95 protein-coding genes, 1 tRNA gene and 1 pseudogene (1 of these 97 only partly in view) are annotated in these 115,343 nt (G+C 62.5%); 49 read left to right on the top strand and 48 right to left on the bottom strand.

The genetic code is table 11. The features are described 5' to 3' along the window. Nucleotides 1-70: 70 nt before the first annotated feature. The 5 genes from IEX16_RS00825 to IEX16_RS00845 form a co-directional block, all read right to left on the bottom strand. Nucleotides 71-367, bottom strand: a complete 297-nt coding sequence (locus IEX16_RS00825; protein ID WP_188705638.1) for a hypothetical protein — start codon at nt 365-367, stop codon at nt 71-73. 59 nt (nt 368-426) lie between these two features. Beyond that, nucleotides 427-885 carry an Mpo1 family 2-hydroxy fatty acid dioxygenase gene (locus tag IEX16_RS00830; protein WP_188705640.1) on the bottom strand — a complete coding sequence of 153 codons (459 nt, stop codon included), beginning with the start codon at nt 883-885 and terminating at the stop codon, nt 427-429. A 103-nt stretch (nt 886-988) separates the two neighbouring features. Next, nucleotides 989-1,999, bottom strand: a complete 1,011-nt coding sequence (locus tag IEX16_RS00835) for an Ldh family oxidoreductase (protein ID WP_188705642.1) — start codon at nt 1,997-1,999, stop codon at nt 989-991. Nucleotides 2,000-2,115: 116 nt separating this feature from the next. Then, entirely contained in the window at nt 2,116-3,291 is a 1,176-nt protein-coding gene (locus IEX16_RS00840) for a UxaA family hydrolase (protein WP_188705644.1), read from the bottom strand. Between the two features lie 107 nt (nt 3,292-3,398). After that, on the bottom strand, nt 3,399-3,680 hold the full coding sequence (locus tag IEX16_RS00845) for a flagellar biosynthesis protein FlgA (protein ID WP_188705647.1): 282 nt from the start codon (nt 3,678-3,680) through the stop codon (nt 3,399-3,401). 119 nt (nt 3,681-3,799) lie between these two features. On the opposite strand from IEX16_RS00845, the gene IEX16_RS00850 reads away from it, so the two are divergent. Both IEX16_RS00850 and IEX16_RS00855 read left to right on the top strand, forming a co-directional pair. After that, on the top strand, nt 3,800-4,588 hold the full coding sequence (locus tag IEX16_RS00850; RefSeq protein ID WP_229676097.1) for a GntR family transcriptional regulator: 789 nt from the start codon (nt 3,800-3,802) through the stop codon (nt 4,586-4,588). Next, nucleotides 4,585-5,625, top strand: a complete 1,041-nt coding sequence (locus IEX16_RS00855; RefSeq protein ID WP_188705652.1) for a YeiH family protein — start codon at nt 4,585-4,587, stop codon at nt 5,623-5,625. Before IEX16_RS00850 ends, IEX16_RS00855 begins: the two co-directional genes overlap by 4 nt. A 12-nt stretch (nt 5,626-5,637) precedes the next feature. Here IEX16_RS00855 and ftsY read toward each other — a convergent pair whose 3' ends face one another. Beyond that, nucleotides 5,638-6,741, bottom strand: coding sequence for a signal recognition particle-docking protein FtsY (ftsY, locus tag IEX16_RS00860; RefSeq protein WP_188705654.1), 1,104 nt, complete (start codon nt 6,739-6,741; stop codon nt 5,638-5,640). 52 nt (nt 6,742-6,793) lie between these two features. On the opposite strand from ftsY, the gene IEX16_RS00865 reads away from it, so the two are divergent. The 5 genes from IEX16_RS00865 to IEX16_RS00885 are packed head-to-tail and all read left to right on the top strand — an operon-like array spanning nt 6,794 to nt 11,127. Continuing rightward, complete coding sequence (locus tag IEX16_RS00865) at nt 6,794-8,242, top strand: M16 family metallopeptidase (RefSeq protein WP_188705656.1); 1,449 nt, start codon at nt 6,794-6,796, stop codon at nt 8,240-8,242. Nucleotides 8,243-8,276: 34 nt separating this feature from the next. After that, complete coding sequence (locus IEX16_RS00870; RefSeq protein WP_188705658.1) at nt 8,277-9,638, top strand: M16 family metallopeptidase; 1,362 nt, start codon at nt 8,277-8,279, stop codon at nt 9,636-9,638. Then, nucleotides 9,635-10,294: a 16S rRNA (guanine(966)-N(2))-methyltransferase RsmD gene (gene rsmD, locus IEX16_RS00875; protein WP_188705660.1), complete on the top strand. Its 660-nt coding sequence runs from the start codon at nt 9,635-9,637 to the stop codon at nt 10,292-10,294. The genes IEX16_RS00870 and rsmD overlap by 4 nt, the downstream gene beginning before the upstream one ends. Before the next feature lie 54 nt (nt 10,295-10,348). Further along, entirely contained in the window at nt 10,349-10,843 is a 495-nt protein-coding gene (coaD, locus tag IEX16_RS00880) for a pantetheine-phosphate adenylyltransferase (RefSeq protein WP_188705662.1), read from the top strand. A 2-nt stretch (nt 10,844-10,845) separates the two neighbouring features. Beyond that, nucleotides 10,846-11,127: a YfhL family 4Fe-4S dicluster ferredoxin gene (locus IEX16_RS00885; protein ID WP_188705664.1), complete on the top strand. Its 282-nt coding sequence runs from the start codon at nt 10,846-10,848 to the stop codon at nt 11,125-11,127. A gap of 740 nt (nt 11,128-11,867) precedes the next feature. Here IEX16_RS00885 and miaB read toward each other — a convergent pair. The 4 genes from miaB to IEX16_RS00905 all read right to left on the bottom strand — a co-directional run bounded on the left by miaB (nt 11,868) and on the right by IEX16_RS00905 (nt 14,879). Continuing rightward, nucleotides 11,868-13,214 (bottom strand): tRNA (N6-isopentenyl adenosine(37)-C2)-methylthiotransferase MiaB, encoded by a 1,347-nt coding sequence (miaB, locus tag IEX16_RS00890; protein ID WP_188705666.1) that lies wholly within the window; start codon nt 13,212-13,214, stop codon nt 11,868-11,870. 81 nt (nt 13,215-13,295) lie between these two features. Further along, nucleotides 13,296-13,760 carry a hypothetical protein gene (locus tag IEX16_RS00895; protein ID WP_229676099.1) on the bottom strand — a complete coding sequence of 155 codons (465 nt, stop codon included), beginning with the start codon at nt 13,758-13,760 and terminating at the stop codon, nt 13,296-13,298. A gap of 67 nt (nt 13,761-13,827) precedes the next feature. Continuing rightward, nucleotides 13,828-13,904, bottom strand: a tRNA-Met gene (locus IEX16_RS00900). A 198-nt stretch (nt 13,905-14,102) separates the two neighbouring features. After that, nucleotides 14,103-14,879 carry an enoyl-CoA hydratase gene (locus tag IEX16_RS00905; protein WP_188705668.1) on the bottom strand — a complete coding sequence of 259 codons (777 nt, stop codon included), beginning with the start codon at nt 14,877-14,879 and terminating at the stop codon, nt 14,103-14,105. Between the two features lie 138 nt (nt 14,880-15,017). Between IEX16_RS00905 and IEX16_RS00910 the strand changes: the two genes are divergently transcribed. From IEX16_RS00910 to paaK, 3 genes are read left to right on the top strand one after another with little or no spacing between them, the layout of a single operon-like run. Then, nucleotides 15,018-15,815, top strand: a complete 798-nt coding sequence (locus IEX16_RS00910) for an enoyl-CoA hydratase-related protein (RefSeq protein WP_188706237.1) — start codon at nt 15,018-15,020, stop codon at nt 15,813-15,815. After that, nucleotides 15,815-16,261 carry a hydroxyphenylacetyl-CoA thioesterase PaaI gene (gene paaI / locus IEX16_RS00915; RefSeq protein ID WP_188705671.1) on the top strand — a complete coding sequence of 149 codons (447 nt, stop codon included), beginning with the start codon at nt 15,815-15,817 and terminating at the stop codon, nt 16,259-16,261. Before IEX16_RS00910 ends, paaI begins: the two co-directional genes overlap by 1 nt. Further along, on the top strand, nt 16,258-17,550 hold the full coding sequence (gene paaK / locus IEX16_RS00920) for a phenylacetate--CoA ligase PaaK (RefSeq protein ID WP_188705673.1): 1,293 nt from the start codon (nt 16,258-16,260) through the stop codon (nt 17,548-17,550). The genes paaI and paaK overlap by 4 nt, the downstream gene beginning before the upstream one ends. A gap of 122 nt (nt 17,551-17,672) precedes the next feature. Here paaK and IEX16_RS00925 read toward each other — a convergent pair whose 3' ends face one another. The 3 genes from IEX16_RS00925 to IEX16_RS00935 all read right to left on the bottom strand — a co-directional run bounded on the left by IEX16_RS00925 (nt 17,673) and on the right by IEX16_RS00935 (nt 21,507). Beyond that, nucleotides 17,673-19,499: a M61 family metallopeptidase gene (locus tag IEX16_RS00925; protein WP_188705675.1), complete on the bottom strand. Its 1,827-nt coding sequence runs from the start codon at nt 19,497-19,499 to the stop codon at nt 17,673-17,675. 152 nt (nt 19,500-19,651) lie between these two features. Continuing rightward, nucleotides 19,652-20,371 (bottom strand): DsbC family protein, encoded by a 720-nt coding sequence (locus tag IEX16_RS00930; protein WP_188705677.1) that lies wholly within the window; start codon nt 20,369-20,371, stop codon nt 19,652-19,654. A 17-nt stretch (nt 20,372-20,388) separates the two neighbouring features. Then, on the bottom strand, nt 20,389-21,507 hold the full coding sequence (locus IEX16_RS00935; RefSeq protein WP_188705680.1) for an FAD-dependent monooxygenase: 1,119 nt from the start codon (nt 21,505-21,507) through the stop codon (nt 20,389-20,391). Between the two features lie 82 nt (nt 21,508-21,589). On the opposite strand from IEX16_RS00935, the gene IEX16_RS00940 reads away from it, so the two are divergent. Continuing rightward, the gene (locus tag IEX16_RS00940) at nt 21,590-22,498 is read left to right on the top strand and encodes an MOSC domain-containing protein (protein WP_188705682.1); all 909 of its coding nucleotides are present in this window, start codon (nt 21,590-21,592) and stop codon (nt 22,496-22,498) included. Between the two features lie 6 nt (nt 22,499-22,504). Here IEX16_RS00940 and IEX16_RS00945 read toward each other — a convergent pair whose 3' ends face one another. Then, nucleotides 22,505-24,310: a sensor domain-containing diguanylate cyclase gene (locus IEX16_RS00945; RefSeq protein WP_188705684.1), complete on the bottom strand. Its 1,806-nt coding sequence runs from the start codon at nt 24,308-24,310 to the stop codon at nt 22,505-22,507. A 31-nt stretch (nt 24,311-24,341) separates the two neighbouring features. Between IEX16_RS00945 and ychF the strand changes: the two genes are divergently transcribed. Next, complete coding sequence (gene ychF, locus IEX16_RS00950; RefSeq protein WP_188705686.1) at nt 24,342-25,433, top strand: redox-regulated ATPase YchF; 1,092 nt, start codon at nt 24,342-24,344, stop codon at nt 25,431-25,433. A gap of 122 nt (nt 25,434-25,555) precedes the next feature. Continuing rightward, a complete protein-coding gene (locus IEX16_RS00955) occupies nt 25,556-26,305 on the top strand; it encodes an rRNA pseudouridine synthase (RefSeq protein WP_188705688.1) in 750 nt (249 codons plus the stop codon). 126 nt (nt 26,306-26,431) lie between these two features. Here IEX16_RS00955 and IEX16_RS00960 read toward each other — a convergent pair whose 3' ends face one another. Next, nucleotides 26,432-26,923, bottom strand: a complete 492-nt coding sequence (locus IEX16_RS00960; RefSeq protein ID WP_188705690.1) for a YqaA family protein — start codon at nt 26,921-26,923, stop codon at nt 26,432-26,434. A gap of 139 nt (nt 26,924-27,062) precedes the next feature. Here IEX16_RS00960 and dusB point away from each other — a divergent pair, with 139 nt between their 5' ends. From dusB to purH, 3 genes are all read left to right on the top strand, one after another. Further along, a complete protein-coding gene (gene dusB / locus IEX16_RS00965) occupies nt 27,063-28,115 on the top strand; it encodes a tRNA dihydrouridine synthase DusB (protein ID WP_188705692.1) in 1,053 nt (350 codons plus the stop codon). Continuing rightward, complete coding sequence (locus IEX16_RS00970; RefSeq protein ID WP_188705694.1) at nt 28,112-28,351, top strand: helix-turn-helix domain-containing protein; 240 nt, start codon at nt 28,112-28,114, stop codon at nt 28,349-28,351. Before dusB ends, IEX16_RS00970 begins: the two co-directional genes overlap by 4 nt. A 64-nt stretch (nt 28,352-28,415) precedes the next feature. Further along, complete coding sequence (gene purH / locus IEX16_RS00975; protein WP_188706239.1) at nt 28,416-29,993, top strand: bifunctional phosphoribosylaminoimidazolecarboxamide formyltransferase/IMP cyclohydrolase; 1,578 nt, start codon at nt 28,416-28,418, stop codon at nt 29,991-29,993. Nucleotides 29,994-30,603: 610 nt separating this feature from the next. Here the strand turns inward: purH and hemL are convergent. Then, complete coding sequence (gene hemL / locus IEX16_RS00980; RefSeq protein ID WP_188705696.1) at nt 30,604-31,932, bottom strand: glutamate-1-semialdehyde 2,1-aminomutase; 1,329 nt, start codon at nt 31,930-31,932, stop codon at nt 30,604-30,606. Beyond that, complete coding sequence (gene thiD, locus IEX16_RS00985) at nt 31,916-32,878, bottom strand: bifunctional hydroxymethylpyrimidine kinase/phosphomethylpyrimidine kinase (RefSeq protein ID WP_188705698.1); 963 nt, start codon at nt 32,876-32,878, stop codon at nt 31,916-31,918. Before thiD ends, hemL begins: the two co-directional genes overlap by 17 nt. Before the next feature lie 81 nt (nt 32,879-32,959). On the opposite strand from thiD, the gene IEX16_RS00990 reads away from it, so the two are divergent. The 6 genes from IEX16_RS00990 (at nt 32,960) to IEX16_RS01015 (ending at nt 43,010) form a co-directional block, all read left to right on the top strand. Then, entirely contained in the window at nt 32,960-33,133 is a 174-nt protein-coding gene (locus IEX16_RS00990; protein ID WP_308421315.1) for a rubredoxin, read from the top strand. A gap of 76 nt (nt 33,134-33,209) precedes the next feature. Further along, a complete protein-coding gene (locus IEX16_RS00995; protein ID WP_188705700.1) occupies nt 33,210-33,608 on the top strand; it encodes a response regulator in 399 nt (132 codons plus the stop codon). After that, complete coding sequence (locus IEX16_RS01000; protein ID WP_188705702.1) at nt 33,608-33,973, top strand: response regulator transcription factor; 366 nt, start codon at nt 33,608-33,610, stop codon at nt 33,971-33,973. The genes IEX16_RS00995 and IEX16_RS01000 overlap by 1 nt, the downstream gene beginning before the upstream one ends. A 23-nt stretch (nt 33,974-33,996) precedes the next feature. Beyond that, nucleotides 33,997-34,527 carry a chemotaxis protein CheW gene (locus tag IEX16_RS01005; RefSeq protein ID WP_188705705.1) on the top strand — a complete coding sequence of 177 codons (531 nt, stop codon included), beginning with the start codon at nt 33,997-33,999 and terminating at the stop codon, nt 34,525-34,527. Nucleotides 34,528-34,559: 32 nt separating this feature from the next. Then, nucleotides 34,560-36,833, top strand: a complete 2,274-nt coding sequence (locus tag IEX16_RS01010; protein WP_188705707.1) for a methyl-accepting chemotaxis protein — start codon at nt 34,560-34,562, stop codon at nt 36,831-36,833. Nucleotides 36,834-36,890: 57 nt separating this feature from the next. Beyond that, nucleotides 36,891-43,010, top strand: coding sequence for a hybrid sensor histidine kinase/response regulator (locus IEX16_RS01015; RefSeq protein WP_188705709.1), 6,120 nt, complete (start codon nt 36,891-36,893; stop codon nt 43,008-43,010). 67 nt (nt 43,011-43,077) lie between these two features. On the opposite strand, the gene IEX16_RS01020 is transcribed toward IEX16_RS01015, so the two are convergent. After that, a complete protein-coding gene (locus IEX16_RS01020; RefSeq protein WP_188705711.1) occupies nt 43,078-44,556 on the bottom strand; it encodes a cryptochrome/photolyase family protein in 1,479 nt (492 codons plus the stop codon). Between the two features lie 113 nt (nt 44,557-44,669). On the opposite strand from IEX16_RS01020, the gene IEX16_RS01025 reads away from it, so the two are divergent. From IEX16_RS01025 to IEX16_RS01050, 6 genes are all read left to right on the top strand, one after another. Beyond that, complete coding sequence (locus IEX16_RS01025; protein ID WP_188705713.1) at nt 44,670-45,257, top strand: YqgE/AlgH family protein; 588 nt, start codon at nt 44,670-44,672, stop codon at nt 45,255-45,257. After that, on the top strand, nt 45,254-45,670 hold the full coding sequence (gene ruvX / locus IEX16_RS01030; RefSeq protein WP_188705715.1) for a Holliday junction resolvase RuvX: 417 nt from the start codon (nt 45,254-45,256) through the stop codon (nt 45,668-45,670). Before IEX16_RS01025 ends, ruvX begins: the two co-directional genes overlap by 4 nt. Nucleotides 45,671-45,734: 64 nt before the next feature. After that, nucleotides 45,735-46,247 (top strand): bifunctional pyr operon transcriptional regulator/uracil phosphoribosyltransferase PyrR, encoded by a 513-nt coding sequence (gene pyrR, locus IEX16_RS01035; protein ID WP_188705717.1) that lies wholly within the window; start codon nt 45,735-45,737, stop codon nt 46,245-46,247. A 40-nt stretch (nt 46,248-46,287) separates the two neighbouring features. Next, on the top strand, nt 46,288-47,250 hold the full coding sequence (locus IEX16_RS01040; protein ID WP_188706243.1) for an aspartate carbamoyltransferase catalytic subunit: 963 nt from the start codon (nt 46,288-46,290) through the stop codon (nt 47,248-47,250). A 151-nt stretch (nt 47,251-47,401) separates the two neighbouring features. After that, nucleotides 47,402-48,694, top strand: a complete 1,293-nt coding sequence (locus IEX16_RS01045) for a dihydroorotase (protein ID WP_188705719.1) — start codon at nt 47,402-47,404, stop codon at nt 48,692-48,694. A gap of 4 nt (nt 48,695-48,698) precedes the next feature. Continuing rightward, nucleotides 48,699-49,442, top strand: coding sequence for a lysophospholipid acyltransferase family protein (locus tag IEX16_RS01050; protein WP_188705721.1), 744 nt, complete (start codon nt 48,699-48,701; stop codon nt 49,440-49,442). Between the two features lie 20 nt (nt 49,443-49,462). Here IEX16_RS01050 and IEX16_RS01055 read toward each other — a convergent pair whose 3' ends face one another. Further along, complete coding sequence (locus IEX16_RS01055; RefSeq protein ID WP_188705723.1) at nt 49,463-50,527, bottom strand: ABC transporter ATP-binding protein; 1,065 nt, start codon at nt 50,525-50,527, stop codon at nt 49,463-49,465. A 126-nt stretch (nt 50,528-50,653) separates the two neighbouring features. Here IEX16_RS01055 and IEX16_RS01060 point away from each other — a divergent pair, with 126 nt between their 5' ends. The 4 genes from IEX16_RS01060 to IEX16_RS01075 all read left to right on the top strand — a co-directional run bounded on the left by IEX16_RS01060 (nt 50,654) and on the right by IEX16_RS01075 (nt 53,870). Continuing rightward, nucleotides 50,654-52,264 carry an ABC transporter permease gene (locus tag IEX16_RS01060; protein WP_188705725.1) on the top strand — a complete coding sequence of 537 codons (1,611 nt, stop codon included), beginning with the start codon at nt 50,654-50,656 and terminating at the stop codon, nt 52,262-52,264. 193 nt (nt 52,265-52,457) lie between these two features. Continuing rightward, nucleotides 52,458-52,679, top strand: coding sequence for a CsbD family protein (locus IEX16_RS01065; protein ID WP_188705726.1), 222 nt, complete (start codon nt 52,458-52,460; stop codon nt 52,677-52,679). Between the two features lie 110 nt (nt 52,680-52,789). Continuing rightward, nucleotides 52,790-53,362 (top strand): hypothetical protein, encoded by a 573-nt coding sequence (locus IEX16_RS01070; protein WP_188705727.1) that lies wholly within the window; start codon nt 52,790-52,792, stop codon nt 53,360-53,362. A gap of 280 nt (nt 53,363-53,642) precedes the next feature. Continuing rightward, complete coding sequence (locus IEX16_RS01075; RefSeq protein WP_188705728.1) at nt 53,643-53,870, top strand: sulfurtransferase TusA family protein; 228 nt, start codon at nt 53,643-53,645, stop codon at nt 53,868-53,870. A gap of 128 nt (nt 53,871-53,998) precedes the next feature. Here the strand turns inward: IEX16_RS01075 and galU are convergent, their stop codons facing one another. After that, nucleotides 53,999-54,877, bottom strand: a complete 879-nt coding sequence (gene galU / locus IEX16_RS01080) for a UTP--glucose-1-phosphate uridylyltransferase GalU (protein ID WP_188705729.1) — start codon at nt 54,875-54,877, stop codon at nt 53,999-54,001. Between the two features lie 121 nt (nt 54,878-54,998). Between galU and IEX16_RS01085 the strand changes: the two genes are divergently transcribed. Beyond that, nucleotides 54,999-56,015, top strand: a complete 1,017-nt coding sequence (locus IEX16_RS01085) for an NAD(P)-dependent oxidoreductase (RefSeq protein ID WP_188705730.1) — start codon at nt 54,999-55,001, stop codon at nt 56,013-56,015. Nucleotides 56,016-56,144: 129 nt separating this feature from the next. On the opposite strand, the gene IEX16_RS01090 is transcribed toward IEX16_RS01085, so the two are convergent. From IEX16_RS01090 to IEX16_RS01105, 4 genes are all read right to left on the bottom strand, one after another. After that, on the bottom strand, nt 56,145-59,051 hold the full coding sequence (locus IEX16_RS01090; protein ID WP_188705731.1) for a valine--tRNA ligase: 2,907 nt from the start codon (nt 59,049-59,051) through the stop codon (nt 56,145-56,147). A gap of 79 nt (nt 59,052-59,130) precedes the next feature. Further along, a complete protein-coding gene (locus IEX16_RS01095; RefSeq protein WP_188705732.1) occupies nt 59,131-59,322 on the bottom strand; it encodes a DUF2783 domain-containing protein in 192 nt (63 codons plus the stop codon). Further along, on the bottom strand, nt 59,319-61,085 hold the full coding sequence (locus IEX16_RS01100) for an FAD-dependent oxidoreductase (protein WP_188705734.1): 1,767 nt from the start codon (nt 61,083-61,085) through the stop codon (nt 59,319-59,321). Before IEX16_RS01100 ends, IEX16_RS01095 begins: the two co-directional genes overlap by 4 nt. A gap of 97 nt (nt 61,086-61,182) precedes the next feature. After that, nucleotides 61,183-61,827, bottom strand: a complete 645-nt coding sequence (locus IEX16_RS01105; RefSeq protein WP_373288253.1) for a VOC family protein — start codon at nt 61,825-61,827, stop codon at nt 61,183-61,185. A gap of 203 nt (nt 61,828-62,030) precedes the next feature. Here IEX16_RS01105 and yaaA point away from each other — a divergent pair, with 203 nt between their 5' ends. From yaaA to queF, 4 genes are read left to right on the top strand one after another with little or no spacing between them, the layout of a single operon-like run. After that, nucleotides 62,031-62,807, top strand: a complete 777-nt coding sequence (gene yaaA / locus IEX16_RS01110) for a peroxide stress protein YaaA (RefSeq protein WP_188705735.1) — start codon at nt 62,031-62,033, stop codon at nt 62,805-62,807. 25 nt (nt 62,808-62,832) lie between these two features. Beyond that, a complete protein-coding gene (locus IEX16_RS01115) occupies nt 62,833-63,666 on the top strand; it encodes a 2OG-Fe(II) oxygenase (RefSeq protein ID WP_188705737.1) in 834 nt (277 codons plus the stop codon). Between the two features lie 50 nt (nt 63,667-63,716). Beyond that, a complete protein-coding gene (locus IEX16_RS01120; RefSeq protein ID WP_188705739.1) occupies nt 63,717-64,628 on the top strand; it encodes an alpha/beta fold hydrolase in 912 nt (303 codons plus the stop codon). Then, complete coding sequence (gene queF / locus IEX16_RS01125) at nt 64,625-65,452, top strand: NADPH-dependent 7-cyano-7-deazaguanine reductase QueF (protein WP_188705741.1); 828 nt, start codon at nt 64,625-64,627, stop codon at nt 65,450-65,452. Before IEX16_RS01120 ends, queF begins: the two co-directional genes overlap by 4 nt. Nucleotides 65,453-65,608: 156 nt before the next feature. Here queF and IEX16_RS01130 read toward each other — a convergent pair whose 3' ends face one another. The 5 genes from IEX16_RS01130 to IEX16_RS01150 all read right to left on the bottom strand — a co-directional run bounded on the left by IEX16_RS01130 (nt 65,609) and on the right by IEX16_RS01150 (nt 69,027). Further along, nucleotides 65,609-66,454, bottom strand: coding sequence for an enoyl-CoA hydratase-related protein (locus IEX16_RS01130; RefSeq protein WP_188705742.1), 846 nt, complete (start codon nt 66,452-66,454; stop codon nt 65,609-65,611). Between the two features lie 25 nt (nt 66,455-66,479). Next, a complete protein-coding gene (locus IEX16_RS01135; RefSeq protein WP_188705744.1) occupies nt 66,480-66,788 on the bottom strand; it encodes a hypothetical protein in 309 nt (102 codons plus the stop codon). Nucleotides 66,789-66,949: 161 nt separating this feature from the next. Next, nucleotides 66,950-67,600, bottom strand: a complete 651-nt coding sequence (locus tag IEX16_RS01140) for a cupredoxin domain-containing protein (protein WP_188705747.1) — start codon at nt 67,598-67,600, stop codon at nt 66,950-66,952. Between the two features lie 27 nt (nt 67,601-67,627). Beyond that, entirely contained in the window at nt 67,628-68,068 is a 441-nt protein-coding gene (locus IEX16_RS01145) for a group I truncated hemoglobin (protein ID WP_188705749.1), read from the bottom strand. Between the two features lie 44 nt (nt 68,069-68,112). After that, nucleotides 68,113-69,027 carry a DUF3034 family protein gene (locus IEX16_RS01150; RefSeq protein WP_188705750.1) on the bottom strand — a complete coding sequence of 305 codons (915 nt, stop codon included), beginning with the start codon at nt 69,025-69,027 and terminating at the stop codon, nt 68,113-68,115. A gap of 283 nt (nt 69,028-69,310) precedes the next feature. Between IEX16_RS01150 and IEX16_RS01155 the strand changes: the two genes are divergently transcribed. Further along, entirely contained in the window at nt 69,311-69,700 is a 390-nt protein-coding gene (locus IEX16_RS01155; protein WP_188705752.1) for a c-type cytochrome, read from the top strand. Nucleotides 69,701-69,732: 32 nt separating this feature from the next. Here IEX16_RS01155 and IEX16_RS01160 read toward each other — a convergent pair whose 3' ends face one another. Continuing rightward, entirely contained in the window at nt 69,733-70,989 is a 1,257-nt protein-coding gene (locus IEX16_RS01160) for a Y-family DNA polymerase (protein WP_268236577.1), read from the bottom strand. A 129-nt stretch (nt 70,990-71,118) separates the two neighbouring features. Between IEX16_RS01160 and IEX16_RS01165 the strand changes: the two genes are divergently transcribed. Further along, entirely contained in the window at nt 71,119-71,940 is an 822-nt protein-coding gene (locus tag IEX16_RS01165) for an alpha/beta fold hydrolase (protein WP_188705756.1), read from the top strand. A 195-nt stretch (nt 71,941-72,135) separates the two neighbouring features. Here IEX16_RS01165 and IEX16_RS01170 read toward each other — a convergent pair whose 3' ends face one another. The 6 genes from IEX16_RS01170 to argH form a co-directional block, all read right to left on the bottom strand. Continuing rightward, a complete protein-coding gene (locus IEX16_RS01170; RefSeq protein WP_188705759.1) occupies nt 72,136-74,064 on the bottom strand; it encodes a chorismate-binding protein in 1,929 nt (642 codons plus the stop codon). A gap of 29 nt (nt 74,065-74,093) precedes the next feature. Beyond that, nucleotides 74,094-75,098 (bottom strand): Bug family tripartite tricarboxylate transporter substrate binding protein, encoded by a 1,005-nt coding sequence (locus IEX16_RS01175; RefSeq protein WP_229676101.1) that lies wholly within the window; start codon nt 75,096-75,098, stop codon nt 74,094-74,096. Then, on the bottom strand, nt 75,095-75,472 hold the full coding sequence (locus IEX16_RS01180; RefSeq protein WP_188705761.1) for a chorismate mutase: 378 nt from the start codon (nt 75,470-75,472) through the stop codon (nt 75,095-75,097). The genes IEX16_RS01175 and IEX16_RS01180 overlap by 4 nt, the downstream gene beginning before the upstream one ends. Before the next feature lie 89 nt (nt 75,473-75,561). Continuing rightward, on the bottom strand, nt 75,562-76,716 hold the full coding sequence (locus IEX16_RS01185) for an alpha-hydroxy acid oxidase (protein WP_188705763.1): 1,155 nt from the start codon (nt 76,714-76,716) through the stop codon (nt 75,562-75,564). 55 nt (nt 76,717-76,771) lie between these two features. Further along, a complete protein-coding gene (locus tag IEX16_RS01190) occupies nt 76,772-77,071 on the bottom strand; it encodes a hypothetical protein (protein WP_188705765.1) in 300 nt (99 codons plus the stop codon). 164 nt (nt 77,072-77,235) lie between these two features. Next, the gene (gene argH, locus IEX16_RS01195; protein ID WP_188705767.1) at nt 77,236-78,645 is read right to left on the bottom strand and encodes an argininosuccinate lyase; all 1,410 of its coding nucleotides are present in this window, start codon (nt 78,643-78,645) and stop codon (nt 77,236-77,238) included. 277 nt (nt 78,646-78,922) lie between these two features. Between argH and IEX16_RS01200 the strand changes: the two genes are divergently transcribed. The 8 genes and pseudogenes from IEX16_RS01200 to IEX16_RS01235 all read left to right on the top strand — a co-directional run bounded on the left by IEX16_RS01200 (nt 78,923) and on the right by IEX16_RS01235 (nt 85,050). Continuing rightward, nucleotides 78,923-79,942 (top strand): sensor histidine kinase, encoded by a 1,020-nt coding sequence (locus tag IEX16_RS01200; RefSeq protein ID WP_229676130.1) that lies wholly within the window; start codon nt 78,923-78,925, stop codon nt 79,940-79,942. Then, on the top strand, nt 79,939-80,682 hold the full coding sequence (locus IEX16_RS01205; protein WP_188705771.1) for a LytR/AlgR family response regulator transcription factor: 744 nt from the start codon (nt 79,939-79,941) through the stop codon (nt 80,680-80,682). The genes IEX16_RS01200 and IEX16_RS01205 overlap by 4 nt, the downstream gene beginning before the upstream one ends. A gap of 153 nt (nt 80,683-80,835) precedes the next feature. Then, a complete protein-coding gene (locus IEX16_RS01210; RefSeq protein ID WP_229676102.1) occupies nt 80,836-82,005 on the top strand; it encodes an AI-2E family transporter in 1,170 nt (389 codons plus the stop codon). A 123-nt stretch (nt 82,006-82,128) separates the two neighbouring features. Continuing rightward, complete coding sequence (locus tag IEX16_RS01215) at nt 82,129-82,479, top strand: hypothetical protein (protein ID WP_188705774.1); 351 nt, start codon at nt 82,129-82,131, stop codon at nt 82,477-82,479. 90 nt (nt 82,480-82,569) lie between these two features. Further along, the gene (locus IEX16_RS01220; RefSeq protein ID WP_188705776.1) at nt 82,570-83,325 is read left to right on the top strand and encodes a TerC family protein; all 756 of its coding nucleotides are present in this window, start codon (nt 82,570-82,572) and stop codon (nt 83,323-83,325) included. Between the two features lie 77 nt (nt 83,326-83,402). After that, nucleotides 83,403-84,098, top strand: coding sequence for a Bax inhibitor-1/YccA family protein (locus tag IEX16_RS01225; RefSeq protein WP_188706249.1), 696 nt, complete (start codon nt 83,403-83,405; stop codon nt 84,096-84,098). A gap of 97 nt (nt 84,099-84,195) precedes the next feature. Then, nucleotides 84,196-84,552, top strand: a pseudogene (locus tag IEX16_RS01230) (CNNM domain-containing protein); the annotation flags it as partial. A 186-nt stretch (nt 84,553-84,738) separates the two neighbouring features. Beyond that, a complete protein-coding gene (locus tag IEX16_RS01235; protein WP_188705778.1) occupies nt 84,739-85,050 on the top strand; it encodes a hypothetical protein in 312 nt (103 codons plus the stop codon). Between the two features lie 108 nt (nt 85,051-85,158). Here the strand turns inward: IEX16_RS01235 and IEX16_RS01240 are convergent, their stop codons facing one another. From IEX16_RS01240 to IEX16_RS01275, 8 genes are all read right to left on the bottom strand, one after another. Next, complete coding sequence (locus IEX16_RS01240) at nt 85,159-86,214, bottom strand: DMT family transporter (RefSeq protein ID WP_188705779.1); 1,056 nt, start codon at nt 86,212-86,214, stop codon at nt 85,159-85,161. Between the two features lie 7 nt (nt 86,215-86,221). Further along, a complete protein-coding gene (locus IEX16_RS01245) occupies nt 86,222-86,614 on the bottom strand; it encodes a hypothetical protein (RefSeq protein ID WP_188705781.1) in 393 nt (130 codons plus the stop codon). 78 nt (nt 86,615-86,692) lie between these two features. Further along, the gene (locus IEX16_RS01250) at nt 86,693-89,839 is read right to left on the bottom strand and encodes an efflux RND transporter permease subunit (protein WP_188705783.1); all 3,147 of its coding nucleotides are present in this window, start codon (nt 89,837-89,839) and stop codon (nt 86,693-86,695) included. A gap of 12 nt (nt 89,840-89,851) precedes the next feature. Next, nucleotides 89,852-91,021 carry an efflux RND transporter periplasmic adaptor subunit gene (locus IEX16_RS01255; RefSeq protein WP_373288254.1) on the bottom strand — a complete coding sequence of 390 codons (1,170 nt, stop codon included), beginning with the start codon at nt 91,019-91,021 and terminating at the stop codon, nt 89,852-89,854. Beyond that, on the bottom strand, nt 91,018-91,623 hold the full coding sequence (locus IEX16_RS01260) for a hypothetical protein (RefSeq protein ID WP_229676103.1): 606 nt from the start codon (nt 91,621-91,623) through the stop codon (nt 91,018-91,020). Before IEX16_RS01260 ends, IEX16_RS01255 begins: the two co-directional genes overlap by 4 nt. After that, a complete protein-coding gene (locus tag IEX16_RS01265; RefSeq protein ID WP_229676104.1) occupies nt 91,620-92,882 on the bottom strand; it encodes a TolC family protein in 1,263 nt (420 codons plus the stop codon). Before IEX16_RS01265 ends, IEX16_RS01260 begins: the two co-directional genes overlap by 4 nt. Nucleotides 92,883-93,625: 743 nt before the next feature. Continuing rightward, entirely contained in the window at nt 93,626-95,005 is a 1,380-nt protein-coding gene (locus IEX16_RS01270; RefSeq protein WP_188705785.1) for a histidine kinase dimerization/phospho-acceptor domain-containing protein, read from the bottom strand. Then, nucleotides 95,002-95,685, bottom strand: coding sequence for a response regulator transcription factor (locus IEX16_RS01275; RefSeq protein ID WP_188705786.1), 684 nt, complete (start codon nt 95,683-95,685; stop codon nt 95,002-95,004). The genes IEX16_RS01270 and IEX16_RS01275 overlap by 4 nt, the downstream gene beginning before the upstream one ends. A 60-nt stretch (nt 95,686-95,745) precedes the next feature. Between IEX16_RS01275 and IEX16_RS01280 the strand changes: the two genes are divergently transcribed. Then, complete coding sequence (locus IEX16_RS01280) at nt 95,746-96,447, top strand: phosphatase PAP2 family protein (RefSeq protein ID WP_188705788.1); 702 nt, start codon at nt 95,746-95,748, stop codon at nt 96,445-96,447. Continuing rightward, a complete protein-coding gene (locus IEX16_RS01285; RefSeq protein WP_229676105.1) occupies nt 96,444-98,207 on the top strand; it encodes a phosphoethanolamine transferase in 1,764 nt (587 codons plus the stop codon). Before IEX16_RS01280 ends, IEX16_RS01285 begins: the two co-directional genes overlap by 4 nt. 87 nt (nt 98,208-98,294) lie before the next feature. Here IEX16_RS01285 and IEX16_RS01290 read toward each other — a convergent pair whose 3' ends face one another. The 4 genes from IEX16_RS01290 to IEX16_RS01305 all read right to left on the bottom strand — a co-directional run. Further along, nucleotides 98,295-98,906, bottom strand: a complete 612-nt coding sequence (locus tag IEX16_RS01290; protein WP_188705791.1) for an ABC transporter ATP-binding protein — start codon at nt 98,904-98,906, stop codon at nt 98,295-98,297. A gap of 91 nt (nt 98,907-98,997) precedes the next feature. Further along, nucleotides 98,998-100,710, bottom strand: coding sequence for a response regulator (locus IEX16_RS01295; protein ID WP_229676106.1), 1,713 nt, complete (start codon nt 100,708-100,710; stop codon nt 98,998-99,000). Nucleotides 100,711-100,738: 28 nt separating this feature from the next. After that, the gene (locus tag IEX16_RS01300) at nt 100,739-107,797 is read right to left on the bottom strand and encodes a HAMP domain-containing protein (RefSeq protein WP_229676107.1); all 7,059 of its coding nucleotides are present in this window, start codon (nt 107,795-107,797) and stop codon (nt 100,739-100,741) included. A 1,085-nt stretch (nt 107,798-108,882) separates the two neighbouring features. Beyond that, nucleotides 108,883-115,343, bottom strand: partial view of a glycoside hydrolase family 94 protein gene (locus IEX16_RS01305; RefSeq protein WP_188705794.1) — the 3' portion only. Its footprint extends 1,687 nt past the window's final position; 6,461 of the gene's 8,148 nt are visible here — the last part of the coding sequence; its start codon lies off the right edge, out of view; the stop codon is at nt 108,883-108,885.

The raw sequence follows: 115,343 nt of genomic DNA on the forward strand, positions 1-115,343 counted from the left end.
ATCATGCGGAATGCGTTTGGAACGCAGTACAAACAGGGAAGTGAGGGAGGCAGAGGCAGAGACGGGAGCCTCAGGGCAGGCGTTTGTCGTCGCGTATTTCGCGCACTTCAACATCCACCACATCGGCCTCGCGCACGGGGGCTGCGCCCCGTGCGCCGGCGCCGGGCCAGAAAGCGCCAGGAGAAACCTTCCGGAAGCGTCCGAACACCATGGGCTGGGGTTTCTTGCCGGTGATCAGGGCCTTGAGCAGGCCCAGGGCAATCAGGACCAGACTGGCCGCCAGCAGACTGATTGCAAAAACGGCCGCACATACCCACAGGATCAGACGCAGGGCAAACCGCAGGACGCGGTTGATGAAAGAAGGCAAGTGTTTATTCCCGATAAAACCAGTTTGGATTACATGTGGCTGAATGCTTGCACTTCAAGTTACCAGCGCAGGCCGAGTTTGGTGAAAAGTTTGCTCAGCACAAACAAGGGGCCGACCCACAGGTACTGAATATCTTCAAAGAACGAAGGCTTCTTGCCTTCCAGTTTGTGGCCAACGAACTGCAGCACCCAGGCGCCGATAAAAATCGCAACCGACAGTTCCAGCACCCAAGGCCCCATGGCAAACACCAGCGCCACAATCAACAGCGACCACAGCACCATCGTGACCAGGAATACCAGCGACAGGCGCATGTAATACACCATGCTCGCCGCGATGAAGGCATAAGCGACATAGGGGTGAAGCGCAAACATCATGCCGACAAGGCTCAGCATGATGAGCGGGATGGCGATGAAATGGATCAGTTCGTTTTTTGGATTGCGGTGGCTTTCTTCGTAGTGCGCCAGCAACTGGTCAACCCGGCGGACGCCGTGGGCATTGGGAGAAACGGTGGTGTTCATGGTGGCCTCCACAGCCGGTATAAGGGTCCGGAGAAGAGGTCACTTTAAAGCATTCAGGTGGCAGCTGCCATTCGGGGAATCACCGTCCGTCGGGGCGGCTGCCCTATGCCGCCAGCAGGTCGAGCTGGTTTTTCAGGGCGTCCGCAATCGTCAGCCCCGCCTGATTTGCCTGTTGCTCCAGACTGGTTCTGCGTGCACCGGCCAGGCGCACCCCGTCGTCAAGCAGCATTTCGCTGATCAGCGTCTCCATGCGTTCGTCATACACATCGCGACCGGCCAGTGCGCCGGGATCGATCACCACAAAGGCCTGGCCGATGCGGGGCGCATTGCCTTCATCAACAAAAAACGAGGACGCTTCAAAGCCGAATTGGGCGCCTACAACGGCGGTCACCAGCAACTCGACGATCAGCGCCAGCATCGAACCTTTGGAGCTGCTGACGGCGCCCAGCGGTAGCATGGAGCCAGCCAGCCCGGCCTTCGCGTCGGTGGTCGGCTGGCCCTGGCTGTCCAATGCCCAGCCCAGAGGAATCGGCCGGCCCTCTTTGGCCGCGACCATCAGTTTGCCGCGCGCTACTTCGCTGAGCGACAGATCAATCATCAGGGGGGCGGCATGGCGGCGCGGAAATGCTGCAGCCACCGGGTTGGTGCCGAAAATCGGGTGTTTGCCGCCAGCCGCCGGCATGGCTGCAGGCGAGTTGGCAAAGCCCAGGCCAACCATGCCGGCATCGGCCACCGCGCGCAGGTGATCGACCAGCACACCGCAGTGGTGGCTGTTGGTCACACCCGCAAAACACACGCCCAGTGATTGCGCCGTGGTGATGGCGGTGGCGACAGCGAGATCGCAAGCTGGAAAAGCCAATCCCTGTTTTGCATCGACCAGCAGCGCTGCACCCCTGTGGCGGGCGATCACCGCCAACGCCTGCCCGTCGGCGCGGCCATTGCGCAGGTGCGTGGCGTACTGCACCACGCGGCTCAACCCGTGTGAGGTCAGGCCCTGCGCTTCGGCGCGCACCAGCGCCCGCGCGGTGCTGCCTGCCATGGCTTCGCCCGCGCCCGCGTTGCGCAGAGCGCGCGCCGCAAGGCGGCTTGCTTCTTCAATGGACATGTGGGCCATGGCTCAGGCCCGTGTGCGCAGCGAAGGGCCGCCCCGGGCAGGCACAGCCCCTTTTGACAAGGACTGGGGCAGCGTATCGCCGGAGGCTCGCGAAGCGACAAGCGTGGGGGCCATATTCACGCGCTTTCGAACAGACGCGTCAAAACAAATTCGCGGTGGCCCAGCGCTTCGGCCGCCGTAAAGCGCCCGTTGGCCGTGCGCAGCATGCTTTCCAGCAGCTTGTCGCCAGCTTGGTCCAGCGTGATCTCGCGCTGAAGCAGGCCCGAGGTGTCCACGTCGATGTGTTCGCTCATCAGCCGCACGGTGCGCGGGTTGGAGCAGATCTTGATGACCGGGACAATCGCGTTGCCGATGACATTGCCTTGGCCAGTGGGGAAGAAGTGCACGGCATAACCGGAGGCGGCGCAGAGTGTGACCATCTCGGCAGCGGCGCTCGACGAGTCCATAAACCACAGGCCGGGATGCGTTGGCATCTCGGCCTTGTCGATGACACCGTCCACCGTGCATTTCTTGCCAATTTTCTGGATGTTGCCGAGCGCCTTTTCCTCAATGGTGGTCAGGCCGCCGGCGATGTTGCCCTTGGTCGGCTGCGAGTCCGACAAGTCGCTGGTCTTATGGCGGTCGATCATGGCCTGGTAGCGGTTGAACATGAACATGAACTGGTCGCGGATTTCGTCCGTCGCGCAGCGCTCGGCCACAATTTTTTCGCCGCCGGTGATCTCGGAGGTTTCACCGAAACACAGGTAGTTGCCCAGCGGATGCAGCTTGTCGAAGGCGTTGCCGACGGTCGGATTGGCGCCGCAGCCGGAGGTGGTGTCCGACTCGCCGCATTTGGTGGAGACCCAGAGTTCGGAGATCGGGCAGACTTCGCGCTGCTTTTCGCTGGCCCACTGCACATACTCACGGGCCGCTTTGGAGGCCCGCATGATGGTCTCGTGGTCGCCGTGGCCTTCAATGCCAAAGCCCACCACCGGTTTGCCGGTAGTGGCAATGCCGTCCACCACTTTTTTGGTCCAGCTGTCCTCGATGCCAATGACCACGACGGCCGCGACGTTGGGGTTGCAGCCGGCGCCAATCAGGGTGCGGAAATGCAGCTCCAGGTCGGCGCCGAACTGCAGGCGGCCGTAGGGGTGCGGAATGGCCATCGCGCCCTTGATGTTGTGGGCCACGGCTTCAGCGGCGGCATTGGACAAGTCGTCCAGCGGAAGAATGATGACGTGGTTGCGAACGCCGACGCGTCCGTTTTCGCGGCGGTAGCCGAGGAAGGTGGTGTTTTTATCGATCACTGACATGAATGGTTCCTTGATGAATTATTTTTCAGCGATCGCCGTGGATCTGGCTTTGCCAGGCCACTGGCGATGCCCCCTGGGGGGAGGCGGACGCAGGCCGCTTCGGGGGGTTACCATCTCTTGGTTTTTATGTTATGCACGTGCGCGTGCTGACCGGCCTTGATGTCGGCGACCACCTTGCCCATGTCGATGCCGTACTTCCAGACGGTATCGCCGGTGGTCATGTCCTTGAGCGCCACCTTGTGGCCAATCGGGATGTCCTGCTGTGCCTTCACATTGATCATGCGGTCTTCGTCCATGATCCAGCCGGTCATGTCCATGCCGGACTTCACACCTTCCACAACGACGACTGCAACGGTGTCCTTGGCGTCATGCAATACAAAATGAATCATTGGTTTTTCCAGAAGTCCGAAGTTGAATCGAGTCGCCAGTCTAGGCACCCGAAAAACCTTGTCAATCAACTCATATAAATGACTTGTCCAATGCCGGACGGCAATGTTCCAATAGTGCGGTGCAGGTCAAAAACAAAACGGTTCCATTAAAAACTTCGCCGGCGAACGATTCGCTGCCGCTGTACCGCCAGGTCAAGCGCGAATTGCAAAAAATCATCGAGGACGGCCACTATGGTCCGGGGAAACCTCTGCCCAGCGAGGCCACGCTGGCGCTTGCGCTGAAGGTCAGTGTAGGCACGCTGCGCCATGCGGTCGATGAACTGGTGCATGAGCATGTGCTGGTGCGGCGCCAGGGCAAGGGTACCTTTGTGGCGCCGCACAACCGCGCGCGCTTCATGTTCCAGTTTTTCCACGTGGAGCCGCGCTGGGACCCGGAGGATGACATGTCGCGCGAGCAGGTTTTCCCCGATATCGACTGCATCGCCTTTGCGCGTGACAAGGCCGACGAGGCCGAGGCGCGGGCCCTGCGCATCAAACCCGGCGACGCCGTGTTCCGGATAGAAAACAAGCTGGCGCTGCGGGGTCGCGTGGTGTTGCACGACCGGCTGGCCCTGTCCGCAGCCATATTCCGCCACCTCACCGAAAAACGCTTTTCCGAGCGGCCGAGCACGATTTACGCCTTGTTCCAGACCGATTTTGGCATCACGGTGCTGCGCGCCCAGGAGCGGGCCCGCGCGGTCGCAGCGGGGAGGGCAGTGGCGCGCGTACTGGGTGTGGCGGCTGGTGCGCCGGTGATGGAGGTGCACCGGCTGGCGCTGACCTTTGGTGACCGGCCGGTGGAGTACCGTATCTCCACCATCAACACCCAGGCGCACGACTACGTCAGCATGTTGTCGAAGACACCATGAGCCGGGGTGCGGCCCTGCGTGAACTGCCGCGCCGCTGGCGCGCGAAACTGGGCCTGCACTTTCCGGGCGTGCTGGTGTGTGGGGTGATCGCGCTGGCGGCCACCTTTGTGTCCGAACATTACGGCGGCCCGCAACTGCTGTATGCGCTGCTGATCGGCCTGGCGTTTCATTTTCTCAACGACGATGCGCGGGTGGTCGCGGGCATCAACTTCTGCGGTCGCACCGTGCTACGCGTGGGCGTGGCCTTGCTGGGCGCACGCATCACGTTTGCGCAGGTGGCTGAACTGGGCCCGAAGACAGCGTTGCTGATGGTGCTGGCAGTGCTGCTGACGATGGTGTTTGGCCTGCTGCTGGCGCGCTGGCTCGGCTGCGCGCGCGATGAAGGCGTGCTGACTGGCAGTGCCGTGGCCATCTGTGGCGCGTCGGCTGCGTTGGCGGTGTCCTCGGTGTTGCCGCAAACCCGCGAGAACGAACGCTTCACCTTGCTGGCCGTGGTCGGCGTGACCGTGCTGTCCACCGTGGCCATGGTGATTTACCCGTTCAGCCTGAATGCCATCGGCTTGACGCCGGCGCAGGCCGGCATTGTGCTCGGCGGCTCCATCCACGATGTGGCCCAGGTGGTGGCTGCGGGCATGATGTTGGGGCTGCAGGCTGGTGATACCGCGACGCTGGTCAAGCTGTTTCGCGTGATGCTGCTGATGCCGGTGGTGCTGGTGATCGCCGTGCTGTACCGCAATCATCCGGGCGTCAAGACGCCGGACACCGAAGTCCCGCTGATTCCCGGCTTTTTGCTGGCCTTCATCGTGCTGGTGATGCTGGCCAGCGTGGGCACCATCACTGCCGACATGGCGCAGTTTGCCGGCGATGCTTCGCGCTGGATGCTGGTGACGGCGATTGCCGCAGCCGGTGTCAAAACCAGTTTTGAAGACCTGCTCAAGCTTGGCTGGAAACCAGTGGCCTTGCTGCTGGGCGAGACGGTGTTTATCGTGGCTTTTGTGGTGGCCGGCGTGTTGCTGCTGGGCTTGGGCACAGCCTGAGCCACGGTGGCTCTATGCCAGCAGGGCCTGCGAAAATTCGCGTGCGTTAAAGGTTTCGAGATCTTCAAGTTTTTCGCCGACACCGATGAAATACACCGGCACCGGCTTGAGGCCCGGCGAGGCTTTTGCGCGCTCGCGCGCCCACAGTGCAATGGCGGCCAGCACACCGCCCTTGGCCGTGCCGTCGAGCTTGGTCACGATCAGGCCGGTCAGTTGCAGGATGTCGTCAAAGGCTTTGACCTGGCTCAGCGCGTTCTGGCCGGTGTTGCCGTCAATGACCAGAATAATCTCGTGGGGAGCTGTACTGTCAGCTTTGCTGACCACCCGCTTGATCTTGCGCAGCTCTTCCATCAGGTGCAGTTGCGTCGGCAGCCGGCCCGCCGTGTCAACCAGCACCACGTCCTTGCCCCGGGCCTTGCCGGCACTCACCGCGTCAAAACTCACGGCCGCCGGGTCGCCGCCTTCCTGGCTGACGATTTCGACTCTGTTGCGGTCGGCCCAGACCTCAAGCTGCTCGCGTGCGGCCGCGCGAAAGGTGTCTGCCGCCGCCAGCAGCACCGATGCGCCTTCGTTGGCCAGGTGCCGCGTGAGCTTGCCGATGGAGGTGGTTTTGCCTGCGCCATTGACGCCCGCGACCATGATCACCGTGGGTTTGAATTCGCCGATCACCAGCGCCTGCTCCAGCGGTTTGAGCAATTGGGTGAGGGCATCGGTCAGGATGTTCTTGACGGCCACCGGATGGGTCACGCCGCTGTCCTTGACGCGTCGCCTGACCTCGTCGAGCAGGTAGGCCGTGGCGCCCGTGCCGCTGTCGGCCATCAGCAGGGCAGATTCCAGGTCCTCGTACAGCGCCTCGTCAATCTGGGTGCCGGTGAATACGCCCGAGATGCTGGCGCCGGTCTTGTTCAGACCGGATCGGAGTTTGCTGACCCAGTGTTCGCGCACGGCCGGCGCGGCACCGGGCACCGGGATCTCAATCGGCGTGACCAGCGCACTGCCGATAAGGCTGCCGCCCGGGCGGGGTGCGGTGATGTCGGGGGAGGGGGACGGCAGGGGCGCTGCCGGTGCGGCAGCGGGGGCGTCAGCAGGTTTTTTTTTCTTGAAGAAACTGAACATTGAGTGAGCTTTGGAGTCACACTATTCTATGAAACACAGGGGACAGCACTTCATGGGGTTATTTTTCCGATCTTCCGCGTCATCGCGCAGCGCTTGTCTTCCGCTAGTCTTGTGCCTTTTTCTTCTCCCTGTTATTACCCCTGCCGCCCGGTCGCAGACCGCCCTGGCGGCACCGGTCACGCAGTTCCAGCTGACCAACGGCCTGACCGTGATTGTCAAGACCGACAGGCGCGCCCCGACTGTGGCCCACATGCTCTGGGTACGGGTCGGCGCCATGGACGAGGTTGATGGCAGCACGGGTGTGGCGCATGTGCTCGAACACATGATGTTCAAGGGCACGCCCAGCCTCAAGCCCGGCGAGTTTTCGCGCCGTGTGGCTGCGCTGGGTGGCCGCGACAATGCCTTCACTTCGCGCGACGCCACCGGCTACCACCAGCAAATTCCCTCGGACAAACTTGAAGACGTTATGCGCCTGGAAGCCGACCGCTTTGCGCGCAACCAGTGGGTGGACGAGGAGTTCAAACGCGAGCTCGAAGTGGTCAAGGAAGAGCGCCGCCTGCGCACCGAAGACTCGCCGCGCGCGCTGATGTACGAAAACGCCAACGCCATCACCTTTCTGGCCTCGCCTTACCGGCGGCCGGTGGTGGGCTGGATGAGCGACCTGGATGCGATGACACCTGATGACGCGCGCGCCTTTTACCGGCGCTGGTATGTGCCTGCCAACGCGGCGGTGGTGGTGGCCGGCGATGTGGATGTGGCGCAAGTGCGGCTGCTCGCCGAGAAATATTACGGTGGCATCGCGGCCAGCCCGGTGCCTGCACGCAAGCCGCGTGTGGAGCCGGTGCAGACCGGCTTGCGCAGACTCGACTTCAAGGCGCCTGCCAGCCAGGCCTATGTCAGCCTGTCCTTCAAGGTGCCTGGCCTGCGCACGCCCGGGGCGGGCGCCGGCACGGGTGACGCCTTCAACCGGGATGCGCTCGCGCTGACGGTGCTGTCGGCGGTGCTCGATGGTTACAGCGGAGCGCGCCTGGACCGCGCCTTGACCCAGGGCGAGCAGCGCCTGGCTGACAGCGCCGGCGCTTCCAACGGCCTGATCGGTCGCGGGCCGCAGCTGTTTTCGCTTGACGGCGTGCCGGCCGAGGGCAAGACCGCGCAGCAGGTCAGCGATGCCCTGCGCGCGCAGGTTGCGCGCGTGGCCAGCGAAGGTGTCAGCGAGGCCGAACTCAAACGCGTCAAGACGCAGTGGATCGCCAGTGAGACCTACAAGCTCGACGCGGTGTTCAACCAGGCGCGCCAGCTCGGCTCCTACTGGATCAACGGCCTGCCGCTGGACACCGACGAACGCCTGATCAGCCAGTTGCGCAGCATCACGGCCGCTGAAGTCCAGGCGGTGGCCGCGCGTTATTTCGGCGACGACCAGCTGACCATTGCGACCCTGCTGCCGCAGCCGCCGGACCCGTCGCGCCAGATGCGTGCACCGGCCGCAGCGGTCCGCCATTGAACTGCAGGCTTATTTTTCATCGATTTTCCGGGACATGTTTGTGAAATTTGCTATCAAAACAAGAGCTGTTTGCGCATGCCTGTCATGGGCTGCAGGCTTTTTTTCTTATATGCCGGCGATGGCGGCCATTCCCGTGCAGCAGTGGACGCAGCCTGGCGGAGCCAGGGTCTACCTGGTGGAAAGCCCGGCGATTGCCATGGTGGACGTGCAGCTGGATTTCGATGCCGGAAGCCGGCGTGTGGGTGCCGACCAGGCCGGCCTGGCCAGTGCAGCGGCCGGTCTGTTTTCCAAAGGTGTGGCGGCGCGCGGCAGCGAGCCTGCCCTCGATGAAAACGCACTGGGTGAGGCCTGGGCCGATCTGGGCGCGGCGTTCGGCGCGTCGGCCGGGTCCGACCGCTTCAGCTTTTCACTGCGCAGCCTGACCGAGCTGGAGTTACTGAACCAGGCGGTGGCGCTCGCAGCGCGGCAAATTGCCGAGCCGTCCTTTCCCGCCGATGTCTGGCAACGCGACAGGCAGCGATTGCTGGCGCAATTAAAGGAGTCCTATACCCGGCCGGGCAGCGTGGCTTCTCGCGCCTACGGCAAGGCAGTTTATGGTGACCATCCCTATGGCCATGAAGTCACGCCGGCCAGCCTGGAGCGCATCAGCGTGGCCGACATGCGGGCTTTTCACGCGGCCTACTTCACGCGCTGCAACGCCCGTGTCAGTATCGTCGGCGCAGTCACGCGCGCGCAGGCCGATGGTCTGGTGGCCGCGTTGCTGGCGCGTCTGCCGGCACGCGATTGCGCCGCGGCAGCAGTACTGCGGCCGGTGGTCGAGGTGCAGCCGCTGCAGGCCGCGCGAGAGCTGCGCATTCCCTTCGATTCCGCGCAGGCGCATGTGCTGATGGGCCAACCCGGCTTCAAACGCAACGACCCGGACTTTTTCGCCATCACGGTCGGCAACTACATTTTGGGTGGCGGCGGTTTTGTTTCGCGCCTGACCGAGGAGGTGCGCGAAAAACGCGGCCTGAGTTACAGCGTCTACAGCGGCTTTTCGCCGGGCCGCCATGCCGGCGCTTTCACCATCGGCCTGCAGACCCGGCCTGACCAGGCCGCGCAGGCCATCGAAGTGTCGCGCCAGGTGCTGGCGAAGTTTGTGGCCGAAGGCCCAACCGCTGCCGAACTCAAGGCTGCGAAAGACAACCTGATCGGCGGTTTCCCCCTGCTGATCGACAGTAACCTCAAGCTGCTGGGCAATTTGTCGAACATCGCCTGGAACGATTTGTCACTCGATTACCTGGACAACTGGACCGCGCGGATCGCAAAAGTCAGCGCCGCAGACATCCAGACCGCTTTTGCACGCAAGCTGCAGCCCGGAAAAATGGTGACCGTGACCGTCGGAGCCGCGCCATGAAATACACCCCTGCCAAAGCCGCGCCGGCTGCTGAAAAAAAGCCTGCCGCACGCGCCAAATCGGGCAAGGTGGTTGCCCGCAAGTCGGTGCCGCCCGGCGAGATCCGCATCATCGGCGGGCAGTACAAACGCACGAAGTTGCCGGTGCCCGACAAGCCCGGCCTGCGGCCTACGCCGGACCGCGTGCGCGAAACCGTCTTTAACTGGCTGGGCCAGGACCTCACGGGCTGGCGCTGTATGGATGTGTTCGCTGGCACTGGCGCGCTGGGTTTCGAAGCCGCCTCGCGCGGCGCGGCCGAGGTGCTGCTCTGCGAGCAGGACCCGGGCCTGATCACGCGCCTGAAGGCCTCGCAGCTCAAGCTGCAGGCGGCCATGGTCAAGGTCGAACGTGGCGACGGCATCGCGTTGCTCAGGCGACAGTCCCCGGGCAGCCAGCAACTGGTGTTTCTCGATCCGCCCTTTGATTCGCCGCTGTTCGAGGGCGCGCTCAAGGCGGCGGCCCAGGCGGTGGCCGAGCCGGGTTATGTCTACCTGGAAGCGCCCCATCCCTGGGACGACGAGGCACTGGCAGATTACGGCTTGAGGGTGCATCGCAGCGGCAAGGCCGGCGCGGTGCATTTCCATTTGCTGGTCCGCAGCGGCAACACCGCTGCGTAGCCCTGCGGGCCGCAGGGACACGCGGCGGCGCAGGGGGCCGGGCATAATTGGTCCATGGCGACCCCTTCCCGCATTGCTGTTTATTCCGGCACCTTCGACCCTTTCACGCTCGGTCACGCCGATGTGGTACGGCGCGCCGCAGGCCTGTTTGATGCGTTGATCATCGGCGTGGCAGCGGCCCACCACAAGAAAACACTGTTCAGCCTCGAGGAACGCATCGCGCAGGTGCAGGCCGAGACGCGCGGCATGAGCCAGGTCAGCGTCCTGCCCTTCGACGGGCTGATCATGGATTTCTGCGCCGCCCAGCAGGCTGTCGCTGTGGTGCGCGGCATCCGCAACCTCACCGACTTCGACTACGAGGCCCAGATGGCGGCGATGAACCGCAAGCTGCGGCCCCAGGTCGAAACTGTCTTTTTGCTGCCCGATGCGCCGCTGCAATGCATCAGCAGCACCCTGGTGCGTGAGATCAGCAAGCTGGGCGGTGATGTGGCCCAGATGGTCAGTCCCCCTGTTGCCATCGCGCTGCGGCAGGTGCAGAAAAAGGGCTGACCATGGCACTGCTGATCACCGACGAGTGCATCAACTGCGACGTGTGCGAGCCGGAGTGTCCTAACCAGGCCATCTACATGGGCCCCGAAATCTACGAGATCGACCCGCAGCGCTGCACCGAATGTGTCGGGCACTTTGACGAACCGCAGTGTGTGCAAGTCTGTCCGGTGGCCTGCATCCCCCTGAATCCCGCTTTTATCGAGAACCGGGAAACGCTCTGGCAGAAGTACCAGCGCTTGCAGGCCGAGTCTGCTGCGGCTGCTGTTCAGTCGCGGGTTTTATAAGTATTTTGGGGCTACAGCCCTTGTCTGGTATGCATGAGAAGCTATTGAATTCATAGCTAATTCCTGCCGTGAATGTCATCCCGGACCTGATCCGGGATCCATGCGTGGGCAAGCACCACTGTTCGTGGATCACCAACAAGCCGGGGGTTGCCCGGCGGCAACTCACTTTTCTTTTGCGTCGCCAAAAGAAAAGTAAGCAAAAGAAAAGGCGACCCGATGGTCTGGGTCCCTGCGCTTCGCTACGGGCAACCTGCGGTGCTCGCCGAAAACGGGGTCGAGCTCGAACTCGCTGCGCTCAGACAATCGCTCGCCCGGATCCGTTTTCGGCTGCGCTCCTCGGCCCAGCCCGACGGGTGGGGGAGAAGACCAAATACCAACACCAAGACCGAATTCAATCCGGAGTGCAGGAAGCGCGCAGCGCTTCCTGCGCGGGAATCCCAAGCGGCGGTCATGTGTGCACGCGAGCGAAGCGCACGCGGCCGCATGTTGTCCCCCTCCATCGCCCAGCTGGGCGAGGGAGGGGTTAGGGGTGGGAGTGGGGAGTTGAACTACTACTGTGGGCAAGCCGCAGACGCAGCGTGATGCCTAATGGAAGTCAGGCGACACGCAACCGAGGCGCTGGCAACAATCCCGCATGTAGCCAAGCCCGATCCAGCACCGCCGGTGACAAGGTCTCCTTCGGAGTCAGCAGCTAGTCCCTGGCCCGCATGACCCGACCGACGCCGACGCAGGCTCCGGACTCAGGCCGTCAGGGCGGCTTCTTCGTGCAGCAGCACCTGCCCGCGCAACGAGCGCTGTGAGGTTTCCGTGATGGTGACGTTTATCATCTGCCCGATCAGCCGGCTGGGGCCGGAGAAATTAACGACCCGATTGCATTCGGTGCGCCCCATCAGCTCGGAGGCATCCTTGCGCGCAGTGCCTTCGACCAGGATGCGCTGCACCGTGCCCAGGCGGCTGGCGCTGATGGCGCGCACGTTGTTGTCAATGGCGGCCTGCAGGCGCTGAAGGCGCGCCAGTTTGACCTCGTGCGGCGTGTCGTCCACCAGGTTGGCGGCCGGCGTGCCGGGCCGCGGGCTGAAGATGAAACTGAACGAGGTGTCATAACCTACGTCATCAATCAATTTCATCATCTTGTTGAAGTCGTCATCGGTCTCGCCCGGAAAGCCGACGATGAAGTCGCTGCTCATGGCCAGGTCGGGCCGGATAGCGCGCAGCTTGCGAATGGTGGATTTGTACTCCATCGCGGTGTAGCCGCGTTTCATGGCCATCAGGATGCGGTCCGAGCCGTGCTGCACCGGCAGGTGCAGGTGGTTGACCAGCTTGGGCAACTTGCCGTAGGCGTCGATCAGGCTTTGCGTGAACTCGTTGGGGTGGCTGGTGACGTAACGGATGCGCTCAATGCCGGGAATGTCGGAGACGTATTCGAGCAGGGTGGCGAAGTCGGCGATCTCCGCGCTGTCGCCCATGGGGCCGCGGTAGGCATTGACGTTCTGCCCCAGCAGGGTGACTTCGCGCACGCCTTGATCGGCCAGGCCGGCGACTTCGACCAGCACGTCCTCGAAGGGGCGCGAGACTTCTTCGCCGCGGGTGTAGGGCACCACGCAATAACTGCAGTACTTGGAGCAACCTTCCATGATGGAGACAAAGGCGCTGGCGCCTTCGACCCGCGCCGGTGGCAGATGGTCGAACTTTTCGATTTCCGGAAAGCTGATGTCCACCTGCGACTTGCCCAGGCTGATGCGTTTGCTCAGCAAGTCGGGCAGGCGGTGCAGCGTCTGCGGGCCGAACACCACGTCCACATAGGGCGCGCGGGCAATGATGGCATCGCCCTCCTGGCTGGCGACACAACCGCCGACACCGATCAGCACACCTTTTTTCTTCAGGTGTTTGACCCGTCCCAAATCGCTGAAAACTTTCTCTTGTGCCTTTTCGCGTACCGAGCAGGTGTTGAACAGGATCAGGTCGGCTTCATCGACATTTGTTGTGGGCTCGTAACCGTCGGCCGCGTGCAGCACGTCGGACATCTTGCCCGAGTCGTACTCGTTCATCTGACAACCGAAGGTTTTGATAAAGACTTTTTTGCTCATGGTGTTTGCTATCGAATTGCTAGCTGATCACGCCCGATGGATATGGGCTGAGGCCAGATTTGGCTTGAAGAAGCCGGAGATTTACTGCTTGTAGCGCGGTAGCTGGTCGTACGGCGTCTTGCCATTGTCCTGCGGTGCGGCGCTGGATTCGAAACCGAAATTGAAGCCGCGTGAAGGCAGGCCGGCGCGTTTTTCCTTGGCTTCCTCGGCGCTGAGCATCCAGACCTCATAAATCTGGCCCATGCTGTCACGGGTGTAGTTGACCAGCAACTCCTGATCCACCAGTGCGCCAGGCGTCACAAAGTTGTTGTTGAGGTTGCGAAGACGTGCGCCGGGCGAGAGGCGGTCGGGCTTGCCGTTGAGGCTGACTTCGGGCGGCGCCTTGACCACCAGCATGCCGCGCAGGGCGGTTTTGGGAAATTGCCGCACGCCGAGGCTGCCGTCGCTGCCGGTGGTTTGCGCGTTTGCTGGCAAGGCCAGTGTCATCCAGACGGCAACACAAACGGCCGGAAGGGCGAGGATAAGCGTTTTCAGGCAGCGTTTCATGGTGTCTATCCAGAGGCTGTGAAGTGACAAAGCCCCAGAAGAATGGATCTCTGAGGCTTAGGAAATCTGGTGGTGATAGGTGGACTTGAACCACCGACATCAGCATTATGAATGCTGCGCTCTAACCAACTGAGCTATATCACCGCGCGACCAGAATTATAGCGGCTCTTCCATAAGTCTGATTGCCGGGCGCATGGCGGCCCAAAGCGTAAGCGAACACAGGCGTTCGGCGGTGCCCGGAATCCTCATCCACACAAGTGCATTCCGGTGTCCTGCGCTCCGGGCGCCTTGCCCTGCATCCCGGTAATCAAACTTCTGAAAGAGCCGGCGGCCTTCGGCAGCTTATCGATTTGTAAACACCGGCTTGCGCTTGTTGACAAACGCGTCCATGCCTTCCTTCTGGTCGCTGGTGGCGAAGGTGGCGTGGAACAGGCGCCGCTCGAACATGATGCCGTCTGCCAGCGTTCCCTCGTATGCGCGGTTCACCGCTTCCTTGGCGGCCATCACGGCGATCTGCCCGTAGTCGCAGATCTGCAGTGCCGCCCCCAGGGCTTCTTCCATAAGCTTGTCCAGCGGCACGACGCGGCTGGCCAGGCCGCTGCGTTCGGCCTCCGCCGCGTCCATCATGCGGCCGGTGAGCACCAGGTCCATGGCCTTGGCCTTGCCGACCGCGCGCGGCAGCCGCTGCGTGCCGCCCGAGCCCGGAATGATGCCGAGTTTGATTTCGGGCTGGCCGAATTTCGCGTTGTCTGCCGCAATGATGAAGTCGCACATCATGGCCAGCTCGCAGCCACCGCCCAAGGCGAAGCCGCTGACGGCCGCGATCACCGGTTTGCGCACGCTGCGAAGCTGTTCCCAGTTGCGCGTAATGTAGTCATTTTTGTAGACGTCGGCAAAACCGTAAGTCGCCATCGCGCCGATGTCGGCGCCGGCGGCAAAAGCCTTCTCGCTGCCGGTCAGAACGATGCAGCCGATGCCGTCGTCGGCATCGAAGGCCTTGAGCGCGCTGCCCAACTCGTCCATCAACTGGTCGTTCAGTGCATTGAGCTGTTTGGGGCGGTTCAGCGTGATGATGGCCACGCGGCCTTCAGTTCGGGTCAGAATCAATTCGTAAGTCATGGCAGGCGTCCTTTTGTGGCTGAATCATGCCATGCTGACGGCAAGCCCAAGCAAGGGAAAACATTAGCCGACCGATGGGTCGGTTAATGATAAATTCAGGACAGGAGACAACCATTCATGACACAAGCCCCCCCCGACATGGCGGACGACCCCGCGGTTTTGTATGCGGAGCACGGCGCGGTTGCGCTGCTCACGCTCAATCGCCCGCAGGCGCTCAACAGCTTTACGCGGAAAATGCATCACGACTTGTGGGCCGCGCTGGACCGGGCCGAAGGCAATCCGCTGATCCGCGCCCTGGTCATCACTGGCGCTGGCCGTGGTTTCTGCGCTGGCGCCGACCTCGGCGAGTTCGATTTTTCGCCCGGCCCTGATCTGATGGAACGCGCCAACCCCGGACCGGTCATAGACCAGGCCTTCAACCCCACGGTGCGCCGCCTGCAGGCGCTGCGCATGCCGACGGTCGCTGCAGTCAATGGCGTTGCCGCAGGTGCCGGCGCCTCGCTGGCCATGACCTGCGACATCGCAATCGCCGCGCCTGTCGCGAGTTTCATCCAGGCCTTCAGCAAAATCGGCCTGATTCCCGACGCTGGCGGCACCTGGTTCCTCGCGCAGCGCCTGGGCCTGGCGCGCGCCATGGCGCTGGCCATGACCGGCGACAAACTCTCCGCCGCGCAAGCCAGGGAGTGGGGAATGATCTGGGATGTTGCCGACGACTGCGTGGCCGCCGCCCTGACGCTCGCCCAGCGGCTGGCCGGCATGCCGACAAAAGCGCTGGTGGCGACGCGGCAGATGCTGCGCGAGAGTTCCAGCCGTACCTTGGACCAACAGCTTGATGCTGAACGCGATACCCAGTCAGCCCTCGGCCGCACGCATGACTACCTCGAAGGTGTGACGGCTTTTCTTGAAAAGCGCCCTGCAGCGTTCAGGGGCGAATGATGGACGACCAAACACTGGCGCGCCGCGTTGGCGAAGCTATGTTTGCCGCTGACACGGCGTCCAGAGACACCATGGGCATGGAGTTGCTGAGTTGCGAGCCCGGCCGCGCGCTGATGCGCATGACGGTGGCTGAACGGCACCTGAACGGCCACAAAATCTGCCACGGCGGCTTCATCTTCACGCTGGCCGACTCGACCTTTGCCTTTGCCTGCAACAGCCGCAACCGCGTCACGGTGGCCGCCGGCTGCAGCATCGAGTTCCTCAAGCCCGGCCAGCCCGGCGACATACTGACTTGCGAAGGTGTGGAGCAGATCCTGCAGGGCCGGCACGGCATTTATGACATGAAGGTCAGCAACCAGCGCGGCGAGGTGGTCGCCATGTTCCGCGGCAAAAGTGCGCAGATTGCCGGCCATGTGATTACTGATCCGGATGCGGAGGCCGCATGAAAAGTTTTCCCCTGGAGCCGATCGAGAAAGCCGGCCTGGATGAGTTGCGTGCGCTGCAGCTCAAGCGCCTGCAGGCCACGCTGCGGCATGCCTGGCTTCATTCGCCGGTCTACCGCGCCAAGTTCGAGGCCGCCGGCGTGCATCCTGATGACTGCAAATCGCTGGCCGATCTGGCGAAGTTCCCCTTTACCACCAAGCGCGACCTGCGCGACAGCTACCCTTTCGGCATGCTGGCGGTGTCACGCGAGCAGTGTGTGCGCCTGCACGCGTCCAGCGGCACCACCGGCAAGCCAACGGTTGTTGCCTACACAAAAAACGATGTGGACATGTGGGCCGGTTGCGTGGCACGCAGCATTCGTGCTGCCGGCGCGCGGCCCGGCGATCTCGTACACATCAGTTATGGCTACGGCCTGTTCACCGGCGGTTTGGGCGCGCATTATGGCGCCGAAAAACTGGGCTTGACGGTCGTGCCTTTCGGCGGTGGCCAGACTGAGCGCCAGGTGCAGTTGATCACCGACTTCAAGCCCGACATCATCATGGTGACACCCAGCTACATGCTGGCGATTGCCGACGAGTTTGAAAAACAGGGCATGAGCGCTGCGGACACCAGTTTGCGCACCGGCATCTTCGGCGCCGAGCCGTGGACCAACGACATGCGGCATGCGATAGAAAAACGCATGGGCATAGCCGCGGTGGATATCTACGGCCTCAGCGAAGTCATCGGCCCTGGCGTGGCCAGCGAGTGCGTGGAAACCAAGGACGGCCCGACCATCTGGGAGGATCATTTTTATCCCGAGATCATCGATCCGGAAACCGGCGAGTTGGTCGCCGATGGCGACCTCGGCGAGCTGGTGTTCACCAGCCTCACCAAAGAGGCATTGCCCATCATCCGTTACCGCACGCGGGACCTGACGCGGCTGCTGCCGGGTACGGCGCGCAGCATGCGTCGCATGGAAAAAATCACCGGCCGCAGCGACGACATGATGATTGTGCGTGGCGTCAATGTGTTCCCCACGCAGATCGAGGAGTTGATTCTCAAGCGCGTCGAACTTGCGCCGCACTACCAGTGCATCCTCACGCGGGAGGGCGTGCTGGACTGTTTGTGTGTGGCCGTGGAAACGCGGCCTGGCCTGAGCCCCGACAGCGCTGATGCGCAGACCGCAGCGCGCTTGCTGCAGCATGAGATCAAGGCCTACGTCGGCACCACGGCGGAGATCGAACTCCGCGCCGAAGGCGGTGTGGAGCGCAGCCAGGGCAAAGCCAAACGGGTGCTGGACCACAGGGCGTGAAGGCGTTGCGCTTGGTTGACGCGGCATTTCGCGCTCGCTGTCTTGCGACAGCTTGTGGCAGCGCTGAAGCCAGGCATTTCGTGGCCCGGATCGAGGCGCAAATGGCCGCGGGCTGAACCGCCTCAGTCCGCCGAACCCAGCCATTTGTCCGCCAGGACCTGGTCCCTGAGCACCAGGCGCCAGGTGGTCGTGGCGGGCGGCATCACCAGAGACAGGCGCAGCAGGCGCTTGTCGCGCGCCACCAGCGCCACGACCTTTTTACTGGTACCGGCATACAGTGGCAGCTCGTCAAGCTTGCCCAGCCGCCAGCCAGCGCTTGGGCCCGCAGCCGATTTTTTGCCCGTGACAGCAGCCGGCGTTTCCACCCCCAGCCATTCATCGCCTGCAGCAAAACCGGCGCTCTCGGCCGCGCCACCGCGCAACACCGTCTTGACCTGGATGCTGCTGTTTTCCTGCACGCGCAGCCCCAGCGCCTGGGCCAGTTGCGCCGGCTCCTGCAACACGCCCACACCGTGGCGCTTGAGCAGCTCTTCCACGGGTAGCTCACCGGTGCCGTGTACCCAGGCAGCGATCTCCGCCAAGTAGGAACGGCCACTCACCTCCTGCAACGCGGCCGCAAAGTCCGCTTCGCTCATGGGTCCCGCCTTGCAGCGCAGCCACAGCGTGCGCATGACCTCGTCCAGATTCGCCGGCCCGCCGGCGCCACTTTCGCTGCGCAGACTCAGGTCGAAACACAGGGCCACCAGCGCACCTTTGGTGTAGTAGCTGACGGTGGCGTTCGGTGTATTTTCGTCCTGGCGGTAATACTTGACCCAGGCGTCGAAGCTCGCCTGAGCGACCGACTGCACCAGTCGTCCCGGCGTTTGCATCACCTGGTTGATGGTCTTGTTGAGCAGCCGCAGATAGCCCGCGTTGTCGAGCAGTCCGGTGCGGCGCAGCAGCAGATCGTCGTAGTAACTCGTGAACCCTTCGAAAAACCAGAGCAATCCGGTGTAGTTCTCGCTGCCGTAGTTGTAGCTGGCAAATTCCGCCGGTCGCAGGCGCTTGACATTCCAGGTGTGGAAATACTCGTGGCTGATCAGGCCGCGCAACGTGGTGTAACCCTCGGGCAACTTGCCATCACCCAGGCGTGGCAAGTCCTTGCGGTTGCAGATCAGTGCGGTGGAGTTGCGGTGCTCCAGGCCGCCATAACCGTCGTCCACCGCATTGAGCATGAACAGATAGTTTTTGAAGGGCGGTTTTTTATTGCCATGCCAGAAACGGATTTGCGTCTCGCAAATTTTCTTCGTGTCGGCCAGCAAGCGGGCACCGTCAAAACCGGCGGCGGCGCCAGCGACCACAAAGCGGTGCGGCACGCCGCAGGCGTTGAAGGCGCCGCTCCAGAAGGGGCCCATCTCCACCGGGCAGTCCACCAGTTCGTCGTAGTCTGCAGCCAGGTAGCTGCCAAAGCCCAGCTTGTTGATTTTCAGTGGGCTGAGCCCGGTGGCGACCGACCAGCCTGCCGTGGCAGGCGATGGCGCCACATCGAGCAGGTGCGGCGCCTGTGACTGGCCCTCGACGCGCAGACACAGCGAGCTGTTGTTGAAAAAACCGCGATGTGCGTCCAGGCAGGCAGTGCGCACCGAGTTGTCGTTGGCATACACCTCGTAGATCAGCTGCAGTGGCTTGTCCGGGTTGCAGCGAATCTCCCAGCTGCATTTGTCGAATTGCCGCAGTTGCGTCTCCGGCAGCGCCCTTGTTCCCTGCCTGGCACGCAAGCCCTGCAGATTTTTGGAGAACTCCCGCACCAGGTAGCTGCCCGGAATCCACACCGGCAGGGCCAGCCGCTGCAACGCGGCTGGCCGGGCTATGTTCAGCGTGACACGAAACAGATGGGCATGAAAGTCGGCAATCTCGATGCGGTAACGAATGGCTTCGGACGGGGGCGGCGTGGCGCGTTGCTTGGGCATATGGATGGAAAGAATACCTGAATACACAGCCAACTTTTTGCTGCGGTGCGCTGTGTCACCGGTGGCGTTGTCACGCTATCAAAAAAAGAGCTTCTAACGCCCGTCAGAAAAGGGCAAAGGGCATTTTTGGCTGGTTTTTATTGCGGCGGTGCTCATTGCACTTTGGCGTCGTTCAGGTATTTTTCGACCTGCTGCGCGCTGACGGCGCCGGGCACACGCGTACCGTCAGCAAAGATGAGCGTGGGAGTGCCGGTGATGCGGTGCTTTTTACCAAACTCGATGTTGCGCGCCAGCGCACTGCTGTCGCAACTTGCTGGCGCCACCGGCTGGTCGCGCACCATCAGATCCTGCCAGGCCTTGCCTTTGTCTTTGGCACACCAGATGTTTTTCGATTTTTCGGCTGAATCAGGACCCAGGATCGGGTACAAAAACATGTAGACCGTTACATCCGTCACCTTCTGCATGTCGCGCTCAAAACGTTTGCAGTAGCCGCAATTCGGGTCTTCAAACACGGCCAGCTTGCGTTTGCCGTTGCCACGCACGAGGGTGAATGCGTCTTTCAGCGGCAGGGCGTCGAAGGCCACTGCGTTGAGCTTGTCCACGCGCTCCTCGGTCAGATTGCGCCGCTGTTTGGTGTCTATCAGGTTGCCCTGTATCAGGAAGTTACCCTCGGCATCGGTGTAAAAAATATCGTTGCCATTGACCCGGATTTCATACAGACCGTTCATCGGCGCTTTGCTGACTTCTTCGATGGGCGGCAAGCTAGGCAACCGATCTGCGAGGTTTTTGCGGATCACGGCTTCCTGCGCGACAGCGGCGCCCAAGCCCCATGCCAGCAAGCCGCAGGCCGCGATGTTTCTGAGTAATTTCATTGTTTTTCCCGTCTTTGTTAAATCTGACCCATTGCCCGCCGTGTGACCCATTGCTTGAGCGGGCCACTTTTTGCGAAACCCGTCATGCCCCAATTGCGCAGCGCCTGCCAGCGCACATCGGTCTGCGCAAACAGGCTGTGCAGGCCGTCGGTCACTGCGCCCATGGCCGCGACATCGGCCTTGCGCGCACGCTCGTAACGACGGAGCAATTTCTCGTCGCCCAGGCCGCGCCAATACTCACGCGCATGCACCACCGCTGCCAGCTCCGCCGCATCGGCCAGCCCCAGGTTCAGGCCCTGGCCGGCCAGAGGATGCACCGTATGGGCGGCATCCCCGGCCAGCGCCCAGCCCGCCCCGACCCAGCGATCAGCGGTGGACAGCGCCAGCGGCCAGCTCGACCGGTTGCTGGCCAGTTGCAGGCGTCCAGCCCCGGCACCACAGGCGAGTTGCACTGCTGCCGAAAATTCTTCCGGGGACAATTTTTCCAGCGAAGTTGCACGCGCCACTGAGACAGACCAAACCAGCGCTACAGAGTTCCCGTGCTCGCCACCCATCGGCAAAAGAGCCAGCACTTCGCCGTTTATGAACCACTGGCGCGCGACGCCCGAGTGCGGCAAGTCGCTCAGCAGGCGGGCGGCGATGGCCTTTTGTGGGTAGGACTTGACAGTCCAGGCCGCACCGAAATCGTTGCGGCTGCTGCTGGCCTTGCCTTCGCAGATCACGCTGAGCGCGGCCTGGACCGATGCCGGCACGATTTCTATCTGCGGCTGGTAGCGCACGGCCTCGGCGAGTTGCTGCTCAAGCGCCGGTACATCGACGATCCAGGCCAGCGCTGCGCCGCTGCCGCCATCTGCGCTGAAATCGAGCTGCCCGCCGTCATCGCCCCAGACCAGCATCTGCCTGACAGCGGTTGCCGAAGCTGCGTCAGGCCAGGCCCTGAGCGACTCCAGCAATTGCCGCGACGCGCTGTTCAGTGCATAGGCGCGCACATCCTGGGGGGGCGGGACAGCCAGGTCGGCGTCGGGGACGGGACGGGCGACCAGCGCCACGCGCAGGCGCTCGCGGGCCAGCAGCAAGGCCAGGCTCCGGCCGACCACCCCGCCGCCGCGGATACAGACATCAAACGGTTTGGACATGGCTCATTTTAGAAGGCGGTGCAAAATATCCCGCTTGTAGGGATTGATTGAAATTCTGAAGGGCACATCAAGTGAGCGAAAAATGAGCGAAACATCGAGGGAACCCTCTGATCCTGCCGACGTCAACGCGGTCATCACCGCACTGTGGGTATACCCCGTCAAATCCTGTGCCGGCGTGCGAGTCGAGGAAGCCATCCTGACCGAAACCGGCCTGGAGTTTGACCGCGCATGGATGGTGGTGGACGAACACGGTGAATTTGTGACCCAGCGCGAGTTGCCGCGCATGGCGCTGATCCGCCCGCAGCTCAAGACCCAGGACATGGTGCTGCGCGCGCCCGGCATGCTGGCCTTGCACATCGCACTTGACCAGGTGCAGGAGCCGGTTCGCGTGCGGGTCTGGGACGACGAGGTGAAGGCCTACGACATGGGCCCCATTGCAGCCCAGTGGTTCAGTGATTTTCTGGGTGAGAAGCTGCGCCTGGTGCGCTTTGACCCCGAGCAGAAACGCCGCTCCAGCGTGCGCTGGACCGGGGCAGTGGAAGCGTTGAATCAGTTCAGCGACGGTTACCCGTTGCTGGTGCTCAGCGAGGCGTCGCTGATCGGGCTCAATGACAAGCTGCAGGCCGCAGGCGGCACGCCCGTCGGCATGGAGCGTTTTCGGCCCAACATTGTGCTGGGCCCTGCGTCCACTGGCGCTGCGGTCGCGCTGTCCGCCCACGATGAAGACCGGCTGGGTGAACTGCGTATCAGCACAGAACAGGGTCTGGCGCGGCTCAAACCGGTCAAGCCCTGCGCGCGTTGCCCCATCCCCAACATCGACCCGGCCACCGCCGTCAGCAGCCCCGAGGTCAACGACATGCTGCAGACCTACCGGCAAGACCCGCGCCTGAACGGCGCACTGAGTTTTGGCATGAACCTGATCCGGCTCGATGGGGACGACCACCTGCTTCGGGTGGGGCAGGCGGTGAGCGCCGACTACCGTTTCGACTGAGTATTTTCAGCCGGAGCTGGCAAGCGACTGGGTGTCGCTGTCACCCCGGCGGGAGTCCAATGCCAGAGGCGACGGACGGGTCAACTCGGGCTCCAAAAAACGGATAGGGCGGCGCGTACGCTCCGCCATGCCGGCCAACAGGTCGGAAAGGGCTTGCGACAGTGCAGGCCCTTCCATCAGACGCTCGCTGAGAAGCACACCGGCCACGTGAAATTGCAGCAGCACCTCTGGTTTGAGGCCCTTGAGCGGCATCAGGCCCGCCGCGATCAACCGCGCAGCCAGCTCGTTGACCGGCCCGCGCGTTGACACGTCCTCAATGATCAGGCCAAAACATGCCTCGTCCACCCGGCCCACCGTGTCCACGTCGCGCAGGATACGGCGCAGCTTGATCACGCTGCGCAGCAGGCTTTGTTCTGCCACGGCGATGCCGTAGGTGCGCTTGACGTAGCCGTAGTTCACGAGCTCGACGTACACCACGGCGGCCGGTTCCTTGTAGCGTGTGGCGCGAGACACCATCTGTTTGAGCCGGTCGTCAAACAAATGAACAGCCAGCAGCCCCGTCAATGCGTCGTGGCTGACCATGGCCTGCTCGCGCGCCTCGATGCCATGGCGCTCCCGCGAGCGTACGTTCAGCGCCACCAGCAGCAAAGGCACCTCGAAGGCCAGCGACAGCATGAACGCGTATTGGGAGAGCCAGGACGTTGGCACCCAGCCGAAAATGCGGGCTACCACCAGCAAGGTGGCCAGCGCCAGCGGCGTGAACCCGCCCAGCACCCAGACGCCAATCACGTCCTTGCGCCGCCAGGCCATCAGTGCGGTACTTATCCCCAGAATGATCACTACCACCAGATAAGCGCCAATCAGGCGCACACCCCATTGCCGATCCAGCCCGATATAGGCCACCGCGAAAGCGGGGCCGGCCAGACCGACCCCGTACACGAGGTGATCAAACCAGCGGTGACGGCCCACCATGCCGCACAGGTTGCGAATCAGCAGCAAGGCCGAGCTGCCGCCCAGAAAGCCCAGAAAGCCCTTGGAGAAATTATTCCAGGCCGGGAAATCTCCCCAGAGAAAATGGCCGGCAACCCCGCTGAGGGAGGCCACCACCAGCGTCATGATGGTGGCGTAAACCGAGTACCAGGCATAGGCCTGGTCGCGGTAGGCCCAGCCCTGCACCGCGCCAACCACGATCAACAGCAGCAGCGCACCTATCACCACCCCGATGACCATGTAGTCGACCTGTAGGCGATGAACCCTCGCTGGTGCGGAGATCACGTTGACCGGTATGTTGACCTGTGTGACGTGCTGGATCCGCACATACACGTCGAGAATGCCTTCTTCTGGTAGCACCAGATCAAATTGCGCATAGCGGCCGGGCTCGGGCCAGCTAGAGACGGGCACGGTGTCGCCCGCCGTCTGGCTGGTCCAGTCCCCATTCCGGCTCTTCTGAAAAACGGTGACTTTGTCGAGCAGCGGAAGAGGAAACTCCAGCAACCACTTGAGCCGGGAATTGGTCGGCTCAAGAAAGCGGTAGTGTTGCCACAGAATTGTCTCCGGCCCCAGGGTGTAGATGGTGTTGGCCCGGCCGGGGCTCATGAACGCAAGGTGCTTGTCGGCAGCCACCTGCTCTATCGTGGCCTCGCCGCTGGCGTCCACCCATACTCGTGCGCTGCCCTGCAGGTCCGCGACAAGGTTCTGGTCATGGAGGACGACCACGGGTTGGGCCTGGCTGGCCGTGCCCCACAGGCCAAACAATGCGCCTAGCAGCAGGGCCACCACAAGCCGTGCCCCTTGTCCCGCCGCGCATCGCATACACTTCTCAGCCTGTTTTCTAAGGTTTCTCATGAGTTTGAAGTGCGGTATTGTAGGCTTGCCTAATGTTGGAAAATCCACCCTGTTCAACGCCCTGACCAAGGCGGGCATCGCGGCGGAAAATTATCCTTTCTGCACAATCGAGCCCAATGTCGGGATTGTGGAAGTGCCAGACCCGAGATTGGCCCAGTTGGCGGCAATCGTCAATCCGGAAAAGATCCAGTCCGCCATCGTCGAATTTGTCGATATTGCCGGCCTGGTGGCCGGTGCCAGCACGGGTGAAGGCCTGGGCAACAAGTTTCTGGCCCACATCCGCGAGACCGACGCCACCGTCAATGTGGTGCGCTGCTTTGAAGACGACAACGTGATCCACGTCGCCGGCAAGGTCGACCCGATCTCCGACATCGAAGTGATCCAGACCGAGCTTTGCCTGGCCGACCTGACTGCCGTTGAAAAAGCCCTGCACCGGGTGACCAAGCTGGCGCGCTCGGGCGACAAGGAGTCCATCAAGCTGGTAGCCATCCTGGAAAAATGTCAGGTGGCGCTTAACGATACCAAGCCGGTGCGCACGATTGATTTCAGCAAGGAAGAGCTGCCGCTGCTCAAGCAGTTCTTCCTGATCACCGCCAAGCCCGCGATGTTTGTGGCCAACGTGGCCGAAGACGGCTTCGAGAACAACCCTTTTCTGGACCGCCTGAAGGCTTATGCCGCAGAGCAGAAGGCGCCAGTGGTCGCGATCTGCGCCAAGATGGAAGCCGAGATGGCCGACATGGAGGAAGAGGACAAAAAAATGTTCCTTGCGGAGATCGGCCAGGACGAGCCCGGCCTGAACCGCTTGATCGTTGCGGCCTACAAGCTGCTGGGCCTGCAGACTTATTTCACCGCCGGCGTGAAGGAAGTGCGCGCCTGGACCATCCACGTCGGTGATACCGGCCCACAGTCGGCTGGCGTGATCCACACTGATTTTGAAAAAGGTTATATCCGCGCCCAGACCATCGCCTTCGACGACTACATCGCCCATCAGGGCGAACAGGGCGCCAAGGACGCGGGCAAGATGCGCAGCGAAGGCAAGGAATACGTCGTCAAGGATGGCGACGTGATGAATTTCCTGTTCAGCAGCTAAACCGGCGATTGACCGCGCTTTCCGCCGGTTTGATGATGTTTTAGGCCACCACCCCATCACTTTCGGGCGAAATCAGCTATTGATTTGCTAGCAAGTTATTCGTTCCCCAGAGGCCCTTGTCCATGACAGAAACCGTCCGCCTTGCCAAAGCCCTGGCCCAGATGCTCAACTGCTCGCGTCGCGAAGCCGAGCAGTATATCGAAGGTGGCTGGGTGCGCGTCGACGGCGTGGTGGTGGAAGAACCGCAGTTCCGCGTGGGGAATCAGAAGATAGAACTGGACCGCGACGCCAGCCTGCTGGCGCTGACACCGGTGACCTTGCTGCTGCACAAGCCGGCTGCTTACGAGGCCGGCCTCGATGGTGCATCAGGCAAACCCGCTGCGCCCGCCCTGCAACTGCTGACGCCAGCGAACCGGTCGGCGGACGACCGCTCCGGCATCCGGCCACTTAAAAAACACTTCAGCTCGCAGGCGCTGGCGACACCGCTGGCCACGTCGGCCAGCGGCCTGGTGGTGTTGACCCAGGACTGGCGTGTGGCACGCAAGCTCGGCGAAGACGCCTCAGTGATGGAGCATGAAGTGATTGTCGAGGTCGCCGGCCAGCTGGTGCCCGGCGGCCTGGAGCGGCTCAACCGCGTCGAGCACGGCTTCACGTTCAATGGCATCCTGCTGCCGCCGGCCAAGGTGAGCTGGCAAAACGAAACGCGGCTGCGTTTTGCCCTCAAGGGCGAGCGGCCGGGGCAGATCGCCTACATGTGTGAGACCGTGGGTCTCAGCGTGCAGGCCATGAAACGCATCCGCGTCGGCCGTGTGCCCATGAGCAGCCTGGCAGTGGGCCAGTGGCGTTATCTGCTACCCACTGAGCGCTTCTGAGCATTGGCGTCCGTCGACAGGTCCGTTCAAGCCGGGGCCGCGGGTCCGGCTTTGCCGGCCCGCAGGCGCAGCGCCCCCTCGAGGGGCAGAGAGTTACACGAAGTGAACGAACGTGGGGGCCATGTGCTAGCCGCCCAGGAATTTGAAGCCGCCCGGGAAGGCCCATAACAACGCGCCCGTCATCATGAAATATCGTGCGAACTTGCCAATCGCCATGTAGGCCACGCAGGGCCAGAACGGAAACTTGAGCCAGCCTGCCACCGCACACAGCGGGTCACCGACCGCCGGCAGCCAGGCCAGCAGGCAGGCCTTGGGCCCCAGCTTTTCGAGCCAGCGGATGGCCCGGCCGTGGTGCGAGGAGTGCGAATACTTGTCAACCACCTTGTGCGCGCCGTAACCGAGCCACCAGTCGAGTGCGCCGCCCAGGGTGTTGCCTGCGGTGGCGACCAGGACCGCCGGCCAGAACATGTCGGGGTTGAGCTTGACCAGGCCGAAGACCACCGGTTCAGAGCCCAGCGGCAACAGCGTTGCCGATATGAAGGACACCACAAACACTGTGCTCAGGCCGTACTCGGGCAGGGCCAGCGCTTGTGTCAGGTGTTGTAGCCAGAGTTCCATCTGCAGCGAGTATAGGGAGCGCGGCCCGGCCGGCGCTGTAGGGCGGACGCTTGTAACGCCGTGTGCAAATTTCGATTGCTGAAATTTTGGGCAGCTACAATCACCCCTCGTTTTCAGCTTTCACCATCCCCGCACGTCCATGAACATCGGCCCTTACGTTTTGGCAAACAATTTGTTTGCAGCGCCCATGGCCGGCGTTACCGACCGGCCGTTCCGGCGCCTGTGCAAAACCCTGGGCGCCGGCTATGCGGTCAGCGAGATGGTGACCTCGCGCCGTGACCTGTGGGACACGCTGAAAACCTCGCGCCGTGCCAACCATGATGGGGAAGTGGCGCCGATCGCGGTGCAGATCGCCGGCACCGATGCGCAGATGATGGCCGAAGCCGCGGCCTATAACATTGACCGCGGCGCCCAGATCATCGACATCAACATGGGCTGCCCGGCCAAGAAGGTCTGCAACAAGTGGGCCGGTTCAGCCCTGATGCAGGACGAGCCGCTGGCCCTCGCGATTGCTGAAGCGGTGGTGGCCGCCTGCGCGCCGCGCGGCGTGCCGGTCACGCTGAAGATGCGCACCGGCTGGGCAGAGTCGCACAAAAATGCCGTCACGCTGGCGCGCGCCTTCGAGAGTGCCGGCGTGCAGATGTTGGCGGTGCATGGCCGCACGCGGGCCCAAGGCTACAAGGGTCAGGCTGAATACGACACGATTGCCGCGGTCAAGGCCGCGGTGTGCATTCCGGTGGTGGCCAACGGCGACATCAGGACCCCCGAAAAGGCCCGCGATGTGCTGGCCTACACCGGCGCTGATGCGGTGATGATTGGCCGGGCGGCCCAGGGTCGGCCCTGGATCTTTCGGGAAATCGGGCATTTCCTGGCGACGGGCACGCATCTTGCGCCGCCGTTGGTGGCCGAAGTCAGGCGTTTACTGCTTGATCACCTGCTCGACCATTACGAACTGTATGGCGCGTTCAGTGGCGTGCGCAGTGCGCGCAAACACATTGGCTGGTATGTGAAAACGCTGCCGGGCGGTGACGCTTTCCGCAGCCGCATGAACTTGCTGGAGGACAGCGAGGCGCAGTGGCAGGCGGTTGCCGATTTTTTTGATGAGCTGGGAGCTCGCATGGACCGCATGACAGTCGCGGTTTCCGGTGAAGCAAATGAACAACAACAGGACCGGCAGGGAGAGCTCGCATGAGCAAGAAGCAGATCGAAGAATGCGTGCGCAACAGTCTTGAGAGTTATTTCAAGGACCTGCGCGGCACCGAACCCGATGGCAGCATGTACGAGATGCTGGTGCGCGTGGTTGAAAAACCCCTGCTTGAGGTGGTGATGCAGCATGCCGACAAAAACCAGTCACGGGCCGCCGAATGGCTGGGCCTGAACCGCAACACGCTGCGCAAAAAGTTGCTTGAGCACAAGCTGATCAAGTAAGCGCTACTCCGCATCCGTCCCAAAGAAAAACATGAACGCAACCCCGCCTGCAGCCTCTGACGTGATTGTCCTGAAGGCATTGATTTCTGTCTCCGACAAAACCGGCATCCTGGAATTCGCGCAGGCATTGCATGCCCTGGGCATCAGGCTGCTGTCCACGGGCGGCACAGCCAAGCTGCTGGCTGACGCCGGCCTGCCGGTAACTGAGGTGGCCGACCACACCGGCTTTCCTGAAATGCTGGACGGCCGCGTCAAGACGCTGCACCCGAAAATCCACGGCGGCCTGCTGGCCCGGCGCGATGTGCCCGAGCACATGTCCGCTCTCAAAGCGCACGCCATCGACACAATCGACTTGCTGGTCGTCAACCTGTATCCGTTTGAAGCGACCGTGGCCAAACCCGGCTGCACGCTGGAGGACGCCATCGAAAACATCGACATTGGGGGCCCGGCCATGGTGCGTTCGGCCGCCAAAAACTGGAAGGACGTGGGTGTGCTGACCGACGCTTCGCAGTACGCCGGTGTGCTCGATGAGCTCAAGGCAGAAGGCAAGCTCACTGAGGCGACCAAATTCGCCCTGTCGGTGGCTGCGTTCAACCGCATCAGCCAGTACGACGGCGCGATCAGCGACTATCTGTCGGGCATTCAGGCCGACGGCGCGCACAGCTTGTTTCCGGGTCAGGCCAACGGCCGTTTCATCAAGCTGCAGGATTTGCGCTACGGCGAAAATTCGCACCAGCAGGCCGCGCTGTACCGCGACCTCCATCCCGCGCCGGGCTCGCTGGTGACGGCTGCGCAGTTGCAGGGCAAGGCGCTCAGCTACAACAACATCGCCGACGCTGATGCCGCCTGGGAATGTGTCAAGACCTTCACCGAGTCCGCGTGCGTCATCGTCAAACACGCCAACCCCTGCGGTGTGGCGGTGGGCGTCGATGCGCTTGAAGCCTACAGCAAGGCCTTCAAGACCGACCCGACCTCTGCTTTTGGCGGCATCATTGCGCTGAACTGCACGCTGGACGAGGCCGCGGCGCAGCAGATCGCCAAACAGTTTGTCGAGGTGCTGATGGCCCCGGCCTTCACGCCCGGGGCACTCGCGGTGTTCAAAAGCAAGGTCAATGTGCGCATCCTGCATATCGCGTTGCCGCCCGGTGGCAACACCGCGTGGAAGCAGGGCCGCAACCTGATGGACGTCAAGCGCGTGGGTTCTGGCCTCTTGATGCAGACCGCCGACAACCATGAACTCGCGCTGGCCGATCTCAAGGTCGTCAGCAAGCTGCAGCCGACGCCGGCGCAGCTGCAAGATCTGCTGTTTGCCTGGAAGGTGGCCAAGTACGTCAAGTCCAACGCCATCGTGTTCTGCGGTGGCGGCATGACGCTGGGTGTGGGGGCCGGCCAGATGAGCCGCATCGACTCGGCCCGCATCGCGGCCATCAAGGCGGCCAACGCGGGCCTCGATCTCGCCGGTTCGGCCGTGGCCAGCGACGCCTTCTTTCCCTTCCGCGACGGGCTCGACGTGGTGGTCGATGTCGGCGCCACCTGTGTGATCCAGCCGGGCGGCAGCATGCGTGACGAGGAAGTCATCGCGGCGGCCGATGAGCGCGGGGTGGTGATGGTGCTGAGCGGGGTCAGGCACTTCCGGCACTGACTTCGGCTTTTTTCAAGAAAAAAGTGGCTCTGGCCCATATCCAGTGGGATTTAGTAGCTACTGAATTCATAGCGACCTCTTCGGCTCATCTGTCATCCCGGACTTGATCCGGGATCCATGTTGGATAACTCGCACATTTTGGTTCACCAACAAGCCGGGTCTCGCCCCGGCGGGCGACTTACTTTTCTTTGCGTCGCCAAAGAAACCTAAGGAAAAGAAAGGCGACCCGATGGTCCGGGTCCCTCCGCTTCGCTGCGGGCAACCTGCGGTGCTCGCCGAAAACGGGGTCGAGCTCGAACTCGCCTTCGGCTCAAACAATCGCTCGCCCTGATCCGTTTTCGGCTGCGCTCCTCGGCCCAGCCCGACGGGTGGGGTAGAGAAAACCAATTCCAGATACCGAATGCAAAACTCCGGAGACGAAGACGCGCAAAGCGCGTCTTCGTCGGGACTTCCCAGAGACTGTCAGTCATGCACGCGAGCGCAGCACACGCGGCCAAATGAAGTCCCCCTCCATCGCCCAGCGGGGCGAGGGAGGGGCTAGGGGTGGGAGTGGGGAGTCGCTACTACTATCCCGGGCAAGACAGGAACGCAGCGTGACGCTTGTAAAAGCTCAGCGGCCCGCAAAAAACTGCGCAGCCGCCTCGACAGTTGCTTCGATGTCTTCCGCCGTGTGCGCCGAACTGACAAAACCCGCTTCATACAAGGCCGGGGCGTAGTACACACCCTTGTCCAGCATGGCATGGAAAAACCGGTTGAAGGCCGGGCTGTCGGTCGTCATGACCGTGGCGTAGTTTTGCGGCAGCTTTTCCATCAGGAAAAAGCCGAACATGCCGCCCTCGCTGTCGCCACAAAAGGGTATGCCCGCCTGTGCGGCGACGCGGGTCAGTCCGCTGACCAGGCTGCGGGTGCGTTCGCCCAGAGCTTCATAAAACCCGGGTTTGGAAATCTCGCGCAACGTGGCCAGGCCACAGGCGGTAGCCACCGGGTTGCCTGACAGCGTGCCGGCCTGGTAAACCGGGCCAAGCGGTGCAAGTTGCTCCATGACGGCGCGGGTGCCGCCGAAAGCGGCCAGTGGCATGCCACCGCCTATGACCTTGCCCAGTACCGTCATGTCGGGCTTGAAGCCGGGAATGCTCCTTGCGTAAACGCTTTGCGCGCCGCCGAGCGCGACGCGGAACCCCGTCATCACTTCATCAAATACCAGCAACACGCCGTGCTGGGTGCAAAGCTCCCGGCAGCGTTTCATGAAAGGCACGCTGGCCCGCACAAAGTTCATGTTGCCGGCAATCGGCTCAATGATCAGGCAGGCTGTGTTGCTGCCGTGCAGGGCGAAGGCTTCTTCGAGCTGTGCGATGTGGTTGTATTCGAGCACCAGTGTGTGCTGCACCACTTCGGGTGGCACGCCGGCGCTGGTCGGGTTGCCGAAGGTGGCCAAGCCGGAGCCGGCCTTGACCAGCAAGGCATCGGCATGGCCGTGGTAGCAGCCCTCGAACTTGATGATCTTGCTGCGGCCGGTGGCGCCGCGCGCGAGGCGGATGGCGCTCATGCTGGCCTCAGTGCCGGAACTGACGAGGCGCAGCATCTCGATGGAGGGCACCAGCTTGACGATTTCTTCGGCCAGCTCGACTTCGCGCTCGGTCGGGGCGCCGTATGAGAAGCCTTCCAGCACCGCTTTCTGAACGGCTTCAACCACGGGGGGATGACCGTGCCCCAGGATCATGGGGCCCCAGGAGCCGATGTAGTCGATATAGCGTTTACCATCGGCATCCCAAAAGTAGGCTCCCTGCGCGCGTTGCACAAAGCGTGGCGTGCCGCCTACGGCCTTGAAGGCGCGCACTGGGGAATTGACGCCGCCGGGAATCAGCGCCCGGGCGCGTTCAAACAGGACGGTATTTCGGGATGTATCTGAGGAAATATTTGAATTAGTGCTTGGTGCCATTGGGGGGTAGGTCAAAGGAGGGCAGAGCGGGGACTGTGTTAGCGCTGGAGGCTTCATCCCCATCGTCATCGTCTTCGATAGGGGTGTCGTCTGTCTGGGCCCAGAACATGCGGTCGGGCACGATATGGCCCATGCCGGGGTGGAAACCGGCGTCCAGGCTGTGATCAAGGTAGGCCAGGGCTTCGCTGGTGGCGGCCTGCAGGTTGTGCCCGTTGGCCAGCAGTGCCGTGACGGCGGCGGTCAGCGTATCGCCAGCCCCGGCAAACACGGCCTCAAAACGCTCGAACTTTTCGCTGTAGAGCACGGCCTGCGGCGTGGCCAGCACGTTGTCAATGAACTGATCGGGCAGGGGGATGCCGGTGACCAGGGTGTAGGGCACACCGAATTCGGCCGCAGCCTTGGCGACATCGCGCGCCGATGGGCTTTTGTCGCCGGCCCAGTCCGGCAGCAGCCAGCGCCACAAGCTGCTGTGGTTGCCTACCAGCACGGTAGTCTGTGGCAGCAACAGTTCGCGAAAGGCGTCGAGATAATTGTCGATGGCCTCTTCGTTCCACCATGACAGGTTGGGCATGTAGGCGATAAGGGGTACATCGGCATAGTCGGATGCAATTTCCGCGATGGCGCTGATGTTTTCCGGGTTGCCGACAAAGCCGACCTTGATGGCGCTGACGGGCATGTCTTCAAGCGCAGTGCGCGCTTGCTCGGTGACGGCCTCTTCGTCGAAGGAGATGTGATCGAAAATCTCGGCGGTGTCGCGCACATAGGCGCCTGTAACGACTGCCAGCGCGTGCGCTCCGGCCGATATGATAGCGCTGATGTCGGCCGTCAAGCCACCCGCACCACTGGGGTCGTTGGCATTAAAAGTCATCACGCAGGCGGGGGCTGTATCGCCGTCCTCTGTTTCCATTTGCGGACTGTTCAGAGGAGGTGGGTTGGGGTTTGCCATAAGCTGGATTTTGACCTGTACGCGAATAAGCAACGCCGCCTCGATACAATTGTTGCATTCTATTCGAAGGCAACTTAAGCTGTGACTCAAACAATGACCTGGATGTGTTTAATCTGTGGGTGGATTTACGACGAAGCGACGGGAGCGCCGGAACACGGTATTGCGGCAGGCACGCCGTGGGCCCAGATTCCAATGAACTGGACCTGTCCCGAATGCGGGGCTAGAAAAGAAGACTTTGAAATGGTTCAAATCTGAATGACCATGTCGGTTGTCTAAACAAGCACGCAGCGGACGACTGTCTGTCGGCTACGTGTCATAAGGAGCACATTCAGTGAGTATTCCCAGTTCAGGGCTCAAGGTGTTGGTCATTGACGACAGCAACACCATTCGGCGCAGCGCAGAGATATTCCTGAAGCAAGGCGGCCACGAGGTGCTGTTGGCTGAAGATGGTTTTGATGCCCTCTCCAAAGTCAACGACTACCTGCCGGATCTGATTTTTTGCGATATTTTGATGCCGCGTCTGGATGGCTATCAGACCTGCGCGATCATCAAGCGCAACCCGAAATTTTCAACCGTACCGATTGTGATGCTGTCCTCAAAAGACGGCGTTTTCGATAAGGCGAGGGGGAGGATGGTCGGTTCTCAAGACTACCTGACCAAGCCGTTTACCAAAGACCAGTTGCTGCAGACCGTGCAGGAGCTGGGTAGTGCAAAACAAGGAGTAGCGTAATGGCAATCAAAAAAATTCTTATCGTGGACGATTCCAAAACGGAACTGATGTTCATGACCGATCTGCTCGGCAAGAACGGTTTTTCGGTGAAAACCGCTGAGAACGCCGAAGATGCATTTCGTCGGCTTGCCGAGGAAAAACCTGACCTGATCCTGATGGACGTGGTGATGCCTGGGCAAAATGGCTTTCAGTTGACGCGCGCCATCACGCGGGATCCCTTGTATGCCGATGTCCCCATCATCATGTGTACCAGCAAAAACCAGGAAACTGACCGTGTCTGGGGCATGCGCCAGGGCGCCAAGGACTACATCACCAAACCGGTGGATGCCGAGGACTTGATGGCGAAAATCAAGGCGCTGGGCTGACGCTTCACCGACATCACTAAAGCATGGCCAACCGACAAGCACTTAGAGAACTGCAAAGCCGCCTGGCCGACAGGCTGCAAGCCGCAAAAACGCAGGGTGTTTCTGCTTCCTGGCTGGCGGTGGAGGCGGGAGGCGACAAATACCTGTTTCCCCTGAACCAGTCTGGGGAAATTTTCCCCTGGGTCAGTGCGCAAAACGTGCCTTATACCCAGACCTGGTTTGCCGGGGTTGCCAATTTGCGTGGTGGTTTGTACGGCATTGTCGATCTGGCAAGTTTTGTCACTGGCAAAATCCCGCCTCCGCGCAATGAAATGGCGCGCACGGAGTCCCGGCTGGTCGCGCTCAACAGTGCGCTTGAGGTCAATTGCGCGCTGCAGATCGACAAGCTGTCCGGCTTGCGTAATCCGGAAGCGTTTACAGACTTCGCCGAAAAGTCGCCCGAAGCGCCGGAATTTTTTGGCCACAGTTATGTTGATGCCAGCGGCGCCACCTGGCAGGAGATCAACCTGCAGTCGCTCGCGCAGCAAGCCCATTTTTTGACCATCAGCGCCTAGCGCTTTCAGTTTTTTCCCCCGGAAGGCTCATCATGTCTGTCATTGAAAATATCCAGAAGCTATTCAAAACAAAGCCCGCTGCATCCCAGGACAGCATGGATGATGTTTCGCTCGACATGTCGGTCGATCCGCTCGCGACGAGTGCCATGAATTCGCCGAGCGTTATGGCTGCAGCGCAGCAGGGAGAAGACAGCACCGGGCCTGAAAGCCAGAACGACGACGACAGGTCCGAAGACGGCGAGTTGTTGTCGCTCCCGGTTTTGGGTCGCCGGCGTATGGGCGCGCACCAGCAGGTGTTGGTGGTGTTGTTGGGTTTTGCGGTGATCGTGCTGGGTGCTGTGACTTTTGTTGCGCTGAATCAGGCGGATCAGGTGGCGCAACAGGTGGCCGCCACCGGGCAGTCGCTAATGCAGTCGCAGCGTCTTGCCAAGTCGGTTTCGCAGGCCCTGGTGGGCAGTGCGCAGGCTTTCCCGGATGTGAAGGAAAGCTCCGATGTGCTGGCCAAAACCGTTCGCGGCCTGAAAGCCGGTGAAACGTCACTGCGTCTTGAGCCTGTTTCTCCCGAATTGCAGCCCGATGTAGATACCGTGACGCCGCTCATGGAGCGCGCTGAAAAGAACGCGTCAACGGTGATGAGTCAGCAAGCGATTTTGACCCAGGTGGGTAACGCGTTGCGCACCATCAACCGGCAGTCGTCAGACCTGCTGGAAATTGCCGAAACCGTTTCTTCTCTCAAGCTTCAGCAGAATGCGGCTCCCGCAGAAATCTCTGCGGCCGGCCAGCTAGTGATGTTGACGCAGCGTATTGGTAAATCAGCCAATGAATTCCTTACCATGGAAGGCGTGAGCCCCGAGGCTGTTTTCCTGCTCGGTAAGGACTTGAACTCGTTCAAGGAGATCGCCCAGGGCCTGCAGGAAGGCAGCCCCGAGTTGCGTTTGACGGGCTCCAAGGACCCGCAGACACGCGAGCGGCTTGAGGCCTTGATGGCGCTGTATGAGCAGACGCGGGTGCAGGCCGGTGCCATCCTGGGCAACTTGCAGGGGCTGGTCTCCGCGCGCGAGGCGCAGGCGTCGATTATTTCTGACAGCGAGCCCTTGCGCCGCGGATTGGAAGACATCCAGGGCAAGCTGTCATCGCAGACCGGCCTGGGTGTTGGCGCCCTGACTACGCTGGCAGTGGCGGCGGCATTTGCGTTGCTATGCGCGGCGGGCCTGGCCCGTTTGCAGGTGCTGGACAGCCGGCAGCGTCAAGGTGTTGCCGAGGGTCAACGGCTGGAAGCCAAGGGCCAGGAGCAGGACGCCAAACGTGTCAATGACGCCAACCAGGCAGCCATTTTGCGATTGATGAATGAGTTGCAGACAGTGGCCGAGGGTGATTTGACCCAGGAGGCGACAGTGACCGAAGACATTACCGGCGCCATTGCTGACTCGGTGAACTACACGGTGGAAGAGTTGCGACAGCTGGTTGGTAACGTGCAAAACACGGCGACCCGGGTGGCACAAACCACAGCGCAGGTGGAAAGTACCTCGACCGAGCTGCTGGCAGCTTCAACCGAGCAATTGCGCGAAATTCGTGAAACCGGCCAATCGGTGCTTGACATGGCGACCCGAATCAACCAGGTGTCCACCCAGGCTCAGGAATCCTCCCAGGTGGCGCGTCAGTCACTGACCGCTGCCGAATCCGGATTGCAGGCGGTGCAGAACGCGATCGGCGGTATGAACTCGATCCGAGACCAGATTCAGGAAACCTCAAAACGGATCAAACGTCTGGGTGAATCTTCCCAGGAGATTGGTGAAATTACCGAACTGATTTCAGACATTACCGAGCAGACCAATGTGCTCGCGCTCAATGCCGCCATTCAGGCCGCGTCTGCTGGTGAAGCTGGGCGAGGCTTTTCGGTGGTGGCCGAGGAGGTGCAGCGTCTGGCCGAGCGTTCGGCAGATGCGACGCGCCAGATTTCTGCGCTGGTGAAGGCGATTCAGACCGACACCCAGGATGCGGTTGCCGCCATGGAACGCTCCACGCAGGGTGTGGTCGAAGGGGCCAAGCTGTCCGACAGCGCGGGTACCGCACTGACTGAAATTGACCAGGTGTCGCGCCGGCTGGCTGACCTGATTGAGCAGATTTCCAGTTCCGCATCCCGCGAAGCCGAATCGGCCAACGTCGTGGCCGGCAACATCCAGCACATTTTTGCAGTGACCGAGCAGACCGGAGAGGGTACACGTTCGACGGCACAGCAGGTGCGTGATCTGTCGCGCATGGCGGAAGAGTTGCGGCAGTCTGTGTCGCGATTCAAGATTGCTTGATGGCAGGTTGCATCGTCCTTGTCCGTGAACTCCGATTTATGAACCGGCCTGCCATTTATGCAATCGAACGCCCTGAACTCAACAGCCGCTGAACTTGATTTGGCTGTCAATGACCTGGGCCCACTGGCCTGGGTATTGGACGAACTGCGGAAGTCGCTGGATGGCTCTGCCAAGGCCCTAAAGCGCTTTGTGCGGGATGCAGAATTGGCGCGGGGTTCTGACCTTGCCGCGCTGGATGCCAGCCAGTTGCGTATTGCGCGTCAGCAGTTGCATCAGGCCGTGGGTGCGCTTGAGATGGTGGGTTTGGGCGCGCCCGCGCTGGTGTTGCGTGCCATGGAAGCGGCAGTGCAACGATTTATCCAGCGTCCCGAGCAATGCAGCCAGGACGCAGCTGCCAAAGTTGAGCTCGCAAGTTTTGCCTTGTCGGAATATCTCGAAGGTGTCCTGGCCGACAGACCGGTGTCCGCCGTCTCCCTGTTTCCGCAGTACCGTGATGTACAAGGCTTGGTAGGGGCTGATCGCATCCATCCCGCTGATCTCTGGCTATTCGAATTGCGCTGGATTGAGCCGGTCACGGATTTGTCAATCAACGCGCGGGCTTACGACGAAGCGTCCAGACAGTTGCTGGATCAGCTGATCCTGAAAATCATGCGCACCGGTGACGCGCAGGCGGCGCAAAGCTTCAGGGATATGTGCCTGGGTTTTGCCAAGGCGCAGCCGGGCGGCGAGCCCCGCGTGTTCTGGAAAATCGCGGCTGGTTATTTTGAGGCTTTGTCGCATGGCCTCCTGCGTGTCGATATTTACGTCAAGCGCGCGGCTTCGCGGATCCTGTTGCAATACGCGTCGTTTGCCAAAGGCAGTACCAACGCTTCGGACCGGCTGGTACAGGATTTGTTATTTTTCTGCTCGCAGGCGGTCGCCAACCCTGCCAGCGGTGCTCCGGTGCTGTCGGCGGTCCGTGCGAGTTATGGACTGGACCGTTTCAAGCCGGTGGACTATGAGGCGGTGCAATTTGGCCGCTTTGACCCGGCGTTGTTGGCGCAAGCCCGCAAGCGCATTGTCTCGGCCAAGGAAACCTGGTCATCACTGAGCGCCGGTGAACTTGGCAAGTTCAAAACGCTGGCCGACCAATTCAGTCTGGTAACGGATTCGCTGGTCAAGCTGCATCCTCCCAGCGAGCCGCTCGCGCTGGCGCTGACGCGTGTGATCGAGACGACGGTACGCTCCGGGCAGGCGCCGCCCATCGAGCTGGCTCTTGAAGCGGCGACAGCCGTTCTGTACCTGGAAGCGGCCTTTGATGACCTCGATCCCAATGACCCGCAATTGACTGTCCGGACAGCCCGATTGGCGGAGCGGCTCGAAGGTGTGCGTAGCGGCGGCAAAGCTCAGCCACTTGAGCCCTGGATGGAAGAGCTTTATCGCCACGTCAGCGACAAACAGACCATGGGCAGTGTGGTGGGCGAGTTGCGCATCTCTCTGAGCGAACTCGAAAAATCGCTGGACCTGTTTTTCCGGAATCCGCAGGAGAAAGCTGTTCTGGTGGCGGTGCCTGGGCAGTTATCGCAGATGCGGGGTGTGTTGTCGGTTCTGGGGCTCGATCAGGCCTCTCACGCCGTGCTGCGCATGCGCGACAGCGTGGAACAGATGCTGGTGACTGAAGTTGATGAGCAACTGGCCCGTTCGGCAGGGACGTTTGACCAGTTGGGTAACAACCTGGGCGCCCTGAGCTTCCTGATTGATATGCTCAATTACCAACCTGCGTTGGCCAAAAAACTTTTTGTTTACGATGAAGTTAAAGGCGAACTCAAACCATTGATGGGGCGCAGCCAAGCACCGCCTGATGCGGCCGCAGCGACGGCGCACAGCGAACTTTCTCAGGAAGTGCTGTCCGTTGTACAGGATGCGGAGGCAGGAATTTCGGCGGCAAATCTGAGCGTCAAGCTTGATGTTCTTGCGACCCATGCGGCATTGGCGGATCAGCCGGGCTTGGCACAAACCGCGCGAGACGCTGCGATGGCCGTTGCCGGAAATACCCAGGCCGCTTCCGGTTCATTGACCGATTTGGTGGCGGCCACTGCGCAGGCGGCCATGCCCTTTGCTGCGCCAGTCAGTGAGGAAAATTTTGAAGAAGACGACTTGCGCGATATTTTTCTGGAGGAAGCACGCGAGGTTGCCGGGCAAGCGCAAGGCGCTATTTCGGCTCTGAACAACCAACCCGGGGATATTGGCGAACTGACGATACTGCGCCGCGCCTTTCACACACTCAAGGGCAGTTCCCGCATGGTCGGGCTTAACGAGTTTGGCGAGGCGGCTTGGTCGATGGAGCAGCTACTTAATGGCTGGCTTGCTGAGCAAAAATCGTCGAACGACTCGTTTCAGGCCTTGTGCGTTCAGGCCATGGATGGATTTGTTGTCTGGATCGACGATATCGCAGCCAACCGCGATGCTCAATGGAAATCTGGGCCGTTTCGCGCGAGCGCCGATGCCATGCGAACGGAAGGGCATTTCAACGCCATCGTAATGCCGGAGCGAACTGGATCCGATGCGGATCTTTCACGGCCCGGCCCCGATATGCCGGTGGCTCAAGCACCATCCGATTTTGACTTCGACTTCTCGTTGAATGACCTGTCCCCCGTCGCCCCTGCTGCCATGCCGTCGGAGCAGCCGCTGGCCGATATCCAGGGCATTGACTTCGACAGTTTGTCAGCCTTGTCGGGACTGGGCGTCGATGCACCGGCTGCGGGACCGGCGTCCGCTGCGAGCATGTTCGAACTGGATCTTGGCCAAGCCTCAGCCCCGACGCTGGCGACGGAGGCCAATTCGCTTGAACTATCGACGACTGATTTTGACGCCCATTTCCTAAATTCCACAAGTTCGCAACCCGATCCCCTTCCAGTGACCAATGCCTTGCCCGAGGCGTCGCAAGTTCAGGTGGACGATGTTTTTGATTTTGTTCCCGAGATGGTGGTTGAGCCGGCGCCCATCGTTGCGTCATCAGAACTGGACATTGAATTCGAAATTCCTGCGCCTTTGGACGACCTGGCCGAGCCCTTGTCCCTGGACTTGAGCGGGGACGAGCAGATCAAGGTGATCGGCTCGCTGCGCATTGGCATCCCGCTTTACAACGTGTATCTGAATGAGGCCGATGAATGGTCCCGCCGCCTGGTGACTGAAGTCACGGAATGGACGATGGAGCGGGGGCAGTCCATTGGTGATTCGGCCCTGGCGCTCACCCATTCACTGGCGGGCAGTTCCTCCACGGTGGGCTTTGACGCGCTCTCCGAAATGGCGCGCGCGCTCGAGCATGCGCTTCAGCAGTCGCAAATTCAGCAGGGACATGGCGGTAACAGGCACGATCAATTGTTCATTGATGCCGCTGAAGACATTCGGCGTCTGTTGCACCAGTTTGCGGCCGGTTTCCTCAAGCAGTCGGACCCGCGAATCCTTCAAGCCCTTCGCGAAATCGATTTTTCAGACCCTGTCAGCGACCCGGCGCCGGTTGCCGCCAGCCTGGCTGTCCGGTCTGGCGGACACCCCACTCAGCCTGTGGTCCAATCCGTGGCGTCGATCGCGTCAGCACCGCCATCAACTGTGCCGGTAGCACCTGCCGCCAGATTCGTTATCAAGGCAGTGACAAGTGCGCCCGTTTTCGTGTCTGCAGCGCCTCCAGAACCAACGTCTTTCGAGGTCGTTCTTCCATCTTCGCCTTCACCGCCACCGCCACCTGCTTTCGCTCCGGTGGTCGCTGTCGCGCAGTCTTTCGTTCCTGCCATTTTCAATGAAGACCTGGACGATGAGTTCGACGCGGTTGACGCGATTGATCCCGACCTGTTTCCGATTTTTGAGGAAGAAGGTGCTGAGCTGATGCCGCAACTGGGCGCGGCCTTGCGGCAGTGGTCCGCTCGTCCCGATAATCTGGGCGCACGAAATGAGGTCTTGCGCGCCTTGCATACCCTCAAGGGCAGTGCCAGGCTGGCAGGGGCGATGCGCCTGGGGGAGATGTCCCACCGCATCGAGTCGGACATTGAGCATATGGGCTCCGACGCCGCTGCTTCGCAGAACTTTGACACCTTGCTGGCGACGTTTGATGCCATGCAGGCGAACTTTGAGGCCTTGCGACATCCCGGCACGTCCGAAACATTTGAACCGCTGCAGCCTTTGTTGCAGCCGGCCGCAGGCGATGGTCCTGAAGCGCTGGAAAACGCGCAGGGCACAGCCCTGGCGCCGGCCGGTGGCCGCAAGGTCATGATGTCCATGGCCCAGGCGACGGCCCTGCAACCTTTGCGTCCGTCTGCTTCTGGGTCCATCCGCGTGCGTTCTCAACTGCTGGACCGCATGGTCAACCAGGCCGGCGAGGTCATGATCACACGCTCCCGTCTGGAGGCTGAGCTCAACCAGTTGCGCGGCTCGCTCAATGATTTGAGTGGCAACTTGAATCGCTTGCGTTCGCAATTGCGCGACGTGGAACTGCACTCCGAAACCCAGATGCAGTCGCGCTTGCAGCAGGCCAAGGAAGCGCAGCTTGGATTTGACCCGCTGGAGTTCGACCGTTTCACCCGCGTGCAGGAACTGACACGCATGATGGCCGAGTCTGTCAATGACGTAGCAACCGTGCAGCGCACGCTGCAGCGCACTGTTGAAGCGACCGAGGACGATTTGATTGCCCAGGCGCGTCAGACGCGGGAGTTGCAGCGCGACTTGCTGCGCACCCGCATGGTGGAGTTCGAGGGCATTTCTGAGCGCTTGTACCGCGTGGTTCGGCAGGCTTCGAAGGAAACCGGCAAGCAAGTGCGTCTGGATCTGCAAGGTGGCACCATTGAGATGGACCGCGGCATGCTGGACCGCATGACGCCGGCGTTTGAACATTTGCTGCGCAATTGCGTGGCCCACGGCATTGAGGACCCTGGGGCCCGCACCGGCACCGGCAAGGATGCTTCCGGCCTGATCACCGTGAGCGTGCAGCAATCAGGCAACGACGTGTCTGTCGAGTTCCGTGACGATGGCGCCGGGCTGAATCTGCAGCGCATTCGCGAAAAGGCCCAGGCGTCCGGTCTGATTGCACCGGGACAGCAAATCGACGACGACGAAGCCGCCAACATGATTTTCATGCCCGGCTTTACCACCGCCACGCAAGTCACCGAGCTCGCCGGACGTGGCATTGGCATGGACGTGGTCCGCTCCGAGGTCAATGCTCTGGGCGGCAGGATTGAAACCACCACGGTGGCGGGCAAGGGCACCAACTTCAAGCTGGTCCTTCCGCTGACCACTGCTGTGACGCAGGTGGTGATGCTGCGCGCGGGCGGCTCTTCGGTGGGTGTGCCTGCCAATGTGGTTGAAACCGTGCGCCGGATTTCCGCCAAGGATCTGCAGCAGGCCTATAACAGTGGCGTGCTGGACGTTGCCGGCGAGAGCGTTCCGTTCTTCTGGTCAGGTGCCCTGCTGCAGGCCTCGCGTCGCAGCAGCGAGCCGCAGGGCAAAACCGCGTCGGTTGTCATTTTCCGCAGCGCGGCCCAGCGGATCGCCTTGCACGTCGACGAAGTGTTGGGCAACCAAGAGGTTGTGGTGAAGAACCTCGGACCTCAGCTTTCGCGTCTGCCTGGTTTGGCGGGCATGTCAGTGCTGGCTTCAGGTGCGGTTGTGCTGATCTACAACCCGGTGGCGCTGGCCACCGTGTATGGACAGCAGGCGCGAGGCTGGAGCTCCGACAGTGCCGAGCCGCACATGCTGGAGCAGTCTGCGGACGGTGACGTGGGCGGTACACGCCTGGCCGTAGCCTCGCCCATGCCGGTGGCGCCGCAGATCCCGCTTATTCTGGTGGTGGACGATTCCATCACGGTGAGGCGCGTAACCCAGCGCTTGCTGCAGCGCGAGGGGTATCGCGTTTCCATGGCGGCCGATGGCCTGCAGGCGCTGGAGCGGCTGCAGGAAGAACGGCCTACGGTGGTGCTGTCGGACATTGAGATGCCGCGCATGGACGGCTTCGACTTGGCACGCAACATTCGCGGTGACGTGCGCCTGAGCAGCCTGCCCATCATCATGATCACGTCGCGGATTGCCGAGAAGCACCGCGAACATGCCAAAGAGCTGGGCGTCGATCACTACCTCGGCAAGCCTTACGCTGAAGACGAGTTGCTCAGCCTGATTCGCCACTATTGCAGCACCGAGCTTGCAGCTTGAAATAAAAAATAGCTCCAACCCATAGCTGGTATGGGCTAGCAGCTATAAAAAATATAGCGACATGGGCTTAGGTAGACTTTTTCACGGGTGCATATCGCAACAGCGTCAAGGCCCTGGCCTCATCGTGCTTCACGACCGGAAGCGGGTAGTTCCTGCCGAGTTCAATACCGGCGGCAGCCAGTTCGACGGGGCGTGCCAGCCAAGGGCTGTGTAGCGAGGCTCCGGTGAGTCCGGCCAGTTGCGGCAGGTATTTTCGGATGAATTTGCCGCCGGCATCAAACTTTTCGCTTTGCGTTACCGGGTTGAAGATCCGGAAATAGGGCTGTGCGTCACAGCCGCTGCTGGACGCCCACTGCCAGCCGCCGTTGTTGGCTGACAGATCAAAATCGTTGAGGTGCCTGGCGAAATAGGCCTCGCCCCAGCGCCAGTCGATGCCCAGGTCCTTGATCAGAAAACACGCGGTGACCATGCGCAGCCGGTTGTGCATGTAACCGGTCTGGTTGATTTGTGCCATCGCGGCGTCAACCAGCGGGTAGCCGGTACGCCCTTCACACCAGGCCTGGAAAAGTGCGTGGGCGTGCGGCCCCTGCTCCCACTGGATGGCGTCGTACTCCGGCTTGAAAGAGGCCGTGGCCACACGCGGGAAGTTGCTCAGGATCTGCGCGTAAAAGTCGCGCCAGATCAGCTCGCTAAGCCAGACCGCGGCGCCCTCGCTGCCGCCTTGCTGCATGCGCAAGGCGGTCGCCGCGAGCTCGCGGATGGATATCGTGCCGAAGCGCAGATGCACACCCAGGTAACTCGGCCCTTTGACGGCCGGGAAATTCCGGGTGGCGTGGTATTGGTCCATGCGGGATACAAACTCGTCAAACAGCAGCCTGCCGCCGGCGCTACCGGCTGGAATTTTCAGTGCCGCAAGATTGGTCGACTCAAACCCGAAGGCAGCCAACTCCGGCACGGCTGCACGCCAGGCCGCAGGAACCGGCGCCAGCGCCGCGCTGTGATTTTCCACCGGATAGGCGCGCAGGTAAAACGCATCCACTTTTTTAAGCCAGGCGTTTTTATAGGGTGTGAACACGCTGTAGGGCTTGCCGGTCTGCGTCAGCACTTCCTGGCGTTCAAAAATCACATGGTCTTTGAAGCTATGAAAAGCCATGCCAGACGCCGCCAGGGCCTCGACGACCTGCTGGTCCCGCGCCAGCGACTGGGGCTCATCGTCATGGTTGGCAAAGACGGCGTTAATGGAAAGCGCCCGGGCCAGTTCCGGCAGGGCTTGGCCAGCCCGGCCGTGCAGCGTGACCAGACCGGCCTCGGCGATGCCATGGTGACTCGCCAGTTGCTGTAACTGCCCGGCAAGGTCGACCAGCGACTCACGGATGAATTCGATGCGGCGGTCGGCACGGGGCAGGGCGTCGAGAATGTCGCTGTCCAGCACGAACACGCAGAAGATTTGGCGACATGCCTTCAACGCGTGGTACAGCGCTGCGTTGTCCTGGCAGCGCAGGTCCCGGCGGAACCACATCAGGCCAGTGTCGTATTGTTTGCTCATGTTCGGAGGCTTTACCTTGTTGTATGGCGAAGTTTGCAGGCCAGCCGCTGGCGTTCCAGTGCTGCAGGCCGATATTTCTGCCGGTTAAAGCACCCTGCGCGTAAAATCACGGCATGGCCATGGATTCTGCACCGATCAATCTTACCCACCACTTCCTGATTGCCATGCCCGGTCTGGACGACGAGGCTTTCGCCAAAAGTGTGATCTATATGTGCGAACACAGCGACCGTGGCGCGCTGGGGCTGGTGATCAACAAGCCCAGCGACATCAACCTGAAAAATCTGTTCGACAAGGTCGCCTTGCCTCTGCGGCGCGCTGATTTGACCGAATCCCCGGTCTTCCAGGGCGGCCCGGTGCAGACCGAGCGCGGCTTTGTGCTTCATGAATGCATGCTTGCGGGCAGCGAGTCGGTGTACGCCTCAACCATGACCATTCCGGGCGGATTGGAGATGACCACCTCCCGCGATGTGCTGGAAGCGCTGTCCACTGGCGCCGGACCGCGCAAGGTGTTTGTCTCGCTGGGATATTCCTCCTGGGGCGAGGGTCAGCTGGAGTCCGAAATTTCCGAAAACAGCTGGCTGACCGTTGAAGCCGACCTGTCGCTGATTTTCGATACCCCGGTCGAGCAGCGTTATGACCAGGCCTTGCTGCTGCTGGGTCTGCAGAGCTGGATGCTGTCGCCCGAGGCCGGCCACGCATGAGTACATTGGCCTCGCCTGTCATGGCTGCCAATCTGCAAACATTTCTCGCTTTCGATTTTGGCCTCAAGCGCACCGGCGTGGCGACCGGTAACCGGCTCACGGGCACCGCCACGCCGCAAGGTAGCATTGCCGTCGAAGGGGATGCCCGTTTTGCGGCCATCGCCCTGAAAATAAAGGAGTGGCAGCCCGATGCCCTGGTGATCGGCATCCCTTTCCACCCTGACGGCGCCAGCCATGACAACACTGCACGGGCCTTGAAGTTTGCCCGCCAGTTGCGGGGCCGCTTCGGCTTGCAGGTGTTTGAGGTAGATGAACGCTACAGCACCACGGAAGCCCTGTCCCAGGGCGCCAACGATGCCGATGCGGCGTCTGCCTGCATAATTCTCGAGCAGTTTTTAAGGAGTTTTTCATGAGCAGTGCAGAACCGTTTAAAACGGCGAAAGCCCTCTCGGGCGGTAGCGAAGCGTGGGGGCCGACATGAGCAGTCTGACACTGGACGCCGAGGCCCTGTACCGCGAAGTGCTTCGCGCCATGCAGCAGCTTCTGGCTACGTATGACCGTGTGCCCCGCCTGGTCGGGGTGGCGTCTGGCGGCGTCTGGCTGGCCGAGCGTTTGCGCACCGACCTGGCACTGGCGGACGAGGCCGGCAGCTTGTCGTCGGCGATGCACCGCGACGATTTTGCGCGGCGTGGCCTTTCGGCGAGCGGCCAGACCGTGTTGCCCTTCGATGTAAACGGCGCCGACCTGATCGTGCTCGACGATGTGCTGTGCACCGGGCGAACCATACGCGCGGTGCTCAACGAGTTGTTCGACTACGGCCGGCCGGCCAGTGTCAAGCTGGTGGTGCTGGTGGACCGTGGCGGGCGCGAGTTGCCGATTCAGGCCGACTTTGCAGCAGCGCGCGTGGCCTTGCCGGCAGCGCAATCGCTGGCCCTGGTGCGCAGCGACGATGGCCAGTTCAGTTTCCAGGTGCAAGGAGCGACCCCATGAACCCCTTCACTGGCGGTCTGGCCGCATGCAAGGCCTGACCATGCTCTACCGACGAAATCCCCAGCTCAATAAAAACGGTGAACTGATCCACCTGTTGTCGATCGAGGGCCTGCCCAAGTCCACGCTGACGCAAATCCTGGACACTGCCGCCAGCTTTGTGAGTGTCAGCGACCGCGAGGTCAAGAAGGTGCCCCTGCTGCGCGGAAAAAGTGTTTTCAACCTGTTTTTTGAAAACTCCACCCGAACCCGCACCACCTTCGAGATCGCAGCTACGCGGCTGTCGGCCGACGTGATAAACCTCGACATCGCGCGCTCCTCCGCATCCAAGGGAGAGTCCCTGCTCGACACCATTTCCAACCTGAGTGCAATGGCGGCCGACCTGTTCGTAGTGCGCCACAGCGAATCGGGTGCGCCCTACCTGATCGCGCAGCATGTGGCGCCGCACGTGCATGTGATCAATGCCGGCGACGGCCGCCACGCACATCCCACCCAGGGCTTGCTGGACATGTACACCATTCGCCACTACAAGAAGGACTTCAGCAAGCTGACAGTGGCCATCGTCGGTGACGTGCTGCATTCCCGCGTCGCGCGCTCCGACATCCATGCACTGACGACGCTGGGTTGTCCCGAGGTGCGTGTTGTGGGACCCAAGACCCTTGTGCCCGCCGACATGGCCCAGATGGGTGTGCGGGTCTGCCACACTCTGGAAGAGGGCATCCGGGACGCCGACGTCATCATCATGCTCAGGCTGCAGAACGAACGCATGTCCGGGGCTTTGCTGCCCAGCAGCCAGGAGTTCTTCAAGAGCTTCGGGCTGACCAACGAGAAACTGCAACTGGCCAAACCGGATGCCATCGTCATGCACCCCGGCCCGATCAACCGCGGTGTCGAGATCGATTCTGCCGTGGTCGATGGCGCGCAAAGCGTGATCCTGCCGCAGGTCACCTTCGGCATCGCCGTGCGCATGGCGGTCATGAGCATCGTTGCCGGGAATGAAGCATGAACAAGAGCCCCCACGGTCGCTCACTGCGTTTAGCTCCCTGTCCCCCTGGGGGGCCGCTGCGCCTGCGGCCCGGCAAAGCCGGTTCCGCAGCCCCTGCTGGTTTGAGATCAATGTTTCGATTTGTCGAGCAAGATAACCATCCTGTAATGCCATGAAGATACTGATAAAAAACGGCCGGGTGATTGACCCGGCATCGGGCCATGACGCGGTGGGTGATGTGGCGATCGCCGCTGGGCGCATCGTCTCGCTCAAGGGCACACCCGCAGATTTCGCACCGAACAAAACCATTGATGCCGCCGGTTGCATTGTGGCGCCGGGCCTGATCGACTTGGCGGCGCGTTTGCGCGAACCGGGCTACGAGCATGAAGGCATGCTTGAAAGCGAACTCGCCGCGGCGGTGGCCGGCGGCGTGACCAGTTTGGTTTGTCCGCCTGACACCGACCCGGTGCTTGATGAACCCGGCCTGGTCGAGATGCTCAAATTCCGTGCAGAAAAGTTGCACCAGTCGCGCGTGTTTCCGCTGGGCGCTTTGACGCGGGCGCTCAAAGGTGAGGCCCTGACGGAAATGGTGGAACTGACCGAATCGGGCTGTGTCGGTTTCAGTCAGGCTGATGTGCCGCTGGCCAACACCCAGGTGCTGCTGCGTGCGCTGCAATACGCCGCCAGCTTCGACTACACCGTCTGGCTGCGGCCGCAGGACAGCTGGCTGGGCGGCGGCGTGGCCGCCAGCGGCGCACTCGCGACGCGGCTGGGCCTGAGCGGGGTGCCGGTGGCGGCTGAAACGATTGCGCTGCACACCTTGTTTGAACTGATGCGTGCGACCGGCGCACGTGTGCACATTTGCCGCATCAGCAGCGCCGCAGGTGTTGCCCTGCTGGCCCGCGCCAAGGCTGAAGGCCTGGCGGTGACGGCCGATGTCAGCATCAACAGCCTGCACCTGACCGATACCGACATCGGTTACTTTGACAGCCGCATGCGCCTGAACCCGCCTCTGCGCCAGCAGCGCGATCGCGATGCACTACGTCAGGGACTGCTGGACGGCACCATCGATGCGCTGGTGTCGGACCACACCCCAGTGGAGGCCGACGCGAAAACATTGCCTTTTGCCGAGGCCGAACCGGGCGCGACCGGGCTGGAACTTCTGCTGGGCCTGGCCTGCAAGTGGAGCCAGGACAGCGGCGCCGGTCTGCCCCGCGCGCTGGCGGTTCTCACCAGTGAGCCGGCTCGCGTGCTCGGCAGCGCGCTGGGCACGCTGCAGGCCAGTGTGGGTCAACTCGCCGCTGGCGGCGTCGCCGACATCTGTGTGTTTGACGCCCAGTCCGAATGGACGATCCAGCCCGACGCGCTGCGCAGCCAGGGCAAACACACGCCGTTTTCAGGCTACCAGTTGCCGGCCCGAGTGCGCTGGACGCTGGTGGGCGGCCAAATCGCCTACGAGGCCTGAACGCGTGCGACAGGCCAGGGCCGTCTGGCGTTTGTTGTGGGCGCTGTCGCACATTGCGGGCGGCATATGGACCATTGTTTTCCGGTTTCCCAAACTGGCACAGTACGAGAAGGAAGCGCGGGTACATGCCTGGGCCCAGGCCATGCTGCGCGGCGTGGGCATCACGCTGGCACTGCAGGGGCGGCCTGTGGCCGCGGGCCCGGCGTTGCTGGTTGCCAATCATCTGTCCTGGCTGGATATTGTGGTTTTGCATGCCTCGCGTTATTGCCGCTTTGTCTCCAAGGCCGACATCAGGCACTGGCCACTGGTCGGCACCCTGGCCGGCGGCGCGGGCACCTTGTACATCGAACGCGAGTCGCGCCGCGACGCCCATCGCGTCGTGCATCACATGGTTGAGCGGCTTCAGCTCGGAGAGGTGCTGGCGGTTTTTCCTGAAGGCACCACCGGCGACGGAATCGCCATGAAACCGTTTCATGCCAATTTGCTGCAGGCCGCCATTTCAGCCAATGCACCGGTGCAGCCGGTGGCCCTGCGTTTTGTCGACGCGGACACCGGGCAAACCAGTTTCGCGCCGCGCTACATCGATGACGATTCGATTTTTGTGTCGATCTGGGAAACCCTGTGTGTCACGCACCTGCGCGCCGAAGTGACGGTCGGTGAGCCCCAGCGCGCCGATGACCGCGACCGCAGGGCCTGGGCGGCCGATCTTCAGGCAGAGGTCGCAGGCCTGCTGCGCGAAAGGCCCTGAAGCCAGTCTCCAGGAGAGGTTTATTCGCGCTGAAAGGTCACCACGTGATCGACCTCCGCGCGAATGCCTATCCATTCCCCCAGCGCATGGTCGTGGTGTGACGGCACATGCGCCATCACGGTTTCACCGGTCCTGAGTTTGAGTGTGTACAAAAATTCCGAACCGCGAAACGCCTTGCGCACAATCTGCGCTTTCACTGGCGCCGCATCGTCATGCACGATGTCATCAGCGCGCAGCAGCACGTCGCACACGCCGTCCGGGTAGGCGCCCGGCAGGGGGCACTCCAACACATCGCTGAGGTCGCCCAGCGCCGTATGCACCACCACGTTGTCGCCTTGCTGGATGATTTGGGCGCGGGTAAACACGCCATGGCCGATGAAGTCGGCCACAAAACGGGTGGCCGGCCGGTGGTAGAGCTCGTAAGCATCGTCCCACTGGTGCAACTGGCCGTCGTGCATCACGCCGATGCGGTCGCCGATGGCAAAGGCTTCGAGCTGGTCGTGGGTAACCATCAGCGCGGTGGCGCCAGCAAGTTTGAGGATGCCGCGCACCTCATGCGCCAGACGCTCCCGCAGGTCCACATCCAGGTTTGAAAAAGGTTCGTCGAGCAGCAGCAGACGCGGCCTGGGTGCCAGTGCCCGCGCCAGTGCCACACGCTGCTGCTGGCCGCCCGACAGTTCATGCGGGTAACGGCGTTGTGCGTTGCCCAGACCGACCATGTCCAGCACCTCGCTGATGCGCTGCTGGCGATCTGTCGACTGCAGGTGCGCCAGGCCGAAAGCCACATTGCGGGCCACATCCAGATGCGGGAACAGGGCGTAGTCCTGAAACACCATGCCTATCCGGCGCTCTTCCGCCGGCACATGGAGGGCACCGCTGCTGACCGGTACCTGCGCCAGCGAGATGCTACCGGACAGGGCCTTTTCCAGGCCTGCGACGGCGCGCAGCAAGGTGGTTTTTCCACAGCCGGACGGTCCAATCAGCACACCGATCTCGCCTGCAAGCAAGCCCAGCGACACGCCATTGACAGCCGGGCGGGACCGGCCAGCGTAATGCACCACCAAATGGGAGATGTCCAAAAACATGCTTGCAATTGTAGATGCTTACAATTCTCATTTGCACTCGTGGGGTGGGGTCTCGTGCGGCCCTGTCTTCTTGCCGGATCCGGTGGCACTGGCCGGTCACCGGTATTTTGTTTTTTTCTGGACTTCATGTTTCCTCGTTTCGTCTTGCCTGCCCTGCTTTTTGTACTGACGGCCGTGCTCACGCTGCCGGTTCTGGCGGTGATGTTGTCATGGCTCACGCTCGATGGCATGTCGCTGCCGATCCTGCAGGAGATGCTGCGGACGGTGTTGCCTGAATACGCCTTGACCTCGCTGCTGCTGTGTCTGGCCGTAGCGGCCGGCGTGGCGCTGGTCGGTGTGGCCACCGCTTGTGCCGTGACACTGTTCGAGTTTCCGGGCCGGCGGATTTTTGCGTGGGCATTGCTGCTGCCGCTGGCCATGCCGGCCTATGTGGTGGCTTATGCCTATACCGACTTTCTGCAATATGCCGGACCGTTGCAAAGCTGGCTGCGCGCCGCCTTCGGCCTGCAGGGCCGTCTGCTGCCAGAGATACGCAGTCTGGGCGGGGCCGTGCTGATTTTTACGGTCACCCTGTATCCCTATGTGTATTTGCTGGCGCGGACCGCCCTGTCCGAGCGTGCGGTGCACCTGATGGAAGCGGCCCGGCTGCTTGGCGCGCCGTTGCGGCGTCGCATTGGTGAGGTGGCCTTGCCGCTGGCCCGACCGGCGGTGGCGGCCGGGGTGGCGCTGGCATTGATGGAAACGCTGGCCGACTTTGGTGTCTCCAGCTACTTCGGTATCCAGACGTTCACCGCAGGCATCTACAAGGCCTGGCTGGCCATGGACAACCGGCTGGCCGCAGCCCAACTGGCGACGGCCTTGCTGCTGGTGGTGGCGGTGTTGCTCAGGATCGAACACCAGGCGCAAAAGCGCATGCGTTTTGCCGGCAGCCGCGGGGCGGGCGCTGGCGCGGCAGACGCTGCGCCCACGCCTTTGCAAGGCGTGCGGGCGGCTTTGGCATGGGCAGTGTGTGCCTTGCCCATCGCTTTGGGCTTCATCCTGCCGGTGCTGTTCATGCTGCGCCCGCTGGTGGCCGGCTGGGGCGAGTTGCCGTGGCGGCAATTTGTGGGCTGGTCCATCAACAGCGTGGGGCTGGCCGGTCTCAGCGCCGCACTGGCCACAGCCGTGGCTCTGGGTTTGAGCCTGGCCTTGCGCCTTCGGCCCCATCTGTTGACACGCGCCGCCGCCCAACTGGCCAGTCTGGGTTATGCCGTGCCGGGCGCAGTCATTGTGGTGGGTCTGCTGCTGCCGGTCGGCTGGTTGCAGGCCACCGCGCCGCAGACCGCAGTGGGTTACTGGGTCACTGCGACGGTGTTGGGCATTGTCTGGGCCTACCTGGTGCGCTTTACGGCGGTGGCTTTGCAGTCCGTGCAAAGCGGTTACTCGCGTATCCCCGTCAGTTTTGACGACAGCGCGCGCATGCTGGGTGTCACTGGCGCTGCCTTGCTGGCCAAGGTGCACTGGCCTTTGCTCCAGCGCTCCGTCGGGGTCGCGGCCCTGCTTGTTTTTGTGGATGTGATGAAGGAGTTGCCCGCCACGCTGGTGCTGCGTCCGTTCAACAGCGACACGCTGGCCGTGGTGACCTACCAGCTCGCGCGCGATGAGCGCCTGGGCGAAGCGGCACTGCCGGCCCTCACGCTGGTTCTGGTGGGTTTGCTGCCGGTGCTGTTGCTGGGCCGCACGCTGCGCACTAAATAAACCTGCGCGCCCGCATGTTCATCCGCGCGCTCTGTCAGTCTGCGAACGCCCACCGGGTGTAGGCACCCGCCTACGCCTTTTCTTTGCGTCTGCCTACCCCTGGCATGAAGTTCCGTCCTTAATGTAAAAGTCCTTCGTCGCAACGCTGCCTGGCAAGCGACTCAAAGACTTAAATTTACTTCAGGAGGTCTTCATGAACAAAGATCAAATCGAGGGGAACTGGACGCAGTTCAAAGGCACGGTCAAAGAGCAGTGGGGCAAGCTCACCGACGACGACCTTGACATCATTGCTGGCAAGCGTGATCAGTTGCTCGGCCGCATCCAGGAGCGCCATGGCCTCGCCAAGGAAGAAGCTGAAAAACAGCTTACGGCCTTTCAGGAGCGCAACCCCACTGGTTTTTTTGAACGTTATTGAGTCGAGCGTTGCTGCGTCTCCGCATCGGCCAGCGTGCGCATGAATCGCATTAAGCAGCCTCATCACACCATTGCCATTTGCATCACCGGCACTATCCCAAGGAATTAACAATGAAAACCAAACTCGCCATCCTCACCCTTGCTGTCTCTTGCGCTTTCGCCGGCAACGCCATGGCCTTGACCAAGGAAGAGTACAAAGTGCAAAAAGACCGCGTCGAAGCCGACTACAAGGCCGGCAAGGACAAATGCCTTTCCCTGAGCGCCAATGCCAAGGACATTTGCCAGGCAGAAGCCAAGGGTATGGAAAAAGTAGCCAAGGCCGAACTGGAGGCCCAATACAAACCCAGCCCCAGCCATGACAAAAAGATCCGCGACACCAAAGCGAACGCCGCTTACGACATCGCCAAGGAAAAATGTGACGACCTGGCTGGCAATGCCAAGGATGTTTGTGTGAAAGATGCCAAGGCGGCCCGCACGACGGCCAAGGCCGATGCCAAAGTCAGTAAAGTCAACGCCGAGGCAAATAAGGACAAGGCCGATAACATGGCCACTGCCCGCAAGGATGCCAATGCCGACAAGAATGAAGCCCTGTACAAGGCAGCCAGGGAGCGCTGCGACACCATGGCCGGCGCTGCGAAAGACGGTTGCCAGAACGATGCCAAGGTCAAGTTCGGTATGAAATAAGTCGCGCGCGCTTCGGCGCAATGGTTCATCGGGTCCCGGGTTTGTGCAGCAAGCCCGGGATTTTTTTTAATTAAAAAATGCCTCTGTCCCATAGCCATTAAGCGCTGATAGCTACTGATTTAATAGCAAAAAAAGTTATTGCTGATCGCAAAAAATGGCAGCGACGATGTTCCCGGACGTGGCTGTTTGACAGATTGGCCCGCCGCGCGTGTGCTTGCGTGGCGCTGGTGCAAACCACCTTTGCGGATTTGCTTAAAATAGCGGCAATCAAGGACACATGATGCACATCGACAAAGAACTCGACACACGCGGCCTGAATTGCCCGCTGCCTATCCTGAAGGCCAAAAAAGCGCTCGCCGAGATGAGCAGCGGTCAGTTGCTGCGGGTGGTCTCGACCGACGCTGGCTCCACGCGGGACTTCTTGGCGTTTGCCAAGCAGACGGGCAACGAACTGGTGGAGCAGCAAAGTGAAGGCGGCGACTTTATTCACGTGCTCAAGCGACGCTAAAAAGCCCCCACGCTCCCCACTGCGTGTGGTTCGCTGCCCCCCGAGGGGGCCGCTGCGCCTGCGGCCCGGCTAAGTCGGTTCCGCGGCCCCTGCTTGAAGGAAGAGCATCGGCGCTGTATGCGGCCGACTCAGGGAATCTGAAGGTTTTTCAGGTAGCGGCGAAAGTGCTCGCCAACTTCGGCGTGTTGCAGGGCAAGCTCAACCGTGGCCTCCAGAAACCCTTCCTTGCTGCCGCAGTCATAACGCTTGCCTTCGTACTGGTAGGCGTAGACCGATTCCTCGGCCATCAGACCGGCAATACCGTCGGTGAGCTGGACTTCTCCGCCAACACCGGTGGGCTGGTTGCGGATGTGGCGAAACACTGCTGGCGTGAGGATGTAGCGTCCGGCTACACCCATGCGGGAAGGCGCCAGTTCCGGCGCCGGTTTTTCCACCATCTGGCGGATCTTCATTAATTGCGTGTTGACAGCTTCACCGGCGACGATGCCGTATCGTCGGGTGTGCTCCAGAGGCACTTCCTGCACCGCTAGCACGGATTGCTGCAGTTGTTCAAATTGTGTGGCCATTTGGGCCAGCACAGGTGGCGTGCCAACCATCAGGTCGTCGGCCAGCAGCACTGCAAAAGGTTCGTTGCCGATGAGGTGTTCGGCGCACAGCACAGCGTGGCCCAGGCCCAGGGAGCGCGGCTGGCGTACATAGGAAAAGTCCATGTCGCTGGGGTTCATGGAGCGCACCAATTCCAGCAGTGTCTGCTTGCCGGCCGCTTCCAGCTCGGTTTCCAGCTCGTACGCGGTATCGAAGTGGTCTTCGATGGCCCGTTTATTGCGTCCGGTGACAAAAATCATGTGGCGAATGCCGGCCGCATAGGCCTCTTCCACCGCGTATTGGATGAGGGGTTTATCCACCACGGGCAGCATTTCCTTGGGTTGGGCTTTGGTGGCCGGCAAAAACCTTGTACCCAAACCCGCGACCGGGAATACGGCCTTTTTTAGTGTGATTTTTTGCATCGACTTATAAAAGTTAAAGGTCTAAAGTGTTGCGTAGTTAATACAATTTTGGCGTCGGACGAGAGCCCTAACGGGTGTCGGTACCTGCCAAATTGCGAGTTGAAAGAATAAGGATACTAAGGTGGACATCTTACTTCTCGATGCGTTGGTGCCTGAAGCCATGACCTGGCTCGAATCCCGTCACAGCGTGGAATACCGCCCTGAACTCGCGGATGATCTGGTCCTGCTGCGTAAAGCGGCTTACAAGACCCGCGGCATTGTGTTTCCTCGCCAGACCGTGGTAACCCGTGACTTTCTTGATTTTTTGCCCAAGCTCAAAGCTGTCGGTCGCCTGCATGTAGGCACCGACAACACCGACCTGGAAGCCTGCAAAGAGCGCGGTATCAAGGTGATTCATGCGAGCAGCGCCAATGTACGCTCCAATGCCGAATATTTGCTGAGCAGCCTGCTGCTGCTGTACCGGCGCGGGCTGGTGTCGGCATTGATGGGAAAACGCCACCCCACCGCCCAGATGGGCCGCGAACTGCATGGCAGCACCATCGGCATTCTGGGTCTGGCTCCAACCGCTCACACCCTGGCCGGCATGCTCACCAGCCTGGGCGTGCGGCTGATCGGTTACGACCCCGCCGTTCACCACACCGCGCCGATCTGGGAGCGTTTGCGCATCCAGCCCGTCACCCTGACCGAACTCATGAGCCAGGCGGATGCGGTGTCGGTTCAGATGCTGTATGCCACGCGTTTTCGCGGGTTCGTGAACGACAAACTGCTGGCCGCCTGCAAACGCGGTCAGTTGTGGGTGGGCATCAGCCGCAGCGCGCTGTTTGACGAGAAGGCCCTTGCCGCCGCCCTGTGTGATGGCCGCATCGAGGCCTGCATCCTGGACGGGGCCGAAGACAACTTCACGGGTGAAGCTTCACCTTTGAATGGACTGAAAAATCTGTTCATCACACCCCGGCTCGGCTCACACACTCGCGAGGCGCGCCTGCGCTCAAGCTGGTATGTGGCGCATCGCATGCATGAAGCCATCAGCGCCGAGCAGCGCGGCGTTGAGTATGTGCCCAGCGCACCCATGGACATGGAACTGCCCGGCGCGATATCGCCCTCGCAGTGGGGCGAGAAGGACCTGATGATCCGCTAGTCATAGAGCCCCCACGCTTGCCACTTCGTGTGCTGCGCTGCCCCCCGAGGGGCCGCTGCGCCTGCGGGCCGGCAAAGCCGGACCCGCGGCCCCTGCTGGATTTAAGAGTCTCTCCGCGCTCGGCGGCTGTCAATTGAGCCGGGCCAGTTGGGCGCGGATTTTCTCCAGGGTTGCCGTGTAGTCCGTCAGCCGCTTGCGCTCCTGCTCCAGCACCGCCGGAGGCACTTTGGCCACAAAGGCCTCGTTGGCGAGCTTGGCCTGGACCTTGACCAGTTCGCCTTCCAGCCGCGTAGCTTCCTTGCCCAGGCGGGCTTTTTCAGCGGCGACGTCCACTTCCATGTGCAGGCAGACTTTCGCTTCCCCGACCACGGCCACAGGCGCGGCCTCGGCCGCTTTGGCCCACTCGGCCTCGTTGTCGAACACCTGGACTTCGCTGAGCTTGGCCAGCGCCTTGATGACGGGCGCGGACTGGCTCATGAAGGCATGGTCGCCGACCACAAACAGCGGCAGCCGCGTCGCGGGTGACACCTTCATCTCACCGCGCAGGTTGCGGCAGGCATCGACCAGGGTCTTGAGCTTGGCCACATGCGCCTCGGCCTGCGTGTCGATCTTGCCGGGCTGGCTTTGCGGGTAAGCGGCCTGGCCGATGTACTCGCCTTTTTTCAGGCCAGCCACCGGCGCAACGATTTGCCAGAGCTCTTCGGTGATGAAGGGCAGCACCGGGTGCGCCAGCCGCAGGATGGCTTCCAGCGTGCGGATCAGCGTGCGGCGTGTAGCACGCTGCTGGGCCGGCGTGCCGGTCTGAATCTGCACCTTGGCAATTTCCAGATACCAGTCGCAGAACTCGTCCCAGACAAACTGGTAGATGCTGCCGGCGACATTGTCGAGACGGTAGTCGGCAAAACCTTTGGCGACGTCGGCTTCGACGCGTTGCAGGGTCGAGGCAATCCAACGGTCGGCCTGCGAGAACGTCAGGTAGTTGTGGAACTCGGCGCCCGGCGCGCACTGCTCTTTGGTGTGTTCGGCCAGGCCGCAGTCCTGGCCTTCGCAGTTCATCAGCGTGAAACGCGTGGCGTTCCAGAGCTTGTTGCAGAAGTTGCGGTAACCCTCACAGCGCTTGCTGTCGAAGTTGATGCTACGCCCCAGGCTGGCCAGCGAGGCGAAGGTGAAACGCAGGGCGTCCGCGCCGTAGGCCGGAATGCCGGCTGGAAACTCTTTTTCGGTGTTTTTGCGCACCTGCGGTGCGGTCTCCGGCTTGCGCAGGCCTTGCGAGCGTTTGTCCAGCAGCGGCGCCAGTTCAATGCCGTCGATCAGGTCGACCGGGTCCAGCACATTGCCCTCAGATTTGCTCATTTTCTTGCCCTGCGCGTCCTTCACCAGGCCATGAATATAAACATGGTGGAAGGGCACCTGGCCGGTGAAATGCGTGGTCATCATGATCATCCGGGCGACCCAGAAAAAGATGATGTCGTAACCGGTGACCAGCACGCTGGACGGCAAAAAGAGGTCCAGTTCTTTGGTCTTTTCGGGCCAGCCGAGCGATGAGAAAGGCACCAGCGCCGAGGAGTACCAGGTGTCGAGCACGTCGGGGTCGCGTATCAGTGTTTTGCCGGGCGCCTGCGCCTGCGCCGCCGCTTCGTACTCGGCGACGTAGACCTTGCCGTCTTCGTCGTACCAGGCCGGGATCTGGTGGCCCCACCAGAGCTGGCGCGAGATGCACCAGTCCTGGATGTTGCCCATCCACTGGTTGTAGGTGTTGACCCACTGTTCAGGCACAAACTTGACTGCGCCGCTGTCGACCGCGTCACGCGCCTTCTGGGCAATCGATTTGCCGGTGGGGTCCTGGTCGCTGACCTTGCTCATGGCGACAAACCACTGGTCGGTCAACATCGGCTCAATCACGGCGCCCGTCCTTGCGCAGCGCGGCACCATGAGTTTGTGTTTCTTGGCCTCGACCAGAAAGCCCTGGGTGTCGAGATCGGCGACCACCGCCTTGCGCGCCACGAAGCGGTCCATGCCGCGGTATTTTTCGGGGGCGTTGTCGTTGATGGCGGCGTCCAGCGTGAGCACGCCAATCATGGGCAACTGGTGCCGCTGGCCGACCGCATAGTCGTTGCTGTCGTGGGCCGGTGTGACCTTGACCACGCCAGTGCCGAAGGCCTTGTCCACGTAATCGTCGGCAATCACGGGGATGTCGCGGTCGCACAAAGGCAGCTTCACGCTTTTGCCGATCAGGTGTTTGTAACGCTCGTCTTCCGGATGCACCATCACAGCAACGTCACCCAGCATGGTTTCGGGCCGGGTCGTCGCGACGGTCAGCGAGCCGCTTCCATCGGCCAGCGGGTAACGAATGTGCCAGAGGAAACCGTCTTCCTCTTCGCTTTCCACTTCCAGGTCCGACACAGCGGATTTGAGGACAGGGTCCCAGTTGACCAGGCGCTTGCCGCGGTAGATCAGGCCCTGCTCGTAAAGCTGCACAAACGTCGAGGTGACCACTTTGGACATCTTCGGGTCCATCGTGAAGTACTCGTGTTTCCAGGCCACCGAGTCGCCCATGCGGCGCATCTGGCGCGTGATGGTGGTGCCCGATTCTTCTTTCCACTCCCAGACTTTGTCGGCAAATTTCTCGCGACCCAGGTCGTGCCGGCTCTGGCCTTCGGCCTGCAGCTTGCGTTCAACAACAATTTGGGTGGCGATTCCGGCGTGGTCGGTGCCCGGCACCCACAGCGTGTTGTGGCCGCGCATGCGGTGGTATCGCGTCAGCGAGTCCATGATGGTCTGGTTGAAAGCGTGGCCCATGTGCAGCGTGCCGGTCACATTGGGTGGCGGCAACTGGATGGAAAACGAAGGCTTGGCTGCATCCAGCGTGGGTTCGTACATGCCGCTGGCTTCCCAGCGCGGACCCCACTGGCTTTCGATGGCCGCCGGCTCGAAGGACTTGGCCAGGCTGTCCAGGCCCGGCGTGGGCACGGCAACCCGCGCGGTCGCGGTCTCGGCGGCAGGTGGGGTGGGCAGGGGCTGGGCGGCGTCGGTCATGGGCGGCAATGAAAAACGGCATCCTGTGAGATGCCGCCGGGGTGGATCAGAGGGCCGATTTTATTCGACTGGCGCCGCCTCAGTCTGCCGGTGGGGGCAGGGCTGCCGCGACACAGGTTTTCAGCACGGCGTTGTCGCCGATCTGGTTGGCCAGGATCAGGACCAGCCGGGCGTTCAGCAGTTCGGATTGCTCGCGGCTCAGGTCCTGGTGGGCGTCCAGAAGGCACTCGTAAAACGCGTCGGCGTCCTGAAGGTTGAGGGCGGTTTTCATGCGATTTCCTCTTGCAGGCCGAGCGCCTTGCTGATGGCGTTGACCAGTGAGCCGTTGATTTTGGCGCCTGTGGCCGCCACATAGCTGTCAGGCCTCAGCAGGGCCCAGCCGGTCTGGCTCTCGCCACGGCAGGTGGCCCGCAACTGGCCGCTGTGGTCGACCACATGCTCGACCGCCTGGGCGTGCTGGCGCGGGGCCAGCACCTGCACGCAGACGATCCCGGTCTGCCCGCTCAGCACCCGCAGGCGTTTCGCGGTGGCCGGCGGTAGCTCGCCAAACACCAGCAGCAGCAGCCGGTTGCCGGCCCAGTTCAGCAGTTCGACCAGTTCACCGGGCTGGCCGCCGGCCCACAAAAAACTGACATTTTGTGTCGCCTCCCCGCCACTTTTGTCACAAACCGGGCTGCGCGAATAGCTGTTGGGCACCGACATGCGGCCGGTGTTGACCAATTGACGGGCAAACGGATGCTGGCGGGCCAGGCCGAGGGCGGCGCTGCGGAACAGACGCTCGGCACCGTCGGCCGGACGCAAAAAACGTGCGGTGCGGTTAGTGACCAGCACATTTTGCTGGGCCGCCTCGTGGCGTTCGCGGTGGTAGCTGTCCAGCAAACCGGGTCCGGCGCGGCCTTGCAGTACGGCGGCCAGCTTCCAGGCCAGGTTATCGGCGTCCTGCACACCCGAGTTGCCGCCGCGCGCACCGAAGGGGCTGACCACATGGGCCGAGTCGCCGGCAAAAAACACCCGGCCGTGGCGCAACTCGTCCAGGCATTCGCTGCGGTAGGCGTAAAGACCGACCCAGACAATCTCGCACTCGTCCTTGCCGAGTTCACGTTTGAACTGGGCGTTCAGGCGGGCCCGAACCACGTCCTCGCGGCTGACTTCTTCAGGGTCGCAGTTGGGTGCCATCTGGTAGTCGATGCGCCAGACGCCGTCGGCCATCAGGTGTTGCCAGACGGCGCGTTTGTCGTTGAAGGGCGCTTCTATCCAGGTGTGTCTTTCGACGGGCGGGGCGTCCCTGAAACGCACATCGGCGATGCACCAGCGGTCGTCGCCTTTTTTGGCGGTGACCGAGGCGCCGCACCAGGCACGGAAAGGGCTGCGCGAGCCGGTGCAGTCGATGACATGCTCGGCTTCAAGCTTGTAGTCGCCGGCGGGGGTGGTGATGGACAGCGTGACGAACTCGCTGTTCTGTGCAAACGCCGTGATGCGGTTGCTCCAGCGTAGGTCAATGCGAGGCTGGCTGGCAGAAAGCGCCTGGATCTGCTCGACCAGGAAACCCTCGATGTAGAACTGCTGGATGTTGATGAAGGGGGGCTGCAGGCTCAGCGAGTGGGTTTGCTGCTGGCGCAGATCAAAAGAATAGACCTCGTCCTCGCCCGCAAAAGTGCGGCCCACGCTCCATTGCACGCCTTTGGCCGCAATCCGTTCATAGATGCCCAGGCGTTTGAAAATCTCCAGCGTTTTTTGCGCGTAACAAATGCCGCGCGACGAGGCGCCCTTGACGCCCACCGTGTTGTCTTCGTCCAGCAAGATCGCCTCGACACCCTGGGAGGCCAGGGCGCAGGCCAGGCTCAAGCCGGTGATGCCGCCGCCGACAATGACGATGGGGTAGCGTCGAACCTCGCCGGTGGCCAGCTCGGACGGCGCCACAAACGGGTATTCGGGCAGCGTGTAGCCCGTGCCTTCGGTGAACTCATAACCGTTACTGAATGTCGTGTCAGCATACGCAGGACGTACGGGGTGCGCGGGGGGGGTCTCCAGCATGGCTTGCTGCCTTCGGTCGTGATTTTATGTGTGTTTAAAGGCTCTAGCCCATGTCGGACGAGCGCATTCAGCTATCAATTTAATAGCGATGAGGGCTTCAGGTGACGGCTTTCCCGGCGACCTCTGGGCGGTCGTTGCGTTGCGGTTTGAGCACCTCGGCAGCCTGGCCGGCGGCCTTGTCCTGACGCCATTGCTGCTTGCGCGCCGTCCACTCGGCCAGCCGGGCGTGGGCGGTCTTGCTCTCTTGCAGCATCTCGAATTCATCGGCCAGTTGCGCCGTCAGCTCCAGCCGCACGCCGTTCGGGTCGAAGAAATAAATGCTCTTGAAGATGTGGTGGTCGGTGACGCCCAGCACCTCGATACCGTCGGCCTGCAGCCGTGCTTTCATCACCTCCAGGTCGGCCACGGTGTTGACGCGAAACGAGATGTGGTTGACCCACAGCGGCGTGTTCGGCGAGGGCAGGGCAGCCTCGTCGTTGCCGAGGTCGAAAAAGGCGATGAAGGAGCCGTCCTGCAGGCGAAAGAAAAAGTGCGTGTACGGGCAGTATTCGCCGGTGCTCGGCACGTAGTCGCTCTGGATGATGTGGTACAGCGGCAGACCGAGGATGTCTTCATAGAAATGCCGGGTCTCTTCGGCATCTTTGGCACGGTAGGCATAGTGGTGCAGTTGCTGCACAGGCGCCGGTGCCGGCAGGCTGGACATGGCAGGGAGCGCAGTCAAGGGGTTCATCAGGGCAGCCATGGCGATCTCCGGGGTTGAGGTGGGTTGCAAGGCCCGATTTTTGGAGGGGTTGAATTCACCTATTCATAATGCATTTACTATAACGTAACTCTTGAGCGCTGCCAAGCGCAAGAGCAGGGCGCTTCGCGCCCGCCCCCAACCTGGCAGGCAAGCTGTCGTAAAGTGGGGGAGTCGCCTTATCTTTTTCCTCAAGAACCCTCCCCATGCTGTTTCTCCTTTCGCCGGCCAAGTCGCTGGACTACGACACGCCGCCGCAGGTGGCCACCCACACATCCCCCCTGTTCGTACGCCAGTCGGCCGAGCTCATCGACGTGCTGCGGAAAAAAACGCCACAGCAAATCAGCACGCTGATGAAGCTCTCCGATACGCTGGCCGGCCTGAACGTGGGGCGTTACCAGGCCTGGTCGCCGCGCTTCACCGCCCAAAATGCCAAACAGGCGGTGCTTGCTTTTGACGGCGATGTGTATGGCGGGCTCCATGCCAAAACCCTCAGCGAATCGCAACTGGGCTGGGCGCAGGCTCACGTCTGCATCCTGAGCGGCCTCTACGGCGTGTTGCGTCCGCTGGACCGGATGCAGCCGTACCGGCTGGAAATGGGCACAGCGCTGGCAACCGCGCGCGGCAACAACCTGTACCAGTTCTGGGGCGCGCAAATTGCGGACTACCTCAACCAACGCGCAGCTGCCGACACTTCGCCAGTGGTGGTCAATCTGGCAAGCTTGGAGTATTTCAAGGCAGTGGACCGCAAGGCCCTGAAGCCACGCGTGGTGAGCTGTGTGTTTGAAGAGTTCAAAGGCGGCAAGTACAAAATCATCAGCTTCAACGCCAAACGCGCGCGTGGCCTGATGGCGCGTTATGCGATTGAGAAAAAAATCGCCAGCGTCAAAAAGCTGGAAAGTTTTGACGCCGAGGGCTACCGCTTTGAGCCCGCCGTGTCCGCGCCGGACCGGCTGGTGTTTCGCCGCAAACAGACGGCCTGAGACTGCACTTAACGAAGAAGCCAACGTGCCAACACCTGCGACCACCGCCCAGCACCAGACCATCACGCGCGAGCTGCGCCAGTGGATTGCATCGCAGACCGCCGACGGCCATGAGCGCGATGCGGTGTTGCAGGCCATGCTCACGGCCGGCTGGAGCCATCAGGTGGCGAGCGAAGCATTGACGGAGACGCCCTCGGCGCCGGTGCCCGTGCCCTGGCCGGCCGCAGCCTGTTCCAGCCTGCGGCTGGATGCCGGCGACCGGCAGGTGGCCATCAGCACCGTGATGCGCACGCCTGACGTGCTGGTGCTGGAGGATCTGCTGAATGATGAGGAATGTCTGGCGCTGATAGCAGCGGCCAAACCACGGCTGCAGCGCTCACTCACGGTAGCGCTGGAGACCGGCGGCGAAGAGGTGCATTCCGACCGCACCAGCGACGGTATGTTTTTCACGCGCGGCGAAAATGCCGTGGTCGCGGTGATCGAGGCGCGCATTGCAAAGCTGCTGGGCTGGCCGGTCGAAAACGGTGAAGGCCTGCAGGTGCTGCGTTATGGTCCAGGCACCGAGTACAAGCCCCACTACGATTATTTTGACCCGGCTGAACCTGGCACGGCTTCCATCCTGGCGCGCGGCGGCCAGCGTTTGGCCACACTGATCATGTACCTGCAGGAGCCGGACCAAGGTGGCGCCACGGTGTTTCCCGACCTGCGGTTGCAGGTGGTGCCGCGGCGCGGCAGCGCGGTGTTTTTCAGCTACAGCCAGGCCCACCCCTGCAGCCAGACCCTGCACGGCGGCATGCCGGTGCTGGCCGGCGAAAAGTGGATTGCGACCAAGTGGCTGCGTGAACGTGAATTCAGTTGATTGATGAATAAAATAACCCCGGAGCCCATGACTGACGGTCATATACAACTATGAAATTAAGAGCAAACGGCATCGACATCGAAATCGAGGACAGCCATGCAGGTGACCTCACAGGGCGACCCGTGGTCCTTCTCATCATGGGCCTGGGCATGCAACTCGTGGCCTGGCCACCGGCGCTGGTGCAGTCGCTGGTGGACGCCGGTTACCGGGTGGTCCGGCTGGACAACCGCGACATCGGGCTGTCGCAGAAATTCGATCACCTCGGCACGCCGAACCTGGTGTGGGCCAGTATCCGGTACCGGCTGGGACTGGGCGTGAAGGCGCCGTATGCGTTGCACGACATGGCGTCCGATGCGCTGGCGGTGCTTGACGCATTGGGCGTGGCAAAAGCCCATGTGCTTGGTGTCAGCATGGGCGGCATGATCGCGCAGCGCGTGGCGCTGGCTGCGCCGCAGCGCGTGCTGAGCCTGACCAGCATCATGAGTTCGAGCGGCGCACGCGGCCTGCCGCAGGCCAAGCCTCAGGTCATGCGGGTGCTGCTGAGTCGCCCGGCCGGCAAGGACCTTTCTTCGGTGACCGACCATTACGTCAAACTCTTCAAGGCGATTGGCAGCCCCGGTTTTCCGGTGGACGACGCCGAGTTGCGTGAGCGCATCACAGCCGCAGCGCAGCGCAACTTCAATCCGGCTGGCGTGTTGCGCCAGATGGTGGCCATCGTTGCCGACAGCCGGCGCGCCTCCGAACTGTCGGGCTTGTGTCTGCCCACGCTGGTGATCCATGGCAAGGCCGACCCGCTGGTGCCGTTTGCCTGCGGCGAAGACACGGCGCGGCGTATTCCCGGCGCCACGCTGGTCGGGATTGAGGGCATGGGCCATGACCTGCCGGCCGGCGTGGTGCAGCGCATCCTGGAGCCGCTGGTTCCCCACCTGAAGGCGTCACAAGCAACACAGGCCAACGCATGAACAGCCCAGAACAATCCCAGCTCGGCAAGAGCTCTGCCTACATCGACCACTACGACGCTTCGCTGTTGTTCCCGATCCCGCGCGCCGTCAAGCGTGCAGAAATCGGTCTGGGCGACACCTTGCCCTTCATGGGCGCCGACATGTGGACCGCGTTCGAGCTGAGCTGGCTCAACCTGCGCGGCAAACCGCAAGTCGCATTGGCGCACATCACCGTGCCCTGCGAGTCGCCGAACATCGTCGAGAGCAAGTCCTTCAAGCTCTACCTGAACAGCTTCAACAACACGCGTTTTCTGGACGCACGCGAGGTGCGGGAACGCATTCGCGCCGACCTCAACGCCGCGGTTGGTGCCGGTGTCGGCGTCAAGACCCTGGGCCCCGAGTTGTTTGACCAAGAGCCGGTGCACGAGCTCGACGGCCTGAACCTGGACCGGCTCGATGTCGAATGCATTCACTACACGCCGGCGCCCGAACTGCTGTTTGCCGACCATGAAGAGCCGGCGGTCAGCGAGACCCTGACGTCCAATCTGCTCAAAAGCAACTGCCTGGTCACCGGCCAGCCCGACTGGGGCAGTGTGCAGATCAGGTATGAAGGCGCACCGATCGACCAGGAAGGTCTGCTGCAGTACATCGTGAGTTTTCGCAACCACAACGAGTTTCATGAGCAGTGTGTGGAGCGCATCTTCATGGACATCTGGACGCGCTGCCGCCCGCTCAGGCTGTCGGTCTATGCACGTTACACGCGGCGCGGCGGTCTGGACATCAACCCGTTTCGCACCAGCCACCCGCAGGCGCTGCCGGGTAATGTGCGGACGGCGCGGCAGTAGGGAAACCTTGTGTCATTGCGGGCTCCGACCCGCAATCCATGTGTGCATAACTGCAGCGTGGGTTCACCAGCATGGATCTCGGATCACGTCCGGAATGACAGCGCTCTCCTTGATTTGCTACTAAATCAATAGCTGCTACCACTTGTTCGACGTAGGCTAGAGCCCGATTTCATTGAAATGCTGCAGCGGTGACAGGGCCGGGAAGTCGCCCGCGCGTTTTTCCTTCATTGCCGTCACTGACTCGCGCACATGCTGGTTGCTCCAGATCGCGCCCTGCAGCCAGCCCATTTGTTTGAGCGCATCGTCCACCGAGTGGTCGCGCGCGTAATGAACCGCCTGCTTGGTGCCCCAGATGGCGACCGGGGGTTTGCTGGCAATCTCCCTGGCGCATAACAGCGCGCCGGCGAGCATGGCCTCGGCTGACTCAAACACCTCATTGACCAGCCCGTAAGCCAGCGCCTTCTGCGCCGGCAGGCGGCGGCCGGTGTAAGCCAGCTCCTTGACCACCGCCAGCGGCACCAGCTTGGGCAGGCGCTGCAGCGTGCCGACGTCGGCGACCATGCCGATGTTGATTTCCTGGATGCAGAAAAACGCGTCGGCTGTGGCGTAACGGAGGCAGCAGGCCGTCACCATGTCGACCGCCCCGCCAATGCAGCCGCCCTGGATCGCGGCAATCACCGGAATGCGCAGGCTCTCCAGCTTGGTAAAGGTCGCCTGCATGCCGGCCAGCAGGTCGAACATCGCGGCGCGGCCTTCCGGGCTCTGGTCGTCCATTCTGATGGCGCCGCCAAAAGTCTCCAGCGCCATGCCGGCGCTGAAGTGTTTGCCGGTGCTGGAGATCAGCAGCACCCGTGCGTCGCCGGCCTTGTTAATTTGCGTCAGCACCGCATCGAGCTCGCGCCAGAACATCGGGTGCATGGTGTTCATCGCCTCGGGGCGATTGAGCACCAGGTGCGCGATGTGGTCGGTGGTGGAAAGGGTAAAGCAGGTCAGTGGATTCATCCCCGCCAATGTAAGCCAGATGCGCTCAGGTCACCAGATCAAGCCAGTCACACCTGAGACGCTGCGTGGCATGGGCCCGTGCCCGCAAGCGGGCATACAGCACCGGCATCCAAATGCCGAGCAGGCACAGCGGATAGGCCCAGGGCGCTTCGAAAGCGTAAGCTGGCAAACAGCCCACCCAGCCCACCCAGCCCATCATCCAGAGCGTCAGCACCCCATCCCACGTATAACATTCCATCGGCTGGGCGGCGTGGTGGGCAACGCGCCAGTTTTTCAAGCGTTCTATTTGCGCGAGTGAGATGTGCCGCGGCGGGTGGTTGACAGGGACCGGCATATGAGCCTCCGTGCTGGAAACTCCAATGTAAGTTTCGTGAAAGGTGTTGTCAACTCCGTTCAGCGCTGTTTTTTCAACCCGGCGCGGGCAGTCGGCGTATTGGCGGCTGGCTTGTACTCAGCCACCGCCTTGGCCCGATACTTGGGAGAGCCAGGTCCGCGTCAGATCCGGCGTCGGCGCGGCACCACGGTGAGCTGCATCGTGGCTTTCCCCGGTGAGGCGCTGACCGTCGTCTGCTGCGGTGCGATGTCCAGCAGTTGGTCCGCATGCCAGACCTTGATCTGGGCCCCGCCATCGGGAATCTGCTCGATATTGGCAATGCCATCTGCACCCGTCAGCAGGGTCCAGGGCGACTCACTGACATACACATGGCCACGCATGGAGCCGTGGATGTGGCAGCCCAGCAGCACGGCGCCGGCTTTTTCAAACACTGCCTCGGCTGTTTTGCCCGGTTTGCCCTCGGGCTTGCCATCCAGGCGCAATTCAAAACCGCCGCTGCTGGCGGTGTTGAACTGGGCGAAACCGGCTGCCGAAGCGCGCACATGGTGCTCCCAGGGATCGTTGTTGACAAACAGGGCTTTGGTCCCAACCGCCACCACACTGACTGCTGGAATGAAGCGCATTTTTTCCTGGGTGATGGTCACCTGCATTGGCAGCGCCGTCTTGGGCGTTCCCTTGTTGGCAGGTATGACCACCACCACAGCGTCCTGCACCGGTTTGCCCTCCTTGTCCAGCACCAGCACCTGCAAATTGCCGGCGCTGGCCCAGCCAGTCAGGGCAGCCAGCGTCAGGGAGAGGATGGTTTTTTTCATGGTGAGGGCAATCCGGTAGGTAGAGGTTTAGCGAACCGTGATGGTATCGCGGTGCATTGGTGCCAGCAATGCCAGCATCTGGTTTTGCGTGCGGAAAGGGATGCCTTTGGCGTCCATGCTTTGCTGCAGCACTTCGACCAGCGCGTTGAAGTCAGACTTTTTGATGTCGAGGTTGGCATGCGCGCTTTTCATGTCGGCACCTTTGTAGACGCAGGGGCCGCCGGCCAGCGAACACAACTGGTCCACCAGTTGCTCTTTGACGCGCTGCTGGTTGGACGGTTTGAAGTGTGGGCCGGTGCGCGGATCGGCCAGTAGCCGGACCATGAAGTCGTCCATCAGCGACACCAGGCCAGCTTTTTCGCCAAAGGCCTTGTAGAGCTGGTCGTTAGATGCAGTTTGCGCGAACGAGGCACCGGCCATCAGCAGACCGGAGGCGGCCAGCACGAGAGAGAGAAGGGTTTTTTTCATGTCAGTTCCTTGAAGGTTTTTAAAAAGCGTGAGTGGGCAGACGCTTAGAAGGCTACCTGGGCCGACAGGTAATAACCCGTTTGCTTGCGACTGGCGGTGGTCAGTGGAACGATCGTTCCCAAATCTACATAGGCAAGGGTCACCGAGAGATTTTTATTAGGGGCCCAGGCGACAAAAATATCTTTCCAATCTTCTGCACGCAGGCCGTTTGCCCCAGCAACCGGAAGTCGCAGTTTGTCCCGCATTGAGCGGTATTCGGCGCCCACCACCCAATTTTTGCTGATCAGGTAGGCGACTGAGAATTCGGGCTGCAAACTGTAGGAATTGTCGGAGGTGCTGCCAAAACCGAGCAGGCCGTTCTGGTTGGCCTTGGTCGCACGCAAAGTGCCGTTGACCAGCAGGCTTTGACCAAGAAACAGCTTGGTGGCGCTGACATACAGGTCCACGCCTTCACGCTTGGCGCCCAGTGCACGCAGGGTGCCATCCAGGCCGGTGGAGCCGAGGTTCTTCAGTTCGACGCCGACCGCTATTTGCGGCATCAGCGAGTCGCTGTCGAGGATGGCGTCGCCCGCGACGCGCACCTTGGCGCCCAAAATGGTTTGTTTCAGATGCAGGCCCGGCAGGCCCAGCCCGGTGCCGGTGACACCGGTCTTGAAGTCCTGCTGGGCAATCGACAACTCATAACGGTCATGGATGCCGACCGAGGCGCCGACGATGTTCAGGCCGTAGTCCTTGGTGCGGGCGGTTGTGACAAAGGCGGTGCCGCCGATTTCACCCTCCGTGGCGTTGCTGCCGATCACCGCCCAGGGGGTCAGGCCGCCGCCCGCTGCGCCGTCGATGCTGCTGACACCACCGGTGAGCAGCAGTTTGCCGGTCTCGGCATGGGCAGACAGGCTGGCACCGGCACAGATCATGGCGGTGCAGGCGGCGATGAGGTGGGGGGCAGATTTAAGCTTCATGGGGCGCTCCTTTTTTGTGACGTAAAGATCAGGGAATGGGGAATGTAATTAGATGTACCAAAACGATACGGGCAGTGTTTGGGGCTGGATTCAGAAAAAGGGCATTTTTTTTGCGACTATCTGCGTTACATCTTTGGCATCGGGTGAATCTGTAAGCGTGTGCCCTACGTATATTCCCTGCTACCCCACCCACCTTCAGGTCAATTTTCAGGAGTTACCTTATGCCGCGCCTACTTGATCCTTGCTCCTTTGTTCTGGCCAGGCCTGTAGCGGCGTTCCAGGCATGAGGGCGGGTTGGCTGCTTGCTCTGGCGTTGACGGCCGGTTCTGCCTGGGCGCAAAACACCGGCGCGCGTGAGTGGCGAACCCCGCCGCCCGGCGATGTACAGCGCGGCATGGCGTTCTACCAGACCCGCTGCACGGCCTGCCATGCGGTGGACAGCAACAAGACAGGCCCGGCGCACCGAGGCGTGTTGGGCCGCCGGGTTGGCGGCCTCAAGGGTTACACATACTCCGACGAGCTGTCGCAATCGCGTCTGCGCTGGACCCCGCAAACCCTGAATGTCTGGCTGGAGGACCCGGAAGAACTGGTGGCTGGCCAGCGCATGGGTTTCCAGGTGAATGATGCGCAGGAGCGGGCCGACCTGATTGCCTATCTGGCCACGCTCAAATAAACGCGACAGTCCGCGCCGTCTCCTGGCTGGCCTCAGAAAAGCTGGTCGTTTGCTATAAATTCAGGAGCGATCTGCACACGTTGGGCATGGGCTAGAAGCAGATTTGGTTCAACAACCGGGGCGTCGCCGGCTTTCGCCAGTGTTGCGGCCCGCACGCCCAGCAGGCGCAGGCGCTGGCTCAAAGGAACCCGCTTCAGGCACAGGCCGGCAATTTTGCGAATGGTTTTGGCATCGGAGGTATAAAACTCCGCGGTTTGATCCCGCGTGGCGATTCTGAAGTCGTCATACCGCAGCTTGATGCCTATGGTTTTGGCGACGTAGCCCTTACGCTGCAAGTCGTCGGCCAGGCGGGTGCACAGGTCGGTGAAGATCGCGCCAAGTGCAACCTTGTCACGCACCGCATGCAGGTCGCGCTCGAAGGTGGTCTCGCGGCTCATGCTGACCGGTTCGCTCTCGGTCACCACCGGGCTGTCATCGCGGCCCCAGGCCACAGCGTGCATCCAGGCGCCGGTGGCCTTGCCGAAGTTGTCGACCAGCCAGCCCGCGTCCTGCGCGGCGAGTTCACCAATGGTGTGGATGTGCAGCTTCGCGAGTTTTTCGCCGGCCTTGGGGCCGATGCCGTTGATCTTTCGCACGTTGAGCGGCCAGACTTTGTCCTGCAGGTCGGCCTCATGAACAATCGAGATGCCGTTGGGCTTGTTGAACTCGCTGGCCATCTTGGCCAGCAGCCGGTTCGGCGCGACGCCGATGGAGCAGGTCAGGCCGGTGGCTTCAAAAATCGCTTTCTGGATCAGCCGCGCCAGCACGCGCCCGCTCTCGCGCTGGCCGCCGGGCACGTCGGTGAAGTCGATGTAGACCTCGTCCACACCGCGGTCCTGCATCTGCGGTGCAATCTCGGTGATGGTGCTTTTGAACAGCCGCGAGTATTTGCGCACCTCGTCAAAGTCCACCGGCAGCACGATGGCCTGCGGGCAGAGTTTGGCCGCTTTCATCATGCCCATGGCCGACCCCACGCCGAACTGCCGCGCGGCATAGGTGGCGGTGGTGATGACGCCACGGCCCACATAGTCCTTGAGAAGCGGAAATTCGGCCACCGGGATGAAGCGCAGCGCGCGTTCGGCGTCGGCGCGTATCGCTTCGTCCACCTTGCGCCGTCCGCCGCCTATGACCACCGGCAGGCCTTTGAGCTGCGGATAACGCAGCAGCTCGATGGACGCAAAAAAAGCGTCCATGTCGAGGTGGGCAATGCGGCGCAGTTTGCCGGCGGACGGCGGCGGGAGGTCTGTCACCCGGCAAGCATAGCGCCGCACGCGGCGTAGGCTTGCGCTGACGCATTTCTTTCCCGCTTGCCCACAGTGGCGCGATACGCCAACAGGAAAACTCGAATCTTTCACCCTGACCATGAAGGCGTTTCCACCATGAATTTCATCACCACCCCTGACCAGACCAGGCTTTATTTCAAGGACTGGGGCACCGGCCGACCTGTCATCCTGTTGCATGGCTGGCCGCTGTCTTCGGACAGCTGGGACGACCAGGCCATGGCCATCGCCGATGCAGGTTATCGTGTGATTTCTTATGACCGGCGTGGCTTTGGCCGCTCCTCGCAGCCATGGACCGGTTATGACTACGACACCCTGGCCGACGATCTGGCGGCAGTGATTGAGCAGACCGGCGCGCAAGACGCGGTGCTGGTTGGCTTCTCGATGGGCGGTGGCGAGGTGGCGCGTTACATGTCGCGCCATGGCGGCAAATCGGTGTCCCAAGCCATTTTGGTGTCCTCGGTCTTGCCCTACATGCTCAAGACGGCGGACAACCCCGATGGCACCGATCAGGCGGTGTTCGACAAGATGGCGCAAGGCATGAAGGAGGATCGCGCCAAATTTTTCGCAGCTTTCTACAAGGATTTTTTTGGTGTGGGCATGGTGTCGCACCCGGTCAGTGACGAGGTGCTGGACTGGGCCTGTAGCGTGTCCATGCAGGCCGGCCTGAAAGCAACGCTGGCATGCGCTGATTCATTTTCCAGCACCGATTTCCGGGGCGATTTGCCGGCTTTCAATGTGCCGACGCTGATCATTCACGGGACCGGCGACAAAATCGTGCCTATCGATGCCTCGGCCCGAGCCGCCTCCCGCGGTATCGCGCAGTCCACGCTGATTGAATACGATGGCGCGCCGCATGGCTTGCAGGCCAGCCACAAAGAGCAACTGACCCGGGACCTGCTGGCGTTCATGCGCAAGTAAGGAAAGCGCTGAAGCAGTCCCTGGTGGTGCGTGATCACCCGGCGTGGAGCGCTGTGCAGCTCCGGATTTCTTGCCCAAGGCCTGTTCTTGGCTGCAACATCCGCCTTGCGCCTTCCGGTCCTCTTGCCGTGTTGTGCAAGGGCCTGTTCAGCGCATACCAGGTTCCAGCGGCTGCTCGCGAACGGCATGGGGTCTTCAGCCCTGAGAGCTGCGCGCCGACTCGCCGGCCGCAAATGCCAGCGCCGCGCTCAGCACCTGCAACGCCTTCGATTCCGACAGCAAGGAGTCGGGACGGAACAGCAAGCAGGCAGTTCTCCTGCCTGCATGGGCCAGTACCACCGGCTGGCCCTGGTCATCGTGTCCCCAGATTTGCCAGCCGGCGGGCAACCCGCTTCCCTGCAAGGCCAGGCTGACATAACGCGCAGCAGAAAACGGGCCAGTGTTGACCCATGGCGCATCTGCCGTGGTGTGGCACGAGATGACGCGACCGTGTTCGGGGCGGATAGCCTGCACCACAAACCCTGACTGACCGAGCAGGCGCAGGGCGGCGTCCCCGACAGCCACCAGTTGCTGTCGCGGGCTGGAAGGGCCAGGCGTTCCGACAAGCAAGGCGCAGGCAGCGTCGTCCCGGATGGCCAGGCCCAAGCCCAGCAGGCAGTCGCGCATGGACTGACCGAAAGGATCGTCCGCAGCCATCAGCCGGACGGCCTCTGGCACGGCAATCTCGTTTGTTGCCGCTGATGCGGTGGCGGCTGCTTCCATGCCAAAGGCACGCCACAGCGAACCTGCCTTGAGCCGCGACTCCTGCTCCTCGCGCTCGGGCGAAGAGTCGGCCATCAGGTCGCCGCCGGTCCGGACCTCTGCCACGCCCTGGCTGAGCGCCGCCGCGCGCAAAATGGTGCCCGCCAGCGCATCGCCGTTGGAGGCAACTTGAACCAGCAGCCCGCCGTACCAGCCGCGCGGGCTGGCTTCAAGCTGCTTGATGGCCTGCAGCGCCTGCTTGCGCGGCGTACCGGTCACCATCACCGGCGCGGCCGTGGCGGCAATGGCGTCCCAGGCATCGACGCCTTCGCGCAGTTTTCCTTCCAGGCGGTCCACCGCATGCACCACCGTGGCCAGCGACATCGGGTGGCGCCGGTTCAGGAGTTGCAGCGAGCCGGGAACGCACAGCGGTGCCAGATCGTTGCGTAGCGCGTCGGTGCAGACCGCAAGCGAAGCGGCGTCTACCTCTTCGTTGAGCAATTCGCGCAGCGACTCGGCTTCGCCGGTGGCACCGGGCCGACGCGCCACCGTGCCGCACACCGGCAGGCTTTGCACCGTGCCCGAGGCAATGATCAATTGGAGGTCGGGTGAGGCACCGAACAGGCGCAGCCCGCTGCCGTCATTGACAAAAAAACTGACGGGCGCCGGGTTGGCCGCGCGCAGCCGTTCAAAGGCCTGAATCGCCGGCATCTGCACGCGGCGGCGGTAACTCTGGCTCAGTGTCAGGGACACCAGTGCGCTGCCTTCCAGGCAAGTCAGCGCGCGCCGCACCATGTCGGCATAGGCGCCGGGGGGATGGTCGTCCTGCGGTTCCGACATGGCGGATGAGGGCATGGACTCAGGCAGGGGCTGCTGCGATGCGGTCTGCGTGGGTGCAGCATCGAGACGCAAACGCAGGGCCTGCCACAAACCGGACGCATCGCGCCTGAACAATTGTTCGCCGAAAAAAAGAACGCCCAGCGCATCAGCGTGGTAGCCACCCGTTGCTAGGTGATGCGCCGCAAAGGGCAGCGCCCCCAGCAGCAACACGTCGGGCGAAGGCGCGAAGCAGGCCATGAAACAGCGCAACGCGGTGAGGGTGGAGGCGCCGGGCCCGCGTGTCAGTCCGGCGTGCCAGCGTGCAAGTGCGGGCAGAGTCAGCAGACGGTGGCCGAAGTCGGTGTGCACCTGTACCTCCAGCCCGTCGCCGTAAAGATGCAGGGCCAGCGCGGGGCCGCTCAGCAGCGTGGCCTGCAGCGGGTGCAGGCCGTGGATGCCGGCGTCCACGCCGAAGTAAATGCCGGGCTGTTGCTCCAGCAGCGCCAGCGCCTCGCCAACCTGGGACGCGGTGGCTGCACTGCGCTCGATGCGCAGGGCGATCATGTCCGCCTCGCCCGGCGATCATTCGATGTTCATTCAATCGAAATGCCGGTGCGCTTGATGATGGGAGTCATCACGCGCAGTTCCTGCTGCATGAAGCGCTGCAGGTCCTGCTCGGAACCGCCTATGGGTTCCATGTACTGGGCATGCAGCTTTTCCTTGACATCGGGCATGGCCAGCACCGCGTTGATCTCAATGTTCATGCGCTGCACGATGTCGTTGGGCGTGGTCGCCGGCGCCATGATGGCCATCCAGGCGAGGTTTTCAATTTCGGGCAGGCCGGCTTCTTTCATGGTCGGGATGTCGGGTGTGAGCTGGCTGCGTTTGGCCGTGGACACAGCCAGCGTGCGCATCTTGCCGGCCTTGACCTGCGGGATCACCGCCACCGCCGGCACACAGGCAAACTGCACGTCGCCTTGCAGGATGGCCAGAATGGCCAGCGGCGAAGAGGCATAGGGGATATGCACCGCAAAGGTGTCGGTCTTGACCTTGAGCAGCTCCACACCGAGTTGCGACAGGCTGCCCACGCCGGTGGACGAAAAGTTGAATTTGCCGGGCTCCTTTTTCATCGCAGCGACCAGCTCCTTGAGCGTGGTAATGCCGGAATCCGAGCGCACCGCGCAGATATTGGCCTGGCCACCGGCCAGCACCACCGGGCGCAGCTCGGTGAACGGGTCATAGGGCAACTTTTTATACAGCACGGTGTTGTAGACCAGCGGGCCGTTGGTGCTGATGACAAAGGTGTAGCCGTCGCCGGCGGCCTTGGCGACCATGCCGGTGCCGTTGTTGCCGCCGCCACCGGCGCGGTTTTCAATGACGACCGGCTGGCCCAGGCGTGGGGAAAGTTTTTCGGCCACGATGCGTGCGATCACGTCGGGTGACGAGCCCGCGCCGTAAGGCACGATGATGCGCACGGGTTTGTTCGGCCAGGGCTGCTGTGCCATGGCACCGGCAGTGGCCAGCGCGACGGTGGCCGCCACGGCGCAACGTGCCAGCAGACGGGTGAGGGGGAAACGGGGGGCGGTGAGGATGTTCATGGCGCGATCAATTCGGTGGCATGGAAAAAATCCCCTTCGCCGGCGATGTAGCCGGCGACCAGGGTGCGGTAGGCGGACTCAACGATGTCGGACAGACCGGGGAAGGCGACCTCATGCGGCGCGGCCAGGGCGCGCACGCGTGCAAACACCTGGGCCTGGCGCGCCGGCGCGGCCACCTGAAAGCTGTCGCGCTTGAAGCGGGTGGCATCGCGCACACACAGCGCCCGGTCGGCCAGCAGCGCGACGATCTGCTCGTCCAGCGTGTCGATGCGCTGGCGCAATCCGGCCAGGGTTGGTGCGACCTCGACATAAGCGGGGTCCTTGAAGCGGCGCACCGGTGGGGTATCGACAGGGGGTTCCTGGGGGGAAGTCATGAAAAAAGCGCCTCGACAATCAATAAGCAAGCTTATTTCTTTGGAGGACATCTGTCATCGGGCATTCCCCAGCCCGAAACCCGGCCGGATCAGGTCGGAAAAGTGCCCGGCAGCAAAATACTTCTGTCCACCGTCTCGATGTTGGTGTGGCCGCAAAAGGCCATCGTCAAATCCAGTTCACGGTGGATGATCTGCAGCGCCTTGGTTACGCCGTCTTCTCCCATGGCACCCAAGCCGTAGAGGAAAGAGCGGCCGATATACGTGCCTTTGGCGCCCAGCGCGCGCGCCTTGAGCACGTCCTGGCCGCTGCGGATGCCGCCGTCCATGTGCACCTCAATGCGCTGGCCGACCGCCTCGACGATGGCCGGCAAGGCGCGGATCGAGGACTCGGCACCGTCTAGCTGGCGGCCGCCGTGGTTGGAGACGATCAACGCGTCAGCACCCGAATCGACGGCCAGCCTGGCGTCTTCAGTATCCTGAATGCCTTTGAGGATCAACTTGCCGCCCCAGCGTTTCTTGATCCATTCGACATCGCCCCAGTTCAGGCCGGGGTCGAACTGCTTGGCGGTCCACTCCGACAGCGACCCCATGTTTTCGATACCGTCAACGTGGCCGAAGATGTTGCCGAAGTTGCGGCGCGGCGTCCCCAGCATGCCCAGGCACCAGCGCGGCTTCGTCATCAGGTTGAGGATGTTGGCCACTGTCAGTCTGGGCGGTGCTGACAGGCCGTTCTTGAGGTCCTTGTGGCGCTGGCCTAGGATTTGCAGGTCCAGCGTGAGCACCAGTGCCGAGCAATTGGCGGCCTTGGCGCGGTCAATCAGGCGCTCGATGAATCCGCGGTCTTTCATCACATACAGCTGGAACCAGAACGGGTGGCGGTCGGTCGCCTGCGCAATATCCTCGATCGAGCAGATGCTCATGGTCGAAAGCGTGAATGGAATGCCGAATTTTTTCGCCGCGAGCGCGCCAAGAATCTCGCCGTCGGCATGCTGCATGCCGGTCAGTCCGGTGGGCGCAATCGCCACCGGCATGGCCACCCTCTGGCCGATCATCTGCGTGGCGGTACTGCGATTTTCCATATTGACCGCCACACGCTGACGCAGCTTGATGGCCTGGAAGTCGCTGCTGTTGGCGCGGTAGGTGCTTTCAGTCCATGAGCCCGAGTCTGCGTAGTCGTAAAACATGCGCGGCACGCGCTTTTTGGCGAGAACGCGCAGGTCTTCGATGGTGGTGATCACGGGCATGGGGTCTCCTGGTTATCCCCCGCATGGTAGCGGGCTGCGCGTTTGGCGACGTGAATTACGCCGGCACCGGGATGAAATTATTTTGATGCGCCGGTGCTTGTCCCTGCTGTGCGAAAAAAAGCGGGCTGCGCGCCAACGATTCGCCGGTGACAGAGGGTTTGACCACATGGTCGCCGGCGCTGGCGTTCACCCCCGGCAATGCGGTCGCTGACTGCATCACGCGCGCGGCGCAACACCGGCTTGGGTTGCGCCGCGCGCGCAAGGCTGGCGAGACACCGAGCCCGTCACGCTGTGCCTGGCCCAGCTTTAACTGCAGCAGATTGCACTGCTCGCTGCGCAATGCAGTTTCGGCCATGGCACCGCCTTGCGCACCCGGTCTACGGCACGGTCCGCGGATTGCAGCACCGGCTCGCCGATCAGGGTGTCGTCTTCAGCCCGCAATAGGCGCATTGTGCGACCTCACAGCCAGCCAGTATGCGTCCGGCCTGCTTGTGCCAGGCTTGACGCCGCTGCGACTGATCAGCCCAGCCGCGCCCGGTGCCGCGCGATCTGCGCCCGCACTTGTGCCGGTGCCGTGCCGCCCAGGGTGTTGCGTGCGTTCAGCGAGCCGCGCAGGCTCAGCACGTCGTACACGTCTTTCTCGATCTTCGGGTTGAACTGCTGCAGCACGGCCAGTGGCAGCTCTGACAGGTCAACGCCGTGTGAAATGGCGGCCTTCACCGCATGGGCCACGGCCTCATGGGCGTCGCGGAAAGGTAGACCCTTCTTGACCATGTAGTCGGCCAGGTCGGTCGCGGTGGCATACCCCTTGAGCGCGGCGCGCTCCATCGCTTCGGGCTTGACGGTGATACCGCCCACCATCTCGGCAAAAATGCGCAGGGTGTCTTTCAGGGTGTCCACTGTGTCGAAAAGCGGCTCCTTGTCTTCCTGGTTGTCCTTGTTGTAAGCCAGCGGCTGGCCCTTCATCAGCGTGATCAGGCCCATCAGGTGGCCGACCACGCGGCCGGTTTTGCCGCGCGCCAATTCGGGCACGTCGGGGTTTTTCTTCTGCGGCATGATGGACGAACCGGTGCAGAAACGGTCCGCGAGGTCGATGAAACCGAAGCTCTGGCTCATCCACAAAATCAGTTCTTCGCTCATGCGGCTGATATGCACCATGGCCAGCGACGCGGCGGCGGTGAATTCAATCGCGAAGTCGCGGTCGCTGACCGCATCCAGGCTGTTCTGGCAAACCTGCGGCAGGCCCTTGTCGTCGACCATGCCCAGGGTTGTGGCGACACGTTCGCGATCCAGCGGGTAGCTGGTGCCGGCCAGTGCGGCGGCGCCCAGCGGCAAACGGTTCACGCGTTTGCGCACATCCTGCAGGCGCTCGGCGTCGCGCGCGAACATCTCGACATAAGCCAGCATGTGGTGACCAAAACTGACAGGTTGCGCCACCTGCAGGTGCGTGAAGCCGGGCAGGATCACTTCGATATTCTTTTCGGCGATATCGACCAGCGCCTTCTGCAGGTCGGTCAGCAGCGCATCTATCAGGTCGATCTCGCCGCGCAGCCACAGGCGCACGTCGGTGGCGACCTGGTCGTTCCTGGAGCGGCCGGTGTGCAGGCGTTTGCCGGCGTCGCCGACCAGTTGGGTCAGACGCGCTTCGATGTTCAGGTGCACGTCTTCCAGATCCAGCTTCCATTCAAAGGCGCCGGTCTCAATGTCCTTGCTGATCTGGGCCAGCCCCTGCTGAATGGCCGCATGATCGGCGGCCCCCAGGATTTTTTGCGCCGCCAGCATCTCCGCGTGGGCCAGCGAGCCGGCGATGTCGGCTTGCCACAGGCGTTTGTCAAAAAATACGCTGGCGGTGTAACGCTTGACCAGATCGCTCATGGGTTCGGAGAACAGGGCGGACCAGGCTTCAGATTTTTTGTCGAGTTGACTCACGTCGGGCTTTCTTTGGGCTGCCCCTGGCCGTCAGGGGTGCGCGTGCGGCTGGAAAGGGCGCCAGGAGGCGTTGGTTTGAGGGAAAGTACGGGGTGGGCGCCGGTTTTAAGGCTGCTGCTGGTGCAATACTAGACCCTAGATTTTATCTGTGCGCCCGTCCGCCTGGAAAGCCGGCCTTCGGGCAGTACAAATTGTTCCGAACGACCTGAACAGGAGCCTTCCGGCAGCCCGCTTCATGAGCCTCAAGACCGACCTGTCCTCCTTTGGCGAGTCCACCATGCTGGGCGGCCTCAGCCAGCCCGGCGACGAGCCTGTCCGCCTGCCGGCCCGCGTCATCGTGTTCGACGCCTGCAATGTCGGCGTGGTGCTGCGTGCCGTGCTGTTTGCCGAGGCGGTGGTGGGCGTCGGCGCCATGTTCAGCGCTGGCCACTTCGTGGACTGGCTGTTGCGCTTTTCGCTGCTGACCGGTGGTGTCTTGCCGGCCACGCTGGCCTGGCTGATTGTGGCCTGCCTGCTCAAGCGCTACCTCGCGCGTCTGGGCACGCCGCTCCAGTGGGCCGCCGGCATCACCATGGGCGCACTGGCAGGGCTGTACGGCTGCGGCCTGCTGACCATGCTGGGCATGCTGGCGCCCGCGCCCTGGGCCGCCAGCGCGGCTGCCGGGGCGTTGCTGTCGTCGGTGCTGGTTGCCGGGCTGGTCTGGCGCGCCAAGGCCCGCACGCCGGCAGCCACTGCGGCGCGGTTGGCCGAACTGCAGTCACGCATCCGGCCGCACTTCCTGTTCAACACGCTTAACAGCGCCATCGCACTGGTGCGGGCCGAACCGGCCAAGGCCGAGTCGGTGCTGGAAGACCTGAGTGAGCTGTTTCGCCACGCGCTGGCCGACGCCACCGAGTCCGTCACGCTGGGGCAAGAGATTGAGCTGGCGCAGCGCTACCTGGCGATCGAGCAAATCCGTTTTGGTGAGCGCCTGCAGGTGCAGTGGAACCTGGACCCTGAAGCGGACCTCGCCAAACTGCCACCGCTGTTGCTGCAGCCGCTGGTGGAAAACGCGGTGCGCCACGGCGTGGAGCCCAGCGCCGTTGGCGCGCAGGTGAAAATATCGACGGTGCGGCGCGGCAGCATGGTGGTGATCAAGGTCACAAATTCAACGCCGGCCGGTGTAGGCGAGCGCGGCCACGGGCTGGCGCTGGCCAATGTGCGGGAGCGCCTGGCGCTGCTGCACGATGTGCAGGCGCAATTCAAGACCGTGTTCCGGGACGGCATGTTTCAGGTGAGGCTGGAGATTCCCCTATGACCACAACCCTCAGGGCATTGATCGTGGACGATGAGGCATTGGCGCGCTCGCGTCTGCGCACCTTGTTGGGCGACTGCACGGCCCCGGCTGCCAGTGTTGTCGCCGAGGCCGCGCACGCGGTGCAGGCCATGGACGCGTTGCGCCGCGAGGTGTTTGACGTGGTGTTGCTCGACATCCGCATGCCCGGTGCCGACGGCATCACGCTGGCCCAGACCATTGCCCAGCTACCGCAGCCGCCGGCTGTGGTGTTTGTCACGGCGCATTCCGAACACGCGGTGCAGGCTTTCGAGATCGAAGCCGCGGACTACCTGACCAAACCTGTGCGGCTTGAACGCTTGCAGCAGGCGCTACAAAAAGTAGAGCGGCTCGCGCAGTCTGGTAAAGGGCTACAGGCCGATTTGACGGAAGAATGTCTGATCATCCAGGACCGCGGCCGGACCGAACGGGTGCCGCTGGCCGAAGTGCTTTACCTCAAGGCCGAGCTCAAATACATCACGGTGCGGACAGCCGCCAAAAGCTACATCCTCGACGGCAGTCTCAACGAGCTGGAGGAGCGTTACCCCCAGTTCATGCGCATCCACCGCAATGCGCTGGTGGCGCGGCGTGCCGTGCGCGCACTGGAAAAACACTTCGACCCGGAGGAAGGAGAAGGCTGGGCGGTGCGGCTCAATGGCATCGACGAGTTACTGGCGGTGTCGCGGCGCCAGCTCAGCGCGGTGCGAGAAGCCATTGCGGGTTGACGGTGGGCCGGGCTGCCTGACCCGGCGCCAGGCGGGACGGCAGCCGGTAAGGTACCGCGCAGGCGTCCTACACCTGTCCCGGTCTGCCTCTGTTGAAATACGAACACAACGATGAATGCGCTGCAGCTCAGCGGGACCGACGAGGAGACCACCGTGAATGACAACCATCAACCCGACACAGCGCCCGATACGCCCCAGGTGACGACTTTTCCGGAACCGGAACGCCTCCTGCTGCATATGCCGGTGGACATCCGCAATGCGTCGCTGATGGTGCTGGCGGGGATGGGCCTGCTGTTCGTGTTGCACTGGGCCAAGGCGGTGTTTATTCCGATCATGCTGAGCATTCTTTTCAGCTACGCCTTTTCACCGCTGGTCAACTGGATGGCGCACCGCCGCGTGCCACGCTGGCTGGGTTCGGCCATCGTGCTGCTGTCCATCCTCGGCGCCCTTGGCAGCACGGCGTATGCGCTGAGCGACGAGGCGTCTGCTATGGTCGAGTCGCTGCCGGTGGCCGCGCAGAAATTCCGCAACGCCATGAAACGCAGCAGCGGCAATTCCACCAGCACGCTGGACACTGTGCAGAAGGCAGCCACCCAGATCGAGCAGGCCGCCCAGGAAGGCGCAGCCTCCGGCGGCACACGCGGCGCGATGCGTGTGGTGATCGAGAAGTCAAACTTCAACGTCAAGGATTACCTGTGGACCGGCACCATCGGCCTGATCGCGCTGATCGGCCAGGCCACCGTGGTGATCTTTCTGACCTATTTCCTGATGCTGTCGGGCGACACCTTCCGCCGCAAGATGCTCAAGCTGGCCGGGCCCAACCTCAGCAGCAAGAAGATCACGCTGCATGCCCTGCATGAAATCACCGAACAAATCCAGCGTTACTTACAGGTGCAGTTGCTGACCAGTGCACTGGTCGGCGTGATGACATGGCTGGCTCTGTGGGCCATCGGACTGGACAACGCGCCAGTCTGGGGTATTGCGGCAGGCGTGCTGAATCTGGTGCCTTATGTGGGCTCCCTGATCACGGCGGCGGCCTCGGCGCTGGTAGGTTTTCTGCAGTTCGGCTCGCTCAACATGGCGATGCTGGTGGGCGGCGCCTCTTTGGTCATCCACACCATCGTCGGCAACATCGTCACGCCCTGGTTGACCAGCCGCGCCAGCCGCCTCAGCCCGGTGGCGGTGTTCGTGGCGCTGCTGGCCTGGGGCTGGCTCTGGGGGGTGTGGGGCCTGCTGCTGGGCATCCCGATCATGATGATGGTCAAGTCGGTGTGTGACCGGGTGGATGATTTAAAGCCGGTCGGCGAATTTCTGGGGTCGTGAAGGTGGACCTCACGCTCCGCACCAGTTTTTTTCTGGGGCAGCCCTGGCCGAAAACATGACCATGTTCGTTCAAATGCAATGACTGAAATGGCCGCTCCATTTCAAAGTTACACTTGCTGAATCATGTGTCGCCTGTTTGTCCTGTTCGTTTGCGCATACTTTTTGATGTCCAGCGGTCAGAACGTTTCCCTTCGCACGCTGAGTGCGGTGCAAACCGAGGGCGGCAATTCCCAAGTCGCCGTTGCATCCTCGCTGGCCGATACAGGTTGGGGTGATGATACCGATCCTCACGGCGCTGATCCCCTGCTCGCGGAGGTGCCGCCCGAAGTGCCCGAATTGTCGGGAACTCCGGCGCTGACGCCGCCTGCCGACACCACGGCGGCGGTGTACGACGTGCGTGATCTTGCGGGTCCCCCGTGGCTGTTTCTTGACGGACCGCTTCATCCCCCACGCCTATCCGTCGTTCTCCTGTGAACGCCGACGCGGGCTTTCCGCGTCTTCATCCCCGTTTCCCATCTAGCGCGATTTTGCGCTCGCGGCAATCCTGCTGATAGACACACACCTATGGACCTCCTTCTCGACCCCAATATCTGGATAGCCTTTGCGATGCTCACTGCCCTTGAGATCGTGCTGGGCATCGACAACATCATCTTTATCTCGATTCTGGTTGGCCGCTTGCCGCCAGAGATGCGCGACAAGGCGCGGCGCCTCGGCCTCGGCTTTGCGATGCTGTCCCGTTTGGCGTTGCTGTTCGCCCTGAGTTGGGTGATAGGCCTGACAGCCGACCTTTTCAGTTTTGCCGGGCAAGGCATCAGCGGTCGCGACCTGGTGTTGCTGTTGGGTGGGTTGTTTTTGCTCTACAAGGCCACGCACGAAATTTTTCTGGAAGTCGAAGCGCGTGAACAGCCTCACGCCCCCGTTGCTGATGCGGCGGCGATCAAGGCAGCGGGTGCGAAACTGTTTTGGGCCGTGATCGCACAAATCGCAGTGATCGACATTGTTTTCTCTCTTGACTCGGTGATCACCGCCGTGGGCATGGTCGACGAGATCAGCGTGATGGTGGCCGCCGTTGTCACCTCCGTAGGTGTAATGCTTGTGGCAGCCAAGCCGATCGGCGAGTTTGTGGATCGTCATCCGTCTGTCAAAGTCCTTGCGCTTGCCTTTCTCGTCATGATCGGCATGGCACTGACGGCAGAAGCATTTGATCAGGCTGTCCCCAAGGGCTACATCTACGCGGCCATGGCGTTTTCGCTGGTGGTGGAAGCACTGAATATCCGCGCGCGCAGCAAGCGACGGGCTGCGGAAACGGGGCAGCCGTGAACCGCCGCCCTGAACCAGACCACCCCGGTACCTGGGTCACCCCGCCGACATCCACTTTTGCCGCCCAATCCAGCGAGATGAATCAAAACCTCCACAACTTTCCCGCCGGCTCGGTTGACCAAGCCGTGTTTGTCGAACGCAACCGGGTGTTGCGCAACACATACTGGCTGCTTGCCGTGTCGATGGTTCCTACCGTGCTGGGCGCCTGGGTCGGCCTGGCCTCTGGCGTGGCCAACGCCTTGTCGCCGGGCATCGGTTTGATGGTGTTCCTGGTGGGGGCCTTCGGCTTTATGTTTGCCATCGAAAAAACCAAGAACTCGGCGGCCGGGGTGCCCGTGCTGCTGGCGTTCACGTTTTTCATGGGAGTCATGTTGTCACGCCTGGTCGGCATCGTGTTGGGGCTGTCAAATGGCGCAAGCCTGATCATGACGGCCTTCGCGGGAACCGGCGCCATCTTCCTTGGCATGGCGTCGCTGTCGTCCATCATCAAGCGCGACCTCAGCGCGATGGGCAAGTTCCTGTTCATCGGGGCGATCATGCTGATGGTGGTTGGCATCGCCAACTTCTTTATTCAATCCAGCGCCCTGATGATCACGCTGTCGGTGATGGCAATCGGCATTTTTTCGGCCTTCATCCTCTACGACCTGAAACGCGTGCAGGACGGGCATGAGACCAACTACATCACCGCTACGCTGGGCGTTTATCTCAGCATCTACAACATTTTTCAGTCGATTCTGGCCTTGCTTGGCATCGCCGGATCCCGCGACGAGTGAACGCGCTTCGTTTTCCCAAGACCCGACGGCCTTGCACGCCTGCCCATCCCAAACTCGCTAAACAGGATTTGACAATCCGTCCGAATCCCCTACGGAAATCGCCATACTCTTTTCGCTGATTCTGCTGATTGGCCTTTCGCCATGTCCGAGATCGCTCTCGTCACGGCGCGCGAGGCCCGCCTGCAAAAATTGGTAAACGATGGCGACACTTCCGTTGCGGCGGCCGTCAAGATCGGCGAGGACCCCACGTGCGTACCTTCCACAATCCAGATCGGCATCACCTCCATCGGCGTGCTGAACGGCATTGTTGGCGAAGCGGCGCTCGTAGCGCCGCTGGCCTTGTGGCTGACATCGCTCGGGGTTGCACCGACCTACAGTGCTTACGGTGCGACCGCTGGTGGTGCTGGTGATTACCTACTTTTCAATTGTTGTGGATGAATTGGTTCCCAAGCGGGATTGGCCAGTCGCATTGACTGTCACGGCGCCCGTGCTTGATGCTGGAAAGTGGGCCGAGGCCGTCCAGATGCGGTCCTTGTTGATGCGCTTGCAGCGTAGCTGCGACACCACAGCCAGCTCCTGAACAAGCACGGTGAATTTGCCGTAGCTCACCGTTTTTTTTGCATTTCGCCGGCACGGCCCCGTGCCCCTGCCCGTGCAGTTCTGGCGCGGCATGTTGTTGATCGGCAGTAGCGCCAATCTCGCTGTGGGCTTTGTGGTCCTGATGCTGATCGCCCAAGGGGTGTCGCTGGACTTGGCGGTTGCGATGCATTTTCTGTTTTTGCCATACAACCTGTTCCTGGCCATGGCAGTGTGGCGCTCGCTCCAGGGAACCATGGTCACGACGTCGGTCGCTGAGCTCTGGCTGGTATTTTCACGCTGGTTTGAGGCTCAGTGTCGGCCCTCACACGCACAGGCTGCTATGTTCATAGTCAAAACTGTCCTTGGCCCATGAACGGCGGTCGTATTCAGCTATTATTTTGATAGTGACGCGTGACCTGCTGGGTGTTACCGGTCGTTGCCGCATGCGTAACGATGATCTTTCCGCTTGTCGTGAACCCGGTCAATGCTCATGGCGATGATGAGCATCAGGCACATGCGGGTGTGCATGCTTGCTCGGCTCATGTAAATGTCGGTGGCTGTGGGATCCAGCCGGCATGTCGGGGTGGGAGTGATCGTGATGCCCGTCGTCGTGCCGGTGGGCATGTTCATGTTCAAGTGGTTCATGGACGTGTTCATGCCCGTGTGATTCAGCCAGATGCAGGGTTACTCCGAGCACCATCAGCACGCCGGCCAGTGCCATGACCCAGCTTCCACTTCGATCGCCCAGCGCGATCGCCAGGCCCGCACCGATGAAGGGCGCGAAAGCGAAGACAGAGCCGGTGCGCGACGCACCGAAAGCCCGCTGCGCCAGCAAATAAAAGCGCAGGCTCAGACCGTAACCGCTTGCGCCTATGGCAACCAGCGCGAGTGAAGCGTTGAGCGGGGGCAGCGGGTCGCCAAACAGTACGGCCAGCATGCCTGTGGCGCTCGCTCCGAGCAATGCCTTTCCCAAAATGACTTGCCCCGGATCACGTTCTGCCAAGGCACGGGACAGTGCATTGTCGGCACCCCAGGCGGCGGTCGCCAGCAGCACCGCCAGCATGCCCAGAAGCTGGTTGCGTCCCGCACTGCCCAAGTCCAGCACCAGCGTGATGCCGCCCGCCAGCAACAGAAACATGGCTGCCCAGACCCGGCGGTCCGCCGTCTCGCCGTAGAGGTAACGCGCCAGAAGTACGGTAAAAAAAGCTTCGAGCGTGAGCATCAGCGAGGCGCCGGTCCCGCTTGTATGCTGCAGGCCCCACGCCAGCGCAACCGGCCCGATCACTGCACCCAGAAATGCCATCGACAAAAGTCTTGGCAAATCGCCGCGCTCCAGCCTTGCTTCGTGGGTTGCGCGTTGGCGGGACAGCAAGCCAGCGGCAGCTGCACCGGCATAAAGCAAGGCGGCGGTCGTCAGCGCGCCCAGACCCTCACCGAAGCGCTGAATCAGCGGAGTGCTGACACCAAACAGCACGGCAGCCAGCAAGGCCAGCAGTCCGCCGCGCAAAGCCGGTAGCGAGAGATGAGCTCGACGCATAGGCGGATTATTTGACAGTGAATCGCACGGTAACGGGTTTTTTGCCCATGTTCAACACAGCCACCACCTTGGCACCTTTGTTCAGTTTGATACCTTTGGCTTCGAGCTTGTGGCCACCGGCAGGCTTGAGTTCGGCCTCGGACTTCTGGGTGCCGTTGAGCACGGTCAGTTTGCCACGTATGCCAGCGGTGTCCATCGGATTGTCATGGTCCTTCAGATAAAGAGAGGCACCGCCTGGCGCGGCCACCAGTTCAAACGACAGGTCGGCTGCGCTCTGGACCACACCGCCATATTGCGGAGCGGCGGTGCCGTGGGCCATGGCGTTGCCGGCGCTCAGGGCTGAGACGCCGACAAACAAGGCAGCGGCGAGAGTCTTGATCAGGATTTTTTGAATGGTCATCTAAATTCCTTTATTGAGAATATGGCGCGCTTGAGGGGCGGCGCCAGAAGGCCTTGAAAACTGTTCGCAAGGTGTCAATCAATACGACTCCTGCGCAGCACCTGACGTTCGGCCGGTGTCCGGATCCGCGGCAAGAAGACGCTGGGTGGCGTGCTCACCGAACAAGCCAAACATAACGGGGGTGAGCAGAGTGTCCAGCAGCGTTGAGCTGATCAGCCCGCCGAAAATCACGACCGCCACCGGATGGAGGATTTCCTTGCCGGGCGCATCAGCTGCAAATAGCAGCGGTGTCAAGGCAAAGGCCGCCACAAGTGCTGTCATCAGAACCGGCGTGAGCCGCTCCAGAGACCCCCTTACGATCATCGCTTGTCCAAACACCTCGCCTTCAAACTTGCACAGGTTGATGTAGTGGCTGACTTTTAAAATGCCATTGCGCGTGGCGATCCCCGCCAGGGTGATGAAGCCCACCATCGACGCCACCGACAGGCTGACACCCGCGATCCACATCGCCGCCACACTGCCGATCAAGGCCAATGGGATGTTGATCATGATGATCCCGGCAAGTACCGCCGAGGTGTAGCGCGCGTAAAGAACCAGGAAGACCATCATGAGCGACAACAGCGACAGGCCGATGATCAGGCGCATCGCCTGCTCCTGGGCCTGAAACTGGCCTTCCAGACTGACAAAGGTCCCGGCGGGCAGGGGCGTTTTGGCCATCGCCGCGCGGATGTCCCCTATCACCCGCCCCATGTCCGAGCCGTCGGTGTTGGCATAAACAACAATACGCCTGCGCCCGTTCTCGCGGCCGATCTGGTTCGGCCCATCGGTTTCCTCCACGGTGGCGATAGCCGACAGCGGCAGCCGTCCTGCGGGGGTGTCGATCAGTGTGCGTGCCAGGTCCTGCGGGCCGCGGCGGTCATCGGGTAAACGCAGCACCAGATCGTAGCGGCGCGCACCGTCAACGATCTGGGCGCCATGTGCGCCGTCGGTGAGGGCCTGCAACACCCGTACCGCTTCACCCGGCGAGAGCCCGGCCTGGGCCACCTTGCGGTGATCCAGGCGCACGGTGATCTGGGGAATCAGCACCTGTTTCTCGACAGTCAAGTCCACCAGCCCATCGATGCCGGACAGCGCCTGGCGCATCTGCTCTCCAAGACCGCGCAGGGTGTCGGTGTCGTCGGCAAAGATTTTCAGGGCAATCTGGGCCCGCACCCCTGACAGCAGATGGTCCAGCCGGTGCGAAATCGGCTGACCGATGGCGACCTGGGCCGGCAACACTGCCAGGCGGTTTCTGATGTCGGCCATCACGGCTTCCCGGTCCCGGTCGGACCGCTTGAGGTCCACATCAATCTCCGCTGAATGAACGCCTTCCGCGTGTTCGTCCAGCTCCGCCCTACCGGTACGGCGCCCCACCTGGGTCACTTCCGGCACCTCGGCAACCAGGGTTTCAGCCAGCGCACCCATGCGATTGGCTTCCGCCAGCGCCGTGCCCGGGTTGAAAACCATGCCCAACACCAGCGAGCCTTCGTTGAACGCGGGAAGGAAGGCACGCGGGAAGAAGGGAACACTGGCCGCCGCGACGGCAACTGCCAGGGCGGCCACGGCCATCAGGGCTTTGGCTCGCGGAAAGGACCAGCTCAGCACCTTCTCATCCCAGCGCTTGAGCCGGCTGACCAGCGCGCTGTCGCCGTGGCCCAGCCGCTTCATGCGCGGCAGCAGGTAGTGGCACAGCACCGGCGTGACCGTCATGGAGACCAGCATTGACGCCAGGATGGAGACGATGTAGGCGATGCCCAGCGGCGAGAACAGGCGGCCTTCAATGCCGGGCAGGGCGAACAGAGGCACAAAAACCAGCACCACGATGGCCGTTGCGTAGACGATGCCGGAACGCACCTCGACACTGGCGCTGCGCACTACCTCCAGCGTGCTCAGCGGGCTGCCGGCGGCCAGGTTCTGCTTGAGACGCCGCAAGATGTTTTCGACGTCCACCACGGCGTCGTCCACCAGTTCCCCGATGGCAATGGCCAGCCCGCCCAGCGTCATCACGTTGATCGACTGGTCCAGCAGCTTGAACACCAGCGCCGTTACCGCCAGCGACAGCGGGATCGCCACCAGAGAGATCAGTGTGGTTCGCGCCGACAGCAGGAAGGCAAACAGCACAATCGCCACCATGATGGCGCCGTCGCGCAACGCCTCGGCCACGTTGCCGACGGAGGCCTCGATAAAGTCAGCCTGCCGAAACAGAACCGTGGGCGCAGCCAGGCCGGCAGGTAGACTTTGCTGGAGTCCGCTCAAGGCGGTTTCAATGGCACGCGTCAGTTGCACCGTGTCGGCCGCGGGTTGTTTCTGGACGCTGACGATGACCGCGGGTACCCCGTTGTAGCCGGCATCGCCGCGTTTCATGGCCGCTGCAAACCGAACCGTCGCGACCTGCTCCAGCAGGATGGGCCGGCCGTCTTTCCAGGCCACCGCCATGCCTTGCAGGTCTTCCACGCGGTTGGTCCGGCCAATGTGGCGTATCAGGAACTCCTTGCTGTTGAGGTCAATGAAGCCTCCGCCCGCGTTGCCGGAAAAACCGCGCAGGGCTTGCTCCATCTGAGACAGCGAAACGCCAAACTGCGCCATGCGTGCGGTATCCGGTTCCACGCGCAATTGCCTGACCTCGCCGCCGATGGGAATCACTTGAGCGACGCCGGGAATCGACAACAAGCGTGGACGCAACACGAAGTCCGCGAACTCCCGCGCCTGCATGGGTGTCGCGGCTGCAGCGCCACTGCTGCCCGCCGTCAGTGGCAGTGCGATCAACATCACCTCGCCCATGATCGAGGACACCGGCCCCATGACCGGCGTGATACCGGTCGGTAACTGTTCCCGCACCAATGCCAGACGCTCGGCAACGAGCTGGCGGTTGCGGTAGATGTCGGTGCCCCAATCAAACTCTGCATAGAGGATGGACAGTCCGGCGCCGGAAGTGGAGCGGACACGGGTGACACCCGGCATGCCGTTCATGGCCGTCTCCAGCGGAAAGGTCACCAGTTGTTCGACCTCCTCAGGCGCCATGCCTCCGGCCTCGGTGAGGACGGTCACCAGCGGTTTGTTGAGGTCGGGAAACACGTCGATGGCGGTGCGGCCAGCAGTGATGGCGCCATAGACCAGTAGCAACAAGGCTGCTGCGAGGACAAACAGGCGGTTGTGCAGGCTGTTTCTGACAATCCAGTTGAACATGCATGGCTCCGTTCAGCGGATCTGGGCGATCAGCGGCGCACCTTGCACCACCACGCGGTTGTCGGCCCCGAGGCCCTGAGTCACGATGACGGTGGTCGCATCCAAAGGCAGGAACTTCACCGGCTGCGCAATATAGCGTTCAGCGCCCGACTTGATCCAGACGACAGGTTCGTTCGAGCTGTTGCGGACAACCGCCTGTGCCGGAAGTACGAAGCCCTTGATTTTTTCGTTCAGCGAGGCGACCACTGTCACGGGTTGACCCACGGCGAGAGGCATGGCGGTGCCGGGCTTGTCAGGTGCGGCCCGAAAGGTCAGCGGAAGCACGCCGTCGCGAAGACTGCGCCCCGCACCCAGCAGTTGCAGCTTCACGCCGGCGAGGCCCTGCAGGCTGGCGACACCCAGACGGGCTGGCAGGGCGGGGTCGGCCGTCGTTGCCTCGACCAAAACGCGGGCCGGGTCAATCACTTCGAACAAGACGTCCCGGGCCTCCACGATCTGTCCGAGTACCGCGTCGGCCCGTGCAATCACACCGGACACTGGTGCGACCAGCGCTTCACGCGCTCCCAGGCTGGCAGCAATGCTTTTCTCGCGGGCCGTGAGGCTTTGCAGTTCGGCCTGTGCCGCTTCGATGTCCTTGCGTGGAACCGTCCCCTCCAGGGACTGCAGGCGCTGCACGCGCTTGGCCGCCAGGTCACGACTGCTCTGAAGTTCTGCCCGCAGCGCCTGCTGGTTGGCCAGGGCATAGGGCTCGGCATGGTGCTGAACATAAGCCAGCACCTCGCCTTTGCGGACCGCCTGGCCTGAGACCGGCAAGCCGCGCGGGCCGGCCTGGATGCTGCCGCCATGCACAGCCTGAACACGCCCGCCTGCATTCGGGTCCATCACCACCTTGCCCGACAGCTCAACGCTTGCTGCGGCTTCGGATTCAGCGGTGAGCTGGGTCCGTATGCCCATGCGGCGTTGCGCCAGCATCGGGACGTTGACGCTGCCGTCGGCCAAGCGGGCCAGGCCAGTAGTACTGCCAGTGGCAGGCGCGTCCAGGTGTTCGCCATTGGGTCCATGGGCGCCGGGGGCCGCCCAGGCGGCTGCGGCCGCAAACACGCCTGCCGCCAAGGCAAGCGCCTGAAGGGAACGGGCCGGCTTGGACCAAGTCGTCAAAAACCGTCTAGACATGGCGTTCATTGCACTGCTCCCATGCCCGGCTTACGCGAGCTTCTTGCCTTGCGGCGGTAATAGAATCCGAGCGCCATCAAAACGGCAAGCAACAGCACCAGCCAGAGCCAATACGACACCCCATTGTCATGGTCATCGGCTGGAACGGTGACATGCAAGGTGCCGTCAAGCAGATCAGCTTCAGCGCCGGCCAGGACAGTGATCACCAGCGGGTGGTCGCCGGGCAGCGACAAGGCCTTGAGCATCGCAGCGTCATCCACGGCGTAGTCACCCAGGTCGGCATGAAACTTTGCCTGCGCCTTGACCGCGCCGGACTCGATCTCGACTTTGGCGTTGAGTACCGGCTCATTCGTGGCAAAACGGTTGATTAGCATCGAGAACTCACCGCCCTGCAATCGGCCGACCACCTCGAACATGTCGGACTGTGCCTCGAACCGGGGCGCGGCATTGACGGCACCGCCCGAGGCAGCCGGCGCGTCAAGGTGTTCGCCGTTGGGACCATGGGCGCCTGGAGCGGCAAAGGCTGTGGCCCCGGCAAGCATCGCGGCACCCAGGGCAGCCGCAAGCCGTTTCCAGCCCATCGTCGGTATGTAGAAGAGGAAATGTTTCATGGAAGGATACCAAGGGTTTGTTGGAGCTGGGCGCGGGTCAGGCCAGCAGCGGTCTGTTGGCGAGCCAAGGCTGCTTCTGCCTGCGATGCAGCGTTGAGGGAGCGCAGCAACTCGGGCAGGGGGGTTTCGCCCGCCTTGAAGGAGCGGTCAATGAGGCTGGCGCGTTCACGAAGCAGCCCGGCGCGCGTGCGCTCGGCATCCAGTTGCTCTTGCGCCGATAAAACAGCGGCGCGCGCGACGACAGCTTCGGCAGTCAGGCGATCACGCAAGCGCTGGACAGCGGTTTGCGCAATGTCCAGTTCGCTCAGCGCGGTCGCTTGAAGGGGTTGGTTGCGGCCGTCCGTGCCAAAGGGAATACTCACGCCGATGCCCATGCTGTTTTGAGCGACTTCCGCGCGTCCGGGCGTATCTTGGCGCAGCCGGAAAATCACCTCTGGAGGCTCACGCCGTGAAACATTGACCACGTCCAGGCGCTTGCGGGCACGATCGACCGTCAGTTCGGCCAGACGCACATTGGGGTGTGACGACAGGTCAGGGCCGCTGGCCGACAGCGTTTCGGTCGCATCCGGGATGGCCTGCAGACCGGTCAGGACGACCCACTGAGACCGCAGGGCTTGAAGCCGTTCGCGGGCGGCGCTTTGAGCCGCTGTAGCCGACAGCAGCTCGGCCTTGGCTGCCAGGGCGTCCGCATGCGCCAGGTCGCCGGCTTTGACGCGGCGTTCCACATCGTCCGCGACGCCCTTCAAATACTTCGCTTGTGTATCAGCCAGCCCGACTTCTGCGGTCTGGGCAGCCATTCGCCAGGAGGCTTCGCGAACCAGCCCGGCGAAGTGCAAGCGGCCGGCCTGTACAGCGGCCTGGCCCAGATCAAGCGCTGCATCAACGGCTGCGTTGCGTGCTGCGCGCTGTCCGGGCAGCCAGAGCGGCCAGGCCAGACCGACCTCGGATTCACGCCGTCCCTGGTTGGTCTGCCATCGGTCATTGCGGTGGGAGAGTTCCAGTGCGGGCGGCGCCGCCCAAAGACTGGAGGCGGCCAAGCGCTCAGCCTGCGCACGCAGAATCTGGCCGTCGGCTTCGCGTGCCTGTACGGCACGTTGCCAAGCCGATTCGGACGCCTGGGCAAGTGTGACGTTGCCCGCGCTGGTGACGCCAGGGGGGGCAGACGATGAAGGCTGGGCAAGCGCGGCGCTCAGCAGAACGCAACTGAGCACGCCTCCTGCGAGAACACCCGGCAAACGGCCTGAGAGGAAAAATTTCACGAGACTCCTGACGAATCAATGGCAACCGGTCCCGATACGAACGCAGAGGGTGCGTGTTCTTGCGGGCGGATGGGTCGCTCCGATGGACAACTCAGCGCTCGCGAAGAGCGCTAAGAGCGGCGGATGTCAGGCAAGCAGGCGTGGAGGTCGTCTGACTCCGTCCGGATACGCAGAGGGTCCGGAGAATTCTGAAGCGGCGCGTGGAGGTGGGGCGCGTTCCGGGGAAAACGATGCAAGGGGCGCTGCCAATAGAACGGCAGCGGCACCGAGCACCATGTCGGCAAGGATGTGCTGGACGGACTCGTCGGAGTTGTCCTGGTGCGTGGCACCTTGCGCATCATGATGATGTGCGACGCCGTCCCAGTGCATCGAGGTGTGTTCTGCGTCTTTGGTATCGCCATGCGCAAGTGCTGACCCCTCAACGCTAGCAGCGAAGGCCTGAGCGAAGACAAACAGCAGAAGGAGGATTGCTACGAACCGGCGCATGGATGAAATTAAGATTGAACTGCGAAGCAAAAAAATTATACGGGTAGTCCATCACTTTGAGTTGCGAAATTGGTCAATGCCCTGGCTTTGTAATGGAGCCATCGTGTGTGTCGAAATGTTCGATCATTAAGCTGGGGTCTCTTACGCTGACTTGCATGATCGCTGCTCATTACCTATGCGGGAATGCATTGTTTTGCGTGATCAGTAAGTAAAAGAGCTCTGCAGCCCATGTCTGGCGAGCCTGGGTGGCTATCGATTTAATAGTGAACTCCGATCGATGAGGTGCTTGGGGCCAGTGCCGATGACTCGCGAAAGACTACGCGGTAGCAGCGGTTGAAACCGGCAGGCGGGGGCGCTTCTTCAAATCCGGCGCCGTGGATCGCCGCAATTTTTTCCACCACGCGGTGGCCCGAACCCAGACCCAGCGAATGATGGCGCCGCATGTTTAGTGCGGGCCTGTCTGCCTCCTGGACGGCCGTGTCACAAACCTGCAGCCAGCGTGCCTGCGGGTCGAGTTGCACCTCGACGCTGGTGCCGGCCGGCGTGTGACTCAGTGCGTTTTCGATCAGGTTGCGCAGCACCAGGCCCAGCAGTACCGGATGTCCGGGTATGACGAACGGGCCGGGGCTGGTCAGCGCCAGCTCATGGCCGCTGTCCAGCGCGGCCTGGCCGAACTCGGCGATCTCGGTGCGGGCAATCACGTCCAGATCCACGCTTTGCATGGTTTCGACCAGCTCGGTGCGGCTGGCACGGGCCAGTGCCAGCAGGTTGGACAGTACCTGACCGGCCCGCAAGGCATCATGTTCGAGCTGGACCAGCAAGGCGTCATGCGCGGCGCCCGGGGTGGCCTCACGCAGGGCATGGGCCTGCAGCGTCAATGAGGCCAGCGGCGTGCGCAACTCATGCGCCAGTTCGCTGGCCAGCTCCCGCTCATGGGATACCGCCGTCTGGTAACGCGCTGCCAGTGTGTTGATCGAGTTGACAACCGCCGTGAACTCGCGCTGCAGATGCGGGTTGCGCAGTGGCGTGGGTTGGTGGATGTCCAGCGCGTCCACATCTCGCGCCAGCGCGTACAGAGGACGCAGCCCGCGGCGTATCGCCAGCCCCAGCATCAGCGCGACCACCGGCAGCAGCCAGAAGCCGGGCTCGGCGACTTGCTCGGCAATGTCCCTTGCCAGGTCATCACGTTCACTGATGCTCAGCAACACGGTCACCTTTTTCTGCCGCGCCGGTCCGTCCCAGCGGGAGAAGGCGCGCCATGCAACAGCGGGGGTGCCCAGTTGCAGGGTTTCAAAACCTTCCTGCACGTTGATGAACCCGAATTCCGGCGCTTCGCCGGTGCGCTGCAGCACTTGGCCTGCGCCATTCCATACCACCACACTCATGGAGCGCTGATAATCATGGCTCTTCAGGCTGGACAGACCGGGCAGGCTGGCCGCATCGCCGCGCGCGCCCACCGGTCCGGGGTTTTGCGCCAGTTGCAGCAGGGCCACGCTGGCCAGATGACCGTCGGTCAGTTCATCGGCCTCATGGATGCCCGTTTGGTAGCCCAACACCACAAAGCCGCCCCAGACCACCAGCAGCGCGCCCATGGCCCAGGCCATCAGGCTCAGCGTCAGCGAGCGTTGCAGCTTCATGCCTTGTCCTCCGAAACAAAATAACCGACGCCACGCAGAGTGCGGATGACCCCTTCGCCGAGTTTTCTGCGCAGGTGGTGCACGTGGACCTCTACCGCGTTGCTGTCAAGGGCGTTGTCCCAGCTATACAAACGTGCCTCGATTTGCGGGCGTGACAACACCCGCGGACGCACTTCAACGAGAGCCAGCAGCACGCCGAACTCGCGCGCCGACAGCTCCACCGGCTGTCCGTGCTGCCGCACGCTGCGGTTCGCGGGGTCAATTTCAAGCGCACCGACCTTGAGCAGCGCTTGTGCCCGGCCGACCGAGCGTCGGCGCAGGGCGCGCATGCGCGCGGCCAACTCGTCCGGGTCAAAGGGCTTCGTCACATAGTCGTCGGCGCCCATGTCCAGGCATTCAATGCGCGCGGCGACCTGATCGCGCGCTGTCATGACCAGTACCGGCGTGGCCGCGTCCGGCAACCGGCCCACCGGCGCCTGGCGCAGGCGCCGCAGCACCTCAGCGCCGTCGCCGTCGCCAAGCCCCAGGTCAAGCAGCACCAGATCGAAAGGCTCGACACGCAGCGCGGTCCAGGCGGTCTCGACGCCGTTCGTCATGTCCACCGCCCAACCAAGCTGCCTCAAGTGGGCCTGCAGCCCGGTGGCAATGCCTTCATCATCTTCAATAACCAGTACACGCATGCGGCATTGTGCGCGACAGCGCTTAAGGAAGGCTTAAGACGTGACGCCGAAGCTGCGCCCATGCAAAGTTTTTCAAACAGACATCTGGCGGCCTTCACAGCCGCGCTGGCCCTGCTGTTGCTGGCCTGGGACTTCTCGGGGCTGGACCTCGCGTTGGCGCACGGGTTCGGTGGGGCCGCCGGTTTCCCATTGCGTGACAACACTTTTTTGACAGTGGTGCTGCACGACGGCGCCAGACGCCTGGCCTGGCTGCTGGCGCTGGGGCTGTGTGTGGCGGTCTGGTGGCCGGTCGGCTGGTTGCTGCGTCTGCCGGTAAATCGCCGCCTGCAACTGGCGGCCACTCCCTTGTTGGCGGTGCTGGTTGTCGGCGCGCTTAAGTCCTTCAGCACCGCGAGCTGCCCCTGGAGCATGGCCGACTTTGGCGGCGTGGCGCATTACACGCCGCACTGGCAGCATCTGCTGACGCCCGACGGCGGCAGCGGACAGTGCTTTCCGGGAGGCCACGCCGCGTCGGGCTTTGCCTTTGTCGGCGGTTATTTTGCGTTTCGCGAGACCGCGCCTGTGATCGCGCGGGGCTGGTTGGCCGCGGCGCTGCTGGCCGGCGGGGTGCTGGGCTTGGCGCAGCAAATTCGCGGCGCGCACTTCACCAGCCACACCTTGTGGACAGCCTTTATCTGCTGGTGCGTGGCCTGGGCCATGGACGGCCTGTTCACGCGCCTGGCCTTGAGTCCGCTGGGCCAGGACATCGGTGAAGCTGCATGAAGATGCCGACCTTTCGCCGCCATCCGGTCAAGGCTGAAGCCGCGCCGACTCCAGGTGCATCGCGGCGCACCTTCACGCATCCCGGCTGGTTGATCCTCGCCGTGAGTTCCTGGCTGGCCTCGGCAGCCAATCTGCCGCTGTGGCTGGCCATGCGCGATCAGGGCCTGTTCCGGCAGGCTGGCAGCTGGCTGTTTGCCCTTGAATTTGCATTGATGATCACCGCCTGCCTGACCGGCATCGCGAGTGTGCTGGCCTGGCGCTGGACGCTCAAGCCAATGCTGGCCTTGCTGCTGCTGTCGGCGGCTTTTGGCGCGCACTTCATGCTGGCCTACCATGTGGTGATTGACACATCGATGATCAGCAACGCATTGCAGTCGGATGTCCGCGAGGTGCGTGATTTGCTGGGTTTGAAGCTGGCGGTCTCGCTGCTGCTACTGGGTGTGTTGCCCTTTATTGCGCTGTGGCACTGGCCGGTGGATTACGGTCGCTGGCCGCGCCGCGGCCTACATAACCTGCTGCAAGCGGGCGCCGCATTGCTGGCACTGGTACTGTTGGTGCTGGCCAGTTTCAGCCCCCTGGCTTCCAACATGCGCAACCACAAGGACCTGCGTTACCTGGTCAATCCGCTCAACGCCGTGTATGCGCTGGGCTATCTGGCCAGCCAGCCGCTGCGGCGCAGCAACACCGCGCTGCAGCCGATGGGGCTGGACGCACGGGCAGCGCTGGTGCCGGTCGGGCGCCCACCGCTGCTGGTACTGGTGCTCGGGGAAACCGGGCGCAGCGGCAACTTCGGCCTCAACGGCTATGGTCGCGACACCACGCCTGAACTGGCGCGCCAGGGTGTGAGCAGCTTTCGCCAGGCCCGGTCCTGCGGAACCAGCACCGCAGCATCGGTGCCCTGCATGTTCTCTGGGTTGGGCCGCGAAGGTTTTGATGCGCGCAAGCACAATACCGAGGGTTTGCTCGACGTGATCCAGCACGCGGGCCTGGCTGTGCTTTGGCTGGACAACCAGTCCGGCTGCAAGGGCGCCTGTGACCGCGTACCCAACTTCAGCACCACCGGTCTGGCGCACCCGCAGCTGTGCCCCAGCGGTGAATGTTTCGACGGCATCATGCTCGAAGGGCTGGACCAACGCATCGCAGCGCTGCCGGCCGAGCGCCGCGCGCGCGGCGTGGTGGTGGTGCTGCACCAGATGGGCAGCCACGGCCCGGCCTATCACCTGCGCTCACCGGTCGCGTTCAAGCGATTCGGCCCCGAGTGCACGGACAACGATCTGCAGGGCTGTGGCAGCGCCGCGCTGATCAACGCTTATGACAACTCCATCGCCTACACCGACCACTTTCTGTCGTCCACCATCACCTGGCTCCAACGGCAACAGGCCGAGTACGCCGCCGCCATGGTCTATGTGGCGGACCACGGCGAGTCGCTCGGCGAGAACAACCTCTACTTGCACGGCATGCCCTACATGATTGCGCCCGATGTGCAGAAACATGTGCCGTGGATCACCTGGATCTCCGCTGGCTTCGCGCAGCGCACGGCCGTGAACACCGCCTGCCTGCGCGAACGGGCTGACCGGCCGGTGTCGCACGACAACTACTTTCATTCGGTGCTTGGCCTGCTCGGCATACAGACGCGCATGTACCAGCGCGCGCTGGACGTGTACGCGCCCTGCGCAATCAGCCGGGCCGACGAGATGGCGGGCAAGTCCCTGCCCGCAGCCACGACCAGGATCGCCGGCTTGGTTCCGGGTGATATTTAACAGTTGAATGGCCCTCCAGCCCATATCCATCGGGCGTAAATAGCTATTGATTTGATAGTGATGATCGGCCTGAAATTGACCAGAGGCTTAATCGCCCAGATCGATCACGCCTGCCAGCGGCACCCTGGCGGGCGCAGCGTAGTCGGCGACCACCCACGCGCGATTGCTGTGAGCGGATGCGTCTTCCAGCAAACCCGTCACAAAGCCGATGGAGGCCTTGTCCAGCGCCGCAAACGGCAGGTCGAGCAGCGTGAGGGCGGCACCCGAGGCAAAGGCTGCCGCCAGAAAGACCTTGCGCCTGGAGCCGGTGGACAACATGTAGAGCTGTTTGCTCATCTGCTCGTCCAGCGCCAGACCGTCCACCAGCCGGTCCAGCAACTGTTCGTCAAAAGCGGGGTAGCGCAGGCGTTGCGCTGCAAGGTATTGAACTGGGGTCAATCGGTCGAAAGTCTCTGACCGCGGCTCTGTGAAAAACACCTTGGCCCGGTAGGCGTCGGGTGCATCGTGCAGTGACACACCATGGATATGCAGCTCGCCTGCATCCGGCGCCAACAGCCCGGCCAGCAAGCGCAGCAGCGTGCTCTTGCCGCATCCGTCCCCGCCGCGCACCAGGGTGACGCCGGGCCCGACGTCCGCCGACCAGTCGGTGAACAGCGTGCGGTTCGGGTAGGAAAAACACAGCTTGAGTACTTGGAGCATGGGGGCGGGCCTGATTGGCGGAGGGGCCGATATGGGACAAGAACCGCCCGTCCCGCTCTGGCGACGACAAGGCCGCTCAGCGGCGGGAAGACTAGGCGCTGGGCTTGGTGCCGGCTGCCGCCGCAGCCAATAGCTCGAAAAGCACCGCGGGGTCCACCGGTTTGACCAGATGCTGGTCAAACCCCGCCTCCTCTGACCTGCGCCTGTCATCGGCCTGACCCCAGCCGGTGCAGGCAACAATGGTTCTGGCCGCGCCGCCCGCCTGGTCGCGGATGTGCCGGCAGGCCTCGTAGCCGTTGAGTTTGGGCATGCCGATGTCGAGCAGCACCACCTGCGGGTCGAAGTCGGCGGCGACATCCACGGCGGCCTGGCCGTCGTGCGCCTGGCGGACACAGTAGCCCATCAGTTCCAGCAGACTGGCCAGGGTGGCGCACGCGTCCTGGTTGTCGTCGGCGATCAGGATACGCAACTCCTGCGAGGGAATGAAGCGTTCGGCCCCAGGAGCTTGCGAGGGCGGCGACATGTCGGTGGACGTCTCGGACGTCAGCGGCAGGCGCACTTCGAATTCGCTGCCGAGCCCGGTGCCCTCACTGCGCGCCTGCACCGTGCCGCCGTGCATCTCGACCAGCCGCTGGGTCAGCGACAGGCCGATGCCGAGGCCGCCGCGCGAACGCGTCAGCGTGGTTTCCACTTGGGAAAACATTTCAAAAACATTCTGCAGCCGATCACCGGGAATGCCTATGCCTTTGTCCTTCACGGTCACGACCACTTCGTTGCCCGCATCTCGTGCAATCACCTCGATGCGCCCGCCGCGGTCCATGTACTTTGCGGCGTTGTTCAGCAGGTTCATGAACGCTTGGGTCAAGCGTGTGCGGTCGGCATGCAGCGATAGGCGCTGCTCAGGCAATGTCAGCAACAGCTCATGCCCACATTCGTCGATCAGAGGACGGCTGGACTCGACGGCATCGCGCAGAACATCTTCTGTCGTGACCCAGTCCCGGCGCAGCTCGATCTTGCCCTGGTTGATGCGGCTCACGTCCATGAGGTCATCAATCAGGCGGCTCATGGCCTGAATCTGACGGTCAATCACATCGGTGCTCCACTGCAGCTCCGGCGTGTCCAGGCCCTTCACGCGCAGCAACTGGACCGCATTGCGGACCGGCGCCAGCGGGTTCCTGAGTTCGTGCGCCAGCGTGGCCAGGAATTCGTCCTTGCGGCGATTGGCGTCCCGCAGTTCGGCTTCGCGCAGCTCCACGGTGTTGGTGCGCTCGGTGACGCGACGGTCCAGGGTTTCATTGAGTTCGTGCAGACGCTCCTCGGCCTTGCGGCGCTCGCCGACTTCCGTCATGAGCGTGCGGTTCGCCAGTTCAAGCGCCCGGCCTTTTGAGAACAGTTCGGCAAACACCGCGACCTTGGACCGGAGCACCGCCGTGTTGACCGGCTTGTGCAGGTAATCCACCGCACCGCTGCCGTAACCCTCCAGGATGTGCTGGTCTTCGTTGTAATACGCGGTCAGGAAGATGATCGGCACGCGCGAGGTTTTCTTGCGTTCCTTGATGAGCTGCGCCAGTTCAAACCCGGTCATGCCCGGCATGCGCACGTCCAGCACCAGCACCGCAAATTCCTCAGCCATCAGCGCAAGCAGGGCTTCTTGGCCCGAGTTGGCCCGCACCAGCCGGTAGCCTGGGTCGTCAAGAATGGATTCCAGCACGGTCAGGTTTTTCGGCTCGTCGTCGACGATCAGGATATTGACCTGATCAATGAACGACGGATTTGGTGCTTGCGGGGTGAGAAGGCTTTTCACATCAGACCTGGGCAGGTTAAGGGGCACATCAACGGAACAGCCAGACCCGCATCAGGGACAGCAACTGGTTGGTATTGACGGGCTTGGCAATGTAGTCGCTGGCACCCGCGTCCAGGCACTTTTCGCGATCGCCCTTCATGGCTTTCGCGGTCAGCGCCAAAATGGGCAAGGTGCGAAACTGCGGGTCCTTGCGAATCTCGCGCATGGTCTCATAACCGTCCATCTCGGGCATCATGATATCCATCAGCACCATGACGATGTCGGGCGTGTTCTTGATGATGTCTATGGCCTGGCGGCCGTTGGTGGCGCTGATAACCTCGACCTCGTGATTCTCCAGCACCGAAATCAGCGCGAAAATGTTGCGTGCATCGTCGTCGACCACCAGCACCGTGCGGCCGCGCAGGACTTCGGCAGAATTGTGCAAACGCTCGAGCATCTCCTGCTTGTGTGCCGGCAGCCCGGTCACCACGCGGTGCAGGAACAGCGCGGTTTCGTCCAGCAGCCTTTCCGGCGAGCGCACATCCTTGAGGACAATGCTTTTGGCCATCGAATGCAGGCGGGACTGTTCCTGCCGGCTCAGGTCCTTGCCGGTGAAAACAACCACAGGCACAGCGGCCAGAGCCGGATCGGCATGCACTTTTTCCAGCAGCTCGAAACCGGTCATGTCGGGCAGACGCAGGTCGAGCACGATGCAATCGAAGGCCTCTTTCTTCATGGCGGTCAATGCCTCGTCGCCGCTGCCGGCGGCCACCATCTCGATGTCGTCATGGCCCAACAGCTCCAGCACGGCATTGCGTTCGATGGTGTTGTCCTCCACCACCACCAGCAGGCGTTTGGTGCGCGGCGCGGTGAACTCCTTGATGCGGTCGAAGGCCGCCTCCAGGTTGGTGGTCGTCGGCTCCTTGACCAGGTAGGCAAAGGCGCCGCGTGACAGGCCGTGCTGGCGTTCTTCTTCCAGTGTCACGATCTGCACCGGGATGTGCCGCGTTGCCGGGTCCAGCTTGAGCTGGTTGAGCACGGTCCAGCCCAGCATGTCGGGCAGGAAGATGTCTAGCGAAATCGCCGCGGGCCGGTATTGGCGTGCCAGCACCAGGCCGTGCGCGCCCCGGCTCGCCACAATGCCCTTGAAGCCCTTGTCCCTGGCCAGGCCGAGCAGAATGCGGGCATAGTGCGGGTCATCCTCGATGACCAGCAGAACCGGCTCACCGGGGGCGATGCTGTCGCGGTCGTCAGCAATGGTTTCCTCGCGCGCCGCCGGCAGCACAACTACCGGGCGAGAAGCGTCCGCCTGCTCTGTACTCTGCAATATGGCACCGTCTAAGCCGACGTAATGCAGCGGCAGGTAAAGCGTGAAACAACTGCTCCGGCCGTGCACGCTGCTCAGACGGATTTCACCGCCCAGCAGCGAGGCCAGCTCGCGGCTGATGGCCAGGCCCAGGCCGGTGCCGCCGTACTTGCGCGAGGTGCCGGCATCGGCCTGCTGGAAAGCCTCAAAGATCAGGCGCTGCTTTTCAGGCGCGACGCCGATGCCGGTGTCCTCCACGGCGAAGGCCACCACCTGCTGTGCCTGGCTGAGCACCGGATGCTCGGCGCTCCAGCCCGCTGTGGCCAGGTCGACGCGCACCTCCACCTGGCCCTGCGCGGTGAACTTGACGGCGTTGGACAGTAGGTTTTTGAGCACCTGCTGCAGGCGTTTGGGATCGCTGTCCATGGAGCGCGGCAAGTCGTCCGAAAACCGGATGTGAAAAGGCAGGTTCTTTGCCTCGGCCACATGCCGGAAGTTGCGGTCGATGTCGTCGCGCAGGCTGGCAAAAGGAATTTCCTCCACCTCGACCGTGACCGTGCCGGACTCGATCTTGGAGAGGTCGAGAATGTCGTTGATCAGGTGCAGCAGGTCGCTGCCCGACGAGTTGATGTTGCGGGAAAACTCCACCTGTTTGGCCGACAGCGTGCCGGGAGAATTCTCCGCCAGTTGCTGGCTCAGGATCAGGATCGAGTTGAGCGGCGTGCGCAACTCGTGCGACATGTTCGCGAGAAATTCCGACTTGTATTTGGAAGTCAGCGCCAGCTCCGACGCTTTTTCTTCGAGTGCCCCGCGGGCCTGCTCGACCTCGCGGTTCTTGCGCTCGACCTCTTCGTTCTGTTCGGCGAGAAGACGCGCCTTGGTTCCCAGTTCTTCGTTGGTTTGCTGCAGTTCGCTTTGGCGCGACTGCAGCTCGACGGTGAGCTGCTGCGACTGGGTCAGCAGGCCCTCGGTGCGCATGGTCGCCTCGATGGTGTTGAACACCGCACCGATGTTGAGGGCGAGCTGGTCCAGGAAGTTCAGGTTGACCACCGTGAACGGGTCCAGCGAGGCCAGCTCGATCACGGCCTTGGTTTCGTTTTCAAACAGCACCGGCAGCACAACCACACTGACCCGCCGGGCTTCTCCGAGACTGGAGCTGATGTTGACAAAGTCCGTAGGCGCGTTGATCAGCAAAATACGGCGTTTTTCGACGGCGCATTGCCCCACCAACCCTTCGCCGAGCTTGATGCTGCGTGCCAGCTTGACGTTGCCGGCCTGCGCGTAGCTGGACAGCAGATTCATGTTGGCATCCGCCTCATCACCGCTCCAGTGGTACACCGTGCCCTGGTGCGCGTTGACCAGGGGCGCCAGCTCGGACAGCAGCATCCGGCCGACGGTGTTGAGTTCGCGCTGACCCTGCAACATGCCGGTGAAGCGGGCCAGGTTGGTCTTGAGCCAGTCCTGCTCGCGGTTGCTCTCGGTGGTCTCGCGCAGGTTCGAGATCATGGTGTTGATGTTGTCCTTGAGCTCGGACACCTCGCCCTTGGCATCCACCTGGATGGAGCGTGTTAAATCGCCCTTGGTCACGGCTGTGGCCACCTCGGCAATCGCGCGCACCTGGGTCGTCAGGTTGGCGGCCAGCAGGTTGACGTTGCCGGTCAAGTCCTTCCAGGTACCGGCTGCGCCGGGCACGTTGGCCTGGCCGCCAAGCCGCCCGTCAACGCCCACCTCGCGCGCCACATTGGTCACCTGATCGGCGAAGATGGCCAGCGTGTCGGTCATGCCGTTGATGGTGTCGGCCAGCGCCGCCACCTCGCCCTTGGCCTGCACGGTCAGACGCTGGGTCAGGTTGCCGTCGGCCACGGCTGTCACCACCTTCACGATGCCGCGCACCTGTTCGGTGAGGTTGGACGCCATGAAGTTCACGTTGTCGGTCAGGTCCTTCCAGGTGCCGGCCACGCCGCTCACCTGGGCCTGACCGCCCAGCTTGCCCTCGGTGCCCACCTCGCGCGCCACCCGCGTCACCTCGCCGGCAAAGGCGTTGAGCTGGTCCACCATGGTGTTGATGGTGTTCTTCAGTTCGAGAATTTCGCCCTTCACGTCCACCGTGATCTTGCGGTTCAGGTCGCCCCGCGCCACGGCGGTTGTCACTTCGGCAATGTTGCGCACCTGGGTCGTGAGGTTGTTGGCCAGCCCGTTCACCGTATCCGTCAAATCCTTCCAGGTGCCGGCCACGCCGGGCACTGCGGCCTGGCCGCCAAGGCGGCCTTCGGTGCCGACCTCGCGCGCCACCCGCGTCACTTCGGAGGCGAAGGAGCGCAGCTGTTCCACCATGGTGTTGATGGTTTCCTTCAGCTGAAGAATCTCGCCGCGCACGTCCACCGTGATCTTCTTGGACAGGTCGCCGTTGGCCACGGCGATGGTCACCTCGGCGATATTGCGCACCTGGCCAGTCAGGTTGGAGGCCATCGAGTTCACGTTGTCGGTCAAGTCCTTCCAGGTTCCTGCCACGCCGGGCACTGCCGCCTGGCCGCCCAGCTTGCCTTCGGTGCCCACCTCGCGCGCCACCCGCGTGACCTCGGAGGCGAAGGCCGAGAGCTGATCGACCATGGTGTTCATGGTTTCCTTCAGCTGCAGGATCTCGCCCTTCACGTCCACCGTGATCTTGCGCGACAGGTCGCCCTTGGCAATGGCCGTTGCCACGTCGGCGATGTTGCGGACCTGGCCCGTGAGGTTGGAGGCCATCGAGTTCACGTTGTCGGTCAGGTCTTTCCAGGTGCCGGCCACGCCCGGCACCTGGGCCTGGCCACCGAGCTTGCCGTCGGTGCCCACTTCCTTGGCCACACGGCTGACCTCCGCCGCGAACGAGCGCAGCTGGTCGACCATGGTGTTGATGGTTTCCTTGACCTCCAGAATTTCGCCGCGCACGTCAGCCGTGATCTTCTTGGACAGGTCGCCGTTGGCCACGGCAATCGTCACCTCGGCGATGTTGCGCACCTGGCCGGTCAGGTTGTTGGCCATGAAGTTGACGTTATCGGTCAAGTCTTTCCAGGTGCCGGCCACCCCTTCCACAGCCGCCTGGCCACCCAGCTTGCCTTCAGTGCCGACTTCGCGCGCCACGCGGCTCACCTCGCCGGCAAAGGCGTTGAGCTGGTCAACCATGGTGTTGATGGTGTTCTTGACTTCCAGAATCTCGCCGCGCACGTCGGCAGTGATTTTCTTGGAGAGGTCGCCTCGCGCCACGGCGGTGGTCACTTCGGCGATATTGCGGACCTGGCCTGTCAGGTTCGAGGCCATGAAATTGACCGAGTCGGTCAAGTCCTTCCAGGTACCGGCCACGCCGGGCACCTGAGCCTGGCCGCCCAGCTTGCCTTCGGTGCCGACCTCACGCGCCACCCGCGTGACCTCCGATGCGAAGCCGTTGAGCTGGTCCACCATGGTGTTGATGGTGTTCTTCAGCTCCAGGATTTCACCCTTCACTTCCACCGTGATCTTGCGCGACAGGTCGCCGCGTGCCACGGCGGTGGTCACGTCGGCGATGTTGCGGACCTGGCCGGTCAGGTTGTTCGCCATGGAATTGACGTTGTCGGTCAAGTCCTTCCAGGTGCCGGCCACGCCACGCACCTGGGCCTGACCGCCCAGCTTGCCGTCGGTGCCGACCTCGCGCGCGACGCGGGTGACCTCCGATGCAAAGCCGTTCAGCTGGTCCACCATGGTGTTGAGCGTGTTCTTCAGCTCCAGGATTTCGCCCTTCACGTCCACCGTGATTTTTTTGGACAGGTCGCCGTTGGCCACCGCAGTCGCCACATCGGCGATGTTGCGCACCTGGCCTGTGAGATTGGAGGCCATGGAGTTGACGTTGTCAGTCAGGTCTTTCCAGGTTCCCGCCACACCGGGCACCTGGGCCTGGCCACCGAGGGCGCCCTCGGTCCCCACCTCGCGCGCCACCCGGCTCACCTCGCCGGCAAAGCCGTTCAGCTGGTCCACCATGGTGTTGATGGTGTTCTTGAGTTCGAGAATCTCGCCACGCACGTCGGCGGTGATTTTTTTGGACAGGTCGCCGCGGGCCACCGCGGTGGTCACCTCGGCAATGTTGCGGACCTGGCCGGTCAGGTTTGAGGCCATGAAGTTGACCGAGTCGGTCAAATCTTTCCAGGTGCCCGCCACACCCGGCACGGCGGCCTGGCCGCCGAGCTTGCCTTCGGTGCCGACCTCACGCGCCACCCGCGTGACCTCAGACGCGAAGCCATTGAGCTGATCCACCATGGTATTGATGGTGTTTTTGAGTTCGAGAATCTCGCCCTTGACGTCCACGGTGATGGTCTTGGACAGGTCGCCATTGGCCACGGCGGTGGTCACCTCGGCGATGTTGCGGACCTGGCCGGTCAGGTTGGACGCCATGAAGTTGACGTTGTCGGTCAAATCTTTCCAGGTGCCAGCGACGCCCGGTACGGCCGCCTGGCCGCCGAGTTTGCCTTCGGTGCCGACCTCGCGCGCCACCCGTGTGACCTCGGAGGCAAAGCCGTTGAGCTGGTCCACCATGGTGTTGATGGTTTCCTTGAGTGCCAGGATCTCGCCCTTGACCTCCACCGTGATCTTGGAGGACAGATCGCCTTTGGCAATGGCGGTTGCCACACCGGCGATGTTGCGGACCTGACCGGTCAGGTTGGACGCCATCGAATTGACAGAGTCGGTCAGGTCCTTCCAGGTGCCGGCGATGCCGGGCACCACCGCCTGGCCGCCGAGTTTGCCTTCGGTGCCGACCTCGCGCGCCACCCGCGTCACCTCGGAGGAAAAACCGTTGAGCTGGTCCACCATGGTGTTGATGGTTTCCTTGAGCTCCAGGATTTCCCCTTTCACGTCCACCGTGATCTTGCGGGAAAGGTCGCCGCGCGCCACGGCGGTGGTCACGGTGGCGATGTTGCGCACTTGCGAAGTCAGGTTGTTGGCCATGGAATTGACCGAATCGGTCAAATCCTTCCAGGTGCCGGCCACACCCGGCACCACCGCCTGGCCGCCGAGTCGGCCGTCGGTGCCGACCTCACGCGCCACACGCGTCACCTCGGAGGCAAAGGAGCGCAACTGATCGACCATGGTGTTGGTCGCTTCCTTGAGCTGCAGGATTTCGCCACGCACGTCCACCGTGATCTTTTTGGACAGGTCGCCGTTGGCCACCGCAATCGTCACGTCGGCGATGTTGCGCACCTGCGCCGTCAGGTTGCCGGCCATCTGGTTGACCGAATCGGTCAGGTCTTTCCAGGCACCGGACACGCCCTTGACCTGTGCCTGGCCACCCAGCTTGCCTTCGGTGCCCACTTCGCGCGCCACCCGTGTCACTTCCGAGGTGAACACCGAAAGCTGCTCGATCATCGAGTTGACCAGCTTGGCTGAACGCAAAAACTCCCCCTTGAGCGCGCGGCCATCCACCTGCAGGTCCATGGACTGGCCGAGATCGCCCTTGGCGACGGCGCCAATGGTGCGGGCAATGTCGGTGGTCGGACGCACCAGGTCGTCCATCAGGGTGTTCAGGGACTGGACCTGGTCGGCCCAGCCGCCAATCGCACCCGGCGCGGACATGCGCTGCGACAGACGTCCTTCCTTCCCCACGGTGGTGCGCACGCGCTCGGCTTCTGAAGTGACATGCCCCGCGTAGCGGATCGCCTGATTGAAGGCCTCGGCAATTCGGCCGTCGGTGCCGGACCAGTCAGAGGGCAGCCTGGCCTGGAAGTCGCCATCGGACAAGGCCATCATCGCGGCCAGGATTTGGCGCGACCGGGCCTCGGCCAGATGAGAGTCCGGCATCGCCAGGCCGGGCAACGATGTCCCGTTGGCTGCAGCGGGGCTCTTGCTGGAAGCACGGGAGCTCGTCTTGGGCTGGGGTTTTTTGCGGCTGTTTGTTTGAGGGGCCTGGTCCATGGTGCCTGTCGCTCTTAACGTAAGTTGGCAAGGACGGGCGGCGCGTGGGCACCGCTCGTACATTTTGTATCACCCCCAAGTGTCCCCTGTGATGGCCTGATTTGGATGTAGGTCGCGTCTGATGTGCGATTTTCGACACCTTCGCGAGAGGGCACCGTGGGGGATTGAGGTAAACCTTGTGGTTGCTACGCCACAGATGGCAGGGGCGGCCATCAGTGCCCGCTCACGTTTTGGGGGAAGGCAAAGTGCCTTCCGTCCATCGCCCTTGCCTCAAGCAGCCCGGTTAAATACGCAAAACTTGACGGTCGTCAAGCGTGTGGCTTCAGGTGAGCGTTTGTTCGTGACGGAAGTCAAGAGAACTTCAGGCGCTCCAGATGCACCATGGGTGCCGAGAGTTGCGATGTGGACTTGCCCCGCAACCGGTGTTTTGTCACTACTGAAACCTTGCGTGAGCGTGACCAACTGCGTCAAAGTTGCACGCCCGCAAACCGGATCGTCAAAGGAGACGTCCATGGCCTCGATCAAAACGCCTGCTTGCCCTAAAAGCCTGGCCTGCTGCTGTTACCGCCTGACCCCCAGGGGCCAGGCCTGTCTGGTCGTTGACGGCACTGAGGCGCGAACCACGGGCTCGCTGTCACCCTATCTGCTCGATGTGCTTGAGATATGTGGCTCGGGGGTGTGGTTCGAACAACTGCAACAGTTCATGCTGCCCTGCTCACTCGACGAATCGCCGCGATCCTTGCTGGCGCTGGCGCTGGCGCTGGGGCTGGTCGAACTGTGGCTGCGGACGAGGCGCCTTGTGAAGTGCGGCCCTGGGCGGCGTCGCACGGCATCCAGCTGTGGCGATTTGACGCACGCCTGGGGCCTCTTCAACGCCGTTGCAGTGCCGTACGTCGTTTTCATAAGAAAAAGTGCCTCCAGCCCATATCCAGCAAGAATAAACAGCTATCTATTTAGTAGCATTTTGTGGGTCATGTCGCAGACCGAACCAGTAGCCGCGCTTGTACCGGTAACTCGGCGAGCACCACGGTCTCGCCTTCGGCCAGCACACGATCAGGTGTGGCGCCTGTTCCATCGGCCGCCACACCGGCACGCTGCCAGCGCAGCGTAACGACCCGTTCGCCGTCCAGCCTCAAGGTAATCTCAAACGCCGGCCAGTGCGCGGGAACACGCGGCGATAGCGAGAGCACGCCTTGCCGCACCGACAGGCCCAGCAGGGTTTCAAGCGCCGCACGGTGTAGCCAGGCCGCGGAACCGGTGTACCAGCTCCAGCCGCCGCGACCCACGTAAGGCGGCGAGCCGTAGATGTCACCGGCCATCACATAGGGTTCGAGTTCGTAGGCCGGGCCGTGTATCGGGTGCTGGCTGCGGTGGGCCGGACTCAAGGCCTGGAAGCTTTCCCAGGCGGCCTCGGTGTCGCCGGTTTGGGCCTGGGCCATCAGGGCCCAGACACCGGCGTGAGAGTACTGGCCGCCGTTTTCGCGCACGCCGGGCGGGTAGGCCTGGATATAGCCCGGATTGTTGGCAGAGTGCTGCAGCGGCGGCGCCAGCAGGCGCAGCAGGCCGGCTTCGCTGTCCACGAGCTGATCGTTCATGGCCTGCATCGCGGGCACGGTGAACTTGTCGGAAGATGCGCCGGACAGCACCGACCAGGCTTGCGCGATCAGGTCGATGCGGCATTCGTCGTTCTGCGACGAGCCCAGCGGCGCGCCGTTGTCGAAGAAGGCGCGGCGGAACCAGGCGCCGTCCCAGCCGTGGCTGTGCAGCGCGCTGATCCAGCCGGCGCGTGCGTCCAGCCACTTCTTCGCGCGTTCGCCTTCGCCCCGGGCCTGGGCCAGCGGTGCAAACTTTTCCACCACCGCGCACAGGAACCAGGCGAGCCAGACCGATTCGCCCCTGCCTTCATGGCCGACGCGGTTCATGCCGTCATTCCAGTCGCCAGTGCCCATCAGCGGCAGGCCATGCGCGCCAATGGGCAGGCTGCGGTCAATCGCGCGCGCACCGTGCTCAAACACCGAGGCGGTCTGTTCGCTGACCTGGGGCGCGTAGTAGGCGTCTTCCGCGCCGTCCGGGATGTGCGCGCCGTCGATGAAGGCCACTTCCTCGTCGAGCAGCGCTTGGTCACCGGTGACCTCCAGGTAGTGCGCGCAGGCAAAAGGCAGCCACAGAAGATCGTCGGAGAAGTGCGTGCGCACGCCTTCGCCGCCGGGCGCGTGCCACCAGTGCTGCACATCGCCCTCGGGGAACTGGCGCGAGGCGTTGAGCACAATCTGGTCGCGCAGGCGGCGCGGCTCGATCAGAGCAAACGCCATCGTATCCTGCAACTGGTCGCGAAAACCAAAGGCTCCGCCGGCCTGGTAAAAGCCAGCCTTGGACCACAGGCGGGAAGTCAGGGTCTGGTAAAGCAGCCAGCGGTTGACCAGCGCGTCGAACAACGGGTCAGGGGTGTGCACCTCGACCTTGCCGAGCAGGTCCGACCATTGGTGTTTCACGCCGTCCAGCGCCCGCGCCAGATCCCGGCCTTGCCAGTCGCGCGCCAATTGTTCGGCCTGCGCGGCATCGGGTGCGTGGCCCAGCAGAAAGGCAAGATCCATTTGCTGACCGGCTTCCAGCGTGAACGCACCTGACAAAGCGGCGCACGGGTCTGCCGCGTTGCCCGACTGCTGGCCCAGCACTTCGGGCAGCACCAGCCGGCCGGCCACGTCGAAAAACTCGCTGCGGTCGCAGGTCCATTGCAGCGGGTCGGTCAGGCCCACCAGCGACAGGAAGGCACTGCTGCCACCGAAGCCGGCGCGGCTTTCACGCTGCTGCGCAAGCACAGTGGGCTGGTTCGGGGCTTTCCAGCCGCGCACCGTGCGGCGTTCCTGGCGCGTGCCGCCCAGTTGCCACTCCAGCATGGCCAGTGCGCGCAGATGGCGCGGCTCGCTGCCCTGGTTGTGCAGCTTGACGGCAACCACCTTGACGGCATCGCTGCGGTCCACAAAAAATGTGGTTTCCACGACCAGCTCGCCGTGCCGGCAGAGAAACACGGTGTAGCCCTGGCCGTGGCGCACTGCATAAGGCAGCGCCGAACGGCTTTCGGTCGACGGACTCAGGGCCAGCAGTTTCAGCGAGTCGGCGTCCTGCAGCAGGTAGTGCTCACCCGCCGGGTCCTGCAGCGGGTCGTTGGACCAGGGTGTGAGCTGGTGCATGCGGCTGTTGACGGCCCAGGTATAGCCGGCCCCGGCTTCGGATACCTGGAAGCCGAAGGACGCATTGGCAATCACGTTGACCCAGGGGCGCGGCGGCCTGTGCTGGCTGTCCACCGTGAAGCGGAACTCGCCGCTTGCAGCATCGAACTTGCCCGTGGGCGACTGGGTCGCGGCAACCGGTGCGGAGGAGGGGTCGGCCAAAGCCGCACTCGGTGCTGGCAGGCTGGCTGGCACGGCGCGGCGCCGCAGGCCGGTGGCCCCCTGCAAGGCCGCCAGTTGCTGCTCGAGCGGGCGCCCGTCGGCAACAAAAATGAAACGTGCCAGGCCGGCCAGCACGGCTTTTTCCGAGACCGCAATCTCGTGGTCACGCAGCAGGAAAAAACCGCCGGCGTCGTTGCGCGGGAAACTGTTCTCCGACTGCTGGCGCATGCGGTCGCGCAGCGCAAGAATGCCCTGCTGCAAGGGCATCAGGTAGGAGTTGACCTCGCTATTGACAATCACAACGTCCACCGCCAGCCCGCCAAAACTCCACAGCGGCTGGGCGCGCAGCAGCGCATCGACCAGCGCCAGGCCGTTGCTCGAATGAATGCGCACCAGCACGATGGGCTTGTCGCCGGACAACCCAAAGCGCCAGAGCTGGCGCTGGTCCAGCAGGGCGCGTTCGGTCTGCGGTCGGGTGGCGGTGTACATCAGTGCGGTGTTGATGTCCTGCAGCGCCACGTTGCGCTCCGGCGCGACGCCAAGGTCGCGCAGGCGCACCTGCGCCAGCGTGGCGGCCATGCGGGTAGCGCGCTCAACGTGCATGGGCTGCAAATACTTGTCGATGCGGGCTACCAGCTCATCGCTGCTTTCGGCTGCCGCGGTCGCAAAACTCAGGCGTGCCATGCCGCCAGCGGCTATCCGCACGCGCACGCGCAGGCCGGCCACCGGGTCCAGTCCGTTGACGGGTACGCCGTCATCCTGCGTGGCTTGCGCCAGCAGCGCGGGCTGGGCTGGCAGGCGGTTGCGCCCGAGGAAGGCGCGTCGGTCGGCGATGCAGTGGACCGAGCGCACATTGGCGTCGGCCGCCGCCAGAAAATGCGCAACCGCCATGGCCGGGTCACCCTGAAGTCTGGGCTTGCGCGTGAGCATCAGGGCGCGCCAGGGTGCGTGCCAGCGTGTGTCGATGAACAGGTTGGAAAAAGCCGGATGCGCCTCGTCGGCACGCGGATCGGCCAGCACCGCTTCGAAACACGACACCACATCGAGCGTGATCTCGCGCTCTGACTGATTGAGCAGGGTGACGGTGCGCAGCTCAGTGTCGTCTTCCGGGCTGACCAGCACGGTGGTGGTGGCTTCCAGCGCCAGCGACTTGGCCTGGAACTCGACCCGGTCGGCCAGAAAGGTGGCCTTGTAGCTCCAGTCGGGGTGGGGTGCCGGGTGCGAGGTCAGCGACGCCACCCGGTCCTGGCCTGCTGGACGCAGGTAGATGAAACTGCCATAGGCATCGCGCAGCAGGTCGTCGCGCCAGCGGGTGATGTTTTTACCGCGCCAGCGGCTGACCCCCGCGCCGTTGGCGCGCAGTGCCACGCTGTAAGCGCCGTTGGACAGCAAGTGCGTTGGCTGCCAGCCGGGGGCGGTGGGATCGAGCTCGCGTGAGTGGTACAGCGCATCTTCCCGCAACTCATCCGGCTCGGGCAGGTTGCGCGGGTCGGCGCTTTCAATGATCTGGCGTGGTGTTTTTTCATGCAGCAGCGACTCGTGGGCCTGGATCAGCGGGGCTGAGGAGAACCAGCGGCGCGGCGCGTGCCGGCACAGCACATTGCACAGCGCCACCAGCGACATGCCCTGGTGATGCGCCATGAAGGTGTTGACCAAGCTGAAAGCCTGCGCGCCTGGCTGCCGGGCGACGGTGAAATCGATGGCGTCCACAAAACCGTATTCACCGCGCGCCCCCGCCATCTCCAGCTGGCGCAGGTTGTCCACGGCTTCGCGCGGCGTGAACATGCAGGCCATCACGCTGGCATAAGGCGCCACGACCCTGTCCCCCGGCGGGGTCCGGCGCAGCGCCAGGCGCGGCACGCCAAACGGTGAATACTGGTAGGCCAGTGTATGGTCTTGTCCGAAATACGCCGACTCGGAAACGCCCCAGGGCAGTTGCTGTGCACGGCCAAAGGCCTGTTGCTCCATCACCGCCGCCAGCCCCGAGATATGCAGCAGGCCCTGGTCGGGTTCACACATGACCAGCGAAGGCATCAGGTATTCGAACATCGAGCCTGACCAGGATTTGAGGCCGGGCGTGATGCCCACAGTCAGGAAACTGCGGCCCAGCGCCTGCCAGTGACGGCGCGGCACGTCGCCCTTGGCAATCGCCAGAAAGCTGGTCAGGCGGGATTCGGACGCCATCAGGTCGTAATAACTGGCATCCAGGGCGTGTTCATGCACACGCAGGCCGATGTGGAAAAGATGGCGCTTGGGGTTGTACAGGCCGCTGAAATCCATGGCCATGCAGAGCTGGTCGCAGCGCACCGCAATCTGATTGAGTTGCAGGACGTGGTCAGGCGGGGTGTACTCGCGCGTACCCAGTTGTCTGGCGGCCTGCGCTACCGCGAGCAGGTGGCCAGCGAAGTTGCCGCTGTCCACGGTAGATACATAGGCCGGCGGCAGCACCTCCAGCGTGCGGGTGTCGTACCAGTTGAGCAAGTGACCCTGGTGTTTGGGTAGGCGCTCGACCGTGTCCAGGGTGGCCTCCAGGCGAGTGATCAATTCGGCGGTGGAAATCCATTCGAACTCGCGCGCGCAGGTAACCGCCAGCAGGTACATGCCAATGTTGGTCGGCGAGGTGCGGTGCGCAATCGTCGGTTCCGGCTCCATCTGCAGGTTGTCGGGCGGCAGGTCATTGTCTTGCGCGACCACGCAGTGTTCAAAAAACCGCCAGGTCTGGCGCGCAAGCTGTTCAAGGTACTCACGGTCGTCATCAGTCAGCACCCGCAGTGGAGCTGCGGGAACGCTGGCCCACCAGGCCGGCAGAGGCGCCAGCGCCCACAGCAGGAACAGCGCCGGACCGGCCCAGGGGTAGGGGCTCCAGCAGGCGGCCAGCGCCAGCAGCAGGCACAGTGACGAGCTTGCTCCCTGGGTGCGCAGAAAGGCTGACAGGCTGTAACGCGCCGAGGCCTGGGATTGCGCGGCTGTGGTCCATTCGAGCAGCTTGCGACGGCTCACCGCCATGCGCCAAAGCGCACGCGTTATGGCGTCCAGCATCATGGCCGCCTGTGCAAACAGCTGGCTGAACTGCCAGGCCGTGGCGGCCAGGCCGCGCAACACCTCACGCACGCCGACGTCGAAAAAATGCAGCCAGGCGATGCCGCGCCGCGTCGGCACCAGGCCGGCCAGTGCTCCCATCAACGGTCCGGCCAGTAAGGCTGCAAGCACAAAACCCAGCGCGGTGGCCAGCGGCAATGCCTGCGTAGCGATGACCCAGACCAGCAGCAATACGCTGGCCGGTGCGATCAGCGAACGCCGCAGGTTGTCCGCCATGCGCCAAAGGCCCAGCGCGTCGATGCCGAAGTGGCTTGCGCGCAGCATCAGCGGCAACAACTGCCAGTCGCCGCGTGTCCAGCGGTGCACGCGCGAGGCGGCAACGCCGGCATGGTGCGGGTGGTCTTCCATCAGCACCACGTCGCCCACGTAACCGCAGCGCGCAATGCTGCCTTCCAGCAGGTCGTGACTCAGCACGGCACCGTCAGGCATTCGGCTGCTTAGCACCGTGTGAACCGCCTGCACATGCAGCAGCCCCTTGCCGGTGAAACTGCCCATGCCGAACAGGTCCTGGTAGAGATCGGAGACGCCGCTGCTGTAGGGGTCCAGCCCACCCTGGCCGGCAAACAGGGCGTGAAAGGGCGAGCGTTCATAAAGCGCCGGCAAGGGTGTTACCACGCGTGGCTGCAGGATGCCATAACCGGCGCTGATACGACGGCGCACCGGGTCGATTTGTGGCGCATTGAGCGGATGTGCGGCAATGGCCACCAGGTCGCGCAGCGAGCCGGCCGGCAGGCCGGTGTCGCTGTCCAGCGTCAGCACATAACGTATGCCTTCGGCCAGCCTCATCTCGGGATGAACAGGCACAAACAGTGGGGCGGTGCGCCCGGTAATCTGTCGCAGCAACATTTCGAGCTTGCCGCGCTTGCGTTCCCAGCCAATCCAGCGGCCCTCGGTGGCACACCAGGTGCGCGGGCGATGCATCAGCACAAAACGGGGGGGCT

Source organism: Polaromonas eurypsychrophila (assembly GCF_014641715.1).
GTDB lineage: Bacteria > Pseudomonadota > Gammaproteobacteria > Burkholderiales > Burkholderiaceae_C > Polaromonas > Polaromonas eurypsychrophila.

Coding starts and splice junctions, on each gene's coding strand:
- IEX16_RS00970 (WP_188705694.1), top strand. CDS start 28,112: ATGAGCAAGAAGCAGATCGAAGAATGCGTGCGCAACAGTCTTGAGAGT.
- IEX16_RS01215 (WP_188705774.1), top strand. CDS start 82,129: ATGTGTCGCCTGTTTGTCCTGTTCGTTTGCGCATACTTTTTGATGTCC.
- paaK (WP_188705673.1), top strand. CDS start 16,258: ATGAAAAGTTTTCCCCTGGAGCCGATCGAGAAAGCCGGCCTGGATGAG.
- IEX16_RS01055 (WP_188705723.1), bottom strand. CDS start 50,527: ATGTTTTTGGACATCTCCCATTTGGTGGTGCATTACGCTGGCCGGTCC.
- IEX16_RS00940 (WP_188705682.1), top strand. CDS start 21,590: ATGAGCGAAACATCGAGGGAACCCTCTGATCCTGCCGACGTCAACGCG.
- IEX16_RS01135 (WP_188705744.1), bottom strand. CDS start 66,788: ATGCCGGTCCCTGTCAACCACCCGCCGCGGCACATCTCACTCGCGCAA.
- rsmD (WP_188705660.1), top strand. CDS start 9,635: ATGAAATACACCCCTGCCAAAGCCGCGCCGGCTGCTGAAAAAAAGCCT.
- thiD (WP_188705698.1), bottom strand. CDS start 32,878: ATGGCAAACCCCAACCCACCTCCTCTGAACAGTCCGCAAATGGAAACA.
- miaB (WP_188705666.1), bottom strand. CDS start 13,214: ATGAGCAAAAAAGTCTTTATCAAAACCTTCGGTTGTCAGATGAACGAG.
- IEX16_RS01255 (WP_373288254.1), bottom strand. CDS start 91,021: ATGAACGCCATGTCTAGACGGTTTTTGACGACTTGGTCCAAGCCGGCC.
- IEX16_RS01185 (WP_188705763.1), bottom strand. CDS start 76,716: ATGCCCGTGATCACCACCATCGAAGACCTGCGCGTTCTCGCCAAAAAG.
- queF (WP_188705741.1), top strand. CDS start 64,625: ATGAACAGCCCAGAACAATCCCAGCTCGGCAAGAGCTCTGCCTACATC.
- IEX16_RS01205 (WP_188705771.1), top strand. CDS start 79,939: ATGACCACAACCCTCAGGGCATTGATCGTGGACGATGAGGCATTGGCG.
- IEX16_RS01280 (WP_188705788.1), top strand. CDS start 95,746: ATGCAAAGTTTTTCAAACAGACATCTGGCGGCCTTCACAGCCGCGCTG.
- yaaA (WP_188705735.1), top strand. CDS start 62,031: ATGCTGTTTCTCCTTTCGCCGGCCAAGTCGCTGGACTACGACACGCCG.
- IEX16_RS01130 (WP_188705742.1), bottom strand. CDS start 66,454: ATGAATCCACTGACCTGCTTTACCCTTTCCACCACCGACCACATCGCG.
- pyrR (WP_188705717.1), top strand. CDS start 45,735: ATGAGCAGTCTGACACTGGACGCCGAGGCCCTGTACCGCGAAGTGCTT.
- IEX16_RS00895 (WP_229676099.1), bottom strand. CDS start 13,760: ATGAAACGCTGCCTGAAAACGCTTATCCTCGCCCTTCCGGCCGTTTGT.
- ychF (WP_188705686.1), top strand. CDS start 24,342: ATGAGTTTGAAGTGCGGTATTGTAGGCTTGCCTAATGTTGGAAAATCC.
- IEX16_RS01225 (WP_188706249.1), top strand. CDS start 83,403: ATGAATCAAAACCTCCACAACTTTCCCGCCGGCTCGGTTGACCAAGCC.
- IEX16_RS01285 (WP_229676105.1), top strand. CDS start 96,444: ATGAAGATGCCGACCTTTCGCCGCCATCCGGTCAAGGCTGAAGCCGCG.
- IEX16_RS00925 (WP_188705675.1), bottom strand. CDS start 19,499: ATGCCCAAGCAACGCGCCACGCCGCCCCCGTCCGAAGCCATTCGTTAC.
- IEX16_RS01220 (WP_188705776.1), top strand. CDS start 82,570: ATGGACCTCCTTCTCGACCCCAATATCTGGATAGCCTTTGCGATGCTC.
- IEX16_RS01060 (WP_188705725.1), top strand. CDS start 50,654: ATGTTTCCTCGTTTCGTCTTGCCTGCCCTGCTTTTTGTACTGACGGCC.
- IEX16_RS01240 (WP_188705779.1), bottom strand. CDS start 86,214: ATGCGTCGAGCTCATCTCTCGCTACCGGCTTTGCGCGGCGGACTGCTG.
- IEX16_RS01150 (WP_188705750.1), bottom strand. CDS start 69,027: ATGAAGCTTAAATCTGCCCCCCACCTCATCGCCGCCTGCACCGCCATG.
- IEX16_RS01300 (WP_229676107.1), bottom strand. CDS start 107,797: ATGCCGGACTCTCATCTGGCCGAGGCCCGGTCGCGCCAAATCCTGGCC.
- ruvX (WP_188705715.1), top strand. CDS start 45,254: ATGAGTACATTGGCCTCGCCTGTCATGGCTGCCAATCTGCAAACATTT.
- IEX16_RS01000 (WP_188705702.1), top strand. CDS start 33,608: ATGGCAATCAAAAAAATTCTTATCGTGGACGATTCCAAAACGGAACTG.
- IEX16_RS01180 (WP_188705761.1), bottom strand. CDS start 75,472: ATGACTTCCCCCCAGGAACCCCCTGTCGATACCCCACCGGTGCGCCGC.
- IEX16_RS01155 (WP_188705752.1), top strand. CDS start 69,311: ATGAGGGCGGGTTGGCTGCTTGCTCTGGCGTTGACGGCCGGTTCTGCC.
- IEX16_RS00855 (WP_188705652.1), top strand. CDS start 4,585: ATGAGCCGGGGTGCGGCCCTGCGTGAACTGCCGCGCCGCTGGCGCGCG.
- IEX16_RS01175 (WP_229676101.1), bottom strand. CDS start 75,098: ATGAACATCCTCACCGCCCCCCGTTTCCCCCTCACCCGTCTGCTGGCA.
- IEX16_RS00955 (WP_188705688.1), top strand. CDS start 25,556: ATGACAGAAACCGTCCGCCTTGCCAAAGCCCTGGCCCAGATGCTCAAC.
- IEX16_RS01070 (WP_188705727.1), top strand. CDS start 52,790: ATGAAAACCAAACTCGCCATCCTCACCCTTGCTGTCTCTTGCGCTTTC.
- IEX16_RS00835 (WP_188705642.1), bottom strand. CDS start 1,999: ATGGCCCACATGTCCATTGAAGAAGCAAGCCGCCTTGCGGCGCGCGCT.
- IEX16_RS00905 (WP_188705668.1), bottom strand. CDS start 14,879: ATGACTTACGAATTGATTCTGACCCGAACTGAAGGCCGCGTGGCCATC.
- IEX16_RS01260 (WP_229676103.1), bottom strand. CDS start 91,623: ATGAAACATTTCCTCTTCTACATACCGACGATGGGCTGGAAACGGCTT.
- paaI (WP_188705671.1), top strand. CDS start 15,815: ATGGACGACCAAACACTGGCGCGCCGCGTTGGCGAAGCTATGTTTGCC.
- IEX16_RS01165 (WP_188705756.1), top strand. CDS start 71,119: ATGAATTTCATCACCACCCCTGACCAGACCAGGCTTTATTTCAAGGAC.
- IEX16_RS00870 (WP_188705658.1), top strand. CDS start 8,277: ATGTTTGTGAAATTTGCTATCAAAACAAGAGCTGTTTGCGCATGCCTG.
- IEX16_RS00830 (WP_188705640.1), bottom strand. CDS start 885: ATGAACACCACCGTTTCTCCCAATGCCCACGGCGTCCGCCGGGTTGAC.
- IEX16_RS01005 (WP_188705705.1), top strand. CDS start 33,997: ATGGCCAACCGACAAGCACTTAGAGAACTGCAAAGCCGCCTGGCCGAC.
- IEX16_RS01190 (WP_188705765.1), bottom strand. CDS start 77,071: ATGGCCGAAACTGCATTGCGCAGCGAGCAGTGCAATCTGCTGCAGTTA.
- IEX16_RS00840 (WP_188705644.1), bottom strand. CDS start 3,291: ATGTCAGTGATCGATAAAAACACCACCTTCCTCGGCTACCGCCGCGAA.
- IEX16_RS01270 (WP_188705785.1), bottom strand. CDS start 95,005: ATGAAGCTGCAACGCTCGCTGACGCTGAGCCTGATGGCCTGGGCCATG.
- ftsY (WP_188705654.1), bottom strand. CDS start 6,741: ATGTTCAGTTTCTTCAAGAAAAAAAAACCTGCTGACGCCCCCGCTGCC.
- IEX16_RS01105 (WP_373288253.1), bottom strand. CDS start 61,827: ATGGCTGCCCTGATGAACCCCTTGACTGCGCTCCCTGCCATGTCCAGC.
- IEX16_RS01140 (WP_188705747.1), bottom strand. CDS start 67,600: ATGAAAAAAACCATCCTCTCCCTGACGCTGGCTGCCCTGACTGGCTGG.
- IEX16_RS00845 (WP_188705647.1), bottom strand. CDS start 3,680: ATGATTCATTTTGTATTGCATGACGCCAAGGACACCGTTGCAGTCGTC.
- IEX16_RS01010 (WP_188705707.1), top strand. CDS start 34,560: ATGTCTGTCATTGAAAATATCCAGAAGCTATTCAAAACAAAGCCCGCT.
- IEX16_RS01095 (WP_188705732.1), bottom strand. CDS start 59,322: ATGAAAACCGCCCTCAACCTTCAGGACGCCGACGCGTTTTACGAGTGC.
- IEX16_RS01120 (WP_188705739.1), top strand. CDS start 63,717: ATGAAATTAAGAGCAAACGGCATCGACATCGAAATCGAGGACAGCCAT.
- IEX16_RS01290 (WP_188705791.1), bottom strand. CDS start 98,906: ATGCTCCAAGTACTCAAGCTGTGTTTTTCCTACCCGAACCGCACGCTG.
- IEX16_RS00945 (WP_188705684.1), bottom strand. CDS start 24,310: ATGCGATGCGCGGCGGGACAAGGGGCACGGCTTGTGGTGGCCCTGCTG.
- galU (WP_188705729.1), bottom strand. CDS start 54,877: ATGCAAAAAATCACACTAAAAAAGGCCGTATTCCCGGTCGCGGGTTTG.
- IEX16_RS01275 (WP_188705786.1), bottom strand. CDS start 95,685: ATGCGTGTACTGGTTATTGAAGATGATGAAGGCATTGCCACCGGGCTG.
- IEX16_RS00935 (WP_188705680.1), bottom strand. CDS start 21,507: ATGTCCAAACCGTTTGATGTCTGTATCCGCGGCGGCGGGGTGGTCGGC.
- IEX16_RS01015 (WP_188705709.1), top strand. CDS start 36,891: ATGCAATCGAACGCCCTGAACTCAACAGCCGCTGAACTTGATTTGGCT.
- IEX16_RS00960 (WP_188705690.1), bottom strand. CDS start 26,923: ATGGAACTCTGGCTACAACACCTGACACAAGCGCTGGCCCTGCCCGAG.
- hemL (WP_188705696.1), bottom strand. CDS start 31,932: ATGGCACCAAGCACTAATTCAAATATTTCCTCAGATACATCCCGAAAT.
- IEX16_RS01145 (WP_188705749.1), bottom strand. CDS start 68,068: ATGAAAAAAACCCTTCTCTCTCTCGTGCTGGCCGCCTCCGGTCTGCTG.
- IEX16_RS00910 (WP_188706237.1), top strand. CDS start 15,018: ATGGCGGACGACCCCGCGGTTTTGTATGCGGAGCACGGCGCGGTTGCG.
- IEX16_RS01065 (WP_188705726.1), top strand. CDS start 52,458: ATGAACAAAGATCAAATCGAGGGGAACTGGACGCAGTTCAAAGGCACG.
- IEX16_RS01100 (WP_188705734.1), bottom strand. CDS start 61,085: ATGCTGGAGACCCCCCCCGCGCACCCCGTACGTCCTGCGTATGCTGAC.
- IEX16_RS00930 (WP_188705677.1), bottom strand. CDS start 20,371: ATGAAATTACTCAGAAACATCGCGGCCTGCGGCTTGCTGGCATGGGGC.
- dusB (WP_188705692.1), top strand. CDS start 27,063: ATGAACATCGGCCCTTACGTTTTGGCAAACAATTTGTTTGCAGCGCCC.
- IEX16_RS00865 (WP_188705656.1), top strand. CDS start 6,794: ATGGGGTTATTTTTCCGATCTTCCGCGTCATCGCGCAGCGCTTGTCTT.
- IEX16_RS01025 (WP_188705713.1), top strand. CDS start 44,670: ATGGCCATGGATTCTGCACCGATCAATCTTACCCACCACTTCCTGATT.
- IEX16_RS01045 (WP_188705719.1), top strand. CDS start 47,402: ATGAAGATACTGATAAAAAACGGCCGGGTGATTGACCCGGCATCGGGC.
- IEX16_RS01200 (WP_229676130.1), top strand. CDS start 78,923: ATGCTGGGCGGCCTCAGCCAGCCCGGCGACGAGCCTGTCCGCCTGCCG.
- IEX16_RS01075 (WP_188705728.1), top strand. CDS start 53,643: ATGCACATCGACAAAGAACTCGACACACGCGGCCTGAATTGCCCGCTG.
- IEX16_RS01170 (WP_188705759.1), bottom strand. CDS start 74,064: ATGATCGCCCTGCGCATCGAGCGCAGTGCAGCCACCGCGTCCCAGGTT.
- IEX16_RS01020 (WP_188705711.1), bottom strand. CDS start 44,556: ATGAGCAAACAATACGACACTGGCCTGATGTGGTTCCGCCGGGACCTG.
- IEX16_RS01090 (WP_188705731.1), bottom strand. CDS start 59,051: ATGACCGACGCCGCCCAGCCCCTGCCCACCCCACCTGCCGCCGAGACC.
- IEX16_RS00885 (WP_188705664.1), top strand. CDS start 10,846: ATGGCACTGCTGATCACCGACGAGTGCATCAACTGCGACGTGTGCGAG.
- IEX16_RS01040 (WP_188706243.1), top strand. CDS start 46,288: ATGCTCTACCGACGAAATCCCCAGCTCAATAAAAACGGTGAACTGATC.
- IEX16_RS01245 (WP_188705781.1), bottom strand. CDS start 86,614: ATGACCATTCAAAAAATCCTGATCAAGACTCTCGCCGCTGCCTTGTTT.
- coaD (WP_188705662.1), top strand. CDS start 10,349: ATGGCGACCCCTTCCCGCATTGCTGTTTATTCCGGCACCTTCGACCCT.
- IEX16_RS01250 (WP_188705783.1), bottom strand. CDS start 89,839: ATGTTCAACTGGATTGTCAGAAACAGCCTGCACAACCGCCTGTTTGTC.